The following is a 99,362-nucleotide window of genomic DNA, read 5'->3' on the forward strand; positions in this document are numbered from 1 at the left end:
TGTCGTCGGGCTCGCTGGTCGTTGCGCAGCGCAACATTGCGGAATACACCGCGGCACAAGCTTTGCTGGACTTACATCTCAATGAGATGGCCGGTAAGCAGGCCGGGGATCCGGACAAGCTGGCCTTGATGATCATTCAAGCCGCAGGTGCTGCCGAACCTCCTCTGCATCTATTCTGCGGGAAGATAGCGAACAACCTTGCCGCTGATAAGTTGGAGGCGGTAAAGCGAGATCTGGTGGCATGGCAGGAAGTCTCGGACGCGACCGACTTTCCTGATTGAGTTCAGAGTACAAGCGGCTGGCTGGCATACAGCCAGCCGTGACCTTGTGGATCGAGCCACTTGGGCAGGCGGATATGAATTGCTTCATCAAGGATGTGATCCGGCATATGGACGCCAGTTCGAGCACCCTCGCAGTCTCGATCGAGCTATGACATAGCTTTGGTGACGTCCGTCATCGTCGGTGCGGAGCGACTTCAACAACTGGACGACAATCTCGCTGCGATCGATATCGCCTTAGGCGAAGAGCAAATCAGACTGTTTGATCAGGTTAGCACTTTGCCCCGCGAATATCCGGGGTGGATGCTGGAAACCCAAGGGGCTGATCGACTCGGCCCCGTAGATCTGTGGGCTGACAAAGCGAGCACCTGATTGGCTACAAGTCTTTGAATACAGAAGTGGCCGGCGCGACTAGATCGAGTCTGCCCGCAGCCGTACGGCATCTTGAATCGGGGGCGCCCCGAACAGGCGTTTGTATTCGCGATGGAACTGCGACAGATTCTCGTAGCCCACCATCGATGCAACAACACCCACGTCGCTCGGCCGCTTTATCAGGAGGCGGCGCGCCTCGAGCAGCCGAAGGCGCTTCTGATATTGCAGCGGGCTCATCGCGGTAGCATCTTTAAAGTGCTGATGTAACGAGGAGACGCTCATATTCACATGGCTTGCCAACTCGTCGATGCTTAGCTGCGCGTCGTAGTGATCCTTGATCCATTCGACCGCTTTGCTGACCTTGAAAGCACGGCTATCGGCAACCAGCGTATGGCGCAGTCTCATGCCTTGGCTACTCATGAGCAGGCGATAAAGGATCTCCTGTTCGATCAGGGGTGCCAGGGTCGGGATATGCTTGGGCGTATTGAGCAGACGCGCCAAGCGATAGGCGGCCTCCAACAGCTCGGCAGGTAGTTTGCTCAAACTGATACCGAGGCCGGTCGGCGGCTCGTCAGGAGGCGGCAGCTCATGCGAGGCGACAATATCGGCGACCTTCTGCATGTCTAATTCCAAAGCGAAGCAAAGGTAGGGCGCGTCTGAACTCGCCTGTGTGACTCGGCCGATAACCGGCATGTCGAGCGATGTAACCAGGCAGTGTTTCGTGTCGTAGCTGTAGGACGCGTCGCCCACGGTGACTGTCTTTGCGCCTTGTGCCGCGAAGATTAGCGCGACCTTGGTGAAGACTGATTCTTCTTTCGCCGGGCTGGAGTACCGGTGGAAAGTCAGGGACGGGATGGCTGTGCGATGGTCACCGTCAATAGGGGTAAAGCGCCCTATAATCGCTGCCAAGTCCTTTGAGAGCGCTTCTTGAGATGGATGATCTGATGTGCAACCTGGGAGATCCATGTTCTATGAGCCAATAAATGTGTCATTTGAATTATCCATGGATAACCGAAGATGGGTATCCCAACCCTGAATATTCGGAAAATCGTACACAGAATACCGACTATCGTGTTATCTGGACCTCGCACGCCGGATGGGCCGGACAGGGTGATCCTGGAACAACATTTGCGCTTGCGCAAACCGAAGTTGTTCTTCATTCCAGTCGGTAGGCCGACCCCACTGAATCGGACATTTCTCCCAGCAAAGCGCAATGAGATCGGCGCTGAGGTTTCCTGTTGTCCTGAGCAAAGCCTCTACCTATGGTCCAGATTTGGACATATCGAAGATGCCAGAGAGCTGACGCGATAATTGCGCCCCAAGGGATTTATGATTGCGCCAGGGCATATTTTTCCACCCGAGCAATCCTGCATTAACCCTTGGACGAGGCTTAACGTTACGTATTTGAATAATCCACTCTCAAGGCGGTGCTGAGAAGCTGACTTTCAAAGCCTGGCGGCAGCAGCTTTTATGTTCGGGGAGTGAGTTTGCAACCATCTTAAAATGTCATCCCAAAGTGGCTGTGAATCTTCGCGAAAATATCCCATGTGGCCGATCGGTTTGCCTCCCGGTGTCGGTTGCAGGTCTAGGGTTGTCAGGGGCGCGCTGCGGTATCCCTTGACGAAAGCGTCGCGGGAGCGGGGAGGAGCCCAAGGGTCATCCACTGAGGTGGCAAAGACACATGGTATTTGCACGCTGGCGTAGAGATCCCGAACATAACTCATCTTGGGATCATCGAAGTAATAGTGCGGGAAGGCGCACCAGCGCTTCCAGTCGTTGTACACACCCAGCGGCAGGTCATCGCCCATGCCTAACACGCTCCAGGCCATGTAGCCTTTCCAGGCGACAATCACTGGCAGTAAGAAGGTCCAGAGCAGGCGGATCTTCAAGGCTTCAGATTTAGACATCCAGCCGCTCCAGCCCGCTCCACTACCAAGGGTGTAGCAGGCGGTGAGCTCGTGATGGTTAGGTAACAAACCGATCGCGTGGCCACCGAATGAATGCCCGACCCAGTACAGCGGCAATGCCTCCTGGCTGAGCAGATCCACTGCGGCGGCCAGATCCTGATAGGCCCAATCCAGGTATGACATGCGAAAACCTTTGAGCGAAGCCGGTTTTGACGCGCCGATTCCTCTGTAATCCAGAGTCAGAACGTTGAATCCTTGCCGCGCCGCATGCTCAGCGAAACGTCGATAGAACCGTTGCTGCACGCCTGTGGCGCCAGCCATGATCAGGTTGCCTTTAATGACACCCGAAGCCTTGTAGTGCAGGGCGGATAACTGATAGCCATCGCGGGCGACCAGGTCGACGGGGTCTACCTGGATCAAAGCTGCGGTGGGCAACGTGATTGTGTTCATGATTCAATCCCGATCAATATGAAGGCCGGAAGCCCGTTGCTTCAGCGGCCTTTGAACACCGGCTCGCGCTTCTGCATCATGGCCATTACACCCTCACGAATGTCTTCGGATTGGATCAGCGTGAGCAACTGTTCATTGAGTTTCGACAGAGCCGCATCGTCCCCTTCGTCCTGAGCATGAAAAGCCGATTGGAGGGTGGCCTTGATCGCCAATGGCGCCGCTTTCGCGACGCGTTCGGCGTACTCTATGGCTCGTGACAGGGTCTGACCTGTTTCCACCACTTCGGTCACCAGACGCATCTTCAGAGCTTGGCGTTGAAAAAAGGACCTTCGGGTCCTTTCTCGTTTCAGCGATATCCATTGAAAACCGCCTGCAGCCACGGCTTTTAAGTCCATTTTTAATTCCCTCAATAGCAGCGTGGTGTTTCCGGATAGTCGTGGAGGGAGCGAGGTCGACAAGACAACAAGCTGGTCCTGACCGAAGTTCAGGCGCTGGAGCATGGCACTCTTCGATCTGGTCTCGCTGATGAAGTCGGCGTAGGCGTGGATAGACAGCGCCTAGACGCCCAGTGCAACCGCGCCGGCCGTATGTTCCTACTGATGGATAAGCCTGCGATTGGTTATTGGAAATGGAGCGGGCTTGCAGCTGGCGGCGATCTGCCAAAGAAGCCGCAGGCCCGTAGTTCGCGGTGCTTTAAATGCCCAGCACGTTGGCGCCGATGCAGGGGTCAATCCCGCGCTCCAGACGTTTTGGGTGCACGATCACAGTGATCTCCATGGAGCCCGTCGTCACCTCAAAGTCGAGCATATGCCCGCCGTACGCCTGGAAGGTCGCGTCACCGGCTATGCCGTGCATATGGATCGACGGCTGGCCATCTTTCCAGGCAACCGAGCCGGTTATGCTGGCCATTTCCATGTTGCTGAAGGTCTTGGCGTCGAAGTCCTTCTTATCCTTGTTCCAGAAGCCGAACTTCACATTGCCAAAGCCAATCCCGCTGATGGAGGCGCTGGGGATGTTTTCGGCGATGGCCATTTTGGTCAGCTCCTTGAATGCGTTGTCACCCATGCGCAGCACCATCAGGTAGCCGGTCGCGGTCTTGATGTAGCGGGGCGTGGTTTCAGTCGCACATTGCATGGGGGCGGTCGTCGTTGTGGTAGAGGTTTGCGCGAGCGCTGGCATCGACACCGAGGCGTTGAACAGCAGCGCCAGTGATGTGGTCAGCAGCAGCTTTTGCACTTGAGGTTTAACGGTCATGTCACGTTCTCCTTGTTGTTGTAGTGAGGGGTGAAACGTTTTTTTGGCGCAAGGGCGCCCGACGCCTGTTGGTCAACAGGCGCTGTGGCGGGCGGTTAAATCAGCGGGTATAAATCAGCAGGTCTACAGCGCGGCGCGGCTACTGGTGCCGTCAAGCAAACGGGCAATACCCAGCGGGTTGGCGTTTTTCAGCGGTTCGGGCAGCAGCGCATCCGGGCAATTCTGATAGCACACCGGCCGCAGGAAACGGTCGATGGCCAACGTGCCGACCGAGGTGCCGCGGGCATCGGAGGTGGCCGGGTACGGGCCGCCGTGGACCATGGCGTCACACACTTCCACGCCGGTGGGGTAGCCGTTGAACAGCACTCGGCCGACTTTCTGTTCCAGCAGCCCCAGCACATCGTCCAGGCCGCCGATCTCGGTATCTTCCACCAGCAAGGTGGCAGTCAGTTGCCCTCGCAGGCCTCGCAATGCATGCAGCAACTCCGCCTTGTCGGCAGCCTCGACAATGATCGTGGTCGGCCCGAAGACCTCTTCCTGCAGCAGTTCATCGGTATTCAGCAGCAGGCCGACGTCAGCCTTGAACACCTGGGGCCGTGCTTGATTGTCCTGCTGTTCGGCTCCGGCCAGGTGCGTTATGCCTGGGTGCGCACGCAGGTTGTCGAGGCCCTGGCAATAGCTTTTCAGGGCGCCGACATTGAGCATGGTTTGCGCCGGTTGCTCGGCCATCAACGCGCTGAAACGTTCGACGAAGGCTGAGAACTCCGGCGAGCGAATACCTAGCACCAGGCCTGGATTGGTGCAGAATTGGCCGGCACCCAGCACCACCGAGGCAGTCAGTTCAGCAGCTATTTTGTCGCCGCGCACCTTGAGTGCCTCCGGCATCAGCAGCACCGGGTTGATGCTGCTCATCTCGGCAAATACCGGGATCGGCTGCGGACGGGCGGCAGCCATGTCACACAATGCCCGGCCGCCGCGCAACGATCCGGTGAAGCCCACGGCCTGGATCAACGGATGCTTGACCAGCGCTTCGCCGACACTGCCGTAGAGCAGGTTAAACACGCCGTCGGGCATCCCGGTTTTGTGTGCGGCGCGCTGGATCGCATTGGCCACGTAATCAGCTGTCGCCATGTGTCCACTGTGGGCCTTGAACACCACGGGGCAACCGGCGGCGAGGGCAGCGGCGGTGTCGCCGCCAGCGGTGGAGAAGGCCAGGGGGAAGTTGCTCGCGCCAAACACCGCTACCGGGCCCAGGCCAATGCGGTATTGGCGCAGGTCCGGTCGGGGCAGCGGCTGGCGCTCTGGCAGGGCACGGTCGATACGCGCGCCGTGGAAATCACCACGGCGTAGCACTTGGGCGAACAGGCGCATCTGGCCGCTGGTACGCGCCCGTTCGCCCTGGATACGCCCGGCGGGCAGGGCGGTTTCGCGGCATACCAGCTCGATGAAGGTTTGGTCCAGAGCGTCCAGTTCGGCGGCTATCGCGTCGAGGAAATCTGCGCGACGCTCAGCAGAGAAGCCACGCAAGGTCCCATAGGCAGCACTGGCAGCCTGGGCGGCGGCGTCGACTTCTTCAGGCGTTGCCTGGTGAAAGCGGTACGGCAAGGCTTCGCCGCTGGTGGCGTTGTGACTGTGCAAAGTGGTCGAACCGAGCGCCGAGCGGCGGCCGGCGATGTAGTTGTGGCCTGAGACTTCAAACATGTGAACTCCTTGGAAGGGAAGGTGCGGCGAGGCGGTAGAGACGCCGGGCGTTGTCATGGAACAGGGCAAGACGCTCGGCCAGCGGGCGTTGCCGGACGATGGCCTTGAAGCCATCGAGGATCTCGCTCATGCCGTTGACCACGCCGTCCACCGGGTAGTTGGTGGCGAAGGCGCAACGGCTGACATCGAAGATCGAAATCGCGTCGTTGACGATGCGGCGGTTCGCCTCCACCGGCCACGGCTGGCCCGGCAGGCAGATACCGGAAATCTTCAACGCCACGTTGGGCTCGCGGGCCAGTAACGCCAGCGCGCCACGCCAGCCGGCCAGGCCTTCGGCGCTGCGGTCAGCCGGCAGGCCGGTGTGGTTGAGCACGATGCGCACCTGGGGGAAGTCCCGTGCCAGTTCAGCGGCTTCCGCCAGATGCCACCAGGGTGCCTGCAACTCGAAATGCAAGCCGTGGTCGGCCAGTTGCCTGTAGCCGTCGCGCCAACGTGGGTCGCGCATCGAGCCGGGCGCGATGAAATCCTCGTGCCAGTCTTCACGCTTGGTGACCGTCGGCTTGTGGCGGATACCGCGCACCAGCGGCCGACCGGCGTAGTGGTGCAGCAGCTCAGTGATGTCATCGCGGTCCAGCCAGGCCTGGGCCACCATCGCGGCCAACGTCGGTTCCTGACGGGCGAGGGATTCGACAAACGCGACTTCAGCGGCCGGCGTTTGCGGGTCCCATTCGCCTTCGATCACCACGGTTTGCACGATGCGATGGGCCTTGGCCTGGCGCTGGTAATCGGCTGGCAGGAAGGTCTGGCAGATCGACGTGTAATCGCCGTAGCGGAAGGACCGCAAGGGCCGGTCGTTGAGCCAGGGGTAGTAATACGCCTCGACGTCGAAGTAGTGCTGGTGGGCGTCGATGATCGGCAGGTCGGCGTCGTCGCCGCTGGCCAGGAAACGCGCACGCCAGTCGATGTACAAATCGTCATTCATGCTGAGTGTCCAGGCGATAAAAACGTGTGGCGTTACCGGCAAATATGGCTTCCTGCACGCTGCGGTCCAGTGGGGCGAGCATCTTCGCCACTCCGTTGGCGAGGGTGTCGTAGGAGGCGCGCAAACTCGCGACCGGAAAGTTGCTGGCAAACATGCAGCGCCCGGCGCCGAAAATCTCCAGGGCGGCCAGTACTACCAGGCGGTTTTCTTCGTAGCGCCAGGGTGAATCCTTGAGGCCAAACTCCGACAGCTTGATATGCACGTTGGGCTGCGCGGCCAGGGCTTCCAGGCCGTGGCGCCAGCGACTCATGCCCTCGGGGCTGCGGTCCCAGGCGAAGCCGGTGTGGTTGAGGGCGATCTTTACCTGCGGGAACATCGCCGCCACCTCGGCGGCCTCCGCCAAATGCCAGGGCGGCACCCGCAGGTCCCACGACAAACCGTGCCTGGCCAATTGCGAGAAACCCTCCAGCCACTTCGGGTCTTGCATGGTTCCGGGAGCGCCAGCGATAGCTACGTCCGGCGTCGCCGAGGTCACTGGTTTGGAGCGAATGCCCCGCACCAGTGGCCGCGCCGCCTGCTCCGCCAGGCGCTCGGCGCTGTCGTCGCGATCAAACCAGGCGTGGGCGACGATCGCATTGGGAAAACCGAAGCGTGCATGCACCTGCTCCAGCCACAGGGTCTCGGCCAATTGCTCGTCCCGCGCCCGCTCAGCCTCGACGTGCACCGTGCCCACCAGCCGCTGTCGGCGGGTGAGGGCGAGGAACTGCTCCGGCAGAAAATCGCTGCACAGTTCACGGTAATCGCCGAGGAAAAACTCCTGGTGATAGTCCTCCTGCAACCACGGATAGTGGCCGCTGGCGAGGTCCCATAGGTGATGGTGCGCATCGACAACCGGCAATGCATCCTCGGCGGCAAGATTGGCCATGCCATTGCGCTCATGCAGGGTGATCATCCTCGCAGCTCCTGTTTAACGCTGTGCGCTGAGCCGCGACGCACTGAGCACACCGTCTTCGTTTTCGCCGGCAGCCGCCGCTTCAGCCTTGGCCTGGACCCGGCTGCGCAGCTTGGCGACGTTGACCACCACCCGCGTATGCGACGCCGTGGCGACCAGCTCGACGTCGTCGCGCACCTCGACATTGAAGGTAACGCTGCGCCCCTCGATCCGTGTGATCGTGGCGCTGATGCTCACTGACATGCCCAATAAAGTGGCGCCGACATGGCGGATGTCCACCGCCGCGCCGACGGTGTTTTCGCCCGCGTCGAGAAAGCTCAACAGGTAGTCCAGGCAGGTCTGTTCAATGTCGTCCACCAGCCGTGGCGTGGCGTAGATGCGTAAGTCTTCGCCGAGAAACGAGATGGTGCGTTCGCGGTCGACCAGCAGATGGCGTTCAGTGGACGTGCCGTTGTGCAGATTGGAAAAATTCATAAGCAACCTCATAAGCAAAGAGACGGATCAGGACAGGAAGCCAATGGAGACCCAAGGCACGGTAATCAGCACGCCCAGGGCAATCACCAGCGCGCCGAGGTATGGCCAGACCCGACGCATGGCGCCACTGGGGTCGACCTTGGCGATGGCGCACGCCGCATAGAAACCCACGCCGAATGGCGGCGCAAACAGCCCCAGGCCCATGGCGAAGATCGCGACCATGGCGTAATGCACATCGTGGATCCCCAGGGTCCGGGCAATCGGAAACAGCAGCGGGCCGAACAGCACGATCGCCGGAATGCCTTCGAGGAAACTGCCCAACAACATAAAGGCCACGGCGGAGATGATCAGGAAACCCAGGGCACCCCCCGGTACCGTGGACATCAGCTGCGCCAATTGGTGAGAGAAGCCCGACTGGGTCAAGGCCCAGGCCATGGCGGTGGCACTGCCGATGATGATCAGGATCGCGCCGGACAGCGACGCGGTGCTGACAAGGATCGGGTACAGACGCTTCCAGTCAAAGCAGCGATAGAACAGCAGCCCGACCACAAAGGTATAGGCCACGCCAATGGCGGCGACTTCGGTGGCCGTAGCTACGCCTTCGACCACGGCGGTGCGGATCACAAATGGCAGCGCCAGCGCGGGCAAGGCCACCAGCAGTGAATGACCGATTTCCCGGACGCTGGCCCGTTGGCCGGTGGAGGCATCGCGCTTGCGGTTTTTCCACCAGATCACCAGAGCCATCGCGATTGCCCCGACCACCGCGGGCATGAAGCCCCCGGTGAACAACGCGGAAATCGACACCCCGGTTACCGAGCCAATGGTGATCAACACCAGACTCGGCGGGATGGTTTCCGACATCGCGCCGCTGGCATTGAGCATCGCCACCAGCTCGTTTTCGTCTTCACCGCGCTTTTTCATTTCGGGGAACAGCGCCGGGGCGATGGCGGCCATGTCGGCCGCTTTCGAACCGGAGATACCCGAAACCAGGTAAATCGCCCCGATCAGCACATAGGACAAGCCGCCACGCACGTGGCCGATCAGCGAGCATAGAAAGCGAATCATCGCCCGTGCCATACCCATCGCCTCGATCAGCGCGCCGAGGAACACAAACAGCGGAATCGCCAGCAGGATCAGGCTGGCCATGCCTTCATCCATGCGCCCAACCACCAGGCTAACGGGAGTGGCGGTCATGCTCGACAGGTAGGTCACGGTGGCCAGGCCGAAGGCGACCATGATCGGCACGCCGATGATGATCATCGCCATTACCCCGATCATGAAGAACAGGATCAGGTTCCAGTTACCCATCAACAGCAGCGGGCCTTCGGCCACCCACAACAACGCGCCAATCGAGGCGAGTATCGCCACCGAGATCGAGAAATCGATCAACCGCGCGCTGGTCAGCAGGCGTGCGACACAGGTCATCAGCATCAACGACAAACCGACGGCAATTGCCGACACGCGAAACGCGTTGGGGATCTCCAGGGCGGCCGTGGTGATGATCCACTCGTCGCTGACGTATTCCCAGGCCGGTGAAAACAACATCCCTATGAACGTAATCACGATGACGGCACCCAAGGTGTCGACGAACGCGCGTTTCTTCTCCGGTAGCCGGGAGATAAAAGACGTCAGGCGCATGTGTTCGCCCCGGCGCATGGCGACCACCGAGCCGAGCATGGCCAGCCACAGAAACAGCAGCGAAGCCATTTCGTCGCCCCACACGATGGGTTGGTTCAGCACATAGCGTGAGAACACGTTACAGAACAGCAGTGTGACCTCGATCATCACCAGCAACGCTGCGCTGCCCTCGGTCAGCCAGCGCAGGGCTGTGTCGAGTGCGCGTCCGAGGCGGAAGGCGGCGTGGCGCGGGCTGAGTCCTTCAGCGGGGGGAACGTCGGTCATTGGTATCTGGTTTTTCATGACAGTGTCTCCGGCTTAGGACAGTTGGCCTGCGTACTGCTCCAGCAGCTTCCAGGAGTCGTCGCCGTACTTTTGCTTCCATTGGCTGTAGAAACCTTTCCTTTGCAGTTCGGCGCGAAACAGCGAGCGATCGACCTTATTGAAAGTCACGCCGTGGGCCGTCAGCGACGGTTCCAGGCTTGCGTTGAGGTCGATCACTTGCTGGCGTTGCACCAAGGCGGCGGCGTTGATCTGCCGGGAAACGATTTCCTGGACGTCCTGGGGCAGCTTGGGAAACGTTTTGCCCGAGGCGAGTATCCAGAAACCGCCCCAAATGTGGTCGGTCATCGAGCAGTACTTCTGCACTTCGTAGAACCGCGCCGACTCAACCACCACCAACGGGTTTTCCTGGCCGTCGACAACTTTGGTCTGCAACGCCGAGTAGGTTTCGTTGATGCTGATGCCGGTAGGGGCGGCGCCCAGGGCGCTGAACATCGAGGTCCAGAGCGGGCTAACCAACACCCGCAGCTTGAAGCCTTCGAGGTCTTGCGGGCTGTTGATCGGACGGGTCGAGCTGGTGATCTGGCGGAAGCCGTTGTTCCAGACTTTTTCCATCGGAATCAACCCGACCTTGGCGGTTTGGGCGCGTACGTGTTCGCCCAGCTTGCCGTCCAGCGCGGCCCAGACACTGTCGTAGTCCTGGAAAGCGAACGGCATGCTTTCGATAGACATTGCCGGCACCAGGGTCGACAGGATCGCGCCGGGCAATGGAATGAAGTCCACCGCGCCGGCACGCACCTGGGACAGCATGTCGGTGTCGCCGCCCATGGCGCCGTTGGCGTACACCTGCAGATCCACTGCGCCGTTGGTTTCTGCGCGAATGGCGTCGCTGGCGGCCTTCATCTGGCGGTTAAGCGGGTGGGTGTCGGGCAGGCTGCTGGTGTAGCGCAGCACAATCGGTTTGGTGGCGGCGAAAACGTGGGACGGCAGCAGGTTGGCGGCAAATGCCCCGCCCACGGTCACGCCAGCGGACACTAAAAAGGATCGCCGGCTTACAGCCTCGGTCAGGATACGGCTCATGGTGCTCACCTTGTTGTTCTTGTTTTAGTAATGGGTTCAGGCGGTTCAGCTGGCGTTGGCCAACACCGCCCGGCTGCGGATCAATTCGTCGATTTCGTCCTCTGCGTAACCGCTTTCCTTGAGCACTTCACGGGTGTGTTCGCCCAGTAACGGCGCGGGGCGGCTCACCGGGCGTTCGGCGTTGTCCATGTCCGAGAAGTGAATCGGCAGGCCCATGCCGCGGACCCGGCCTTCGGTCGGGTGTTGAGTTTCTACCACCATGCCGCGCGCCTGGGTTTGCGGATGGGCCAGTGCTGCGGCGATGTCCAGCACCGGACCGGCGGGCAGACCGAGGTCGTCAAACAACACCATCCATTCATCGGTGGTGCGCGCCACCAGCACTTCGTTGAGGATTTCTACCAGGGCCAGGCGATGTTCCATACGTAGGCTGTTGCTGGCAAAGCGTGGATCGGCCTTGAGTTGCGGCACAGCCAGGGCTTCAACCAGGCGCTCGTAGTTGGCCTGGTTGGCGGCGCCGATGTTGATCCAGCCGTCGGCGGTGCGAAATACTTGGTACGGCGCGCTGGTGGAGTTGGCCGAGCCCATTTTTGGCAGGATGGTGCCGTCGGCGAAGTAGGCCGCGGCGGGCCAATACATCTGTTGCAGCCCGGCCTCGAATAACGAGGTGTCGACCATTTGCCCCAGCCCGGTTTTTTGCTTGGCGGCGTAGGCGGCGGCGATGCCGAGCGCGGCGAGAATCCCGGAATTGATGTCGGCCACCGGCGAGCCGGCCTTGACCGGTTCACGTCCGGCTTCACCGGTCATGCTCATCATGCCGCTCATGCCTTGGGCAATCAGGTCGAAACCGCCTTTTTCGCCAAACGGCCCGCTGCGGCCGTAACCGGAGATCGCGCAGTAGATCAACCCGGGGTTGAGGACTTTCAGGGTGTCGTAGCCCAGGCCGAATTTTTCCATGGTGCCGGCCCGGTAGTTTTCGGTGACTACGTCGGCGTCCAGCAGCAGCCGGCGCAATACGTCGCGGCCACCGTCGGTCTTGAGGTTAAGGCCGATTCCGCGCTTGTTGCGGTTGACCACCATGAATGCTGCCGATTCGCCGCTGTCCATGATCGGCGAGAAGCGCCGCGAGTCATCGCCGTCCGGGACTTTTTCGACCTTGACCACGTCGGCGCCCATATCGGCCAACATCATCCCGCACACCGGTCCGGACATGATGTGAGCCAGTTCTATCACGCGCATTCCTGTCAGCGGTCCCATTTTATTTCCCCTCGAACTGTGGCTTGGCTTTGGCGATGAAAGCGTTCAGGCCAATCTGAAAATCATTGGTGTCGTAACAGCTGTAGCTCGCCTCGATCTGTTCATGGCTGGGGGCAACATTCGCTTCGAGTTGCAGGGCGGCCTGACGGTGCCAGCGCGCAACCAGCGGCGCACCGGCGCAAATGCGCTTGGCGCTGGCGAGCGTTTCGGCTTCGACCTGATCATCGGCAACCACACGGGTCACGAGGTTTTTTACGTAGGCGTCCTGGGCATCCAGAATCCGCCCCTCAAGTAGAATTTCCAGGGTCGTTGAACGACCCGCCAGCGCGACCAGACCGGCCATTTCGTCGTAAGACATGACCAGCCCGAGCTTGCCCACCGGCGCGCCAAAACGGCTGGAACTGCCACAAATACGCAGGTCGCACAGTGCAGCAATCTCCAACCCTGCACCGACACACACGCCGTGGATCATTGCGATGACCGGGTGCGGGCACTGCGCGATGGAGGCCAGCGCGGCATTGGTGACAGCGGCGTAGGCGCGGGCTTGCTCACCATTGGCGCGCACGGCGGGGAACTCGCCGACATCGGCACCGGCGGCAAATGCCTGTTCGCCGGCACCGCGTAACACCACACAGCGTACGTCGGCGTCGGCGGACAGTTCCTGCATGGCGTCGCGCAACTCCTGCCACATGGACAGGTTCAGCGCGTTCATTTTTCCCGGGTTGCTGAGGGTTACGATGGCAACGGCGTCCTGCCGTTCGATTAAGACATTGGGTGTCATGGGCTGGGCCTCCTGTTTTATTGTTGTTGAACCGCTCCACGGTGGGCGCGGCACGGTGTTACAGCGCTTGCTGGAGCATCGACAGGTAGTCGGCGTTGGAGGCCTCGCGCGGGTTGGTCTTGTGGCTGTGATCGTGCAGCGCGCCTTCGATGATGCTGGTGAACAGGCTGGCATCCACGCCCACCTGGCTCAGGCGGGTGGGCAAACCCAGGCGGCGGGTCATGTCTTCGATGGCGGCACCGATATCGGCGTCGGCCTCAAGGCCCATGGCGTGGCGCAGGCGCTGCAGTTTGTGTTCATTACGCACGGTGGGTGCGTCGGCGTTGAACTGCATCACCGCTGGCAAAAAGATTGCGTTCAAGGTGCCGTGATGCAGCTTTGGATTGATCCCGCCCAGCGCATGCGACAGGCTGTGCACGCAGCCCAGGCCTTTCTGGAAGGCGAGGGCGCCTTGCATGGAGGCGCTCATCATGTTCAGTCGCGCATCACGGTCGCTCGGTTCGGCAGTGGCCCGCTCGATGTGCGCCCAGGCTCGCCACAGGCCGTCGAGGGCGATGCCATCGGCGGCGGGATTAAAGGCTGGCGACATGAAGGTTTCGATGCAATGGGCAATCGCATCCATGCCGGTGGCTGCGGTCAGCATCGAAGGCAGGCCGAGGGTCAGTTCCGGGTCGCAGATGGCCACGCGTGGCACGACATAAGGTGAGATAACGCCGACTTTTCGGCCGTCATCGAGAATCAGGATCGCACCGCGCCCAACTTCGCTGCCAGTGCCTGCCGTGGTCGGGACAGCAATCAACGGCGCGGTGGCCGAGGTGATGCGTTCGAGCCCCCCTTCGATGACCGCGAAACTTTGCAAGGGGCCTTCGTGGGTGGCGCACACTGCGACGCCCTTGGCCAGGTCGATGGACGAACCACCGCCCACGGCGATGATGCCGTCGCACTCGTCGCTGCGGTACTGGGCCACCGCTTCACGCACGGCGTGTTCGTTGGGATTGGGGGGCGTGGCATCGAAAATGCTCGGTGCGTGGTATGCGCCGAGGGCCGCAATCACCTTGTCGACGATGCCGGCGCGGCGCACTCCCAAATCGGTGACGATCAGGGGCCGGGTGATGCCGGCGCGCTCGGCTTCAGCGGCCAGGTGTTGCAGGCTGTCATAGCCGAATTGAATCTTGGTGACGTAATTGATCAAGGACATGATTCACCACAAGTTATACAGGATTGTTATTGTCGCGCCGGGTTCAGGACCAAAGCGCTTGTGCGCCCTGGGGCAAACCCATTGCATTGCCTGGCTGTGAGGCGGACTATAGGGGCGTCGTGGCGAGCCCCGATACTGACAACTTTCAATACCTCTATAACTTTTAGTTAGTCCTGATGATCCCTTCACTCAACTCCATCATGTCCCGGCTGCACATCAAACAACTGCGTTTGCTGATTGCCCTGGACGAACACGGCTCCTTGCTGGGTGCGGCCCGACAGGTGGCGCTGACTCAGCCGGGAGCGAGCAAAGCCCTGCAGGAAATTGAAACTACCTTTGGCACCGCGCTGTTCATCCGCACTAACCGCGGGTTGGAGCCAAACGACGTGGGCCGCTCGGTGATTCGCTATGCGCGGTTGATCCAGACCGACCTGGCGCATCTGCGCGAGGACATCATCGGCATCATGAGCGGGCAGGGCGGTCGCATCTCCGTGGGCACCATCATGGGCGCCGTACCGCTGCTAACCACGGCCATCAGCCGGGTGATTGCCGACAACCCGACCATGTCAGTCGAGATCGTCGAAGACACCAGCGCTGCGTTGCTCAGCCAACTTGACGCCGGGCGCCTGGACCTCGCCATTTGCCGCACCACCATCAGCACCACGCCGTACCTGTACGAAAGCTCGGCGTTCGTTGAAGAAACCCTCGCGGTGATTGCCAGCATCCAGCATCCATTCGCGTATGCACGGCAACTGTCACTCAAAGACCTGCTGGATTACCGTTGGGTGGTGTACCGCGCCAACATGCCCATGAGGGTGTTGCTGGAGCGCGAGTTTCACCAGGCCGACCTGCGCTTTCCAGTGCACCTGCTGGAGACCACCTCGGCGTTCGCCACGTTGTCGCTGCTGCAGGAGAACCCGACCCTAGTTGCCCTGGTGTCTACCGACGTTGCCAACTTCTGTTCCGGTTATGGCTTTACCACCACATTGCCGCTGCCGATTACCTCGCGCAGCGAGCCTTATGAACTGGTGTCGCGCAAAGGCGTACCAGACAGCCCGGCCGCGCGCCTGTTGCGTGAAGCGTTATTGAGCCGTGCGTGATTATGGTTTGGGGGCGGAAGGGCTGTTAGGTAATAGCGACGGCAATAGTCGCGCCGGATTGAAGGCCGAGTTCATCGTCGGCCTGCTCCTCAGCAATGTGGAATTCGAACATGAGCGAATAAATATCTTCGTACTTGACACAATGAAATCTGGACGCTAAATGTCGCGGATATTCAAAAATGCGTTCAGCTTAAACACTACTCTGTCGTACAGACTTGGAATAAACTGGACGTCGTAATAGTTGTGTCGACATCTGTATTTATCGGCGCTACCCAATTTGCCAATAAAAACTATTTAGATATGAATTTTAGACAGGACGGCATAAATTAAGGTGATTTAGCAGTCGCAAAGCTGCTATTAATGGTGCAATTTTGACAGAGGCCAAGTCTGTTTTTTACCGATGATTGCTCTTTCTACATATGTGGGTCATCAGTAATGGATAGTCTGTTATCAGCGTTATCTGTCTCTGACGCCTTTTTGCCATGCAATAAATGGAAGATTGGAGTTTTATTGGGATTGCTGATCTTCCAAGTATAAATATGGATTGCAAGAAGTTGGGATAAAGCAAAAGCCGTTGTTGGCGGCTTTTGCTTCATCGGTCAGGCTTGGGGTGGCAATCCCTGTTTAATAGCGGAAGGTGGTTCGTAATACGAAAATTTGCGAGTCTGCACCGCCTGCGCTCTTGATCGCCGAACCGATGTCATAGAACAGGTAATCGAGATCGACTGTGATGTTTGAGGTAGGTGTCCAGTTGGCGTTGGCTTGATACAAGGTGCCCAAGCGTTTGCCGCTGCTGGTGGTGGTTCCGGGAACGGTCACCATACCAGGCAGATAGACGCCGTCATCGCTGTTCTGGCGCCACGCGACAAATACCCCCGGCTCGAAACGAATTTTGTCGAAAGGTGCAAACCTCAGCGTAGGGCCCGCCAGTACGATGTTGGATAGAGTCGTCAGGCTGGCCTGGCCATAGAAGGCGTTCTTGGGAAACAGCGGGTCGAACGTGCCGGCCTTATGATCACCATCCTTGTCACCGCTTGCGGCATCGACGCGCAAACCCAATCGCGTTTTCCATGGACCGGCAAAGGTATAACCGCTGTCGCTGGACACTGCCCAGGCGTCAATGTCTGCGTCGCCGATGTGACCTGTCTGCTTCATCAGGTCCCAGGTCCAGTCGAATGAATTCCATGCACCAAACAACCGTGTACCGAAGGTGTAGCGGTTGTCTTTTCCGGTAAAACCATCGAGCGTGCGTTGATCCGTTTCCAGGCCAAACGCGTAAAGGTCGGCCTTGAAGACACTGGATAAGGGCAGGGTGCCGTAAAGGCCGTAAAATTTCTGTTGGTGGTTGCTTGAGTCGTCAAACGAGCCAACGTCTCGCGTAAGCACCGGTTTCATCGAAAAGGCATCCAGCTTGTAACCATTCTTTGCGACCCAACTCATGCGCACCCCATCGAATGCTTGGCGGATGTTGGGGATTTCGCGATAGGTGACTAGTACCTGATTACCGTAGGCCATCTCCTGGCGACCGACGCGTGTCGTCAACTTGCCACTTTGAAAATTAAGATTGCCATCGATAAAGGCTTGCTGCACTTCGTTGCGACTTTGATCGGACGGGCTCGGCAAGTCCTTGCCAAAAACACGAGTATTTTCCAATTGAATAAAAGTGCGCACGCTGTCATCGAATAAATGCAAATCGGCATGGACTTCGGCGCGCTGCATTAAATAAGAGTCGTCCTTTACTCCGCGCAGGCCAAAAACGGGTTGGTCTGCTGCGTCGGCTCGATAGCGCAGTTCCGCGCCGGTCTGCAGCCATGCGGAATTCGATAGCCGCTGATAACGCAAACCGTCGAACGGGTCCGTACGTTTGGCCGGGTCATCGAGAAAGCGATAATCCTCCAGTGACCGGGTCGGCCCGGAGCGGGGCGGACGTAATGTCTCCAGTGGCGAGGCCGGTCTGGCTTGGGGCTCTTCGGCCTGTGCGCTCAATATATACATCTGGCCGAGCGCTATAACGATCGATAGTGGTAGTGAGTAACGATTTAGTTCGGAACGAGACATCGGGTTGGCTCCTATTTTTATTATTCGTAAGGCAGGCAGACACGCGCAGGGATGCCTCAACACGCTGTTGAACTTGCGACGGTGTAATTCCGGACAGGGCGTATTGCCCTGAAGAATGTCAGCCTTTGCTTTGCATCAGGTCGTATTGCTTTTAGTTAGGTAAGTGCGTACTCATCCTTGAGTGGATTTCGGTTGGGTGAGTGTGGTTGGCGTGCTTAGATCGTGCTGCCACCATAGCGGCGACCGAGAAACAGCACGAGTAATCCGGCAATCAACATAGGTACGGCCATGGCGTAAAAGACCGCCGAAGGAGACCAGCCGACGGCCAGGGCCGCACCGACCACGATGGGACCCGCGATTCCGCCGATTCGACCGATTCCCAACGCCCAACCGACACCGGTCGATCGTATCGGCGCAGGATAGAAGACCGCCGCCAGGGCTATGAGGCTTTTTTGTCCGCCGCTGATGCAGCAACCAGCGAGGAAGTTGGCGCTCAACAGCATCCAGAGTGAGCTGTGGAAGGCTATTCCGGTCAACGCCACGAACACGAAGCCGACCAGATAAAGGACGCCCACGGTTTTGTAGGCGCCCAGTCGGTCCATCGAAGGCCCAGTAATGAACGCGGCCGCGATGCCACCGACAGTCGTCAGCGTGGTGGCCATGACCACAGTACTCATGGGGTAGTTGAGCCCGGTCATGATCGAGGGCAGCCAACTTTGCAACGCGTAGAACTCGCCCAGATTGATTGCGAACACCAACCATAAAAGCACCGTGCCGATGATACGGTCAGGCGTAAAGAGGCTGGCGAGGGCGCCGCATTGCCCCTGTTCGAGAGCCTCGACCACGAATACCGGCTTGTCCTGCTGATCCACCTGCGCATCTATCTTGCGAAATACATCCAGGACCTGTTGCGGCGCCACCTTGCTCTTGATCATGAAAACCATGGATTCAGGCAAGAAGTGAAACAACGCGGGAACCAGCATCAAGGGCGCCAGGGCACCTACCCAGAACATCGAGCGCCAGCCGTAGTGAGGAATGAACCAGCCAGCGGCCAGCCCGGCAGCGATGAATCCGAGTGAGAAGCCGCAATAAATCGCTAGTACAAAGGTCGCCCGCAAACGTTTCGGGCTGTATTCGCCGGTCATCGCAATGGCGCTGGGCGCTGCCGTACCCAGGCCGACCCCGGTGATGAAGCGCAAGATCATCAGTTCAGTCACATTGTTGGCCCAGACCGAAGCCAAAGTGCACAAGCTGAAGACAATGGTGCTGACAATGATGGCTTTTTTATGCCCGAAACGTTCGGATAGCGGCGTCAACACCAGATAGCCGACCATCAGGCCGGCAAGGGACGATGAAAATATTGGACCCAGCATCTGCTTGGACAGATTCCATTCCTGCGCGATATAGGGGGCCATGTAGCTGATGGCCTGGGTATCGAATCCATCGAGAAACATGACGAGTCCGCACAAAATGATGACCCCGTACTGAAACGGGCTCACTCGGCGCTCATCCACGAATTGCGGCAACTGCAAGGGCTTTGATTCGGGCAACATTGTTTTTATCCTCACGGCCATTTTGGCCTTGTTGTTTTTATGTCACGCAGGCTTTGGTGAGAGATCGCCTAGGGCGTTGGTTGTAGTTCTCCGGAAGGTACAAAGGCGTCGCAGTAGAAGGCATCGGGCGGCAACCGGCCTTCGGCGGTCAGGTCGTTGAGCGCCGCGGTGGTCATAATCGGGTTGCCACAGGCGTAGACCTGATGGGCGCTCAGGTCGGGGTAGTCCTCAAGCACCGCCCGATGCACCCAGCCGGTTCTACCGGACCAGCCTGGTTCTGGCTCCGAAAGCACCGGCGTGAAGACGAACCCGGGCAGGCGCTTGCCCCACAGCGCGGGCAGGTTGGCAAGGTACAGGTCCTGGCTATTGCGGGCGCCCCAATACAGATGCATGGGCCTTGAGCTGCCGCGCTTGATCTGGTCTTCAATAATGGATTTGAGCGGTGCCATGCCGGTGCCGGTGCCCAGCAGGATGACCGGATGATCGACTTCTTCATTTAGCGAAAACTCGCCGTAGGGCAGTTCCACCTTGAGCATGTCGCCTTTCTCCAGGCCTGCCAGAACGTCCTCGGAAAAGCGTCCCCCAGGCACATGGCGGATATGCAATTGCACGCCATCACTTTCGTGGGGCGGATTGGCCATGGAATAGTTACGGCTGTCGCCATCCTCCATTAGCACTTTCAGGTATTGGCCTGCCTGGAACTTGGCCCGAACGCCCAAAGGGAAGCGCAACTGCAACATGACCACATCGGCATTGGGTCGAGTGATGCGATGAACCTTGGCGGTAAGGACCTTACGTACCGGCGCTGCGCGTTGAACGATACGTTTGGGGCTTATTTCCACCGACGAACACGGTCTTGCCTGGCACAACAGCACGCCCATGGCCGGTCCGCGTGCGAGGCCTTGACCGCGCACTTGCAATTCACCGGCGACAAGACCACCTTCGCAGGTTGAACACACGCCTTTGCGGCACGAATAGGGGATTGCATAGCCTGCACGCTCGGCGGCATCCAGCACCGTTTCGTCGGGCTCGCAGGGGAAGACAATATCGGTTCCGGAGACGGTTACATCAAACGTCATACCGAGGCCTCCTGACTGGAGAATGCTGTACCGCCGACGAGGCGCAGCGCGCGGATCACGGCTTCCGGGTCAGCGATGTTTTTTCCGGCGATGTCGAACGCCGAGCCGTGACCTACGCTGGAGAAAATCAGACCGGCACCGATGGATAAGGCTGACGAGGTGCGCCCGGCCAGCAGCTTGATCGGGATATGGCCCTGATCGTGATACATGGCAATAAAGGCGTCGTAGCCTTCCTGACCAAGCAGCAAATCGGCACCCACCGGTCCATGCGCGTCGATCCCCGCCTGGCGCAGGCGTGCGATCGCCGGGACGTTGATATTTTCATCGTCCTGGCCGAACAAACCGTTTTCCCCAGCGTGAGGGTTGATGCCGAACACACCGATTTTTGGATTAGCGATGCCGAGCGCGTGTAGCGCCGTCACCGCTGCTTGACCTGCCGCGACCACTAAATCCGGCGTCAGTCTGGCAAGTGAGTCGGCCAGTCGTTCATGCAAGGTGGCATGGACGATGCGCATCCCTGCGCCGATCAGCATCAGAAACACGCGGTCGGATTCGACTCCGACCAGCCTCGCCAGCAGGTTTGGATAGCCGGAGAATGTGATGCCGGCGGCGTTTATCGCTGTCTCGGAATGCGGGCAAGCGACAATGCCGCGTGCCCGACCCTGGCCGAGGCAAGCCACGGCGGCGGACAAATAGCCCACCGTAGCCGCCCCGGCATCTGAGCTGATCTGTCCGGGCGTGAAGGCCGCTGGCGACAGCTTTTGCACGGGCAGCAGGTGAATGACACCTGCTTTCGCCGATACGGTACCGTCGGTTTCCTCGATACGCAGGCCAGTGGCCTGCGCATAGTGCTCGACAACAAACCGATCGCCGACGATGACCGGGTTGAGTTCGGGATCATGCTGCAGCGCGGCGACAGCTTTGACGGCGATTTCCGGCCCAATGCCGTTGGGGTCGCCGATGCTCAGGAAAATTCGAGGTGTCGGGCTACTCATAATGGCAGCGCCAACAGGGTGTCGATCCGAGAGCTGTCGCACACCACGGTTCGTTCAGCCAGCATGGCGGTGTCGCCTTCGATTCGGTAGCAGTCGATATAGCGGCCGGAAACGAAATTATCAGTGGTGCCGTCGCGCATTATGCGCAGCACTAAAAAGGCGGTCTCGCTACGTACCAGATTTTCGTTTTGCTCCAGAATTACCGGCTGATTGAGCATATGACGATAGCTGTGACGCTCGTAGATGTTGGCCTCGCGCAGGGCGGATATCCGGTCGACCAACATGCCGCGGTTGTTGGCCCAGATCATGCCCGCTGGCAGGCCCTGCCGATAGTTGTCGGCAGTGGTCACGGTATACAGGCACTTCTCCAGGAAAAATTCCGGCCACGCTTCAAGCGGACCTTCGTCAATACAGCGGGCATATAAGGCCTGGGTCTGGCTGATCAGCGTAAAAATAGTCGGTGTCACAAACAGTTCCCCTCTCATAGATCCATGGCCGCGCGATATGCCTTCCAGAAGCCGCGAATAGAGGCCTCGGTAATCCGGCTATCACTCGATTCGGCGTCAATTCCACCCATTTCCAGCACTGCGGTGTGGTTGGAGGCTCCGGCAATACCGCGCTGGACGAAACCGCCGACACACCCATCTTCCATGGAGATGTAACCAGCTGGCCCGATGAGGTTGGCTTGCTTCAGGCGGGTCAGACGCTGTTCGGGGGTATCGTCTTCGAAGCCCAAGTAGGTCCAGTTGAGTTGAGTGCTTTCCACTCCGCGGGGAAGCACTTGGCGGACCGCGACCGAGTTCTGAATTTGCTGCAGTACGAAGCAGGGGAAGATCGAGAGAATTTGCAGAGTGACGTCATCACCGACTTCGCTGAAGCCTTCGAGCAATGAGGGGTCCTGTAATTGATAGGCGCTGTCGGAGCGGATGCTCTGTTGGGCATAGGATGCATCGCGTTCGGCCTGGCGCTCGGCCTCGCGGTCAATGGCTGAATAACTGACGTGATGACCACCGCTCTCGTCGACAATGATCGCGCCGCGCTGGGACAGGCGGTTGATCTCAAAGGTGGTGAAGAACAGGTGCAGGATGCTGGCGTGGTACGAGTCCTTGACGTTCTCGATGTACAGCTTCCAGTTGTTGGGTAGCATTTGCGTGAAGCGGGCGAGTACGACTGGCTTGCGCCCACCTAGCACGCGCTCGACGCGACTTAGGATTTCATCACCCAGGTATTCTTCGATATCGGGCACATCGTCTGAGAAACTGCCGAACACCAGGCCGTGAACGTTAGCCACACGCAGTTTGCGCGGACCATGTTCTTCCATGCAGAAGGAAGACGCCATGCCGCCGCGTCCCTTGATGCCGTCCTTGAATGCAATGCCAGTCAAATCGCCTTGCAGGTTGTAGCTCCAGGCGTGGTAAACACAAGTGAAGTCCTTGGCCCTGCCGCTGTCATCCAGAGCGAGCAACGCGCCGCGATGCGCGCAACGGTTCTCGAATGCATAGAGTTCACCGTCGTTGTCACGGGTGACGATGACCGAGGTTTCACCGATGAAGCTGGTCTTGTAATCACCAATCTCGGGGACTTCAGCTTCCAGGCACAGGTAACTCCAGTGGGGACCCTGGAAGAGCCTGGTTTGCTCATTCCTGTAAACGGTGTCGCTCTGGAAAGCCCAATAAGGGACGCGGGTGAAGCCATCCGGCCAAGCCAGGTTTTCGGGTTCACGGTCGGTAATAATATTCATCTTTTCTCCCGATCAGGTCTTCATGACTGCAGAAGAAAAATGTCTTCTTCTGCAGTTACATATTGACGTGAGGTTTTATTTTTGTTCGAATAGCGAACAATGTTTCATTTCACGAACAATTAGAGACATCGCAAATAATGGTTGTCAAGAAAAATGCGTCAGCAGGTGGTGCGCCCGTGCGCGCACCGGAAGGTATGTCGGGTCTTGCGAAAGGCTTGGCGATCATTGAAGTGTTCAGCATGGAGCACTCGCAATTGACGGTGTCGGATGCCGCGCGGCTGACTGATACCACTCGCGCAGCCGCTCGACGATGCCTGCTGACGCTGGTTGAATTGGGCTATCTGAGCCATGACGGCAAGCATTTCTGGCCCACCCCGAGGTTCTTGCGTCTTGGCGCCGCTTATCTTGATGCCGCCCCATTGCCGCAACTGGCCCAGCCCCATCTGGTGTCCGCGCGCGAAGCCCTTGGAGAATCAATTTCCCTGGCGGTGCTGGAGGATGGATGGTCGGTCTTTGTGGCGCGTGCCGAGACGGCCAAAGTCGTGACCACCGGCGTGCGTCTGGGTGCGCGATTGCCGGCCTATGGTTCAGCAACCGGTCAAGTGTTATTGGCGGGCTTGAGCGATGAAGCCATTCAGCGCTATCTGGCGGACCGTCCGCCGCCGACAACCGCACACATGATCGTCGACCCGTCGGTGATCATGGAACGGGTCCAGCGGGCCCGCGCCGACGGTGTTGCGTTCACCGACGAAGAGTTGGAGCTGGGTATGCGCTCCATGGCGGTGCCAGTGAGAAACGCTCAGGGTAAGGTGGTCGCCGCCATGAGCATCAGCACCTTCACGGCGCGTTTATCCCTTGAAGAACTACGTGAACAGTGCCTTCCTGTGCTCCAGCACCACGCTGCCTTGCTCGGATGCATGCTGTGACGCGGCGGCTCTTGACTCGACGTACGACTCAGCACACGGAAAGGCGGCGGTGAATATCGATACCCGGATCAAATTCCGCCATCTGGTCTGTTTTCTCGAGGTGGCGCGTCAGGGCAGCCTGGCGCGAGCCGCGGACAAACTGTCGGTGAGTCAGCCAGCACTGTCCAAGACTCTCAAAGAGCTGGAGAATCTGCTGGCGACCCCCTTGTTCGTCAGGAGCAAGAGCGGGGCAGCGCTCACCGAAGCCGGTATAGCCTTCCTGCGCTATGCAGGCCCTAGCGTTCAGGCGTTGCGCGAAGGTGTGAGCAATTTGCGTTCCGGGGTACATGATCCGATTGAAGTACGCTTGGGTGTGCTATCGACGGTGGAAAGCCTGCTGGTGCCTGAAGTCATCTGCCGTTTGCATGCGCGGCATTCGACGTTGGTCGTGAGTGTGGTGACCGGACCGAGCGCGTATCTGCTTTCTCGACTGCGGTTGGGTGAGTTGGATCTTGTGGTCGGACGCATGACCGAAAGTCCGGAAATCCTTGGATTGTCATTCGAACATCTGTACAGCGAATCCATGACGCTGGTGGTGCGACGTGGCCATCCGCTGCTCACCCATCTATGGTCAGATAAGCGTCTTGAAGATTATCCGTTGGTGCTGCCGCTGGCCGGAACCACGATCCGCAAGTTCGCCGACAGCCTGTTCGTCCAGCATGGCATCAGTCCGCCACGTCAACGCCTGGAAACCTTATCGTTGACCCTGAGCCGACGTTACGTGCAATGCAGCGACGCAATCTGGGTAGCGCCATTCGACGCCGTCCGACAAGACTTGAGCAGCGGAGAGTTGATGGAGCTGGACCTGGATGTCCGCGAACCGGGCGGCTCGGTGGGGCTGTGCAGCAATCCGGTACTGCCCATGCCATTGGCGGCTCAATGGTGCGTCGAGGTGCTGCGTGAGGTGGGGCAGGAATATCGAGAGAACTGCTATCCATAACCATTTGGTTATAGATAGAAGCTGTTTTTTCAATTTCAGGGAGAGACTTAATCAGGGGAGACTCATCGCATCCATAGCCCTACGACAAAAATATAAGGAGACCGGCATGTCTGATGCGGACAATAGTCGCTTCGCCATTCGCGATCGCAATTGGCACCCAAAAGCCCTGACACCTGATTACAAGACATCCATTCTCCGCTCGCCCCGCCAAGCGCTGGTGAGTATTCCCCAATCCCTGTCGGAAACCGGTGGCCCCGATTTTTCCCATCTGAAGATGAGTCAGCACGACAACGACCTGCTGCTGAACTTCAACCACGGCGGTTTGCCCATTGGTGAACGCCTCATCCTTGCCGGCCGGGTCTGTGATCAGAACGGCAAGCCCATTCCGCACACCTTGGTCGAGATATGGCAGGCCAACGCTGGCGGCCGCTATCGGCACAAGAAAGACAGCTATCTGGCACCCATCGACCCGAATTTCGGTGGCGTTGGCCGGACCTTGACAGACCGCGACGGCCAGTACCGCTTTCGCACCGTAAAACCCGGTCCGTACCCGTGGCGCAATGGCCCCAACGATTGGCGTCCGGCGCACATCCATGTGTCGGTTAGCGGTCCATCGATTGCCACTCGCTTGGTCACTCAGTTGTATTTCGAAGGCGACCCGCTTATTCCGATGTGCCCGATTGTCAAATCGATCACCAGCCAGGACGCGGTGCAGAGCTTGATCGCCAAGCTCGACATGAGCATGGCCAATCCTATGGATTGCCTGGCTTATCGCTTTGATATTGTCTTGCGCGGCCAGCGCAAGACTCATTTCGAAAACTGCTGAGGAGGCACGCGGATGCCCGTTCAACTTTTGCCAGAAACGCCTTCGCAAACGGCTGGTCCTTACGTCCACATTGGCTTGGCCCTGGAGGCCGCCGGTAATCCACCGCGTGAGCAGGAAATCTGGAACGAAATGGCCAAATCCGGTGCGCCGGGTGAGCATATTCTGCTGGTGGGCCATGTCTATGACGGCAACGGTCACCTGATACGCGACTCATTTCTTGAGTTCTGGCAGGCCAACCACGAAGGGACTTACGACAGCGATTACGATCTGGAGAAGCCCTTCAACAGCTTTGGCCGCACCGCCACCACCGATGTGGGCGAATGGACGCTTAAAACCGTCAAGCCCGGTAGCGTGAACAATGCCGCTGGCGTGCCGATGGCTGCGCACATCAACGTTTCGTTGTTCGCTCGCGGCATCAATATTCATTTACAGACACGCCTGTACTTCGACGACGAAGCCGAGGCCAATGCCGTCGATCCGGTGCTGAATCTGATCGAGCAGCCGCAACGCCGGGAAACCTTGATTGCCAAGCGTTGCACTGTGGACGGCAAGCTGGCCTATCGTTTTGATATCAGGGTCCAGGGAGATCACGAAACGGTGTTCTTCGACTTTTAACGTTTCGGAAGGGAATGTCTTGAGCACACCCACCAATCAACTCTTCGATGTCTATTTCACCGCGCCGGCGATGCGTGCGATCTTTTCCGATCACGGTCGTCTGCAAGGCATGCTCGATTTCGAAGCGGCACTGGCTCGTGCCGAGGCCCACGCGGGGCTGATTCCCTATGAGGTTGTAGCGGATATCGAGGCTGCCTGTTGTGCCGAACTCTATGATTTTGATGCGTTGGCAACGGCCATTGGCAGCGCTGGTAACTCGGCGATTCCGCTGGTCAAGGCGCTGGGCAAGCAGATCGCCGCGCATAATCAGACCGCCGAACGCTATGTGCATATGGGGGCTACCAGCCAAGACGTAATGGACAGTGGTCTGGTGCTGCAATTGCGTGCCGCCATCGAATTGCTGGAAAGCGATTTAAAGCAACTGGCCGACACGCTGGCCTCACAAGCTCGGCGCCATGCGGCCACGCCGATGGCTGGGCGGACCTGGCTGCAACAAGCGACGCCGGTGACGCTAGGCATGAAAATTGCTGGCTGGCTGGGGGCGATTACTCGCCATCGCCAGCGCCTCATTGAACTCAAACCGCGTTTGCTCTGCCTACAATTCGGCGGAGCGTCCGGCAGCCTGGCAGCCTTGGGTGATCATGCTTTTCCGGTGTGCGAGGCCTTGGCGCGCGAATTGAGTCTGAACCTTCCCGAGCAACCGTGGCACACCCAGCGCGATCGCCTGGTGGAGTTCGCCAGTTTGTTGGGCATGATCGCGGGCAGTCTGGGCAAGTTGGGGCGGGACCTTAGCCTGTCGATGCAGACCGAGGCGGGAGAGCTATTCGAACCTGCAGCGCCGGGCAAGGGCGGCTCGTCGACCATGCCGCATAAGCGCAACCCGGTCGGCGCGGCAGTCATGATTAGCGCGGCAACCAGAGCGCCGGGGCTGGTCGCGACTATGTTCGCGGCCATGCCGCAAGAGCACGAGCGCAGTCTTGGGCTGTGGCATGCCGAATGGGAGACCTTGCCGCAGCTGTGCTGTCTGGTGTCAGGCTCACTAAAGCAGGCCTTGCAGGTGGTGCCGGGGCTGGAAATCGACGCCGCGCGCATGCGCGGCAATCTGGAGCTGACCAAGGGGCTGGTGTTGGCGGAAGCGGTGAGTATTTCCCTGGCTCAGCGTATTGGCCGTGACGCCGCCCATCATTTGATTGAACAATCTTGCCGCAAGGCAGTGGGGCAGGACGTTCATTTGCGAGAAGTGCTCGGTGCCGAGCCGCAAGTGACCGCGCAGCTGTCTGCCGACGAGCTGGATCGATTGCTGGACCCTGTACATTATCTCGGGCAAGCGCGGCGATGGGTCGATCGTACAGTGGCTGAACACCGCACCATGAATCTTGAAAAAGGATCCTGAGATGGACGAAAAACAACGTTACGAAGCCGGGATGAAAGTGCGCCGCGAAGTGCTGGGTGATGCTCATGTGGATCGCAGCCTCGAAGGGCTGACGCCATTTAACAGTGAGTTCCAGGAAATGATCACCCGGCACGCCTGGGGCGACATCTGGACCCGCCCCGGTTTGCCGAGACACACTCGCAGCCTAATCACCATTGCCATGCTGATCGGCATGAATCGCGAAGGTGAACTGCGTTTGCACCTGCGTGCCGCAAAGCACAATGGCGTGACTCGCGACGAGATCAAGGAAGTATTGATGCAAAGCGCGATCTATTGCGGCATCCCAGCTGCCAATGCGACTTTCCATCTGGCTGAACAGGTCTGGGAGGAGGCGGGGGCAGCATGAGCTCTATAGCGTACTTTCGGTCTGACCGAGGAAGTTAGTGGCATTGTATGCACCTAAACGGATTTCATAGGTCGCTGTACAGGTCACCTAGCTCTTGCTATCGGTGATGACCGAAATAGCGCGTTTCTCCGGGACTGTTCCTCGGATCGGCGGCTTTTTGGACGCGCTGAAATCTGCCTTGAGGTACGGTACGTGGTCTTTCGAGTTCCGCATGGAATAATTTATCCATAGCTGTTGACAGCTATGCGGAATAAGTCCACAATTTCGTCCACTCCTGAGGCAGGAAAGCGAGAAAACCTTTGTTAATCAATTGGTTAGAGGCTAAGTTAGAGTCTCGTTTCCCGCTCTAGTTTGTACGCGTTCAGTGCTGGCTTTAGAGGTGCTGAACGTTTGGGGCCGAGTAGCAAAATGGTTATGCCGCGGATTGCAAATCCGCTTACGCCGGTTCGATTCCGACCTCGGCCTCCACATATAAAACCCGTAAGATCAACGTCTTACGGGTTTTTTTGTGGGCGTGGATTAAGCAAACCGTTCCGCAACTTTGGGAGTCGCTTCCGCAACCTTATGCTGTCGCCCTTTCTCGTTACGATTTTTACTAGGCGGCCGAGAAGAGCTTTTTTGTGGCTGTTCTCAGGTTGGTTGCGAACGGTTCAAGCCTGCCTTCTATCCATCTCAACGTCCATGCTGTAGGTCGCTGATTTCGCGAGACTTTCCTATTTTCCTGCAAGTTACATTTCCGACCCATTTTGAAGCTTTTCGCGCTTGCTTCATGGGGTGGGGATGTATATATTCCCAGCTCTTGTCGCCACAGTGATTCTGCTTTACCACTTGCAGACATGCTCAACATCGCCCTGATGGTGAAATTGGTAGACACACCGGACTTAAAATCCGTCGTCCGAAAGGATGTGCCGGTTCGACTCCGGCTCGGGGCACCAACTAGAACAAGGGTTGCAGAGATGCCACCCTTGGATTTTCTCCCTGTCACTGGTCCGCAAAAACACTTCCGGTCCGCAATCATCTGGTAGGGGTTACCTTTTTCCCCTTCCTGTCTCGCACATACTTTTCCGTCATGACGACGGTGCTATGCCCAAGTTGATCTCTCGCCTGAACAATGTCTCCACTGGATTCAGCTTTGTCCGTGCCTGCTTTGGCACGAAGGTCGCGGAATTGGAACGATGGTTTGCTGACCTTTGCCAGCTCTCGGGCGTCGTCGAAACGCTTCCTTAACATGCTGTAGGTCATGGCGGTTCCATCCTCCGCCAAAACCAGCTTGGTCGACCGAACCTTGTATCCAGCCTTACGAGCCATGATCCGATCTATCAGAGCCTTGAGTTCTCCAATGACCTCGATGCGTCGTTTGGTATTCGTCTTGCCCTGAACGATCCATATCTGGCTGTCTCGAACATCCCTCTCATCCATTTTCAAGGTGTCGCTGACTCGCTGGCCTGTCAGATATGCGAGATCCATTGCATCTTTCAGGCCGATCTCAGCCTTGTCATAGACGGCGGAATACATCGAATCCTCAACGTACACGCTGCGGCCAGCCTCCTTGTTGCCTTTGATCCCTGAGCATGGATTCGCCAGCGATGTATAGCCCGTATCCCTGGCATAGTTCCAGATCGCGCTCAGAAGAGCCTTCTCGCGATTCGCCCTGATCGGAGCTGACTTTCGCCAATTGAGGTACTGCCGGACATGTTGCGGCAAGATCGAGTCGAGAGGGGCGGGTGGATCGTCAAAGAATTCCAACAGCTTTTTCCGCTCCCCCTCATTGTCCTTCCTGGTGCGTGGAGCCTTAGTGGGCACGACATCTACAAAGTATTTGTCTGCCACGTACCTGAAAGTGATGGTGGCCGCTACCAGCGCGGTCGATGTGCGGTCACGCTCGAACTCGGCATATTTCATGATCGCCAAGCCGTAATCGCTACCAAGCGGTATTTCCTTTCTTGGGTGTCCTCCTGCATCGTAATAGTAGTATGTTGTCCCGCTCGGCTTCTTTCGCTCCCGAAGGCGAGCTATAGACCCCGGTTTGCTGGGGCGTCTTCCCATGCTATCCCGCCTTCCTCGGTTGCCACGTTTTTTGATCAGGAACAGGTCCTGCCGCAGTTACAGCCATGGTAGTGACACTTGGCCAGCCGTTAACTTTGATAGTGTGACGGATACCATTGCGCTTCAGGTTTGTGATTTGGGCAGCCTTGGAGCGCGCGCCTGTGAGTTGGCACACTTCCTCATGGCTCAGAAATTCGATGGCGCTCATGGCTGCCTCCGTCCGGGGGTTATGCGGGGTTGAGTGGTAGGGTGGCTTTGGCGATGGCAGCCTTGGCGTCGGCAATGATCTTGTTCAGCGCCTCGAGCCCGGCGTAGCCGTTGTGGCAATTGACTGGGTAGTCCAGATCCCACTGGACGAGGCGTCGCGTAACCTCCAGCAGTTCCGGCGCCGTTGCGGCAAGTTGCATGTTCGCTTCATTCTCTATATCAGGTCGATTTTCTGGATTGGCCACGTAAAACAGATCGTCTTCGTCTGTGTATGCTTTTCCGACGCCGCGCGCACCGCCAGACGATTGCCATGCGCACCACGGACCAGGTGTGTGTTTCGTTTGCATACGATCTCCCGCCCGCCGTACTCCGGCAGGCATGTGGATAGATGGAAAAGGGGTTACTTGTCAGGTGTGCGTTTTCGCGCGGCAAGCACTAGGGCTTTCGAAGCCTTGGCCACGCCACCGACAACGTCGTCGGGTAGGATCGCGGTATTGCAGTGCGGGCAAAGCGGCGATGTCTTGGTGCTTCGCCAAGCTTCGTCCATGACCTTTGCTGCCCGGCTACGCGCTTGGAATTGTTCGGCTTCAGTTAACTCAGCCTCACGGCGCTTGATCCGTCCAGCCGCAGCGCTGAACATGCTGACCAGTCCCTCAAATGCATCGAAGGCCTCAACCTCGGTCTCGCAATCACTGCACCAGATGCGGCGCTCGTTGTGGTCGTAGACTAGCTTCCGGTGTTGGCATGAAGAGGCGGGGCGGCGGGTCAGCCCGCGGGAAACACGCAGATCCTCGATCTGAACGACATTCACGCCGTAGATATAGTTCTGCGGCTCAATTGGTGCGCTCATGCCCCTTCCTTATCCCAGCGCCGAATAGCCTCGCGCGCTTGTTGCTCTGTGTTGAACATTTCGTGGGACACGAAACCCTTGCGGCGCACGTCCACGAACCAGAAACCGAATAGGCGGTAGGGGCCGTTGATGACTTTGGTCATGGTGTCACCAAGCCGTCAGGAACGTCGAAGAACTGAAGCCGCCCCTTGTGTGGCAGAAACGACAGTGGAGTAGGATCGCGCAGCACGAAGCCTTTCTGGCCCATATACCAAGGCGAATCGCTGGTATCGACGCTATCGACCAATTCGACAGAGCCGACGATGCCGCCGCGCTCCAGATCCTCGAACATAGGGAAGCCACGCAGGACGTCGATGTGTGCAGCACGCATAACGAGTTCAAGTGCATCGCAGTATTCATCGCGGGTCATGCCTTTGGCTGCATGTACCAGGAACCGCCCACGAAACTTCGTGTGCCAGCTTCGGTTTTCAATGTCTTTGCCACCATTGATGATCAGCCATGCCCAGGGCTGGCGAATTGAAAGGGCTTTCATGGCATCACTCCGTCCCGTTGAGGTAGGTTGGCTCGGTGGCATCTGCCAGCCACTGGCGAAGACTGCCTGCTGCGGCGTGTGGCGGATCTTCATCGGTCCACTGGAGGTCCAGCATTTGGTCGCTGGCAAGTTCGACCTCATAGTCGGCGGTGTCCTGATGAAGCCAGTCCCCGATGTATTCGGCCAAAACAGCGAGCGCCTGCTCAGGGTTTTGGGCAGCAACCCAATCCTGTTCGCCAACCTGATAGCACAGCAGGGGGCCGCCTTCGGGGTCGTATTCGTACGCCTTGGCTCTTATGGCTTCGTCGATCGCTTTGTCGAGTGCTTCGCCCGATAGGATGTCTTCGTGGCCTGCGTAGCCGACCACGATCCACTTTTCTTCGGGCAACGTTTCCGGCGCACTGGCTTTCGGTTCACGAAGGAAGCGGTAACGGTCGGCCAGCCCCCGTTCTTTTTCAGCGTTGTGCTTCATGTTGACGACGTTGGTCAGCAGCGTGCTGGGGCAGCGGCGGTAATTGGAGCCTACGGGCTGCAGCGCATTGAACAAGCCGTCAGCTATTCGAACGAGATGTTCGACCATCGCCACCGGATCGCCTTCTTCCTCCATTTCTAGAAGGGTCAGGATGCGGCAGTAGTTGTTCGCGTCATCGGCTTTCACATCGACGAGCTTTTCTTCAGGCATGACTTCGTCCTCGCCGCATACGCGGCAGGCAATAGGGATAGGGTGGGGGCCGAACGGGCGGCGGGGTTATGCAGCCGGTTTTTCGATTCCGGGGCGCATGGCGGCGCTGTCGCCGACGATTGCTCGAAACCAGTTGAGCATGACGGCCCCGGTACTGATCGTATGGTGACGTGCTTTTTCATCGTCGCCGTACATCTGAGCCGTCATGGCCTTCTGCGCGAGATAGCCGATCAGCCAAAACCAGTCCGCCGGCGCCTTGCCAGAGTCGTGTCCTGTGCCCCAGCGCCCGATCTGGTGACCAGCTTCAAGCCTCACGCCCTCGAACCATTCAGCGGTGTGCGGCGTGTTAAGCATCGTTTCCAGATCATCAACTCGCTGATCCGCGACGTTCAAGCGCTGCTGGAGTGCGGCGTTCTCGGCTTGTAGCCGGGTGACGTAACCACCGAGATCGATATCGGAATCGCAAGCCGGACAGCATCCGTCGTTTGCCTCCAATCCCTCCAGAGCGAATTCGCTTCGACAGGCCCCGCACTGGATGATCGCAACCTCTCCCAAAGCTTCCACCTTCCCCCTAGTAGGTGCTGCATTGGATTGCTCAGGACTGGCGTAAACTGGCCGCTCGAAGCGCCCAGTTTGCTCGCGCATCATCAGTATGCAGTCGGCGATCCCGGCTTCGAGGTTTCGAGCGTCTTCACGGGTGACGTAGGCCATCGGCCTTGGAAGATCGATTTGAGTTTCATTAGGCATGGCGATATCCCTGTAACCCAATCAGGTTACTTTTCGAGATGTAACCGATAGAGGTTACTTTTGGGTTGGTTACTGAATGGCCGTGCGGGCGGGGAGCGTGTTGTCAGACTCGATGAACCCGGTCGTCTTCACGTCCCCATCCATGGCGCTGATGAACATCACCTCAACCTTCGCCGAATCCACCAGAACCTTCGCTACGTCGGCGATCGCTTTAGCCCGGTCAATCTCCATCGGCTTTTCTGGATCCTGCAGCGCTTCCAAGGTGGCAAAGAGGTGGTTGCGCAGATCAGTCATCTTGTTTTTCACGGGAAACCTCGCTAATAGCTCGTTTGAGCTTGCCAAGTTGGCGAATGGTGTCTTTCAGTTCCGGCGGGTACCGGTGGATGGTGTTGCGGCGCATGTTCTCGCCCCGCGTGATCAGTTCCAGGTTGCTGATCTGGATGTTCGCCGTATCGCGATCACGGAAGACAACGATGTGGCCGTCAGGTACCGCACCATTCGTTTCTTCCCACATGATCATGTGCACCGACTTCCAACGTTTCTGAGGCGGACCGTCGTCGCGGACTTTGCGCTGACGTATTCCGTCCTTGGTCACTCGCTCTGTTCCGATCGGCATATGCAGCTGAGCAGCTCGCCCGTTTAAGGTGCCGGCTTTGAACCGCGTTTCTGCGGACCGTCCGCCGGAGATAAAGCTGATGCCCTTGTTCCAAGAGGCGTGACCTTTCTGGAATCTTGAACCGACGCCAGGGTTATTCTCGCGGCGAAGTCGGCACGCGTGTTCGCCGGCGAGATAGTCATCGCTGCGCTTCAGTCCCAGGGCATGTGCCTTGTTGTAAATCGACCAGTACGGCCGATTGAACTCCTTCGCCATTTCCGGCATCGGCGTATTTGGGTACAGCTCGCGCAGCCTCGCTTCCTCAACGCAGGTCCATTGCCTGCGCGGCTTCGCTGGCCGCGCCCTGGCTTGCTCAAGCGCGCGCATCGCAATTGGATTCATGCGGGATCCTCGCCAGTGGCGTGACAAAATATTTGGGCTCAAGCATGCTCGTAGCTCATTCGGAATGAGGACGACACATGCTCACCAAGGAAGAGTTTGTTAAACGTGCATTTGCCGTTGCGGCAGAGATGAGCAAGCAGGAGCAGTGAGCGCATCACATCCCAAGCGTTGATGATCGATACATCCGATTCAAGAATGGCAAGAATGTGGACGCCCAATGCCTCGGGAGAATGTATCCCGCGATCCTCCACAGCGAGCTTGATGCCGGTTCTGCAAATCCCTTGATCATGGCCGCCACTAAAGGCCAGCCGTGCGTGAATGTGCCGATGCGGGAAATTGCAAGACGACTTCGGAGTTAATGCCTACGCTTACCCCTCCATAGCAAGGGAGAAGGTCATGAGCGAAGACCGAGTCGTTGCGCTGGCGATAGCACTGAAAGCGGTACTGAGCGCAGCGCATAGGCAGGGGTTGAATATGGATGATCTGTCAGAGGCGGCGGCGGAGGAGCTATTGCAGTACAGGATTTATGACGCACTGCACGTACCGATGGCCATCTCTGAGATTGAGGTAGCGGTTGATGCGCTGGTGGTGAAGTGATCAGGCGCGACCTTCAGCATCACTGTCACCGGACCTTCACGCAGATCGCCGTCAAACCAGCCGTCTAGAGCCTTAATCTCCTTTTTGGTCAGGTTGCGCCATTTGGCGATGATGAAATCGCCTTTGAGCACTGGAGCGGGGTGCATGACGCATGTAGGTCCATAGCTGTAGCCGTTGTCAGTCAGCCAATCTTGGGCAGCGTTTAAGGCCTTGAACGCGCCTTTCTCGCTGAAGATCCTTTTGAACATGGCAATACTCCATGCGAAAGCCTCCGAAAGTTCGGTGGCGAATAGTTTGGTTAACGTTTCGGGTAGGTTTTGGTCAGCGTGCCGTTGACGACGTGCCCGCGCCTCATCACCAGTCGGGCCAGCTTGGCGCGGTCTTTCTCGCTGGCGCTGGCCTGGCTGAGCAATCCGAAGTAGCTGTTGGCGGTTTCGCGCAGATCCTCGGACGCCACCGCAGCAGTTCGCTTGATTGCAACAGCGACGGTTTTCTTTCGGGTCGTGCGCCGCCATGGCTTGATCACATGCCCGACAAAATCGACACCGCGATCCACCGGCTGCAGGATGGTCTTTGTCGGGTTCAGATTCGCGCCCAGGCTTGGCAGAAACGCTTCCACCTGGGCCAACCATTCATTCAGTTGCTGTGGCGACTCATGCAGAAATACGAAGTCGTCGACGTAGCGGATGTAATGCTTGGCCTTCAGCGTGTGCTTGGCGAACTGATCGAGAGCATCCAGATACACGTTCGCGAAGAACTGCGATGACAGGTTGCCGATCGGCAATCCGCGATCCGCCGGCTGGGCGTCTAGCCGTTTGTGCTGCGGTACCCGGTTGAACAGATGCTTGGGACTCCGCACCTCGTTATCCCAGCGCGGATCGTGCATCAGGATCTGCTCAGCCAGTGCGAACCACCACGGCCCGGTGATCCGTTCGGCCAGCTGCTGGCGCAGCACCTGCTTGTTGATGGCCACGAAGAAGTTCGCCAGATCACACTTCAGGTAAAAGACTGGCTTCGACCAGTTCTGGCTGGCGCTGCGGATCTTCGCTTCAAGGCGCTTTGCGGCGTAGAGGGTGCCGCGTCCGGGGATACAAGCGCAGCTGTCCGCAATGAAAGTACGCTCGATGCCTGGGCCAATATGGTTGTACAGCAGGTGGTGAACGATCCGGTCCCGAAAATCGGCGGCCCACACTTCGCGGGCCTTTGGCCGTGTCACCACGAAACAGATGGATCGGCCTGGACGGTAATTGCCGGTGACCAGGTCGTCGTGCAGCCGGATCAGGTTGCGTTCCAGGTCCTGTTCGAATGCCAACGCGCTGGCGCTGTTGCGCTTCGAACGCCGGCAGTCGTAATAGGCCTGGACCAGATCCTGAAACGGGTAGGGCGCAACAGTCGAATCTGCGGACAGGGCGGACGCGGAGCTCGTTGTTCTTGTCGTTGTTGTTCTGATTGCCATCATCGAAGTTCTGATTGAATGCGTTGTTGGCGGAGCGCTGCGACCTATCGTGCTATCTACGTCGCCTCGGCGATTGCTCATCGAGGAAACTGCGCGAGACCTACACGGACGCTTTAGACCGGCGGTATCCCTGCTGCGCATGGCGGTGACCTATCAGGTCAGCGGCACGACCAGATTCAAATCGCACAGACATGAAAGCCTTGGCTCTCAGGTAGCGGGCGCGGTTGCGGAACGTTTCCAGGCGTTTGCCTGCTTGCCGATAGAGGCCGTTAGCTGAATGGCAGATGCGTATTGAGGAATGCTGATGAAGCGCTTTTCCTTAAAGAGCCTGAGCAGAAACTCTATGACCTGGACGCGCTCGACGAGCGTTCCAAGATGCAGGTGTTTCTCCCGGGCCGAGTTCGCCCTGGCAATGAGCACCATCACCTCGATGCACTCGTCTCTGACCTTGGCCCCAAGCCCTGCCTTCAGATCACGGGGAATGTTCCGAGTGATGTCCGTAGCCAAGCTGAGAAGATCGAAAGCGACTTTGTGAATCGGCAGGTCGGTGTGCATTCCCATGCGACGGCTTCTCCAAGAGCGACCGGCCGCGAGCGGCCGGATTAAATGAATGAATTACTGAATCAATAATTCTCTGCGGACAGGGCGGACGCGGAGCTCGAGGTCCTTGCCGAGGATGCCCTGAATGCCATCATCGAAGAACTGACCGAATGCGTAGTTGGCGGAGCGCTGCGAGCTCGACCAATAGGCGCGAGCCTGGAAGGCCTCAGGACCGCCCTCGCGGAAGGCTTCGTGAATGGTCTGCGATGGTGACTCTTCGGTGTACAGCTCACCCACCGGATAGCTGTTCGGGTTGTCGCCATCACGGTTCCAGCAATAGTTCGTTTCTGTGGTCGGTTTGAAATGACGGTGCTGCGGCTCCTGGACGTCGCGCGCAGGGATTGCCCAGTCGTTGTGTCCGCCGATCTGCAAGCTCAGCACTTTCTGAGCGAGTTCGCTGCCTGCCGCTGCCATGGCTTCAGTGTTGGAGCGGCTGTCGGTGAAGCTGCTCGCGCCTTCGATCTTCTCGCCATACTTGCCCCAAGCACCGACAAGTTCATGCTCGGCGCCGGCGGTGATGTTCAGGTAGTACTGCCCACCTTCCTCGGTGATGCCCGAGAAGAAACCGCCGCCGTAAGGCGCGCCGATCTCAGGGAGTGCCGCGGACGGTGCTGACTTCGCTGCTACTGACATGATGCTTCCTCTTTTTTATGGCAACAAAAAAGGCGCTGCTGCGCCCGGTGCCGATCAAGAACGAATGAATGAAGTATTAAATAAACAATCTGCGGACAGGGCGGACGCGGAGCTCGTAGACCTTGCCGAGGATGTCCTGACCGCCAACACCGAAGCCCTGACCGAATGCGTTGTCGGCGGAGCGCTGCGTACTGGACCAATACCAAGTGTCTTTAGCGAACAACTCCGGGACATTCACCCAGCAGTGGTAGAGCTCGGCGCAGGCGGGCAGATAGAAGTCCTGATGACCTTCGGCGGCATAGGCAATAGCTGCCTCGGCCGCTGGGTGCTTCCCTTCTTCAAGTAGCGTTTCGCTGTTTGCCAGACCGTCAATCTTACTGGTGGCGCCCGATTCCTTCGCGCGACCGCCCCATTCGTGCTCGCCGATATCTTCCTTGGCGATGATCAGGTAGTGCGCTGGTACTTCGCCGCGTGCTGGGACCCATCCGCCGTTGTAGCCGCCTTGGCCGGGCCAGGCCTCGGCAAGGGGCGGGACAGTGGCAGTCGCTGGCGCGTTCGCGGGAAGTGTCTGACTGACGAACACGCTGGCGATAGCGAGCTCTGCCAGGCGAGGGCGGGACATCTTGAACTTGAGGCCTTTGTGTTCCAGCTTCACCATTTCAGATTTCACGGGTTTTCCTCAGGGTAAGCGCCGCCCTCCATGGGGATGGTGGCAAATCGACTAGGGGTGGGCTATACGTGGTGACCGGCATGGGGCCGGCTGAAGGAGGTGGCATGATTCCACAATCAGCGTTCGAGATCTTTAACCGTTTTCAGATAGAGTTTGAAACCGAGTCTGATCGTGGGTGCGCAGTTCTAACCCTTTGCGTATTAGAAGAACAGCTTGTGCGTAGCATGAAAAAGAGGCTCCCTGATATTGCTAAAAAGGATGCTGCGCAGCTTTATAATTTTGCCCCCAAAGGGGCATTATCCAAGAGTACGGTAAACGCATATTTGCTAGGTATATTGACGGCTGACGAGCTTAAAAATTTTTCTTTGCTTATTAAAATCAGAAACGAGTTTGCGCATAAAGCACTTTCTAACCTGCGCTTTACAAACGACCTTATAAAAAATTTCACACGTCACATTAAAGTCGGTCCGACCTTCCCCAAGAGCGCTAATGACGGCCGAGTCAAGTTTTTGATTGCAGCGGCAGATTTGTATTTCAACATGGAGTCTGTAGGGGCTTCCAAGCTTGAATATAAAAAGAATTCCGCTTGGGAGACCCTGATGATACCGGTGTCTGAAGTGGACCAGTAATTGTGGAAACCCCGATGACGGGGTTTCGATTTATTATTTCAGGTCGAAAGCGCCAAGCGATAGCTTCGCAGTCCCGCCAATCTTGGCCTCCAACACTGCTTTGAACTCTTGAGCGATCGCTTCGCGCTGCACTTCTTCACCAACCCAACGAAGTTTCAGCACCGGTACCGAGCCGCTGGTGATCACCGAAATTCGCAAGGTGATTTGCCGCTCGGTCAGCCCTTCGAACGGAATTACATGGAACTGCAAAGCCGCAGGCAAAGTTTCCTTGCTGCGCGCCTCGATCTGATCCATTGCACTGCGGCTGGCGCTCGTGTCACCCACCGTCGTTTCCGATTCGCTGCTGGCCTTGATGGTGATGGTGCGAACTGCTGCGATCGCCTTGGCGATTGGGATGGCGGCACCCGCGTCGTCAACCGGTGTCAGGTACTGATGCCAGTCCTCGATCCAGTCGCTCAGGTCTTTCTGGCTGAGGGCGCGTCCGCCGATTGTTTGCGCTGCGCTGTAACCGGCTGAGGCCTTCAGCTTCAACACCGCGCGGTCATCTGCGTGGCCTGGCGTTGCGGTATCGCCCAGGTTGAACAGCAACATACAGCTCATCTCGTCCTGATTGATAAACCCGCGTGAACCATCGCTGGCACGGTCCGCCACATACGTGCTGAAGTCGGCCAGCGAGTGGGTGGAGAAGGTGCCGCGAAAGCGACTGCGCAGCGCCTGATATTTCTCCAGGTCGACCACCTTGGAGCTTTCGGGCAGCACCACCGTAGGTACTAGGGTTGCCAGCGTTTTGCCGGCGGCTTCGAGTGCGGTGTCGGTGATGTGCTGAATTGCTTCTTTCGTCAGTGACATTTGTCAGGTCTCTATGGGGAAGGGAGATTACAGCGGTGAATCAGGTGCGAGGCTTGATCGGCGCCTCGTCACGGGTGAACAGCTGGTCGTGCTTTTCTTGGAACAGCGAAATCTTGCCGCCCGTGCCAACGTGCATGGGCGTGTCGAGGCTGGTGTTCTCGCTACGAGTGCCGCGCTTGGTCGGCACCTTGTAGTCGAGCTTGTGCTTGATCTTCACCATCTGGCCTTCGCCGATCTGGCTAAAGTCCAGGGTGATGACCAGCTTCCCGGCCTTGCCGTGGTCAACAACGCCGGCGGCAACTTCGGAAAGGGCGTGGCCGATCTGGCTGGCGAAAGCACCGCCATTCAACTCTTCGAGGAATTCGGCGGTATCTGTGGGTGTGGACATGCGTGCTTCTCCGATGGGGCCTTGAGCCCGCTGGGTGGGAGGTGGTGTTGTGGGTCGCGCTTACGGCGTTGAGGTGATTTGAAGACGCGCCGCATCAGGACGGTTCGGCCAGGCAGATGTCGTTCTCTTTGGCGATGCGCCGGACGGTGCGACTGTCCAAGCCGATGGCGGTGGCTATTGCCGATGCCGTCATGCCGTTAGCAGCCAGTTCGCTAACTCGAGGCACATGCTTGTCGCGCTTCGCCTTAAGGTTCTTCGGGTGGTTGCCGATCGCAGTAAACGGGATCTCGCCGCTTTTACCTGCGGGCACCAATTCGATGCGGTGGCCGGTCGCAAGGTAGTGATCGATCTGGGCCGCCAGCTGCGCGATGGCCTGCTTGTGCTGGTCAGGCACGCTCTCCCCGATCATTGCAGCACCGCCTGTGACAGCGTGACCTTTACGCCGTCGGCGCGAGCCTCAAGGGACTGGGCGAAGTTGACCGCTTCTTTCCAACTGAAGCGAAAGCCGCGCACCTTGCCGGTGGCGATCTCAACGATGTGGTAAGCGCTGGCGCCCACGCTCTTCACCTGATAGCGAATCTTCTGTGCTGGTGGCTCTTTACCGATCATGGCGTAGAACTCCGCAGTGGCGAGATGAGTACGGGTGAGCATGGCGGTCAGGCCATCCACGCGTTGTTGGAGTTGTGGCTGCATGTCCTTTCCTCGATGGTTGCGTGTACTCGTCAGCACTCTGCCGGCCTGTCTATTGCCGGCGGGCGCAGGGGAGAGTGCTGGCGGGTAAACGCGGGATAAAGAAAAGCCCTGTCGACGCAGGGCTTTTTGTATTGCTGGCTCACAACGCCTCCGTACGTGAACCTCTTCGCTCGGCGTTGCGTGAGGCAAGGCCGGCATCTGTCGTTTACATGGCTGCATATCCTCCGTTGTTCGCTCACTGGGAAGGCAGTGGCTACCTGTTGAAGCTGCATTGGAATGTCGGTCCTGACCAAGATGCCTAACTACGTCCGCCCGTTCGCATACAAACAGTTGGCCTGGATCAGCTTTTTTCATGGGGCGCCGACATTCCGATGCAGCCTCTTCCGAGACGATCGGGCAGTTTTCGTCAGGCTGACGCTGGCGCTGGTTGTTCTATCGCCCGACGGAATCGAGCTCGTTGTGGGCGGCCTTCAGCCGCTCAATCAGGTCCAACCGCTCTTGTCCGCTGAGGTGTCGCGCCGCAAGGAACAGGCCCTCAGCAAGATCACCTTCAAACTTCATGGATCCCGCAGAGTGCTCCAGTTCAAGCGTGATGTGTTTGGCCGTTGCGTCCATCCAAGATCCTTAGCGGTTGAATCGAAACCACATCACCATGCCCAGGCACAGCCCGCTGAGTACGCCGATCAGGTAAGCGATGGAGATGACGTGCACAAAGCTGGCGGCGAGCAGAAGGATGGCGGCGACCGGCAGCAGGATGAGGATGCGGCTGATCACCGCACCACCTTCACGACATTGTTGATGCCCCTGTCTACAGCCCGGCGTACCTTCTTGGCTTCATCCGGCTGCATGCTCTTCAGATAGTCGTTGTTGAACACGATCTGAGCACGCAGGCAGTAGGTATCAGGCTTGCCGATGGTCGATGTTTCCAGACCGCTCTGGCCTTCCTTGTCGACGTCGCAATGCGTGTACAGCGGGTTGTTATTGGCGTCCTTGGCATCCTCGAACGAGTTGTCGTTCACCTCACCGATCATGACCTGCTTGCTGAAGTCCGCGGTGATGTCGCTCGGGATCTTGCCGGCCCGCCCGATGTACAGCATCCCGGCAATCTCGATCCGCACGCCGGCCTTCGTCACATAGCCCTGAGCGACCGCTTCGGCGGCGCTGTACCAGTCGTCAAACTCAACGATCCGAGCGCCTTCGTAGTCCTTGTCGGTCTTGATCCAGTTGCGGACCGTAACCAGCGCGCCGGAGCCGGACACCGCCGCAAAGGCGTATTTCGCTGCCACGCTGTCCTTTTCCATCTTGCCGAAGTCGTCGACACCGGCCTTGCCGTGCAGCCAGTAGATGACCTCCTGATGCGCGTCGCTGACCTTGAGGTCGGCGGGCATCGGCAGGCTTATCACTGCATCGTTCTGAATGACCGCAATGTCGCATGCGCCGTCTTTCAGCTTCTCGGCGTTCTCCACGCTGCCGCCGGTGTTGATGATCTTCACCTCGCCGCCGTCCTGCTTGGCGATCGTGTTGCCGATGCTGGTGCCGAGGCTTTCATAGAAGCCACCTTCGCCGCCGGTGCAGAAACGGAGGGTAGGCGGTGCCGCGCTGGCGACGGCTGAAACACTCAGCAGTACGGCCAGCAGTAACGCTTTCGATTTCATGGGTGTTCCTCAGGTTGGATAGTCGCTGCTGCCGATTCCGGAATCCGAAGAGCTGCAGTCGAAACTGGTTTCACTCGTTGGCGGTGTTCTCGGCGGCTTTAGCCAGGGCATCAAGCAGCAGATCTTGGCGATTCTGCTTGTCCAGATACTGGCGGATGGCCCGGACGAAGATGGTGTTCATGGACGTATCGGCTGCGGCGGCCGCAGCATCGATTTCCTCGCGCAGGCCGTCTGGAAGGCGAACAACGAATTTCGGAAGGCGTGATTCTTGGGCGTTCGGCATGGTCGTTCCTCGGGGTGGGGGATTTCCCAATGCAGCCTGTTGGCAAGCTGCATTAGTGAAGTCTTCATCCATGCATGCTCACGGTTATGCAGCCATTGCTGGCGCGAATCACATTCCATCGCTTCAATAAAACGGCTGGGCCGAACTTCTTTTTCGCTGACTGCTTTACCTGTTCCGTTACCGCTTTCAGGCTTTCGCCGTCCTCCGCGATTGCGAGCCAGCTCAGGCGCTTTCCGTTGCTGAGATGCGAATCGATGTTGAACTGGGCCATACCATTTCTCCCGTTTGATTTCCCGTCTGGCCCTCAACCTCGAAGGCCAGCCAGTGAAATCCGCGCATTGCCGCCGATGGCTCCGCGCTGCGTTTTGTTCGGCCTTGAGCTTCCCTGTTCACGTCGCGTAGATCGGCTTCCGCTTCGTGGTCATGGGGATCAGTGTTCGCAACACGACTTACCTGCAGCTCGATGGCCAGGCTGGTGTGGGCAGTTCGTCGTGGGTTGCCGGTCCGTGTTCCGGCTGGTCTGACTACTTCATTGCCTGGTTCCTCCTGTGGTGTTTGTTCCTTGCCATGCGCTTTGCCGGATTCATATCTCTGCCCAGGTCACACATTTCGAACACGGTGTTCTTCCTGGGTGGCTTCATGGTTTGGCGTCCTCGCGATATGGCGAGACCGGCAGCTATCCAGAGGCTGCGTGGGCGACGGTTTAGCTTTTTCCGACCCATTGGGTACGTCGCGGTGGTCACGTCTGGTTTTTAAAGAGCGGTGTAGCGTGCTTGAGGGCTGATAACTCAAGTTATGGAAATGATCATAACCTAGGTTTGTTTTGTGTCAATAACCAAGGTTATTTATTTTTGGATGGGCGTAAAAAAGCCCGCACTCGGCGGGCAAGCAGGGCTTCTTTCTCAGTCTTCTTTCGGAACGGTCCAGAAAACTTGCACGTTGCCATCGTCGCGATGGGCGATTGTCACGTTGTCATTCTCGGCAATCTCGTCCAGTAGCTGGTCCCAATCCTCGGGTCTGTCTGTGGGAAATCGCTCCAGGAGCGCTGCTTTATCTTTTTGCGCCTTGGGGGAGTTGATGATTGCCTGCACACGCATGCCAAGCATGCCGTAGGTGGTCTGAGCTGATGGGGGAATCGAGTTTGCCTTAGCCATGTGTACCTCCGTTTACTGTATGGATATACACTATTTTATCGTAGGAAAATTCGCAATAAGTTAGGAGTACAAATGTTCTCCTTTGGCGAACAGACGAAAAAAAGCCCGCTGAATGCGGGCGCCTTGGTTGGCTTAGCCTCCCTTTACGGGGGAAGGAGGTGGGGCTGGGGGAGGATTGCTTTTAAGCTGCCTCAGCAGCTCCTGTGTGTCTTTCAGCACTTGTTCGTTGGCGGTTTGTGTCTTCTGGGCTTCTTGACCTGAAGCGAATATGCCTGACGCACTGCTGATGATCGTTGAGTTGACTCCCCAGACACCCAGCACTATTGCAATACCAATGGTAAGCATCCCGCCTAGGGTTGCCCAATTTGAATTCCGCACGAGCCGGACGCTGTCATTGATCTTAGTATCGAAGCCATCAACCTTTGTAACAATGCCCGATATCTTGGTGGAGATCCCGTCCAGTTTTGAATCGATCACTTTGTCTCGGTCATCAATTCTAAGTAGTACAGCAGCGCTTCTTTCAGCGTGCACTTTGTCCCGCGTATCTAGCTCCCGCTGGAACGCCTCATGGCGAATGTGGAGCTCTTTTCTCAGGAGCTCGTCACGGAGCTCAAGCTCCTTTCGGTAATCGGTGATTTCTGTCATCTCTTCAGTATTGTCCCGATCTGATGGGCTGTCCATGCCGATATCGCCAGATTTGACCCATCCTAGCTCGGCAAGATCGTCAAGCTTCACCCAGCCCTGCGGTGGTCCAAGGGCTTCAATCCAGGCCACCTGTCTTTCTCTCGCTTTCGCGATTTCTTCCTCAAGCCGCCGCTTGGACTCTTCAACGCTCAGCGGTGCTTCTTCCGGCACCCAAGTCTCTGCTCTTCTGGTAGCAGCCAAGGCCTCCCGCAGATCTCTCGCCTGCTTGAGGGCCTCTAGGAGCGCCTCCTTGTGCCCTTCATCATTTTTTAACGGCGCATCGGCATTCGATAGACGCCCAAGTTTTAAGCGCGCACGTTTCTTTTCTTGATCCCGCACGGCCATTTGGTTACGCCTCCTGGTTATATTCTTCCCAACACCTTGCTAGGACCAAGTATGGCGCCAACATAGTGAATGGTCTGTATCTGCGTCCACGGAATCGTCACGCGCTCGTAGGCTGAGTTGATCGACATTAGGCTCACGCCTTCATCGTTCTGAAACAGCAGCTCCTTGACCATGCTCTGATCGTCGGTGGTCGTGACCATCACGTACTCGCCAGGCACAAGCCTATGGTTCGGCTCGCAGACAGCCACCCAGCCGTTGCGGATCGCTGGGGCCATTGAGTCGCCGCGGAGCAGCAGGGCGTAAGCGTCGGTGTCGCGCGACCAAGTCTCAACCGATCCTCCCGCATCCTCCAGCCCCACCCAATGTCCGTCCGGGCCCATTTGTGCGGTGCCCATGATGTCGATCCTTCGAGCGGCGGTGGTTATAGGAGGGCCCGGCTCAACGTTGGATTGGTTGATGGCAGGTTGTGAGTGGCGCCCCCGGCCGTTCTCGCCTGTCATTAGCCACTCCGCCGTTACGCCAAGGGCGCGCCCTATATCGACCATCTTCTTTGAAGTGGCGTTCCTGCCGCTTTCGAGGTGCTGGATCGTGACCTGACTGACGCCCGCGCGCTCGGCCAGCTGCGCCTGACTCAGCCGCAGTTCGGTCCGCCTGCCCAAGATTCGATCTTTGAGATTTTCAAACTGTGTATTCATACCTCGAAGGGTAAAACACAGGTTATTAGCGCTCAAATAACATATGTTTGCCTTGTCCATAACTTGAGTTATCATTCCGTGTATGACTCATAGGGGCACGAACATGCCAAAGAAAGAAAGACCCGTCGAAAAGGTGGTTCGTTTGGCCGGTGGCCAAGCAGAGCTAGCTCGCCGCTGTAACACGAGTCAGCCACGTATCTGGCAATGCGTTCATCGCAATCAGCGCGTTCCAGCGGATCTCGTGATCCCCTTCGAGCGAGCCGTAGCTGGTCAGGTAACCCGACACGAGCTGCGTCCTGATCTGTATCCCGACGACGAGCCGCCTGTATCGGCTGTTGCCAGCTGATCCGATAGAAACATTTTGCAACGCGTGATGGCACGCGGCCACATAAACAAATCCGAGGTTTTACGTATGCAGGACTTTCTGAAGGCTTGCCACACCGTGGTTCAAGACGCCGATACCAAGAATCTGGCGACCCTGATGGGCATGCCTCCAGTCAGTCTGCTGCAGCGCGGCAATGCGGATTACGACGGCGTCTGGTTCAACGTCAAGCATCTGTATGCGCTGCTGTTGCACACGGAAGACATGCGCCCGCTTGAAGCGCTGGCAGGCGAATTCGGCTACGCGATCGTGAAAACCATTGCGCCAGCCGCAATTGATGTCCATCAAGCGCTGGGGCGAGTTGCCCTGGAGTTCGCCGAGCTCACGGTGGAGACGCATTCGGCGATGAGTGACGGCCGGGTCGACCAGGTAGAGCGCGCCCGGATCATGAAAGAGATTGCCCACGTCAAGGCAGCGATCGCGCAGTACGAAGCGTCAGTGAAGGTGGCCTGAGATGACTGGTAAAGAAGCATTCGACAACCAAGTGAAGCTGATTTTTGCCAAAGCTTGCGCGGATTCGCTGGTAGGCAGTATCGGGCACTTTCTTTCGTCCACCCCTGAGTGTCGTGCAGAGGAAATTGAAGCCGTTGCAGAGCTGCATGCAGTTGCGTGCGTGAAGATGATGAAGGCCTTCAATCCCTCCACTGTCCCCGAGCTGATCTTTCCCATCGACATGACCCCCGATGAAAAATCTGCCTGGGTTTCTGCTCAGGCAGATAGCTGGTCGGCTATTGCAAAGACTTCTCGGGGGTGGAAAGAGCATTTCCAAGCCGTCGAAGAAGGTCGGCCTTCACCTCTTGTGGAAGCGCATCGCCGCTCTCTTGCAAAACAGCATCAATCACCGCCTGCTCAAGCGTCAGATGGCGAAGTTCCGGGCGAAGAAAATCCAGAAGCTCTTCTTCTTCCAGTTCCATCTGACGAACGTCGTTGAGCCTCCAATGATGAGTATTGGCGATGTGAACGTACAAGGGCTCGAAGCGCTGGGCCTGCTCCCATGGCAGGTACAAAGTTTCGCGCAACTGTTCGTTAAGCCAGCGCAAAAGAAAGCGCGGGTACGCGTGGTAGATCGAATCATGGTTCCTACCCACGAACGGGTCGGTGCTTATCGATATGGCCTTTCCGTCGGCATCAGCGATGCAGGCCTGCCAAAGAAACTTAGCACTCATCTTGTAACGCATATGTCCGGCCTCCGTGGCCTTTTCGTGTGGAAACAAAAAGCTACCACGGATGAGCCGGACGCCTAAATCGCAGACACAAAAAAGCCGGTGGCTAGACCGGCTTCTTCAACAACACTTGTGAGGCCGATTATGCACACCACGACCACCCAGAGCAAGAGCCCGCCTGATTCGTCAGTTATCGGCGCTACGCAGAGCATGACGCGTCAGGTGATGTCGTCACGCGAGATCGCCGAACTGACCGGCAAGCGCCATCCGGACGTGAAACGTGACATCCAATCGATGGTTCGGGACCTTCGTGAAGATGTGAGCAGTTTTGCTCACATCTATCAGGACAGCATGAAGCGGAATCAGACCGAGTACCTGCTTGATCGCGAGCACACCGACTGTTTGCTAACCGGCTACAGCGCGCCACTCCGTATGGCGGTGGTGCGCCGTTGGCGCGAACTGGAACAGGCCGCCTGCCAAGGCCTAATACCGACGACGCTACCTGAAGCGCTTCGCCTTGCTGCTGACCAGGCTGAAGAGAACATTCGCCTTCTTGGCGTCATTGAGCTGCAAGCCCCGAAGGTCGCCGCGATCAAGCGCCTTGCTGCTGCCGAAGGCTCGATCTGCATCACCGATGCTGCAAAGCAGCTGGGCATCGCGCCATCAAAGCTTTTCGATTGGCTGCAGGCTAACCGCTGGATCTACCGCCGTGGCGGCTCAACCCGCTGGATCGCAATGCAGCCGCGCATCCGGTCCGGCTACCTCAAACACAAAGTGACCGCACTCAAGCCCGACACCGAAACCGGCATCGACCGCGCTGCGTTCCAACCCCTCGTAACCCCCAAAGGCCTCGCTTGCTTGGCCGAGAAGAACATTGGAGTCGCGCAGTGAGCGTTCAAGCAATGTCATGGGCTCTCGCACTGCCGAAGGCTTCCCTGGAAAACCCATCTGCCCGTCACGTCTTGCTATGCCTGGCCAACTACGCAGGCAGCGATGGCCGCGGTGCATTCCCCTCGGCTGCCACCCTGTCAGAAGACACAGGCCTGTCCGAGCGCACTGTGCGCTTGAAGTTGGATGAGCTTGAGAAGGCTGGCTTCATCGTTGAGGGCAATCAGGCGATTGCCGCCGCGTACATCGATCGCCGTGACCGCCGTCCTGTGGTGTATGACCTTCAGATCAAGCGGGGTGCAAATGCTGCACCCCGTAAAGAACGGGGTGCAGATAACCGCACGGGGTGCAGCTCACAGCAGAACGGGGTGCAGGAAAACGCAGAACGGGGTGCAGCAGCTGCACCCAATACATCACTTAACCATCAAGTAACCGAAGAGCAGCAGCTGCAGCGCGATTTGGAAGCCGAGATTGACGAGCAGGAGCGCGCCGCCGCCGAGTGCCCAGCACCGAATCAACGGTTCGCCATGTTCGCCACCTGGGAGCCGACACCCAAAGCCTTGGCCGACCAGGTCTCCATCGCCGGGTTACCTGCCGATGCGATTCCGGATGCGGCCGTCCGAGCGTTCAAGGGTTTCTTCGTCGCCAGACCCGCCACCGTCGATTCCAGCTCAGGCTGGTGCTACCGGCTTGTGCAGTGGGTGAAGCGAGAGCGAGTGAAGGCGGCAGGGCAGGGCCAAGCGCCCGATTTCAACGACACCAGCTGGGCTGACGATTTGGGGGGTATGTGATGACAAAGCCTGCGAAGCCCGCGATCAAAAGCGCAAACACGATCCTGAAAACCATGGGCAATCTGCCGCCGGTGATTCCATTCGCACCAACGCAGCTCCCGCCAGGAACCGCAGAAGTCGTGAACGCCCTGTTCAGGGAGTTACAGGCGATCTTCCCGGCCTGGAAGCAGGCTTGGCCGGACGCGGAGACGCTCGCAGCCGCGAAGCGCAGCTGGATCAAGGCATTCGTGGCAGAGGGTATCAATCAGATCGACCAGATCCGGTATGGCATCCAGAACTGCCGCAAGTTGGGCGGCGACTTCGCGCCTAGCGTCGGCAAGTTCATCAAGTGGTGCCAACCCACGCCCGAGATGCTAGGCATCCCCTCGCACGACAAGGCATTTCGTGAGGCGCTGGAAAACTCGCACCCAAGCCGCGCAGGTTCGCGCGTCTGGTCACACCCAGCTGTTCGTCACGCCGCACTGCAATGTGAGTTGCACAACCTAGCCGACCAAGACTCGGAGAAGGCCAGCTTGATCTTCGACCGGGCCTACGACATCACCATTCGGATGTTGGTGCAGGGGCAGCCGCTGGAAGACATCGCGGTCGGTATCGGTCACGACAGCCAGAAGACTGAACTCGAACTGGCCGTGGAAGAGGGTGAGCGCTTCATTCACGCAACAATCCGCCGTCAGGGAATCCCGGGTGACGGACAGACAGCACGCGCTGCGCTGCTGGCCAAGTTCGGATCGAAAACCAAAACCTCTGCCTGCAACCAAGAAAAGGGTTGTTTCTGATGGCCTTTACCGAATCACGCATCCAGCAACTTCTCAACGGCCAGTCCTCTACGGCGCGGAAAGTCTTCGAGCACGTGCCAATCCAGGAGCCATGGAGCGCACATGACATCCATTGCGCTGCCCTCAAGGTAAACGCCACATCTGTGTCCGTTCACGCGGTGCGCCGCGCGCTCGGCGAATTGAAAGACGCCGGGATCATCCGCGAACCGGTAGGCAGCAAATACCAGCGCGATGCCGTCACCATAAAACTCAGGATCGAAAAGCCCATGCCGAAGCTCTCTGCTGAAACCGTCGTCGCTCTCAAAAAGCCGGAAGTCGCTGCGCTTGACGCGCTTGCGGGCCTGTCCGCCGAAGTCGTGGTGTTAGCCAATGATTTCAGCGCTCGGATGAAGGCCATGGCGAATCGCATCGAGGAAGTGGCTCTCTCGGTCGAGGCTGAACGCGAAGGCAGCGCGCAGGCTACGGCCAAGCTGAAACAGCTGCAGAGCCTGCTCAAGGAAATCGGAGGTGCAGCGTAATGAGTGCACTCGACACACAAATAGCCGGCGGCCATTACAAGTCGTTGAAGATCCAGCCCATCGAATACATCCATGCCAACGGCATTCCGTTCGCTGAGGGCAGTGTCATCAAGTACGTGACGCGCTGGCGCGACAAAGGCGGCGTAGCTGACCTGGAGAAGGCTAAGCACTTCCTCGAATTACTGATCGAGCTTGAAACGAAGAAGGTGACCCCATGAAAGATAATCTCACGCTGCTGACCGGTCCGATCGATAAACAGCGCGCCGCTCTCGAATCGGCGAAGCGCGATTTGGACACGAATATCGAGTTCATGAAGTTGTTGGCGCAGCTCACCCGTGCCAAATACACCGCGCTGGTGGCTCAGGGATTTACCGAAGACCAAGCTTTGGCGCTTTGCAAATGAAGGCTGCATTCGCAGTGCTGGCCAGCCTCATCGCGCTGATGGAGTGCGGCTATTCCCACGAGGTGGCCCCGGCCGAGTACCAATTTGAGGGTTGCCTGTGAGGCAGACGAAACTGACCAAGGCCGCGCGCGGCCGCGACTGTCAGGTGCGCGGGCCGGGTGTTTGCAATGGCAACCCGGAGACCACTGTGCTGGCCCATTTCCGCCTGACGGGCACCCGTTGCGGCGCTGGCTTGAAGCCACACGACTTGCAGGCGGCTTGGGCGTGTTCTGCGTGCCATGACGCCGTTGATGCTCGCATCAGGACGGAATTCAGCCGGGACGATCTGCGCGTCATGCACATGGAAGGAATGGTGCGGACCATCGACATCTTGGTCGGTGAAGGAAAGGTGGCAGCGTGATTCCCGCAAAACTATCACTGTTCAAGCCAAAGCGCGTCCGGGCGAAAGCCATTGACCGCGAAGGGCAGGAACAGGCCGCGCTGATCAAAGAGCTGGAGCTTCGCCTGCCGAAGGTTGCCGCGCTGATCTACCACGTCCCGAACGGCGGACACCGGCACAAGTCGGTGGCGATCAAGCTGAAAGAGCAGGGCGTCAGGGCAGGCGTTCCCGACCTGGTGCTGCCGATGGCACGTGGCGGGTATTTCGGGCTGTACATGGAGTTCAAAGCCGCAACGCCGAACGACGCTGCGGTCTCTGCCAGCCAGCACGCCTGGATTCGCCAGCTCAATGAGCAGGGCTATTTGGCGATCGTCTGCCGCGGACATTTCGACGCCATGGAACAGATCCGGGCATACCTCCGACTTCCTCAAACCGAGGTGGCTGCATGACCCTTGCTATTTCGTTTTCCGACGCTGAGCTTAAGCGCCGCGCCGATGATCCATCAGCAGTGTTGATGCGCGATCCGCGTCACCCAGGCCTGTACTTTCGTTTCACCGAGGCTCGGCCGCGCGGAACCTGGTCGCTGGTGGTGCGCAAGAAGTGGCACCGGGTCGGCGCGTATCCCGATCTGTCGGCCAAGGTCGTGCTGGCTGCGCTGCCAGACCTGCGCATGCGATTGGGTGCTGATCCAGATGCGGGCGCTGCGGTCTCGCCATGGGCCAAGCTGGGCGACCTGCTGAACTGCTACTCGGACCGCATGAGCCGGGACCGCAACTTGTCGGATGAGCGAAAGGCGACCTGTAAGTCGGCCATCGCTCGGCACTTGGTACCGCGCGTTGGTGGGATGCTGCTGACCGACATCCGACACGGCACCCTCGACACCCAGCTGATGTGGCCGCTGCAGGAAACCCTGTCACTGGAGTTCGTGCGGCTGATCTTCGGCATTCTTGTCGTGGCATGCCGCCAAGCCTTCACTCTGAGCCTTATCCCGAGCAACCCCATGGCGGGCATCAAGTTCAGCGACTTCTCGAAGATCAAGATCAAGGCCAAGCCAGCACGGCTGCGCGGGGTTCAGATCGAAAGCCTGATCGCGCAGCTGGAAGTTCTGCATCAGCGTGACCAGCAATCCGCGATGCTCGCTCTGATGATGCTCTGCCACGGAACGCGTATCGGTGAGACTCGCAAGGCCCAGTGGTCACACGTCAGCCTGCCAGACCGCACCTGGTATCTGCCTGTCGGCAACACCAAGACCCGTGTCGAGCACTCCCTGCCTCTCACCGATCAGGTGTGCATGCTGTTGATCGCGTATCGAAGCCATCAGAACGCCGCAGGGTACGAAGGCCAGTACCTATTCCCAGCGCGCAATGGGAAGGGCATGAGCAAGACCCAAGCAAGCGCCGTGTTCACCGAGTTGGGGAAGGGTGAGTGGAGCAGCCATGACCTGCGAAAACTGGCCCGCACCGGCTGGGCAGACCTTGGGGTCGACTTCCTTATTGGCGAGATGCTGATCAATCACGCCATGGGCCACAACGTGCAGGCGTACATCCACACCACGGTGGAAGAACGCAAACGCGCCGCTCTGGAACTGTGGCACGGCCATTTAGACACCAAGGGTTTTGCAGCTATTCACGGTCTGGAGGGAGGTAGAAACGGAAATTCGGGGAAACCTCTGGAAGCCGCGTCCCATATGGCCTGCAACCCTATTCAAGAATCAACCATAGGCGAGGTTTCAAAAGCATGAAAACGGCTCGATCTGGATCAGGATTTCGTGCCCTTGCTGACGCCGCGGTGAACGCCGTTCGTTCTTGGGACGAGTTCTCAGCGGTGCTTGCCCGAATCAATTGTCAGGCGGATGCATACAGTCGGCGGTCACGGCCTTGGCTCCGGCCGAAAAAAGGACGGCGTGCACGATGAAGAAGAGCCACGGCCCATCGTTTCGGCGTGAGCTGAAGCCGCTGATGGTGTGCGGCACCTGTCGCGGCGCCACGGTTGTCAGCGGTGTTTTCCATCAGCTGGATTGCGCCGCCTGCAACGCCTCGGGCTGGCTGTGTGCCGAAACGGGCCTTGCCTTGCCGGTCGAGGTGCTGGTTCAGCAACTGAGCCTGAAGCTGCGCAATGTCACCGCTGAGCTTTCCAGGGCTCGCCAGTCTATCGGCGGCGCCCACGAACAATACGAACAGAACAACCGCCGCGGTGCCGGCGGATCTAATTTCACAGGGGATTGATCATGATGACTCGTAAGCCGTTGCACCGCCCATTGGGTGACACCGAGCACATGCTCGAGCAGTGGGGTTACTGGCGGATGGATGGGATGGGCGTGCCGCATTACACCTCGCCGTCACTGGCGATCATGCGGGATGTGATGCCTTCAACCACCAAGTCTTACGTCATCACTGACGAGCTGGCCGGTGTTGTTGACGCTGCTGTTGCTAGACTCTGCCGCCGCGATGCTCAGATGGGCGACATGGTATGGCTGTACTTCGGCGCGAAGTGGCCGGCGATCCGCGTTGGCCGCCACTACGGCGTCAGCGAGATGAAGGCCCGCGAGCTGATCAAAGCCGGTGTGGCATGGATCGATTGCGCATTGGACAGCCTGAAGGAAGCGGCATAAAAATAGTTGTCCATATGGAATAGCTCTGTTTTCATGGCACGGTGTTCAGCTGATTCAGCGCGACACCTCTCTTCTTAAGCCCGGCCATTGTGTCGGGCTTTTTGTTTTCCGCTACCAACCGGATGAAGGGTAATACCGTTCAGTTACTTCTTTTAGAACGAGCAGACCCCGTCTACTTCCTATGAATACGCCCACACAGTGTTGGGCATAGGAGGTAACGATGGGTACTGACACACAACTTCAAGGTGGAATGGGCGGCGATGATCCGATGCCTACCGCGCCGGACCCGCTAAGTCCAAGTCGAACGGATCTGAACCCAAGCGATCAGCCTGGTGTTGATGAGTTACCTGATAACGAGGGGCAAATCCCGCTCGATACAGATGACGATGCGCCGATTGAGGAGGATCTCCCTGATACCGATGTAGACAATGCCGAGATGGATAACCAGCCAAATCCTCGTTGACCTGCATGACAAGCCCGGCCGTTGCGTCGGGCTTATCCGCTGCCGATTGGATGGCAGTTCTCGGAACGACCATTTCTGTTTATTACGCGGTACTCGAGCCCGGACATTGTTCCGGGCTTTTTTATTCTGGCGAGGTCGACTGTCTGGTTAGGTCATGGGTCTTATAAGCCCATTCAGTTCGGTTCGATTCCGAGTCTTGCTACCAATTCCTCAAACCCCTCGGAACCTCTGATCACCACGTTCAGCGAGGGCTCTATTGATGTTGTTGTCCACAGCCAGGGTGGCCCGCAAGGGAGGGCCTGGACACGGTATAGCCGGTTAGTCACGTGTTACGAAAGAACACCGGTAGCCAACGCGTTTGACTCCAGTTGCTATATGAACGGCGCTGGTGGGAGGCGTGGGAAGACACGCACTTTTACGAAAACGATCTCTGTCGCGGAGCGCGCGGGCAAAGGTTCCAGCGCACCATGGAGACGCCTTGAGCTTCAGCGGCGGTTATGAGGGCAGTGCGGGATTGTTCTGATGGTATCTCGCTGAGTGGAGCGCCACCATCTATCGCTGCGATAAACCAGGCATCACGCTCGGTCATTCCCTTGGCGCTCTTCAGCACGACCTTTTTTAGCCCGTGTAGAACGTAGTGGATTTCGTACTGGTTTAGTTCAATCAAGGACTGCCATTTAAAAGGACCGTCGGATTCTTCTCGCATAGACCGCTCCCTGTAATGTAGCCGGGCCATCCTTGTTACTCCTTAAGCATGGTAGTTGACTGGTTGACTGCAGATCAAAGATTGTTCGGCATAGAAAAAATTCCCGAAAAAGATACGAAGCTTCACCAAAACGAGTGCGCTTGACCTGGCGAGACGTAGCGGCTGCGCCACGTCAACGTCAACTGCAGCGTGGGAAGACGCGCACGTTATGTAGGTGATCAAAGCCCGGCGGAAACGCGCAGGGGTAACAGTCAGCGTGGGGACTGGAGGGAAGCGCCGCGACAGCGACCTGAAAGGGTCGCCACCTGCACCTATTACGAGCCTCTGCATATGTCGGGGCTTTTGCATTTCGGAGTAGTGATGGATCCAACCGACCTTGGCCCAGGCACAGCCACCTGGCTGGGCGGAACGGGCCTTACGCTGCTCGGTGGTTTCTTGTGGCTGAGGAAGTTCCTCTCCAAGGACGCTGCTGATCGCGCGATGGACAACGCCGACATCGGCACCGTCCGGCGCCTGAACGAACTGCTCGACTCCGAGCGCACAGCCCGCAAAGAAGCCGAGTCGCGAGCCGATCAGTTTGCAAAAGAACGCAACGAACTCGCCGCCGCAGTTGGCCGTATGGAAGGGAAGATCGAAGCTCTGACCAGCCAGGTCGCGCAACTCACAGACAAGGTGACCAGCCAGAGCGCCGAGATTGCGCGCTTGCGGTCCCAGCTCGGAGGCGCCAACTGATGGACAGATGCGCAATGGAATTCATCGCTCGCCGCTGGTGGCGCCGGGCTGAGATATGGGTCATCGCCTCGCTGTTGATCATCGGAGGCGGAATCGTCGGCTTCCAGATCAGCCAATGGTCGCTTGCCAGTTCATATCTGCAGCAGGTTACCGCGGTCCGCCAGGCATATGACGAAGCGCTAAAGCAGCGTGATGCGCGGATGGACACGATCGCTACGAAGATTGATCGCTCTACCGAGACGGTCAATCACGCTGCCAGCACCGCGACTCAAGCAGCTGACTCCGCCAACAAGGCAGCAGACAAGGCTGTCGAGGCAGTAGAACGGGCAGGCCCGTAATGGCGGCTCTCAAACTGATTCCGATCTGGGCGTGGGTTGTGCTCGGCCTGCTGCTGTCGACCGGCTACCTGTACCTACGCCTCGATCACACTAAGTCTGATCTGGCTAACGCGGCGGGGGAACGGGACGTGGCCGTGGCTCGCGCCGCCTCGATCAGTCATACGCTCACCCTGCAACGCCAGCTTACAGACGACTCGAACAAGGCGACCGACCATGCGACAGAACAGACCCGGCACGTCACGACTGCTGTTGCTGTTGCTGACGACCGCGCTCGCAGCCTGCAGCAACAAGTTACCGACCTGCTCGCCAAACGAAAGCGTTGTGCTGCCGATCTTGCCAGCACAGGCAAGACAAGAGACGACCTTACCGATGTGCTCGCCGACCTGCGTCGAAGCGCTGACGAAGAAGCGGGAAGCCTGGCAGCAGCGCTTGACCGAAGCCGAATAGCTGGACAGCTGTGTGAGTCGATGTACTCGGCAGCGATGAAGGCCCGGTAGCCCGCACCACAAATTGAGATGCGCCCGTTCCTGGCGCGCACGGTGATATCCATGGCAGACATCAACATAACGCTAAGCGTCACGCGCGCTTGGTGGGTAATGCCGTACCTGCAATCTGTTGATCTGTTCTGCCGACTGACAGGCATGGAGCCGGATCTCAACAAGGTTGCGACCGTGGCCCTTCGGGGCTTCAAGGTTGCGATCAAGTGAAGAAGTCCTGGTACGTGTCAGTGCCCGGCTACCCACCATTCCCCATGATCATGCAGGAAGACCACGACCACGCGGATGCGCTGGCTGTGGCTCGGTGCATTTGGCCGACCTGCACAGTAGAGTGAGTACCATGACCCAAGTAATCGAGATCGTTGTCATTGGCGCGGCAGGCTCTGGAAAGTCGCATGTTCTCGAACTGATTGACCGCGCGCTCCGCAGCGAATACGGCCAGCATGTACAGGTGACATCGCATGAGCTGTCGCGCGAACGTTTCATGGGTTCGCCGGGCAGCAAGCCGAAGGTGGCTGATACCATCTTCAATCTGCGTGAGCAGGGTTCGAGCGGTTCCAGCAAGATCGGCGAGATGAAGGCGAACATCGACGCGTCCGAACCGACATCGGCCGACAAGATTGAGGCGATTCAGGGTGAGGCGATGAGCTTCATGCTCGACCCACTTGAGCAGGCTATTGAGTCGACAGCACGTGTGCTGCGTGACGAGTGGGAACATATGTCGGCAATCAGCAAGGCAGTGGGCAGGGACTGTCCGACCACTACTCTCTATAAGCGCATGGGCGACCACCTTGATGCCTTGCTCGCTGCTCAGCTGAAGCGCGGTTCCGAGTCCTGATGCCTCTCCGTCCGCAAAAGCCGTGTAATGCTCTTGGCTGCAATGCGCTGACCCGGAATTCCAGATACTGCGACGATCACGCCCACCTAGATAAGGCATGGTCGAATCGTAAGGGCTCAGGTCGTGGCGGCCGGCCATGGCGCCGTCTCAGAGACAAAGTACTCGCCCGTGATCACTACATCTGCCAGTGCGATGACTGCAAGGCTCAAGACCGGATACGCCCAGCTCACGAAGTGGACCATATCGTTCCTTTATCGCAAGGCGGCGACGATGAACCGTCAAATCTCCGCGCCATCAACCACGATTGCCACGAATTGAAGACCAAGCGTGAGGCCCGCGCGGGAATGGCGCCGCGATTCGTGCAAAACGCATGAAACATTCGAAAAATCAATGAGTTGCACCAATTTGGGGCGGGGCGGGTCGAAAGTCTGGAGCCTTTGCACCGGACACCGTCCCCCGAACTGGATTTTCACACCCGCGAAATTAAAAGTTTAGGAGTTGCGCGATGGGAGGCACCGCCACGGTCGCCGGCCGTGGTCGCAAACCCAAGCCGACGGCCAAAAAAGCACTGGCTGGTAACCCTGGCAAGCGGGCGTTAAATACCGCCGAGCCGAAATTTTCAGAGGTGACGAAAGATATTGATCCGCCCGAGTGGTTGAGCCCGCGCGCGGCCACGATGTGGAAGATGCTGGTCCCCGAATTGCTCCGCGAACACGTAATCGCGCTCACCGATCTTCACAACGTCGAGGCTTTCTGCACCGCCTATGACAAATGGCGGATGGCCGAAGAGTCCGTGCAGCAGTTCGGTATCGTCGTCGAGTCAGCGCAGGGCAGCCCGATGAAGAACCCGGCGCTTACGGCAGCTAACGAGTCGATGCGCCAGATGGTGACATTCGGCTCAATGCTTGGGCTGGATCCTGCAAGCCGAAGCCGCCTGATTGGCGGAAACAAGGAAAAAGCCACCAACGAATTTGCCCAACTATTGAGTTCATAGATGCCAAAGGCCCAGCACCCCAACGTCGACAGGGCGATGGCGTGGGCGAGGTCTGTCTTGCGCGGTAAGGTGCCGGCGTGTCGGTACATCCATCAGGCGGTGCAGCGGCATTTCGATGACCTGGCTGCCAGTCGCAAGCGCGGATTCAAGTACAAGTTCGACGCCGCTAAGGCTGAGAAGAAGCTGAAGCTGATTCAGCTCCTTCCGCATACCAAGGGTGAATGGGCGTTCAAGCGTCAGTTGATCACCTTGGAGCCGTGGCAGCTATTCGGCATGGCCGTCACCTTCGGGTGGCTCAAGAAGAAGGGTGGACACCGCCGATTTCGAGAAAGCTATTGGGAAGTGCCCCGCAAGAACGGCAAGTCTGTAATTGCCGCCGGCGTCGGCATCAGCATGTTCGTAGCCGATGGCGAGTTCGGTGCTGAGGTCTATTCGGGCGCGACCACCGAGAAGCAAGCATGGGAAGTGTTCCGTCCGGCGAAGCTGATGGTCAGCAAGTCGCCCTTACTGATCCAGGCGGCAGGTATCGAGGTAAACGCCTCGAACATGAACATCCCTTCGGACTTCAGTCGTTTCGAACCGCTCATTGGTGATCCGGGTGACGGTGCGTCGCCCAGCTGCGCCATCGTCGATGAATACCACGAGCATCGCACCTCGGCTCAGTACGACACCATGCTGACCGGTATGGGTGCCCGCCGTCAGCCGCTGATGTTTATCATCACCACGGCAGGCGCCGATATCGAAGGGCCTTGTTACGACAAACGCCGCCAGGTCATTGAGATGCTGGAGGGCACGGTTCCCGATGACGAGCTGTTCGGCTACATATGGACGCTCGACGAGGGCGATGACTGGACCGATCCGAAGATGTTGGCGAAGGCGAACCCAAATCACGGGATTTCGGTCTTCCAAGAATACCTCGAAAGTCAGCAGGCCCGGGCGATCCGCTCGGCGCGGTTCACCAACACATTCAAAACCAAGCATTTGAACCTGTGGGTGAGCGCAAAATCCGGCTTTTTCAACATGGAAAGCTGGAAGGCTTGCGAGGACACGACGCTGACCCTGGATCAGTTCGAGGGGCAAGAGTGGATCGCGGGCTTCGACTTGGCGCGCAAGCTGGACATGAATTCAAGGGCTCGGCTGTTCTGGCGAATCATCGACGGCCGGATCCACTACTACAGCGTTGCTCCCAAATTCTGGGTGCCAGAAGACACTGCGTTCAACAGCGACAACAAACGCATGAGCGAGCGGTTCCAAGCCTGGATCAACTCTCAGCACCTCGACATTACCGAAGGCGCGGAAGTCGATTACAGGGAAATCCTCGAGGACACCAAGGAAGCTAACCACCATGCGCCGCTCCGCGAGTCACCCATCGATCCGTTCGGCGCGACAGGCCTGAGCCATGAACTCGATGACGAGGGATTCAGCCCGATCACCATCACCCAGAACTACACCAACATGTCGGACCCTATGAAGGAACTCGAAGCGGCGATTGAGTCAGGTCGATTTCATCATGACGGAAACCCGATCATGACCTGGTGCGTGGCGAACGTGATCGGCAAGAACCTGCCTGGTAACAACGACGTGGTCCGCCCCATAAAACAGGGCGATGACAACAAGATAGACGGCGCAGTGGCGCTGATTATGGCGATTGGTCGAGTGCTCATAGATGCAGCGCAAAACACGACCGATTCTTTCATGGACTCAATCCGGAACCCAATCATCGCATGAGCTTGCCACTGGTGTTTTTCATACTCACAGCGCTGGGTGGATTCGGCCTGCTTGTCGGCGGCGTATTCATGCTTTTCGGCAGTGGCTGGGCACTGATCGCTGCCGCCGTCTCGATGTTCATGATTTCAGGCTTCATCAAGAAAGGACTAGCAGGTGAATAAATCTCTTTCGCTGGTTCTCGGCAGGGCTGCGGCCAAGCCGATGAAGTCGCTCAGCGATTGGACCGGAAAGGCCATACGCCTGAGCGACGGGGGGTTCTGGGGATCATGGCTTGGTGGGCAGTCCAGCTCTGGCAAAACGGTGAATGTCGACAACGTGATGCGGCTGTCCACCGTGTGGGCTTGCGTGCGCATCATCTCAACATCGGTTGCTGGCCTGCCGCTCGGGATATACCGACGCAAAGTGGACGGCGATCGTGAGGATGCGCGAGACTTTTCCCTGTATGACGTGATCCACAACAGCCCCAACGAGGACATGACCGCTTTCCAGTTCTGGCAAGCTGTTGTGGCGTCGATGTTGCTGTGGGGCAATGCCTATTGTGAGATTCATCGGTCCGGGAGCCGTGTCATCGCGCTGGACTTTCTGATGCCGTCGCGAGTCGATCTTGAGGTCGGCGATGATGGACGTCTGGAATATTGGTTTCGTCCAAAAAAAGGCCCTCGTCGGCAGATAGCCCGCGTGGACATGCTGCACATTCCGGCGTTTAGCATCGATGGTCGAGTCGGAATGTCGGCTATCCGTTTCGGCGCTGATGTTTTCGGTTCGGCGATGTCCGCGGATGATGCGGCGAATGGCACGTTCAAGAATGGGCTTCTTCCGACAGTTGCTTTCAGCGTTGATCGCATTCTCAAGCCCGACCAGCGTGACGAATTCAGGGAGTACGTAAAGACCGTTTCCGGCGCGATGAACGCAGGGAAATCGCCGGTACTTGAGCAGGGGGTGAAGGCTGAAACCATCGGTATCAACCCTGTAGATGCGCAGCTGCTGGAGTCTCGCGGGCACAGCATCGAGGAAATTTGCCGATGGTTCGGCGTACCGCCATGGATGGTGGGTAAAACCGACGCGGGCAGTAACTGGGGAACCGGGTTGGAGCAACAGATGATTGCTTTCCTCACCTTTTGCATCAGCTCGATTACCAGCCAGATCCAGCAGTGCGTCAACAAACGGCTGCTCACTCCGGTGGATCGCCGGACGTATTACGCGGAGTTTTCGCTGGAAGCTTTCCTCAAGGCCGATAGCGCCGGGCGGGCGGAGTGGTACAGCAAGATGACGCAGAACGGAATCATGACCCGTGATGAGTGCAGGGTGAAAGAGAACCTGCCGCGCCACGGCGGCAATGCTTCCGTCCTTACGGTTCAGACCAATCTGGCGCCTATTGATCAACTCGGCCAGTCAACCGATGGGCAGGCCGCCCAAGCAGCCCTTAAAAACTGGCTTGGCCAGCAGCAGGAGTAACCATGCCTCTGAATATCAAAGCTCGCAGCTTCAACTGTGAGCTGAGCCCGCGTGCGCTCGATCTGTGGAACCCGGACCTGCGGGCGGCGCTGGAAGCCGGCACTGACACCATCACCATGTACGGCATTATCGGCGAGGACTGGTTCGGCGAGGGTGTTACGCTCAAGCGCGTCGATGCCGCACTGAGAGCTATCGGCGACAAACCGGTAACCGTCTACATCAACTCGCCAGGTGGCGATATGTTCGAAGGCATCGCAATTTACAACCGTCTGATCGAGCACTCTCAAGAGGTCACCATCAAGGTGCTCGGCCTGGCCGCCTCGGCGGCATCCGTCATCGCCATGGCCGGCGCCAAGCGCGAAGTCGCCAAGACAGCCTTCCTGATGATCCACAACTGCTGGACCTACTTCGCTGGCAACCGTCACGCCATCCGCGAGCTTGCCGACACGATGGAAGAGTTCGACCGCGCGATGATCAGCCTCTACGCGGACACCAGCGGACAGAACGAAGCAGCGGTGGAGAAGATGCTCGATGCCGAGACTTACATGAACGGCTCGAATGCCGTCGAGAAGGGTTTCGCTACCGGATTGATCTCCGCTGCCGAGGTTGAACGGGCACCGAGCGAAGAGGGCGCGCAGGCTCACTCAGCCCGCAAGCTGGATGCCGCTCTGGCGAAGTCCGGCATGGCCCGCAGTAAGCGCCGCAAACTTATTTCTGAAATCAAGACCAGCACGTCTAGCGCTGCTGGCGGCGACACGCTTCGCGCTGTCGTGCCGGGCATGCCTAGCGCTGCCCTTGATGTATCCGCGTTTGAAGAAACCGCAAACCAGGCGTCGGCACTCCGGAGCCTTATCCCCGGCTGCTGAATAGCTGAAACCGCAACCGACTATCAACCGCCTGCTTGGCGGTTTTTTCATTTCTGAAAGGACAAAACCATGCCCCAAGATCTTTCCGCAATCGAAGCTTCCCAGAAGCAAACCCAGGCCGACCTGAAAGCCGTCGGCGATCAGATCAAAACCTACGCCGAGCGTACCGAGAAGGAAATCAAAGCCTCCGGTGAGATGCAGACCGAAACCCGCTCCAAAGTCGACGAACTGTTGACCAAGCAGGGCGAGCTGCAGGCGCGCATGCTGGAGGCTGAGCAAAAGCTGGTCAACGCCAATGGTGGTGGGTACAAAGACGAGCGCCAGCAATCCGCAGGCGAACTGGTGGTCGCCAGTCAGCAGATGGAAGGCGTAAATGCCTCGTTCCGTGGTTCCCGTCGCATCTCCGTGCCTCGCGCTGCTATCACGTCGGTGCCTGCGTCTGGTGGTTCGCTCGTCGCGCCGGATCGTCGCCAGGAAATCATCTTGCCACCGGAGCGTCGCCTGACAATCCGCGACCTGATTGCACCAGGTACTACCACCAGCAATTCGCTTGAATACGTTCGCGAGACAGGCTTCACGAACAATGCTGCAACCGTGGCCGAAAATACCGCTAAACCGTATTCGGATCTGGTGTTCGAACTGGTGAACGCGCCGGTTCGCACCATCGCGCATCTGTTCAAAGCCAGTCGTCAGATCCTTGACGACGCTGCCGCGCTCCAAAGCTACATCGATGCCCGCGCTCGTTACGGTCTGCTGATGGTAGAAGAAGCTCAATTGCTGTACGGCAACGGCACAGGTGCCAACCTTCAGGGCTTGATGACCTTGGCTCAGGCCTATGCGGCACCAGGCGGTATCGTCGTGACCGGCGAGCAGCGCATCGACCGCCTGCGCTTAGCGTTGTTGCAGGCTGAGCTTTCCGAGTTCCCAGCGGATGGCATCGTGCTCAACCCGATTGACTGGGCAGCAATCGAACTGACTAAGGACAGCGAAGGCCGGTACATCGTCGGACAACCTCAGGAAGGCACCGCCGCTCGCCTGTGGAACCGTCCGGTGGTTTCGACCCAGGCCATGCAGCAAGACGAGTTCTTGACCGGCGCATTCCGCCTCGGTGCACAGATCTTTGATCGGATGGAGATCGAGATTTTGGTGTCGACCGAGAACGCCGATGACTTTGAGAAAAACATGGTCACCATCCGCGCAGAAGAGCGTTTGGCTTTCGCTGTTTATCGCGATGAAGCGTTCGTCACCGGCTCACTGACCGAAGCGGCCGGCGGCTAACCCACTCATGAAGGCGCCCAGGTCGGGCGCCTTTTCGCAGGAGAGATAAACAATGTCTACTTCCGAAAGTGACGACAAACCAAAAACTCAGCGGCGCACCGCAGTGAAAGCCGACGATGATCCCAAAGAGGAAAAGCCAGCAACTCAGACGGCGCAGACCATTGAGATTTACCCGCTGCGCTCCTATCAGGACGCGGGAGAGATCAAGCGCAGGGGCGGTCCGGGCTACAACGCCCCGAAACGCCATGCGGAGCGACTTATCGCGGCCGGCCTGGCCACCGACAAAAAACCGAAGGCCTAAGCATGAACGCCATCTCGACCGACGAAGCGATGCAGCACGTGCGCGCCGATGATGATGACCGTGGGCACGTGGAGCTGCTGCTGGCAGCTGCCGAAGATAGCGCTGCTCAGTTCATGAATCGACGCTTCTATGGTGATGCGGAAAGTCTGGCGGCGGCGGTGTTGGATGGTACGGCTGGTTCCGATCCAATCCTCATCAATCCCTCTGTCCGGGCGGCCTGCCTGCTTATTCTCGGCAACCTGTACGCGAACCGAGAGGACGTTGTGGTGGGGACCATCTCCAGCGAGATTCCTATGGGGTCTCGCTCACTGCTTACGCCTTATCGCATCGGCTGGGGGGTGTGAATGCGCGCTGGCCCTTTGCGTCACCGCTGCGCGCTCATGCAGGCCCAGCAGGTTAAGCGCCCAGGCGGAGGCTTTACCGAATCATGGGTCGAGCTTGCCAGGCTGTGGGCCGAGATCACCATTCCGACTGGCCGTGTTGCTGTGGCAGCGGATCAGCTCACGGCCGAAATCACTGCTGAAATTCGTGTTCGGTACCGGACTGATATCGTGGCAGGCATGCGAATCATCCATGGCGGCAAGACTTTCAAAGTCGAAGCCCCGCTAGCTGACAACGATCAAACGATGCTCCGGCTGCTGTGCTCGAGCGTCACCAACCCTTAGAGGTCATCCCTATGAAAGTACGTGCCTTGGCCAGTATTTCTGGCCCCATGGGTCGCAAAGCTGCGGGCGAAGAGTTCGTGGTGAACGCAACAGAAGGAAAAGATCTGATCGACCGCAAGTTGGTGGCTCCAGTCGAGGACATCGCTCCAGCTGCTGATCCTGAACCCGAGCCGCCGAAGACTCCGAAAACACGCAAAGCGAAGTCCTGATCATGGCCGCCCGCCGCTCGCGTCTGGATGGCGACTTCAAGCTGAGGAAGACGCTTCGCAACATCCATACCCAGCTCGACAACGAGCTTAAACCTGCCATGCAGGTAGCGGCTGATAAGCTCTTGGCGACAATGAAGGAACTTGTTCCGAAGGATACGGGGGAGGGCGCTGCTGCGTTGACGGCATTCGTATCGAAAAGCGGCTTGGACGCGCAAATCGGGCTTCGCGGGAAGAAGGCCAACCAGCGTTTCTTCTATCTGCGCTTCATTGAGTACGGCACCAAGGGGTACACCGAAGGCAAAAGGTCCGGCGGGCGCAACAAGCGAGTGACGAACAAATCGGACGGCTCGCACTTCTTCGGCAAGTACCCAGATATACCGGCTCGCCCAGCACATCCCTGGCTGCGCCCGGCCTATGACGTGAACAAGGAGTTCATCCTGGCCAGCATCAACCATGCGGTCAGCAACACGCTGAAACGAGCAGTCGAGGAACTGGGCAATGGCTGATCCATCCTTCGCACTGCAGGTCGCGCTGTTCGACCGGCTTGAGGCTGAAGTGTCGTGTCCGATCTACGACAGTGTGCCGATGAACGCCGATTTTCCGTATGTCTCGCTCGATTACGAGATCTCCAGCAATGATGACTTTCTGGCCAGCCGCCGCGACGTCCGGATGTTCTACCTGTCGGTTTGGTCTGACTTCAAAGGGCAGGAGGAAGTAAAGCGCCTCATGGCCGAGATCGATGCAGCGACCCACGAACGACCGTTGCCGCTCACCACCGGGCGGGTTGTGTCGATACGCGTCGAGCGCAAGCAGACCAATCGCGAGCCCGACGGCATCACGTATCAGGGCAGCGTCACCCTCCGAATCATCACCCAGCACTAATTCGATTTATCCACGCCGCGCTGCGGCTTTTCACCTGTCCCAGGAGGACTACCCATGCCTGTAAATACTGGCGCCGGAACGCGGATTTCTATTGGCCCGCGTCTAACGGCGAAGCTGACAACCGACCACGCAGCCGCGCTTACTCTGCTCAAAGCCATCACCTACGTTGAAGTTGGCGAAGTCGAAAGCATTGGCGATTACGGCGACACCACCACCGACGTGTCTTTTGCCGCGTTGGCCGCCGGCCGAGCCGAACACCTCAAAGGCCTGAAAGATGGCGGAACGACTGACGTTACCATCGGCTTCGATGCCGGCGATGCTGGTCAGCTGGCGCTGGTCGCCGCCTATGACGATCGAAGCCGCTTCGATTACCCGATCAAGGTTGAGTATGTAGACGGCTACGTCGACTACTTCGCCGCCAAGGTTATGGGTAACAAGAAGACCGGCATCACCACTGGTGACGTTCTGAAGCGCGTCGTCACTCTGGGCATCAACTCGGACATCATCGAGGACGATGCCGAAGAAGACGCCGGCGACTGATTGGTCTGCTTCATCCCGGCGCTCCCAATCTGGAGCGCTGGCTCACCCTTCCGTTTCGATAAAGAGAATTATCCATGTCCAAGACCAACCACGGCACCGTTGAAGTAACCGTCGGCGAAGAGACCTTCACTCTGAAACCAACCCTGAAGGCCATGAAGGCAATCGAGGGTCGTTTCGGCGGCATTCTGCCTGCGATGCAATCGGTCGGCTCAGCCAACCTTTCGGCCATCAGCTTCATCATCGCCATCGGCACCGGTGTAAATCTGGCTAAGAAAGGCGCTGTCGATCCTATCGAAGAAGCTGTATTTGAGGCGGGCCTCGGCGAAGTGGGTAGCCAGGTAATTCCGTACCTGACCGGTTTCCTGAATCCCGCCGGCAAAACCGAGGCCGAACTTGAGGCTCAGGCCGAGTCGGGAAACGAGTAAAGCGCGACCCAAATCTCACGGTCGTTGATGAGCTGTTCAACATTGCCACCGGCTGGCTCGGATGGTCGCCAAGCGAGGCATGGAACGCCTGCGTCATCGAGATCGTGATGGCCTGGGATTCGAAGCGTCAGTTCCTGATGGATACCAATCCTTTCAGCGGGGGTGGCGACAAGGACAAGCCCTCGAAAAAGATCGTGGCGAAGGAGGTCCGGATGGGCTTCCGGGTTGCGGCAATGAGTAGAAAGCAGGACTGACTCACAGATTATCAGAACCGCCTCGTGCGGTTTTTTTTCGCCCGGAGAAAAGTACATGGCTGATGCCGACGTTCAAGGCATGTTGATTCGCATTGAAGCGACAACGGCGCAGCTTCGTCGTGAACTTGCTACTGCTGACAATGCTGTTGCTGGGACTAGTAAGAAGATCGATAAAAGCCTGTCCGGGGTGGATGGCGCCTTTGATCGAGCTGGGAAGAGCGCTCAGTCAGCTGCAAACCTTATCAAGTCTGCCCTTGCGATAGCCGCTGGCGCGGGGATGGTAGGATCATTTATCAAGCAGGCTGATGCCTATGGACAGATGGCCAGCCGCTTGAAAATGGTCACTGGCAGCACCGCTGAATACAACGCTGTCCAGAAGCAGTTGATGGAAATCAGCGACCGGACTTACAAGCCTTTGGAGGAACAGCAGGAGCTGTTTATCCGCAGCTCCAAGTCCATGAAGGAGTTGGGCTACTCAACCAAAGACACCATTGATTTCATCGACAGCGCATCCAGCGCTCTGACAATCAATGCCGCTACGTCCGAAAAAGGCTCTCAGGCCATTGATGCCTTATCGAAGGCCATGATCACAGGGAAGCTCGGTGGTGACGAATGGAATGCTGTTCTTGAAATCATTCCGACCACCGTTGGCGACCTCGCTAAAAGCATGGGCAAGTCGGAAACCGCGGTCAAGCAAATGGCTGCCGAGGGCAAGCTTCAGACTAAGGTTTATGTCGACGCCCTGATTGCCGCGCAAGCTCAAAACGCGAAGCTTGCCGAAGATATGCCTACTACCGTAGGAGATTCACTGACGAAACTGTCGAATCATTTCTCGGCAGTGGTTGGCGAAATTAACGGAGCCACCGGCGCAACGGGTGTGTTTTCCGGTGTGATTGATGATTTATCTGCGGTATTGGCTGACGGGGAAGTAACGGCGGGCGCCATTGAGGGATTCACAAACTGGATGACGGCGATCAAAACCGTCGCCGGAGAAATATCCTCGCTTGCGGACCAGATTAACGACTTTGTTGGCGATGCTACAGATTCTTCATTTTCGATAGGCGAGGCGTTCTCGCAGATGCCCATCAACCTACGCGCGGCTGTCCAGATCGCGGTGGTTGAAGTCGCTCATTTCATCGATAACGTCCTAAACCAAGCGCAGGCTGCAACCGCGTATCTCAAGGCCCTGCCTCAAGGGCTGGAAGCGGCATCGGCCGCGTATGACTCGACTCGCGCCCAGATGGCCGCCAACGACCAAGCGCGCAGCGACACGATTGATGGGATTTTTGCCGAGCGTGACGCGCTGCTTGCTACAGGCAAGGCCGCTGGTGATGCCTATCGGGAGCAACACAAGGCGCTGGGCACCATCAGCACCGAGCGCACGGCCGCTGTAAAAACGCTGACCGACGAGGAAAAGAAAGCGCAGAAAGCTGCGGCTGATGCTGCAGCAGCCCTTGCGAAAAGCCAAGCCAAGGCCCTCGCCGATCTCAAGGCTCAATCCGATATCGCCATCGCGTCCGCGACAGGCCTGGCGGCTGCCTATTTGGCTGGCACCGACAAGTCCCGCGACTTCGCGCTGCAGCAGAAAGTCGAGGAGGCGCTGCTCAAAACCGGTGCTGGTGCGCGCGATAAAGTCACCAAAGCTATCAACGACATGCAGGATGCGCAGGATCGGCTCGCCGTCAGCAAGCAAGCCTACGACCTGCAGCAAGAAACCACCGACCTGATCGCCCAGGCCAAAGCCACTCTGATGGGTACGGACGCGCTGGAAGCGTACAACGTTGAGAAAGCGATGCAGGTCGCGCTGGCCGGCAAGAACATCGAGGTCGGGAGTAAGGAATATCAGCAACTGCTCGATGCGACAAAAGCGCAGCAGGATGCTGTGAAAGTTGCGAAGCAGGCCGGCGATGCGGGTTCCATCATGGATCGCCTGTACCCGCAGTCCAAGTTACTCAGGGACTACACCGAAGATCAGAAATCGTTGAATGCTGCGATGGTGCTCTATCCGGAGCACGCGGCCGAGTATCAGGCTGCGCTACAACGCCTGGGTGTCGAGTACGAGCAAAACAAAAACGCGGCCACTGAATGGGGCAAGTTCACCGAGGGCGCGGTCGATCGCATCGACGAAGCGTTCGCGAACATGTGGGAGTCGGTGCTGAGCAAGTCCGGCGATTTCATGGACACGCTCAAGAACAGCTTCCGGCAGTTCCTCGCCGAGATGCTGCATATGGCGATCACCAAACCGATCATTGTGCAGATCGGGTCGGCACTGGGCGTGGGCGGCTTGGCTGCGAGCGATGGTGGCAGCATTCTGTCCGGGCTGACTGGCGGCGGTACCGGCATCATGTCGTACCTGAACACTGCCAAGAATGTCATGTCGGTAGCTGGCAGCAAGTTCAGCGAATCGATCATGTCGGGCTGGAACAGTGGCGATGGCGTGCTCGGCGGGCTACAGAACGCTTTCAGCAGTGGGGCGGATTACGTTCAATCTGCGATTACCAGTGCCTTTAGCACAGGTTCGGCGACTGTCGCGCAAATTACTACCGAAAGCGTATCTCAAAGCCTTACCTCAGCCTTGGCCACCGGTACAGAAAACTTTGCGGCACAGTTCGGTACGGGTATTTCCCAAGGGGGTTCGCTTACCGGTGCGGCGGCGTCTTCCACGTTAAGCAGTAGCTTAGCGACTTTAGGAAGTGTGTTGGGTTATGTCCAAGGCGCGGTATCAATATTTCAATCTTTTCAAGATTACGGGCTTAAAGGTGGTGCGGTGTCCGGTGGTATGGCGGCGGCGGGTGCCTACATTGGCTCGTTCGTCGGCCCTCTGGGCACGGCAGCAGGTTTTGCTATCGGCGCCACCCTTGGTTCATTGGGCGCTGGCAAGCTGTTCGGCAGCGGCGAGAAATACCCGGACCTCAGTACATCGGCTACCGGCCGCTATATCAACGGTCAGTACACCGATACCGGCATCGCTCCCAACTGGCAGACCAACGCGCCAAAGTACGGCTCTGCCGCTGATGCGCAAATGTCTTCAACGCTGAACAAGTTCAGTACGACCCTGGGGATGCTGTACGACACTCTCGGCAATGGTGCCGATGTGGTGGCGTACAACACGCTGCAGCAGCGCAAGACCTCCGGCAAGTACTCGACCACCTTCGGCGCACAGCTGGACGATGGCTCGGTCATCACCGGCAAACAGCAGTTCAAGGCCGATGACATTGCCGCGGCGCTCACTGCTGACTATGACGACATCATGGGCACCTTCCTCGCGAAGGCGATCGTCAGTTCGAAGTCGTTGCCTGACTACTTCAAGGCTCAGTTCACTGACTTCGCGAACAGCTGGGACACGACGGCCGACGAGGTGATCAAGGCGATCGAGGGCGTATTCACTCGCTTCAATGGGGTGAACGATGCGCTGTCGCTGATCAACGTCAACAACCTCAAGCTCGATGACACCGGGCTTCAGGCGTCCGACTCGATCCTGAACATGGTCGGTGCGATGTCGGATCTCGACACCGCCACGGCTACGGCCAAGGAAAAGGTCGATGCGCTCAACACTGCCGTCGGCACCTACTATCAGGCGTTCTTCACCGCTGATGAGCAGTTCGCTGACCTGACCAAAAGCCTGCAGGATGCATTCGCAGGGTTTGGGCTTGAGCTTCCTGACAACCGTCCTGCCTACCGCGACATGGTCGAAGACATTGATGTGACGACCGCTGCCGGTCAGGCGATGTTTGCCACGATGATGGGCCTGGCCACCAATGCCAAGTCCTACTACTCGACACTCGAGCAGAAGGCGAAGGACGCGGAGCAGGCGGCAGCGGACGCAGCGCAGAAAATCATTGATGGACTGATGGGCAATGCATCCAGCGCTTTCAGCGCCGTGCAACGGTCTATCACGGCGCAGCAGAAAATGGCCTCGGACGCCTATAACGCACTGACCACCTCGCTGAACGACATGCTCAGCACGGCGAACACCAATGTCAGCGACCTAACCGGTGTGAGCAATGATCTGAGTTCGGCGCTCAAGGCGCTGCGAGGGGATTCGGACGATGCGGTGAAGATGCTGCGCGCCCAAGCTACGGCAACCCTGCAAAGCGCGCTCGCGACTGCCAAGGCTGGCGGTTCGCTGGCGGGGTTTGCTGGTCTCAGCGACGCGCTGGATACAGTGAGCAATAACAGCACCGATCTGTATGCCTCGCTCGAAGACTTCAACCGCGACCAAGGCCGTACAGCCAACGTCGTGGCCGAGCTCAACGCGCTGAACGGCAAGCAGCTCACCAGCGCCCAGCAAACGGTCAAGACGCTGCAGGACCAATTGGATCAGGCCAAAAAGGCATATGACGCCCAGATGGCGCAATTCGATGCCCAGTTGGCGTACGCCCAGTCACAGTTGGACGCATTGAACGGCGTCGATAACTCCATTCTGGGCGTAACGGCGGCCGTCAATGCGATGAATGCCGCCGTAGTTGCAGCGTTATCGGCGCTGCCACGGACCGGCGCAGGAAGTGCGGCTGCCAATACCGCACAGAACAACGGCACGATCATCGATTCGGTTTACCAGTCGATCCTCGGCCGGGACGCAGACGCAGCGGGCAGAAATTACTGGCTGGGCGAGTTGGCCAATGGACACATCGCTTACGACCAACTCGCTCAAGCTGTTGCCAATGCGGCACGAGAGAAAGGACAGGCTGTCGTTGCACCAGGCTATGCCACTGGCGGCCTGATCTCCGGTCCTGGCACCGGCACCAGTGACAGCATTCTGGCTCGTCTTTCAAACGGCGAGTTCGTCATGAATGCCGATGCGGTCCGTATGTTCGGTCCAGATCTGCTCAGCCAAATGAATGGGTTGCAGATTCCAGCGTTCGCGGTCGGCGGGCCGGTGCTGGACGTTACCGGGCCGAGCCAGGTCTTTGCTGGCAGAGGCTCGCCGTCTGGAAGTAGCTCTGGTGGCGACGCGGCAACGGTTTCCGAGTTGCGAGGATTGCGCAGCGAGATGAAAGCCAACTTCGAGTACATCAGCAAATACATCAAAGAGACCGCCGACAATACAGACGATATCGCAAACGGCGTTCAAATCCACGGCACAGTTTCGACTAAGGCGGTGTCGGCATGAGTCAAATGAAAGTGGTACCCGGGATCAAAATAACCCCGGCCATCATGATCGCTAATGCGTTGCCGGATATGGATTATCCGGCGTACTCAAGTACCGCGGCGTATAACATCGGGGACTATGTGACGATTGATCTCATCAATTATCAAGCGCTGGTCGCCAATACGAATAGGCATCCGGTGACTGATACAGCGACACCGGCGGCATGGCAGGCGATAGGCTGGGTGAACAAATACCGGATGTTCAATAAGAACATTGGTAACACCTGGCAGATCGGCACCTTTACTTCCAGTCCGGAAAGTATCGATTTGACGATTCGTCCCGGTAAGCGGATCAACGCTATTGGGTTAGTTGGTGTCAGGGCCTCGTCGGTGCGGATTGTGATGACGGTTCCAGGTGTCGCAGACGCTGTTTATGACAAAACGTTTGCCATGTCTAGGAAAGCCGGTGGTAGCTGGTACCAGTATTACTTCGGTCCATTTACTACCAAGGATAACCTGGCCGAGTTCAATTTGCCGCCCATCAATAATGCCGACATCCGCGTGATCATTAGCGCTCCCGGTGGGACCGCTCAGGTGGGAATGATGGTTATTGGATGGGCGAAAAACCTCGGCACTGCAGTCTATGACACATCCTTCGGACGCAAGAAGTACTCGACCATCAAGGAAGAATTCGACGGAAGCGTAACCATGACCAAGCGCGGTCGTCGCCGGTCAATTGATTTTCAGGTGGTGCTTCTCGACGACGACGAGATATCTAGTACACAGCGCGTTCTCGATGACGTGGACGACACTCCGGCTCTTTTCGTGGGATCTAGCGAACTGAGTTACACGATCATAGTTGGGATATTTGACGACTTTGATACTGCTCTTCCGACTTACAACTTCGGCAAATACACACTCAAAGTAAGGAGCCTCAGCTAATGGCTATCCAGCCGCTTACCCCTATGCCGTCTCCGCCGTTGCCGACCGATTCGGAAGATGTGTTCGACGAACATGCCGGGACATCCCTGACCGCCCAGGTCACTTTCACAAACGAGATGAATGAGGAAGTCATCCCCGGCATTAATGCGGCGGTTCAACAAGTGCACGAGGACGCCCTCTACGCGGGCCAAGCAGCAGATCGAGCCGAAGCCGTTGATACCACTCTCGGCCACTACGTGGAAGATGCTGCGGCGGAGGTCACAAAGGCCGCCGCGGAAGTCTCAAAGGCAAAAGTTCAGGCAGAGAACGCTGCCGCTTCCGCGCTCGCCGCCGAATCTGCTTCAGGATCAATCGGAAACCTCGCGCTTCTGCACGCCGTCGCGCTCTCATTTTAAGGAACCATCATGGCTAATACTTTCACTGCACCATTTGCTCAGACACCCAAGACGAACGCTGTAGACCTGACAGCTGCGACGGCGGTGGGCACGGCAGGCACGGTTCTGGTTACTGCCGGGGCCAGCGGTTGCGTCGTGACCAGCATTCGGGCAACGCCAAAGGGCACTGTTACCGCAAGCGGCATCAATGTGAACAAGGCCGGAAGGGTTATTCGATCTGAAACCCTGCCTGCGTACACATCGGCGCTGACCGCGAAGCTGCCTCAGGTCGCGTTCGATATCACGCCAGCCACACCTCTTGAACTGGGGCCCAACGAAACGCTCGACGTCACGCTGCTCGTGGCTCAAGCGGCTGGCGTCACTTTCTCCGCCACATGGAAGGACTACTAATGGCTTACGGTAATCCTTTAGGCAACCCGCTTGGGAATCCGTTGGGCATCCCGCGCCATGCGTCAGGACCCTCTTCGGCCATTGGGTCTATTGTTGCGCATGTTGGTGCGGCCGCGGCAAATGAGCTTCCCGCGGACGGCCGCAGTCTGCTAAAGGCGAACTACTCAGCCCTGTATAACGCAATCGGTGATGCGTATACGCAGGCGGTTACAACCAACTTGTTCACGACAGTTTCACTGCCGAGTATGTCAAACTGGGTCAGTGTCGCTTATGGCAATGGGTTGTTTATCGCTATCAGCGATACGGGCTTAACTTCCGTATCTTCAGATTTCGGCGCTACTTGGCAAGCAGGAGGCGCGTTACCGGCTGCTACATACACCTGTATCACCTATGGCGGGGGAATCTTTGTCGCTATCGCGACCGGTGTGGCCTTCGGCGTTTCATCCATAGACGGCATGGCGTGGACAAAGCGGACAATGCCTTCTGCCGCCAATTGGTCATGCGTAGCTTACGGAGGGGGAAGATTCGTAGCATTCGGAGGGAATGGTACGAATTGGGCTGCATATTCACTGGACGGTCTTACTTGGACGGGTAGCAGCAACTTAACAGGCTTGTCTAGCGGCGACGCAGCTATCGCATACGGTTCGGGTAGGTTTGTAGTTTTAGATAGGACAAGCATCACTGCCGTTAGTGCCGGAACCGTTGATGGCGTTACATGGTCACTATCTCCATTTACCGCATCGCAAGGATGGAAATCAGTCACCTACGGTAATGGGTTTTTTATAGCTGTAGCAAGCACTACATCCCCCGTAGTTAACTATTCATGGGATGGCATAAATTGGGTCCCCAGCGGAAGTTATTTTTCTGTTCCTTTTTGGTTAGCGACGTTTGCTAACGGCAGATTCTTTATCTTCAGGGCTAGTGGAACAGCAATAACTAATATCGATCATGCTAACGGTACAGGGGGAACATTCAATTTACCGGCAGAAGGATACATCCGGTCGGCGGCAACAGGCGGAGGTTTCATGGTATTACTGTCAACTTTTTCGTCTAATCTGGCTGCTCGCGTAAATCTTCTACCTCCTACCAACTTCAACCTTCCCAACGTCCAAGCACTGGACCCTGATAAAACAGTATTCGTGAGGGTTTCATAATGGTTAAGATCGAAAACGGTAAGGCCTTTCGAGAGCCAGTACCTGATTTCCTCGACAAATCCGGAACCCCCGAGGCGCTTGCTGCTCTCGCAGATCTGTCCTGGACTGATCCATCACTGGGAGTGCAGGACTCCGCATGGTGGCCCGAAGAAAACGCTGACGGCGAACTGGGCACGAACAAGAAGTGGGGCGCTGAGGTCCTGACCCTGGACGCTGATCGCAAGGTGGTGATCGTTACCCACAAGCAGGTCAACATGACTGCCAAGGAAAAGGCGGATCGCGATGCGCAGATCAAAGCCGACTGGGCGCAACGCATCGCTGATCGGCGGTATCAGGCTGAAGTATCGGGCACCACCATCGAGGGCATGCCGATCGACACTGGACGCGACAGTCAGGGCCTGATCACAGGCGCTGCATTGGCCGCAATGCTCGACGCTGACTACGTGCTGCGCTGGAAGACCCTGTCGGGATTCGTGGAGCTGACTGGTTCGCAGATCATTGCCGTGGCGTCGGCCATCCGTGCGTTCGTTCAGGCATGTTTCGACCGCGAGTCAGCGCTGCTCGATGCTGTGGCCGACGGAACGATCACCGCCGAGATGTTGGAAGAGGGCTGGCCAACATGACGACCCAGCCCATCTCTACGCAGGCTTAGACCGGCGTGTATTCTATGCCATCTTGGATTTGCCCGGTCAGAGCAATCTTGTTCTCTGCTGATTCGGAGAAACTAGCCAGTAGCTCATTTGGCTTTAGAACATGGCTGTCCAGTTGCTCAACCCAGTAGTTCAGCCCAGCCTGATCCGGAGCTCGGCCAAGGACGTGCTCGTAAAGACTGGATGCGAGCTGAAGGTTAGTCGGGTTGGTACCATTTAGAGCTTGAAATTCGTTGCTCGAAACAAAGCTTTGGGCGACGTCTTGCAGCAATACGCCGTGATCCAGCTCATCTATCCAGTAGCCCAATCCAGCTTTGTCTGGCGTCCGATCAAAAGCAGCCTTGTACAAGCGATAGGCCAAGCCTGCGTTTCCATCAACGTCCAGAGCGACAGACTTATCGTTGAATTGGATACGCTCGACACCGTCCAAAAATATGCCAGCGAACGTGCCGTCTTGTTTGGCGTAGCCAATTTCTTTGAGCCCGGGCTGAATGTATGCCTGTGTTGAGTTGGCGTTTATCTTTAGCGTGTCGATCCCGGCCAACCCGTCCACTCTTATAGAGCCGGAAAGCGTGCTTGCATCCAATGTGAAAACGTCATTGAAATAGCTTCCCGAAGTGAAAGCAGGTCCCACAGGTATCGTGCTTCCTTGGCCCAAGGGTGCCCCAGGTGCTCCCCATAGGTAATTAAGAGCCAGCAAGTCATAATCACCGAAGTGCTCGGTGTTGCCTCCGTTGTAGGCCATTATGGTATGGCTTGCTGAGGCCTGCTCTATAGGCAGATAAGGTCCCACATCGTCAGAACTGTAGTTTCCGGGATGCTTCAAGCCTAGGGCATGGCCAGTCTCATGCAACGCAACCTGACGGCCGTATCCACTCCCGAGATTCTGTATCGCGGTAACGGTTGAATTTAAATAGACCGTCGCGCCCGAGCCATCTGAATTTATCTGCATGTAGCCGGTGCTAGGCGAGCCATCAGCTAGTTTCGGACCATCTGTGTAAAACTTGTAGGTTAGGAGCCCGCCTTGGTCGACCTGGTGAAAGTTCACGCCAATTTGCGCGGATACTTCAGCGAGCATTTCCGTCACGGTCTGCATCTGCTGGGGACTATATCCGCTAAAACTGTAGGTGATATTTGCTGAGGTTCCCAGCGGATGGTAGGTCGCCAACGTCCGATAATTGGCTTCCACCAGTGCGTCAATCCGTATATCTCCCGTAGCCACTTCAACCTCCTTGATCGATGCGAGGGCGTGTCTATGACGCCCGAAAATTGGCGTTATACCAGTTTGATATCACAACGGATACATTTTCGTACATTGAGGAATGCTCATGAGTCGCTTCATCACAACTCTTAAAACAGAGCAGGTCGGCAAGTGGACGCACATCCTGCTCGCCGAACTGGTGCTGGCCGACGAGGGGCTCGGCGCGATAACTGTGCCACAGGGCTTTAAGACCGATTTTGCGAGCATAAAGATGCTTCACAACGCCTTTTTGTTCGTTTTATTCGCTCTGGTGTCCGGGTACGGTAACTATGCCGCGACCGTGCACGACTTCCTTTATAGCTATGGGCAGGTCACGCGCAAGGAGGCGGACGCAGTGTTGTACCGGGCGTTACGTGCCGAGGGCGTTGCTCGTTGGAGAGCGTGGCTCATGTGGGCCGGTATCCGAATAGGCGGCGCCAAGCAATACACACAGACCCCGACCAGTTCGGGGTTTTCTTCGTCTGGAGACTGACAAATGCCGATCAACGCGCAGCAGCTGCTGCTGATCCTTCCGAACGCCCGCCAAGTCGCGGGCGTTTTTGTGCCTGTGCTGAATACCGCCATGGGCAAGTACCAGATCGTTACACCGGCGCGTATCGCGGCCTTCATTGCCCAGGTCGGGCATGAGTCTGCCCAGCTGACGGTGCTGGTAGAGAACCTGAACTACAGCGCCGATGCACTGCGCAAGACATGGCCGAGTCGATTTAGCGAATCCCTGGCCGCCGAGTGCGCCCGCAAGCCCGATCAGATCGCCAACATCGCTTACGCCTCTCGGATGGGCAATGCCGCTCCCGCCAGCGGTGACGGCTGGAAGTACCGAGGCCGGGGACTGATTCAGATCACCGGCAAGGACAACTACCGCATATGCGGCGACGCGCTGGGACTGGATCTGATCGCATCGCCCGAACTGCTTGAGCAGCCTCAGCATGCCGCCATGTCCGCCGCGTGGTTCTGGTCCGCCAATGGCCTGAACTCGCTGGCGGATACCGGCGACCTGCAGGGGATTACCCGCAAGATTAACGGCGGGCTGATCGGTTATGCCGATCGCGCAGCGATTTATGACCGCGCGTTGAAGGTGCTGGTGTGATCGCCGCCCTGAAGCTTATCCCGGTATGGGCATGGAGTGTGGTGATGCTGATCATCGTCCTGTGCGCTGGCTCATTCGCCGCCGCCTGGTTCTGGCAGGCCAACGCTTACAGAAAGGTAATCGCCACCAACGAAGCGAGTTCCCAAGCTGACCGGACGCTGATCGCCAATGCCTCGTCCGCGCAGGCTCGCGATGAGCTTGCCAAGCAGCAGGAAGCCGAATCTCGCGCCGCTGCCAGCGATGCCAAATACGCGTAGCAGAAAGCTGATGATCTTGAAGAACGAATCTCTGCGTCGCGTTGCCGTCCTTCACCCACTCGTACCACCCGTCAACCGCGATGATCACGCAGCCCTTCGGCCAGACCTGTTTGAAGAACTTGCCCGTGGTCACTGTCTCCACCTGAGCGTTTATTGGATCGGCTCTTTTCCCCCTCGCCCAAAAGGGCGCCCGTCCCCAGCGGATCTTGTCGATGTGCAGGCCCGTGTAGTCACTTCGAAAAATCCCTACTGATTTCGTCGGCGTGATGTTGTATCGCCCAAGGGGAACGGCGTCGAAGCCAGGCGGCACCCGTTGCGGTGAATAAAATTTTTATAGCTATTTGCCATTTATCTCATTAAAAATGTGAACCGATGCAGCATAAAAAATGACTCACGGGTTTACTTCGGCTCGTTGCAGTAGTCAAAAATCCTGCAAGAAACAATCAGCATGTGGGATCGCTTGTACAGCTTTTTCGACTGTGATGGCCTAAGCTTTGTACAGTTTTTGCTCTGTTCTGCATCAATGCTTGCTGGCTACGGGGCTACGTCTCCAGCGCCGGTCATATGGATTTACCCGTTACCATTCTTAGGATGGTATTAATCAAGGAATAAGCATGACCATTTCTCAGACTAAACTGGCCGAGTTGTATGTCTCTTTCTTCAACCGCGCCCCCGATTCAAGCGGTTTGACTTATTGGGTAGACCAACTCGATAACGGACCACTGACCGTGGAAGAAATCTCCAAGAACTGGATTTCGGAGCAGGCTGAAGGTCTCGCCAAATATCCCTCCACACTGACTGACGCCGATTTTATTGCGCAAATCTATCAGGACACTCTCGGCCGCGGCCCAGATGTCGACGGTCTCGCTTATTGGCAAGATCAGTTGGCCAACAACAGTGTAGATCGTGGTGTGTTCCTGGCTGCCCTCATCAATGGCGCCAAGGCGAACTCATCTCCCCAAGGCGTACTGGACGCAGCTACTCTGAACAATAAAGCTGCCGCCGGTGTAGCCTTTGCGGACAGGGGGCTTAACGACCTCACTTTGGCCACTAAAGTCGTCGCTTCCGTCAATAGCAACCCGGATACGCTGACAGCTGTTCAGGCGGTAATCAAGTTGGCACCGAACACCGATGCTGACTTGACCCCAGGCTTGATTAATCTGCTATCAAAAACGTTCGACAGTATTATCAATCTGAATGCCAAAGCTCCTGGTGAAGTGGGCGACCTGGCCAGCTATCTGACCGCTGTGGCGAACCAGACCACCGGCACGACCGATCTCAGCGTCCTACTGACCAACATCACGACTACCGTGACCAATGCCGCAACCAATAGCGCTGCACTAGACAACCCCGAGACTCTTGCAAACGAAGCTGTCATAGCCGCCACGCCATCGACAGGCGGCGATGTACCTACACCTCCTGCGTTCACCATTGATGGGAACGGGAAGCTCGATCTTAACGTCGCCAATAAGAATTACGTATTAACGTCAACAGACAAAACCGTAACGGACGCGCATTTCACACTAAACAATTCGAATGTATCGCTACCCAACGACAAGGCCACTAATGTGCTGGTCCATGCGGCAGGAGCGGACGACACGACTTATAAAAACCTGACAATCAAGGTTACAGGTGAGAATGAACTTGATCTGGGTAACGGTATAGGCTTAGCTCCTATTGGTTACGCCTTGGCGAACGTCACTGTGGAGGGCAAGGGAGATCTAGACCTAGGCACCTTGTATTTTGGTAGCCCAGCTACTCAATTTAGTTCCGTCGATTTGATAGGTGATGTGCATCTGGATGCGTTGGTTTATACCGGAAGCGGAACCCCTGCTGAAAATCGCTATAAGTGGTCTATCGAGTTTGGCAGCGGCAACGATACATTAAAGTTGCACAATAGCGACGGCACAGGCAATTACCCGTGGGCGGGTGCAGCCTCCATAGACGGCGGAGGAGGACACAATACGCTTGAATTGAACGACTTCACCTATAAAAATTGGCATGACGCTGAAACGAAGAGCCTCGGCGCAAACACTGTAAGTAATTTCCAGACACTGGAGATCACTGACGCGAGCGAGGACACGACGTATGTTGCTTCGTTGCTCGGCAATGATTTCACCACGCTACGACTGAATGGTGCAGGCAAAATTGAAGGCCTGACTAACGACCAAGTGGCCGAATTCCGCGACGTTGACAGTGGCGGCCACGCATCCGCAACCTTCACCGGAACCACGGCACACATGAATCTGGTGGATGTCGCGTCAGGCGACACGCCTGCGGGAGTTGGCGCAGACAGTGGAGTAGGTACGGAATTTCGTATCGGCGGTGATGATGTGACTACTATCAGTGTCAGCGGATCAGTGAAAGCTTTTGACGAAGACACGGACGGCGTGCTGAGCCTGCGGCTGACTGAGGGGACTGAGAAAGTCGACAGACTTGATCTGGCACTCACAAGCAACACGTATATCGATTTCAACGATCAAGCTGCTGGCAACATCGTTACCTCTGACGCGAGCAAATCTACCGGTGACCTGACTACAATTCTCGGTGGCATCGATTTGAAGCTGGAGACTTCTATTGGTGGTAGCGGTAACGACAATACAACCATTTATGCCGATTTCTTGACCTCTCCAACGCTGACCTTGGATGGGGGGGCAGGCAACGACACTCTCTCGCTAATCTACGGTAGCGGCGGAACTCCCGTCGCAGTGACCGTTAAGTTGGGCGACGGCAATGATACCTTCGCGTTGACAAACGGGAACATCCAGGCAGGCTTTACGTCCGAAAATATCGTAGAGTCATTGATCACAATTCAGGATTTCGCGTCGGGCGACACCCTGTCGATCAGAGGCTTCGATGGTTTCACTGAGCAAACCGCGGTTGATGCTGTAGTGAATGCAAGAAGCACCATTTACGATGCGGTGAGCAGCGTTGCAGCTTTATTGGGCTCGGACGTGGTCGGCCATACGAACTTTGCTAAGTTCACTCTTGATGGCAATACGTATGTGTACGGCGATCTCGCCGATGCAGGACTAACTACGGGCGACGTTCTTATCCAGCTAACCGGGCAAGACACGTTGAGCAGCGTAAATGTGCACGACCTCCCAGCCTAAGCTCGATTAACTTGGGCAACCAAGCTGAGTCCCATAGGTCTGCCCTCACAAGAGGGCAGACCCGGCTCGCAAACCCTTTAAGATCCCCTTCCCTAATACATTAGCCGACTTACACGTCACGCGGGATGGGTACGCTTGGCAACGGTGTCGCCATCGGCCACCGGTCATGAATCCACGCGTATTCCTCTGGCGGGGAAGTGGTCACCACATAGACCCGCCGATCTTCGCCTTCCCCAATCACCAAGCACTCCAGCGCGTAGCCTTCGTTCATATCGAACCAGTGCGACACGCGCTCCGCGTCTTTTTCCATGTACCGGCTGATCAGCCCCAGCGCCCGCTGCGGGTGGTACTTTTCCCATCCCCCGCGCTCCACAGTTTCCAGCTTGGCCCATCCACCTTGCGGCCCTTTGCCGGGCTGCTCTCGTCTGCGCCCCCAAGGCACCCAGCCCAGATCGGTGCCGTCTTCCAACACGACGGGGAAGGCGGCCTTCGGGTTCGGAAAGTAGACCTTGACCGCCTCGTACGCTCTGTTTTTGTCCCTTGCTTCCACGCCGCCGCACATGCCATGTCTCCTGATCATTCAGATGTCTCGATCGGTTGACTGCCATCGCTGCCATTCATTCAAAATAGGGCTCGCTCAAACCACGTTCAGCAAAATACGGGTCGGGTACCCGGAATATCAGCACGCATTGCTTGGTGTAGGTTACCGACCCCTCTGAGCAGGTTCCGTCGGCCAGCGTTACTCGTACCCGCGTGGTCCTTTCTCGCTCGGGGCGGTCGGGTATAAATGACAGCGAGCAAGTGAAGGTGTGGATGAAAGAAAACAGAATAACCAGCCCCGGTAGCTCTATGGCGGTCTCGCCTTGGAACAGCACAACGTCAGCGGGGCCTTTATAGCTGAGGTAGGACATGGCTGTTCCTCTCTCTCAGCTGAGCCCGCAGCATGTCGCGCTCAACCGTCATGTCGTTATGCATGTCGATCAGCTTGGCCATGTTCTTCCGATACCGGCTCAGTTCCTTCTGGAGCATGTGGCATTCCTGAGTAAGCAGGCGAGACTGCTGCTCGAGCATTTCCTCGCGGGTGAATTCGTCGGGCCATTCGGCTTCGGTTGAGGCGACCATTTTGCAAATCTCAAACACTGTTTGGATGTACAGTAATCGAGGTGTAGAGAGAAATGCCAGCTGGGCTGACGAGTTGCAGTTGGGGATGGTGGAGCGGTCGGCAGGACGCCGGAGGAGGGGCGGTGGTATGCAATTTGGGCATAGGCTGTCTTTGTCAGCCGGTGAGCGACGTGGCGATAAAGGCAAGAAAATCCGGTCCGCAATTATATTTTGACCTTTGAAAACATTGGCAAAAATCAGTTCAAAATTTGACCGTTTGCGGACCGAAAACGTGCTTCAAGCCATTGATTTAGATTATATATGCGACGGACTTAAAATCCGTCGTCCGAAAGGATGTGCCGGTTCGACTCCGGCTCGGGGCACCACATAGATCAGGCGCTTACGGAGCATTCCGAAGCGCCTGAGTTGTTTCTGTTCCCCTCCGCAACCTCCAGATCTTTCCATAAGTTTGATCCGCCTGTCGGCGCCACGGCACTTACTCTGCGCAGCCTCCATCCGATCTATATGTGCAGATGTCCTGCGCACCAGACAGGGGAAGCATGATGGCTATCGAAAACAACGGACCAGAAGCCGCATATCCTGGCCCGGATACGGAAACGCCTGACACCGGAGAGGGCCATGATTCCGGTCTTGAGCGAGCGCAGTCCGAGCCCAAACAGGGCACAGAGGAAAAGCCAGAGGACTGGAACCCACCTGCAGGGAATCCAGGTTCCGATCAGGACGCCCAGACGAATCGTGGTAACGGTGGCGCTTGACTGATTTCTACAAAATGCTTCACACCAGCCCAGACATTGATCTGGGCTTTTCATTGGATTACTTCAATTTTTGCTGCATCGAACAGCGACGCAGGTCCGGTCGCCGCACTGTTGCTCTAAGTACCCATTCAGCGTGGGTGAACTATCGGAAGATAGTCATTCACTCGATCAGGACTGCTCTGCCAGATGACTGAGCCGTGCTTGCACCGCGTCGTCAAAGATCATGTACAGCGTTTCGATATCCGCGGCGCGAAGGCGCTTCGTGGTTTCCAGTCCGAGGATGAAGGCGATTTCCATTTCTCCCTCGCGCTCGACGTCTTCGCGGGTGCTGGCGGCACTGAGCGCCCGTACCAGGTCGTTGACCGGCCCTTGAACCGCCTTGGGAAGTCTGAGCGAGTCTATTCTTTCTTGTGGCATTGCTGATTCCTGGCGGATTGAAGGGGCAGGTGGGTGGCGGCTGGATGCATCAGGCTCGAAGGTCTGGTCATTACATCTCCGGGCTAAACGTCGCTAGTCAGTGGTCGGTATTGCGCAACAGCACGTTGGGCTTCATGAAGCGCCTCAAGTTGCTCGCGGCAACTTTCGAGCCCGCCGATGCGATTGGCAAGGGCGGCATTGTCCCGGAGAGTGTCAGAAAGCCGAGCCGCCGTCTCCTTCAATTCTGCACGCAGCCTGTCTCGCTCGACGGTGACGTCGGTGTGCATGTCGATAAGCTTGGCCATGTTTTTCCGGTAGCGACTCAACTCATCCTGAAACATGCGGCATTCTTCTTCAAGGAGACGAGCGTGTTGCTCGAGCATTTCCTCGCGGGTGAACTCATCGGGCCATTCGGCCTCTGGTAGGGCGTGCATGTGGGGAAACTCGAATACTGTTTGCATATACAGTAATCGAGAAATGCAGATTCGCGCCAATTTGACTGACGAGCAGCAGGATTCATTCGGCGGCAACTGGCGGGGGGACCACGACGCAGCCTGAGAGATCTCAGATTCCCGCCAACACCTTCTGCAAAAACGGTGCTGTCCTGCTCGCTTTGGCCTTCGCGACTGTTTCAGGTGCGCCACTGGCGACGATGCTCCCTCCCTGGTCGCCCGCACCAGGCCCGATGTCGATCACCCAGTCGCTTTGCGCCACGACGCGCATTTCGTGTTCGACGACGATCACAGTGTGGCCGTTGTCCACTAACGCATTGAGTTGCACCAGCAGGCGGTCGACGTCGCTGGGGTGCAGGCCGGTCGTGGGTTCGTCCAACACGTACAGCGTGGCGCCGCGCTGGCTGCGTTGCAGTTCGGTGGCGAGTTTGATGCGCTGGGCTTCGCCACCGGAGAGTTCGGTCGCCGGTTGGCCAAGGCGCAGGTAACCCAAGCCTATATCTCTCAGGACAGTCAGTGATCGGAGTATCGGGGGCTGTTCGGCGAAAACTTCAACCGCCTGGTCGACGGTCAGTTGCAGCACTTGGGCGATATTGAGGTCTTGCCACTGAATCGCCAGGGTTTGTGGGTTGTAGCGGGCGCCATGGCAGGTTGGACAGGGCGCGTAGACGCTGGGCATGAATAACAATTCTACGCTGACGAAGCCTTCGCCTTCGCACACTTGGCAACGACCTTTGGCGACATTGAAGGAGAATTGCCCGGCATCGTAGCCTGCGGCCCTTGATTGATCGGTTGCGGCGAACAGTTTGCGCACGTTGTCGAACAGCCCGGTGTAGGTCGCAAGGTTCGAGCGCGGAGTACGGCCAATCGGCTTCTGATCGACCTGCACCAGGCGTTTAATCGCCTCAAGACCACCGGCAATGCGGCCGCCGGTGAACTGTGGGGCGTCGTCCTCGAGACTCGGTTCCTCCTGATCGCCGGCAGCAGCGCAAGGGCGCCCCAACGCTGCACTCACCAGTTCCAGCAGCGCCTGGCTGACCAGGCTTGATTTGCCGGAGCCGGAGATCCCGGTGACCGAGGTAAAACATCCCAGCGGGAATCCGGCCGCCAGGTTATCGAGGTTGTTGCGGGTGATGCCCTCCAGGCGCAGCCAACCGGTCGGATCGCGTCTGTCGGTGCGCAGTTCGCTGTGCTCGGCAAATAGATGCAGGCGGGTACGTGATGCTTCGATCTGCGCCAGTCCCGCTGGCGGACCGCTATACAGCACACGTCCGCCGTGCTCGCCAGCGGCGGGACCGACATCGATTAGCCAGTCTGCGCGACGCATGGTTTCCAAATCGTGCTCGACCACGAACAGCGAGTTGCCGGAGGCCTTGAGTTGCTGCAGGGCAGTGAACAGCGCCTCGCTGTCGGCGGGATGTAACCCGGCGGAAGGCTCATCGAGCACGTAAATCACGCCGAACAACTGCGAACCCAATTGCGTGGCCAGGCGTAGGCGTTGCAGCTCGCCCGACGAGAGGGTCGGGGTGCTGCGCTCCAATGCCAGGTAGCCCAATCCAAGCTCGGTGAGTGTGCTGACGCGGGCCAGCAAATCCTGGGCGATACGCTGAGCCGCCAGACGCTTCTCGATTGAGAGGTTGGGTGTTGCGCGCACATCCGGCGCGGCGTCATGGGCCGAGCCACCGGACTGAACCCGCTGGTTGCGCGCTTTGGTGATCTGTTGGCGGTCGAGAACATTGTCGTCAACCTTCTCCTCGAACGTCCCCTGAGCCACTGGCCGCAGCACCTCGGCCAAGCGTAGTAACGGCATTTGCGACAGCTCGCCGATATCCAGCCCGGCGAAGGTCACCGACAGGGCTTCGCGCTTCAACCGCTTGCCATCGCACAGCGGGCATGGGCTGCCGCGCATGAACTGGGATACGCGCTTTTTCATCAGCGCGCTCTGCGAGTGGGTGAAGGTGTGCAGCACATAACGTCGAGCGCCTGTAAAGGTGCCCTGATAGCTGGGTTCAAGCTTGCGCTTGAGCGCCACGCGGGTTTCTTCAGGTGTCAAACCCGCGTAAACCGGCACCGTAGGTTGTTCTTCGGTGAACAGAATCCAGTCACGCTGTTTCTTGGGTAAATCGCGCCAAGGGATGTCGACGTCGTAGCCGAGCGTGACCAGGATGTCGCGCTGGTTTTGTCCCTGCCAGGCCAGCGGCCAGGAAGCGACCGCGCGCTGGCGAATGCTCAAAGAGTCATCCGGCACCATCAATTCTTCCGGCACGTCGTACACCCGGCCCAGGCCGTGGCATTCGGGACAGGCGCCTTGGGGCAGGTTGGGCGAGAAGTCTTCGGCGTACAGCATCGGTTGCCCGGCAGGGTAATTGCCCGCGCGGGAGTACAGCATGCGGATCAGACTCGACAGCGTGGTGACGCTGCCCACGGATGAACGGGTGCTCGGCGTACCGCGCTGTTGCTGCAGCGCTACGGCGGGCGGCAAGCCTTCGATCGAATCGACATTGGGAACGCCCACTTGGTCGATCAGACGCCTGGCATAGGGCGCCACCGATTCGAAATAGCGACGCTGGGCCTCGGCATACAGGGTTGAAAACGCTAGTGAGGATTTGCCTGATCCAGAAACACCCGTGAAGACCACCAGCGCGTCACGGGGAATGTCGACATCCACGTCCTTGAGGTTGTGCTCGCGAGCGCCGCGCACCCTGACGAAGCCGGGCAGATCCGGGGCAACGGTAAAGGAGACGTCGGATCGAGTATCGGCATTTTCAGGCGGGTGAGGCGCTGTGGTCATGAGCGGGCCTTGGGTCTAGAAAGTCTGGGTGGGAAGCTTATTGGGCGCCGGGAACTTTGGGGGTGTGCCCGGCGTCGTCGTGTTTGCCGCCAGTTAACGGTTGTTCCTTGCGCGTCTCCTTCGTGCGATCACGGTCGTCTGCGACATCGGCGGGCTTGGCGTCCGGATCGTTGATTTTTTCACCGGGGGTGTGCGCTTTGGGCGAGGTCATGGTTTTTCTCCTGTTGCTTCATGCAGGGCTTCGGCAGCCTGCAAGCCTTGTAGAAATCCGGCCAGCGCCACTTCTTCGAGTCGCAGGCCTTTGCGTTGACGCGAGCGTGGCAGCTTGGCCAGTTCGCCGATGAGGAAGGCTTCCAGAACCGCCGGATGGATATAGCATTTGCGGCAAACCGCCGGGGTGTTGCCGAGCAATCGGGCCACTTCCTTGACCATGGCCACGATGTGTTTCTTCGCATCGGCCTCGGGCTCCCAGTCGAGCTTGCGCAAGGTAGTGAGAGCCATCGCGCTGCCGGCCCAGGTGCGATAGTCCTTGGCGGTGAAGTCCGCTCCGGTCAGTTCGTGCAGGTACTGGTTGATGTCCGAGGAGCTGACGGTATGGCGGTGGCCTTCGTCGTCCAGGTACTGGAACAGGTTCTGTCCCGGCAGCTCCATGCAGCGTTTGATGATGTTGGCCAGACGTCGGTCGGTGACACTGACCTCATGCTCGACACCGCTCTTGCCGCGAAACTGGAAGAGGATCTTGCTGCCGTGAACATCGACATGCTTGTTGCGCAGGGTGGTCAGGCCGTAGGAGCGATTGTCGCGGGCATACTGGCTGTTGCCGATGCGGATCAGCGTCTGATCGAGCAGCGACACCACGGCAGCCATGACTTTTTCGCGACCCATGCCGGGAGCAGCCAGTTGCGCTTCCAGTTGCTTGCGCACTTTGGGCAGCACCATGCCGAAGGCGATCATGCGTGAGTATTTGTTCTCGTCGCGAATCTCACGCCAGCGCGGGTGATAACGGTATTGCTTGCGCCCCCGCGCATCGCGGCCGGTCGCTTGCAGGTGCCCCATCGGATCAGCGCAGATCCACACATCGGTGTACGCCGGCGGGATTACCAGCGCGTTGATGCGTTTGATCTCGGTTTCATCACGAATGCGCTCACCATCGATATCGAAGTAGGCGAATTTGCCGCGCAGGATCTTGCGCGTGAAGCCCGGTTGGCTGTCATCGACATAGTGCAGGTCCTTGGGCAGGTCTTCCCTTGATAGAACGTCCGACATGAATGGCAATCCTGAGAACTGGTCTTTGCATTGACCGTTCGAGTACGCAGTCGTGCCGATTATTTGAACGGGCCGGCTCAGGCCAGCAATGCCACCGATTTGATCTGCGCCCAGAGCGATTGCCCTGTATGCAATTGCAACTGGTCGCGCGAATACCGCGTAATGCGCGCCAGCAGCGGCGTCCCGGCCGCGTCCAGACGTACCAGCACATGCGCGGCATTATCGGCAGGCACCTCATTGACAACGGTGACCGGCAGGCGATTGAGGATGCTGCTTTGATCGTCCGGTTGCAGGCTGAGGCTGACATCCCGAGCCTGCACCTTGAAGCGCAGCGGCGTGTTCGTTCCCAGCGGAGCGTGAGCGACCCGTATCGCCAGGTCGCTTTGTGGCAGGCGCACGGTGACCAGATGATAAGCCTCGTCGTAGGCGCTGACCGAACCCTGGATCACCACCCCGGCGTCGTCGCCCATCGCTAGCGGCAGGTCGAGCCGGGCCAGCGTTTCCCCGATCGGTCCACTGGCCAGCGCCTTGCCGCCGCTGAGCAGCACCAGATGATCGGCAAGCCGCGCCACTTCATCCTGCGAGTGGCTGACATACAGCATGGGAATGTCGAGTTCGTCGTGCAGCCGTTCCAGATACGGCAGGATTTCACTCTTGCGATGAGCGTCCAGCGCCGCCAGCGGCTCGTCGAGCAGTAACAGGCGAGGGCTGGTCAGCAGAGCGCGAGCGATGCCCACGCGCTGGCGTTCACCACCTGACAGTTTGTCGGGCCGGCGAGACAGTAAATGATCGATCCCCAGCAAAGTGGTGGCCTGCTCAAGATTCACCCGGCGCTCGCGGACAGCAATGCGCTTGAGGCCGAACTCCAGATTGCCCCTGACCGTCAGGTGCGGGAACAGGCTGGCCTCCTGAAACACGTAGCCCAAGGAGCGTTTATGCGGGGCGACGAAGATGCCGTTGACACTGTCCTGCCAGATCTCGCCATTGATGGCAATGAATCCGCTCGCGGCCCTTTCCAGGCCGGCAATGCAGCGCAGGCAGGTGGTCTTGCCAGAGCCGGAGTGGCCGTACAGTGCCGTCACGCCGCGTCCGGGGAGGGACAAGTCGACATTCACTGAAAAATCGGGGAAGTCCACGTTCAGGCGAACTTCGATGGTTGAGGTCATTGCGCGTCAGCTCCAGGCCGCTTTGGTCTTGCCGCTGGAGTAAAGCGCCAATAGAACCAGGAATGAGAACACCAGCATGGAGCCGGCCAGCCAGTGCGCCTGCACGTATTCCATGGACTCGACATGGTTGTAGATTTGCGTCGACACCACTCGGGTCTTTTCGGGGATATTGCCGCCGATCATCAGCACCACGCCAAATTCGCCCACCGTGTGCGCGAAGCCCAGAATCGCCCCGGTGATGAAGCCAGGGCGTGCCAACGGCAGCACCACGGAAAAGAATGTATCCCAGGGATTGGCGCGCAGGGTCGCGGCCACTTCTAGCGGGCGCGGGCCGATGGCGACGAAGGCGTTCTGCAGCGGCTGTACCACGAACGGCATCGAATACAGCACCGAACCAATGACCAGGCCGCTGAAGCTGAAGGTCAGCGTGCCCAGGCCAATACTTTGAGTGAGTTGCCCGAGGGCGCCATTCGGACCGAGGAACAGCAATAGATAGAAGCCGATCACGGTGGGTGGCAACACCAGCGGCAAGGCCACCACCGCGCCGACCGGGCCTTTGAGCCACGAGCGAGTGTGGGCCAGCCACAATGCGATGGGGGTGCCGACGATCAGCAGAATCACTGTAGTCAACGACGCCAGTTTCAGCGTCAGCCAGATCGCCGCCAGGTCGGCACTGCCCAGCGGCATTTACAGCTGGTACCCGTAGGACTTGATCACGGCAGCGGCTTTAGGGCCCTTGAGGTATTCCATCAGCGCCTTGGCAGCAGCGTTGTCCTTGCCCTTGTTGAGGATCACCGCGTCTTGCTTGATCGGTTCGTGCAGGTTGGCTGGAACGATCCATGCCGAGCCGCTGGTCAGCTTGCCATCCTTGTACACCTGAGACAGCGCGACGAAGCCCAGTTCGGCATTGCCGGTCTGCACGAATTGATACGCCTGAGCGATGCTCTGGCCTTCGACAATCTTCGCCTTGGTGGCGTCGGTCAGGCCAAGTTTGTCCAGCACTTGCGTCGCGGCCAGGCCGTATGGGGCGGCTTTCGGGTTGGCGATCGACAGATGCTGGTACTCGTTTTTCTTCAACACTTCGCCTTTGCCATCGACGTAACCATCCTTGGCCGACCACAGGGCCAGGGTGCCGACGGCGTAGGTGAAGCGCGAACCCTTGACGATTTCGTTCTCGCTTTCGAGTTTGGCTGGCGTAGTGTCATCGGCGGCAAGGAACACTTCGAAAGGCGCGCCGTTCTTGATCTGGGTGTAGAACTGGCCTGTGGCGCCGAACGAAGCCACCAACTTGTGGCCGGTGTCCTTCTCGAAATCCTTGGCGATGGCCTGAATCGGAGCGGTGAAGTTGGCAGCCACGGCTACCTGGACTTCGTCGGCGAATACGCTGCTGGCCGAGAAAGCAGCAATGGCGATGACCAGGGATTTAAGCGTGACCCGAAGGGAAGTTGCGCGCATGAAACAGCTCCATGTTGTTTTTTCTGAAGTGATGACGGACGTCAACCGATACCGGCCAAACGCTATGCACCGGAATATATAGCGTGAGATCACCTCAAGGAAGCCTGTTCTTCGCCCGGCTCGTCTACGTGACGTTTCAGTGGCCGGATCCGGCCAGTCTTTCCAGGGTCTGGATGGCCAGTTGACGAGTCAGCTCTTCGCCAGCCAGCGAGTGTTTGATGCCGACGGCCTGCCCGGCCCACAGGTTCATGAAACCGTCGTTGCCCAAAGGCTCCGCTTTACCGCGTAGCGGGATCAGCGCACCGCCCGCGGTAGGGAACACAGGAGCATGGGCACTGATAGGGCCGATCTCGCGCATGATGCGGTTGACGATCCCGCGGGCGGGGCGGCCGGTGAAAATGTTGGTGAGAGCCGTGTGACTGTCTTTCGCAGCGGCAAGCGCGGCCTGATGCAGTTTCGACACCTTGGCTTCTGCACTGAACAAATACGCGGTGCCCAGTTGCACCGCCGATGCACCCAGCATGAAGGCGGCTGCGATACCGCGGCTGTCGGCAATGCCCCCGGCGGCGATGACGGGCACGCTCACCGCGTCGACGATCTGCGGTACCAGAGCCATCGTCCCGACTTGCGTGTACAGCTCCTCGCTGAGGAACATGCCGCGATGTCCGCCTGCTTCATAGCCCATGGCGATGATTGCGTCACAGCCACGCTGTTCAAGCCATAGCGCTTCTTCCACTGTGGTGGCCGATGAAATCACCTTGGCGCCTGTGGTTTTCACCCGTGCCACGAACTCCGCCGAGGGCAGGCCGAAATGAAAACTGACCACTTGCGGTTTCAGCTCTTCCACAAGCGCGCAACTGGCTTCGTCGAACGGCGCGCGGTTGGAAGTCGGCGTAGGGGCTTCGAAGTCCGCGCCCAGCTCCTGATAGTAGGGCCGAAGCAGGTCTTTCCAGGTCTTGTCGGCCTCGGGGTTAGCGTGCGGTGTCTGATGACTGAAGAAGTTCAGGTTCAGCGGTGCGTGGGTGCCAGCGCGGATCAGCGCTACTTCCTCGCGGATCTGCTCGTGGCTGAGCATGGCGCACGGCAGGGATGCGAGGCCGCCAGCCCTGCCAACGGCTATCGCCAGGCCCGAACCGGCGGCACCCGCCATCGGCGCGAGCAAAATGGGCACTTCGATACCGAATAGCTTGAGAATGCGGGTGTCTGGCCAGGCGATCATGGGCAGTGTCTCCAAAGGCAAATTAACGTTCGACTCGACGGTGCAGGATGATTTATCACACCGTCGGCGTCGGTTGAAGGCTTATCGTTTTTGCTGTTTCCGAATGTTGGGTTGATTTAATAGACGATCGGTCTAATATGCAATCCCATGACTGACATGATCGCGAAACCCAGGCGTCCAGGCCGTCCTCCCAAGATCGCTCGCGCCGACGACTTCGATACTCGGCAGGCGCTGATCCGCTGTGGCGTAGAAGTGTTGACCGAGCAAGGCTTCATGGCCACCGGGATCGACGGCATTCTCAAGCGCGTCGGCGTGCCTAAAGGTTCGTTCTATCACTATTTCGCCAGCAAAGAAGCGTTCGGCCTTGAGGTGCTGGCCAGCTACGCCGAGTACTTCGCCAGACGTCTGGATCGCTGGCTGCTGGATGAGGCGCTGTCGCCCCTGGAGCGTCTGGCCAGTTTCGTTCAGCATTCCAAAGCCAATATGGCGCGTTACGAATATCGCCGAGGTTGTTTGGTCGGCAACATGGGGCAGGAGGTCAGCGTGCTCCCTGAAGGATTTCGCGACGCGCTGGAAAAAATCTTTCTCGATTGGCAAACACGTCTGTGTGCATGTTTCGATGCCGCCAAGCAGGCGGGCGAGTTGCCGGCACACGTCGATTGCAGCGAGCTGGCAGCGTATTTCTGGATCGGTTGGGAGGGCGCTGTTCTGCGCGCCCGCCTGGTTCAAAGCGATGCTCCGCTGAATACTTTCATTGCCGGGTTTCTCCGTGGCCTGCCACGCTGACTCTTTGGCGCTATTTATAGACGACCGGTCCATATTGGAGGCAAGGCAATGTTCGACGGCATTTTGATCGACAAGGACGACAGCGGCTATCACGTCAGGCTGGCATCCATCGATGAGGCCCAGTTGCCCGCTGGCGATGTGAAGGTGCGTGTGTCCCATAGCACCCTCAATTACAAGGACGCATTGGCGATCACCGGCAAAGGGCCGATCGTGCGCAAGTTTCCGATGGTGCCGGGGGTTGATCTGGCTGGCACTGTGCAAGAAAGCAGCGATCCTGATTTCAAGCCGGGCGATCAGGTTGTGCTCAACGGCTGGGGCGTCGGCGAAGGGCATTGGGGTGGGTTGGCGCAGTTGGCGCGACTTGAAGGCAAATGGCTGATTCCACTGAATCCGGCATTTACCCCCGCTCAGGCCATGGCCATTGGCACTGCGGGGTACACCGCGATGCTGGCGGTCATCGCACTGGAGAAAAACGGCGTAACCCCCGACAAGGGTGAAGTGCTGGTGACCGGCGCCAATGGCGGTGTCGGCAGCTTCTCGATCGCGTTGCTGGCCAAGCTGGGTTATCGCGTTGTTGCGTCCACCGGGCGAGTCGCCGAAAGCGAATACCTGAAACAGCTGGGCGCCGCTGAAATTATCGATCGCGCCATATTGTCCGAGCCGGGACGCCCATTGGCCAAGGAGCGCTGGGCCGGGGCCATCGATTCGGTGGGCAGCCATACATTGGCCAATATCTGCGCGAGCACCCGTTACTGGGGTACGGTCGCTGCCTGCGGGCTAGCTCAAGGGATGGAGTTTCCGGCGTCGGTGGCGCCGTTTATCCTGCGCGGCATCACCCTGGCCGGCATCGACAGTGTGATGCGCCCGCGTCAGGACCGCATCGATGCCTGGGCGCGCCTGGCCACTGATCTGGACCCGGCGGCCCTGGCCTTGATTACTCATGAAATTGGCCTGACTGAGGTAATCGACACTGCCCATCGGCTGATGGATGGGCAGGTGCGTGGCAGAGTGGTGGTCGATACCCTGCGTTAGGCCGCGCGCCGGGTGCCAGGTTTGCCGTAGATGAAGTCGGTGATCTGCACCACGGCGATCTGGCTGCAGGCCGGGTGCCTGGGATTGACCAGCAGACAGCGGGCTCCATCCATGGCCGCCGAGGGCAGGATGAGCCCCAACTGTTCGTTGCGTTCAAGCCAGAGGCCACCGAAATCCATGCTGGGTCTGTCCGGCGGCAAGTTGTCCCAGCCTGGCGGCAACTCGGCAAGCCGCGGCTCCTCATACAGCTCCGGGTCGCGGGGCAATTGCAGGTGCATGAGCTTGAATGACAGGTGCGGCACATGCCCAGCCAGAATCACCGGATCCAGCGCGCAACCCGACGGGCTCAATCCGAGGTACACCGCTGGCTGATCCGGATGATTCCAGCGTCCGCCGAACAGCGCCGCGCCGGCGCCAGACAGGTCCGTGATGTCCTCGGCCTTGCCGATCCTCCAGGCCTGCATCAGACCACCCCCCCGTGCTGCAACGCCGCGAGTGCGCGGCGCACCTGGCTTGAGCCTATTTCGGTTTCGCACAGGGCGATGGGGGTCTGGTCGTTGAGTGCGCGATTGGGTGTCATCATCCAGCGCCGCGCCGTGTCCTGATCCTCGAAGACTTCGGCGGCGCGGATCGCCAGCGAGGCGACACGGTCCAGCCGCTCGGAACCCACCAGATCCAGCGGGCGCCGTTGCCGCTGACGACGTTCCAGGGTGGAAATCGAGGCGTTGAGCAACGCCTCCAGCTGACTGTTGTTCAATTGAAAGGCATGACGCACCGCCTTGACCCATCCCGGCGGAAAACCGGTGCGGATGTAAGCCAGGCGTTCAGTCTCGTTGCGGGTATTGAGCTGATCGGCGATCAGCCAGAAGGCCGGTGAGGCCGCGGGGGTCGACGCTTGAAAAATGGCAGGCACGTCCATGCTCCTTGATCAGATGTCCGGGGCTGGACGTTACGCCCCTGTCACCGTTTCTCAAGTCCCAAGCTGTTACACGGGTTTGCCTGCGCTTCGCGGTCGAGCAATTGGCGCTTGCGTTCGGCACCCCAGCGGTAACCCGACAGGCCGCCGTCACTGCGCACCACACGATGACAGGGAATTGCCACGGCCAGACTGTTGGCGCCACAGGCCTGAGCCACGGCGCGAAATGATTTCGGTGCGCCGACACGTTCGGCGATCTCTGCATAGCTGACCGTGGTGCCCGGCGGAATCTGGATCAATGCCTGCCAGACCCGCTGTTGGAACGCCGTGCCCTGCAAGTCCAGAGGCAGGCCCAAGCCCAGCCCGGGAGCTTCGATAAAGCCAACGACCTGGGCGATCAGTTGCTCGAATTGCTGATCGCCACCGATGAGCGTGGCGTTGTGGAACTGATCCTGCAGGTCGCGCACCAGTTGATCCGGATCTTCGCCCAGCAGAATTGCGCAGACACCGCGCTGGCTCTGCGCAACCAGAATCGAGCCGAGAAAGCATTCGCCGACGGCAAAGCGAATATCGGCGTTGGCGCCGCCCTTGCGGTAGTCCGAAGGTTTCATGCCCAGCAGCCTGTCGCTGGCTTCGTAAAACCGGCTGTTGGAGTTGAAGCCGGCATCGTACATGGCCTCGGTAATGGTCGAGGTGTCGCCGAGACGACTGCGCACCCGATCGGCCCTGTGGGCATTGGCCCAGGCTTTAGGGGTGACGCCCGTAACGGTCTTGAACACCCGATGGAAATGCCAGGGACTCAGGCCTGAGGGCTCTGCCAGCTCGTTGAGGCTGGGCGGCTGTTCGGCTTCGACGATCTGGCGACAGGCCCGGGCCACCAGCAGCGCATGTTGCTCGGCCAGGCGTGTCTGGTCAGCGGCCGCGCGTTTGCTGGGGCGATAACCGGCGGCCTCGGCTTGCGCCGGGCTGTCGAAGAACAGAACGTTTTCCGGGCGTGGCAGACGCGAAACGCTGCTGGGGCGACAGTACACACCGGTGGTGCGAACGGCGTAGACGAACTGTTCGTCGGCCCCAGGATCACGGGCCAGGACCGCCGCCCAGCGTGGGTCGGTTTCAGTGTGTTGGGCTGTCGGGGAAGATTTACGCTGGGTCATGGTCCGTCACCTCGGCAATGGCTCTTTCACAACAGACTAATGCTTGTGCTGGGGACCGAAACTCCGAGTCTTGCGATCAAATTCAACCCAGCAGCGGCGGCAGCGTGCCCAACAGCGCCACAGCCGCCAGCGCAGCGGCACCGAAGAGGCATTCCAACAACACACTCAGGCGCAAGACGATCACTTGCAGAACCTGTGCGCGAGCCAACCCCCGGTTTACACCCGCCAGCACCAGCATGCACAGCACCAACGCCACTTTGACGGCCAGCACCAAGCCGAATCCCGAGAGGGCAGGCTGCGGCCAGATTGCGCCACTCAAGGCGCGCACGTTGATCATGCCGGTCACTATGATCAACGCCACCAGCCCATAACCGATGCCGCTGAATCGCGACAGCACCCCACGCAGGTCGACGCTTGCGGCATCGACCAGCAATATGGCGAGCATCAGCAGCCCGCCGAGCCAGGTGCTGACGCCGATCAAGTGCAGCATCTGATTGAAGATCAGCAACTGGCCGCGAATCCCGTCGAACATAGCGCCATGGCCCACCGGCGCCAGGGTCAGCAGCAGCAAGGTGTTGAGCAACAGCAACCGACGCGGTGCAGTACGCCATCCACACAGCGCCCCCAGCAGGGCCAGCGCATTGAGGACGAGATGGACAATCCAGACATGACCGAAAAAGGTATGGCCCAGCACCAACGCAATGGTCGGAGGATCGACAGCGTCCTGCCAGTCGCCGGCCATATTCGCTGCGGTCAGCAGCAGCCAGCCCAGCGCGCTGCACAACGCTACACCATTGAGCCAGACCAGTACGCGGTCGAGTCGAAGGCGTGTTGGACTGCCTTCAAACGCCTGCAGGGCAGAGGTGAACAGTATGTGGCGAAAAACGCCGGTGCCGAACAGCAGCAGGACTGCGCCGAAATGCACGAATCGGCACAGAATCAATCCTTCTTGCATGGTGTTATGGCGTCACCTTGAAGCGATAGACGCCTTCACTTTTATGAGTGTCCACCGAGACCGCGTGCCATTCGACCTTGTAGTTGCCCGGCGCCAGCGGCACTGACGGGGTGACGATCAAAACCTTTTTGTCCGCAGGATCGGTGGTGACGCTCTGGGTCTGGATGATTTCAGTGCTCTCAGCCGGGCCGTCCAGGCTGATGGCGACTTTGGTGAACTTCTCTTCAACGCCTTCCGAGAAATTCAGGCGCAGTTCCTTGGGTGTAGTCACTTCGCTATTGGCGGCCGGCAACTGACTTTCCAGGTGGGCGTGGGCGAAGGCATAAGGGGTGGTCAGGCATGCCATCAGGGAGAGGCAGGAGAGGGTGAGCTTTACACGTTGGGCAGACATCAAGGGCACCTTTGGTTTTGCGGCAGCGTTCGCAGCAACGTTCATGTCAGGAATCGATACCTGTCGATTCCAGTATGCGTGCGCTACTAGACCAGAAAGTGTCCACGGACTCCAGCTAATAAGCCAATCGGTGCGTCACGTTGGCAGGCCGTGAGCTGGTGCAGGCTTCCCTGATTCTGCGCAATCGCCAAGTTCAAATATCGGGCAGGAGTCGTTATCGGTGAATTAGCTGGATAATGAAAACAACATGAATAATTATTTAATAAAAAAAGCCACCGCACTGACGTGAGGTGGCTGAAAAGTCTTACCAAAGGAATGATGAAGTGGAGCAAGATTCGATCATCTGATGCTGCGGATTCATCAGATCATTGATTCGTGAGCTTCATCGCCGACAACGGTAACATTGCAATGAAGATTAGAACTATTACGAAGATCGATAGTGACTATCACGACTGTTTCATCAACCGTTCGGCGGAAAAATGCTAAAAGTTTTTCGGTCCGGCCGGCACATCCGGTACAAATTGAGGTCTGATCGGCCTCGCGGAAACAATAAGGAAACAGGCCTGAAGCCTGTAGATTTACCGTGAAGATCAATTACGGTGTTGATGTTTTTTTGCATCTGCCATAGCGCAAATTCCACCGTTTCATATCTCGCCTGAACTCAGGAGGATGCCCTGTATATCAGGGTCTGCGGAACGTTGGGCCTTAATTGAGACAGGGGATAATAATGACGTTTGTGAAATGGAACCTCGTAACGCTCGCGGTTTCGCTGGGCGTGAGCCAACTGGCAGCAGCAGGGGTTGTCAGTGATCAGTCCGAAACCAAGGGCTTTGTCGAGGACAGCAGCCTGACGGTTCATCTCAAGAACTATTACTTCAATCGCGATGGCAAGAACGACGGTGCTGACCATAAGGACTGGAGCCAGGGCGTGCTGGGTAATTTCAGCTCCGGATTCACCCAAGGTACTGTCGGCTTTGGCGTCGATGCCTACGGATACTGGGGTATCAAGCTCGATGGCGGCGCGGGCACAGCGGGTACCGGTAACCTGCCGATCGACCGTCACGGCGATCCTGAAGATGAATACGGCACTGCTGGCGGCGCCATCAAAATGCGTATTTCCAAGACTGAGCTGCGTTACGGCGATCTGATGCCGGCCGCGCCAGTCTTTGCCGCAGGTGGTTCGCGCCTGTTCCCGCAGACAGCTACCGGCTTCAACTTGCTGAGCAGCGATATTGCCGGCCTGGAACTCGATGGCGGTCATTTCACCGGCGGTAATGGCCCGGTCACCACCAACCACGATCACGATATCTTTGCCTCCTACGCCAACGTCACAGCCACGAGCGTTGACTATGCGGGCGGCAAATACACGTTCAACGATAATCTGACGGCGAGCCTGTACGGTTCCAACCTCAAGGACGTCTGGGATCAGTACTACGGCAATCTGAATTACACCCAGGCGATCACTGACGATCAGTCGGTCAACTTCGACTTCAATATCTATCGCACCAATGACGCCGGTTCCGCCAAGGCCGGTGATATCAGTAACACCACATGGTCGCTGGCGGCTGCTTATTCCTTCCTGACGGCACATACCGTGACCCTGGCTTATCAGAAAGTTCATGGCGATACGCCGTTCGACTATGTGGCCTTTGGTATTAACGGCCCAGGCGATACGGCGGACTCGATCTTCCTGGCGAACTCGGTGCAATATTCCGACTTCAACGGACCGGGCGAGAAATCGTGGCAGGCACGGTATGACCTGAATATGGCGAGCTATGGTGTGCCAGGGCTAAGTTTCATGGCGCGTTATATCACCGGTGACAATATCGACGGGTCGCATATGCCTTCGAACAGTACCTATGTGAACTATGGGTATGGTGATAATGGCAAGCATCATGAAACGGATATCGAGGCCAAGTATGTGGTGCAGTCGGGGCCTGCGAAGGATCTGGCGCTGCGCATGCGGCAGTCGTTCCACCGCGCCAATGCCGATCAGGCGGAAGGGGATAACAATGAATTGCGTCTGATCGCCGATTACCCGATCAACGTGTTCTGATTCGTGATGGTTGTGTTGTAGGAAAAGCCAGGCGGGCCGTGTAGGGCGTCTGGCTTTTTTGGTTTTTGCTGGGGGGTGGGCGCCGGATTTTGTGTTTGGATCCGTTATTTCAGGCGGCGCTGATATCGATTCAGCCTTATGGCGGGTCACTTTTTCAAGCGTCGAAAAAGTAACCAAAAAGGCCCTGCTCCTGCTTTGTCGGGGCACCCAAGGCGCGATTCGTGTCTGGGCTATCACGTAGGAAAAGCAAAAGCGAAGCGCGCTGGCTGGAGCTAAGGCTCTTCGCGTAGCCCCTATCGAACACAACTCGTCGCTGCCCCCCGATCCACTGTAGGAGCCGGCTTGCTGGCGAACCGGCGTGTCAGACAATGCATGTCTAGCTG

The 99,362-nt window shown here is 58.0% G+C and carries 124 protein-coding genes, 4 tRNA genes and 1 pseudogene (1 of these 129 running past the window's edge); 64 read left to right on the top strand and 65 right to left on the bottom strand.

Annotation, left to right across the window (positions count from 1 at the left end; all coding sequences use genetic code 11):
• Positions 1-281, top strand: partial view of an SDR family NAD(P)-dependent oxidoreductase gene (locus ACRER8_RS11815; protein ID WP_431746445.1) — the final stretch only. 568 nt of this gene lie to the left of the window's left edge; 281 of the gene's 849 nt are visible here — the last part of the coding sequence; its start codon lies off the left edge, out of view; the stop codon is at positions 279-281.
• Between the two features lie 408 nt (positions 282-689).
• On the opposite strand, the gene ACRER8_RS11820 is transcribed toward ACRER8_RS11815, so the two are convergent.
• From ACRER8_RS11820 to ACRER8_RS11880, 13 genes are all read right to left on the bottom strand, one after another.
• Positions 690-1,616, bottom strand: coding sequence for an AraC family transcriptional regulator (locus tag ACRER8_RS11820; protein ID WP_431746446.1), 927 nt, complete (start codon positions 1,614-1,616; stop codon positions 690-692).
• A 479-nt stretch (positions 1,617-2,095) separates the two neighbouring features.
• The gene (locus ACRER8_RS11825; RefSeq protein WP_431746447.1) at positions 2,096-3,007 is read right to left on the bottom strand and encodes an alpha/beta hydrolase family protein; all 912 of its coding nucleotides are present in this window, start codon (positions 3,005-3,007) and stop codon (positions 2,096-2,098) included.
• Positions 3,008-3,048: 41 nt separating this feature from the next.
• Positions 3,049-3,507 (bottom strand): enoyl-CoA hydratase-related protein, encoded by a 459-nt coding sequence (locus ACRER8_RS11830; protein WP_431746448.1) that lies wholly within the window; start codon positions 3,505-3,507, stop codon positions 3,049-3,051.
• Between the two features lie 193 nt (positions 3,508-3,700).
• Positions 3,701-4,261, bottom strand: a complete 561-nt coding sequence (locus ACRER8_RS11835; RefSeq protein WP_431746449.1) for a PPC domain-containing DNA-binding protein — start codon at positions 4,259-4,261, stop codon at positions 3,701-3,703.
• Positions 4,262-4,384: 123 nt separating this feature from the next.
• A complete protein-coding gene (locus tag ACRER8_RS11840; protein ID WP_431746450.1) occupies positions 4,385-5,962 on the bottom strand; it encodes an aldehyde dehydrogenase (NADP(+)) in 1,578 nt (525 codons plus the stop codon).
• A complete protein-coding gene (locus ACRER8_RS11845) occupies positions 5,955-6,944 on the bottom strand; it encodes an amidohydrolase family protein (protein ID WP_431746451.1) in 990 nt (329 codons plus the stop codon). Before ACRER8_RS11845 ends, ACRER8_RS11840 begins: the two co-directional genes overlap by 8 nt.
• Positions 6,937-7,896 (bottom strand): amidohydrolase family protein, encoded by a 960-nt coding sequence (locus tag ACRER8_RS11850; RefSeq protein WP_431746452.1) that lies wholly within the window; start codon positions 7,894-7,896, stop codon positions 6,937-6,939. Before ACRER8_RS11850 ends, ACRER8_RS11845 begins: the two co-directional genes overlap by 8 nt.
• A gap of 15 nt (positions 7,897-7,911) precedes the next feature.
• Positions 7,912-8,370: a thioesterase family protein gene (locus ACRER8_RS11855; RefSeq protein ID WP_431746453.1), complete on the bottom strand. Its 459-nt coding sequence runs from the start codon at positions 8,368-8,370 to the stop codon at positions 7,912-7,914.
• Between the two features lie 27 nt (positions 8,371-8,397).
• Positions 8,398-10,290: a TRAP transporter large permease subunit gene (locus ACRER8_RS11860; RefSeq protein ID WP_431746454.1), complete on the bottom strand. Its 1,893-nt coding sequence runs from the start codon at positions 10,288-10,290 to the stop codon at positions 8,398-8,400.
• Positions 10,291-10,305: 15 nt separating this feature from the next.
• On the bottom strand, positions 10,306-11,349 hold the full coding sequence (locus ACRER8_RS11865; protein ID WP_431746455.1) for a TRAP transporter substrate-binding protein: 1,044 nt from the start codon (positions 11,347-11,349) through the stop codon (positions 10,306-10,308).
• Between the two features lie 45 nt (positions 11,350-11,394).
• Positions 11,395-12,603, bottom strand: coding sequence for a CaiB/BaiF CoA transferase family protein (locus ACRER8_RS11870; protein WP_431746456.1), 1,209 nt, complete (start codon positions 12,601-12,603; stop codon positions 11,395-11,397).
• 1 nt (position 12,604) lies between these two features.
• Positions 12,605-13,384 carry an enoyl-CoA hydratase/isomerase family protein gene (locus tag ACRER8_RS11875; protein ID WP_431746457.1) on the bottom strand — a complete coding sequence of 260 codons (780 nt, stop codon included), beginning with the start codon at positions 13,382-13,384 and terminating at the stop codon, positions 12,605-12,607.
• A 58-nt stretch (positions 13,385-13,442) separates the two neighbouring features.
• Complete coding sequence (locus tag ACRER8_RS11880; protein ID WP_431746458.1) at positions 13,443-14,582, bottom strand: iron-containing alcohol dehydrogenase; 1,140 nt, start codon at positions 14,580-14,582, stop codon at positions 13,443-13,445.
• Positions 14,583-14,758: 176 nt separating this feature from the next.
• Here ACRER8_RS11880 and ACRER8_RS11885 point away from each other — a divergent pair, with 176 nt between their 5' ends.
• On the top strand, positions 14,759-15,682 hold the full coding sequence (locus ACRER8_RS11885; RefSeq protein WP_431746459.1) for a LysR family transcriptional regulator: 924 nt from the start codon (positions 14,759-14,761) through the stop codon (positions 15,680-15,682).
• 624 nt (positions 15,683-16,306) lie between these two features.
• On the opposite strand, the gene ACRER8_RS11890 is transcribed toward ACRER8_RS11885, so the two are convergent.
• The 6 genes from ACRER8_RS11890 to ACRER8_RS11915 all read right to left on the bottom strand — a co-directional run bounded on the left by ACRER8_RS11890 (position 16,307) and on the right by ACRER8_RS11915 (position 23,108).
• A complete protein-coding gene (locus ACRER8_RS11890; protein ID WP_431746460.1) occupies positions 16,307-17,740 on the bottom strand; it encodes an alginate export family protein in 1,434 nt (477 codons plus the stop codon).
• 215 nt (positions 17,741-17,955) lie between these two features.
• On the bottom strand, positions 17,956-19,293 hold the full coding sequence (locus ACRER8_RS11895) for an MFS transporter (protein ID WP_431746461.1): 1,338 nt from the start codon (positions 19,291-19,293) through the stop codon (positions 17,956-17,958).
• A 68-nt stretch (positions 19,294-19,361) separates the two neighbouring features.
• On the bottom strand, positions 19,362-20,372 hold the full coding sequence (locus tag ACRER8_RS11900; RefSeq protein ID WP_431746462.1) for a 2Fe-2S iron-sulfur cluster-binding protein: 1,011 nt from the start codon (positions 20,370-20,372) through the stop codon (positions 19,362-19,364).
• Positions 20,369-21,367 (bottom strand): PdxA family dehydrogenase, encoded by a 999-nt coding sequence (locus ACRER8_RS11905; RefSeq protein WP_431746463.1) that lies wholly within the window; start codon positions 21,365-21,367, stop codon positions 20,369-20,371. The genes ACRER8_RS11900 and ACRER8_RS11905 overlap by 4 nt, the downstream gene beginning before the upstream one ends.
• A complete protein-coding gene (locus ACRER8_RS11910) occupies positions 21,364-21,834 on the bottom strand; it encodes an aromatic-ring-hydroxylating dioxygenase subunit beta (protein WP_431746464.1) in 471 nt (156 codons plus the stop codon). Before ACRER8_RS11910 ends, ACRER8_RS11905 begins: the two co-directional genes overlap by 4 nt.
• 14 nt (positions 21,835-21,848) lie before the next feature.
• On the bottom strand, positions 21,849-23,108 hold the full coding sequence (locus ACRER8_RS11915; RefSeq protein WP_431746465.1) for an aromatic ring-hydroxylating dioxygenase subunit alpha: 1,260 nt from the start codon (positions 23,106-23,108) through the stop codon (positions 21,849-21,851).
• A gap of 176 nt (positions 23,109-23,284) precedes the next feature.
• Between ACRER8_RS11915 and ACRER8_RS11920 the strand changes: the two genes are divergently transcribed.
• From ACRER8_RS11920 to ACRER8_RS11955, 8 genes are all read left to right on the top strand, one after another.
• On the top strand, positions 23,285-24,034 hold the full coding sequence (locus tag ACRER8_RS11920; protein ID WP_431746466.1) for an IclR family transcriptional regulator domain-containing protein: 750 nt from the start codon (positions 23,285-23,287) through the stop codon (positions 24,032-24,034).
• A 49-nt stretch (positions 24,035-24,083) separates the two neighbouring features.
• A complete protein-coding gene (pcaQ, locus tag ACRER8_RS11925) occupies positions 24,084-25,013 on the top strand; it encodes a pca operon transcription factor PcaQ (RefSeq protein WP_431746467.1) in 930 nt (309 codons plus the stop codon).
• Positions 25,014-25,119: 106 nt separating this feature from the next.
• Positions 25,120-25,839, top strand: coding sequence for a protocatechuate 3,4-dioxygenase subunit beta (pcaH, locus tag ACRER8_RS11930; protein ID WP_431746468.1), 720 nt, complete (start codon positions 25,120-25,122; stop codon positions 25,837-25,839).
• A 12-nt stretch (positions 25,840-25,851) separates the two neighbouring features.
• Positions 25,852-26,454, top strand: coding sequence for a protocatechuate 3,4-dioxygenase subunit alpha (pcaG, locus tag ACRER8_RS11935; protein WP_431746469.1), 603 nt, complete (start codon positions 25,852-25,854; stop codon positions 26,452-26,454).
• A gap of 19 nt (positions 26,455-26,473) precedes the next feature.
• A complete protein-coding gene (locus ACRER8_RS11940; RefSeq protein ID WP_431746470.1) occupies positions 26,474-27,847 on the top strand; it encodes a 3-carboxy-cis,cis-muconate cycloisomerase in 1,374 nt (457 codons plus the stop codon).
• Position 27,848: 1 nt separating this feature from the next.
• Positions 27,849-28,232 carry a 4-carboxymuconolactone decarboxylase gene (pcaC, locus tag ACRER8_RS11945; protein WP_431746471.1) on the top strand — a complete coding sequence of 128 codons (384 nt, stop codon included), beginning with the start codon at positions 27,849-27,851 and terminating at the stop codon, positions 28,230-28,232.
• A 394-nt stretch (positions 28,233-28,626) separates the two neighbouring features.
• Positions 28,627-28,700 (top strand) — tRNA-Cys (locus ACRER8_RS11950).
• A 380-nt stretch (positions 28,701-29,080) separates the two neighbouring features.
• Positions 29,081-29,167, top strand: a tRNA-Leu gene (locus ACRER8_RS11955).
• A gap of 79 nt (positions 29,168-29,246) precedes the next feature.
• Here the strand turns inward: ACRER8_RS11955 and ACRER8_RS11960 are convergent.
• The 15 genes from ACRER8_RS11960 to ACRER8_RS12030 form a co-directional block, all read right to left on the bottom strand.
• Positions 29,247-30,278 carry a tyrosine-type recombinase/integrase gene (locus ACRER8_RS11960; protein WP_431746472.1) on the bottom strand — a complete coding sequence of 344 codons (1,032 nt, stop codon included), beginning with the start codon at positions 30,276-30,278 and terminating at the stop codon, positions 29,247-29,249.
• Between the two features lies 1 nt (position 30,279).
• The gene (locus ACRER8_RS11965) at positions 30,280-30,486 is read right to left on the bottom strand and encodes a DUF4224 domain-containing protein (protein WP_431746473.1); all 207 of its coding nucleotides are present in this window, start codon (positions 30,484-30,486) and stop codon (positions 30,280-30,282) included.
• 19 nt (positions 30,487-30,505) lie between these two features.
• Positions 30,506-30,832, bottom strand: coding sequence for a hypothetical protein (locus ACRER8_RS11970; protein WP_431746474.1), 327 nt, complete (start codon positions 30,830-30,832; stop codon positions 30,506-30,508).
• A gap of 53 nt (positions 30,833-30,885) precedes the next feature.
• Positions 30,886-31,335 carry a hypothetical protein gene (locus ACRER8_RS11975; protein WP_431746475.1) on the bottom strand — a complete coding sequence of 150 codons (450 nt, stop codon included), beginning with the start codon at positions 31,333-31,335 and terminating at the stop codon, positions 30,886-30,888.
• The gene (locus tag ACRER8_RS11980) at positions 31,332-31,478 is read right to left on the bottom strand and encodes a hypothetical protein (protein ID WP_431746476.1); all 147 of its coding nucleotides are present in this window, start codon (positions 31,476-31,478) and stop codon (positions 31,332-31,334) included. Before ACRER8_RS11980 ends, ACRER8_RS11975 begins: the two co-directional genes overlap by 4 nt.
• Positions 31,475-31,867 (bottom strand): ASCH domain-containing protein, encoded by a 393-nt coding sequence (locus tag ACRER8_RS11985; RefSeq protein ID WP_431746477.1) that lies wholly within the window; start codon positions 31,865-31,867, stop codon positions 31,475-31,477. Before ACRER8_RS11985 ends, ACRER8_RS11980 begins: the two co-directional genes overlap by 4 nt.
• A gap of 4 nt (positions 31,868-31,871) precedes the next feature.
• Positions 31,872-32,549 (bottom strand): hypothetical protein, encoded by a 678-nt coding sequence (locus ACRER8_RS11990; protein ID WP_431746478.1) that lies wholly within the window; start codon positions 32,547-32,549, stop codon positions 31,872-31,874.
• 66 nt (positions 32,550-32,615) lie between these two features.
• A complete protein-coding gene (locus ACRER8_RS11995; RefSeq protein ID WP_431746479.1) occupies positions 32,616-33,296 on the bottom strand; it encodes a hypothetical protein in 681 nt (226 codons plus the stop codon).
• Positions 33,297-33,365: 69 nt separating this feature from the next.
• Complete coding sequence (locus tag ACRER8_RS12000; protein ID WP_431746480.1) at positions 33,366-33,602, bottom strand: hypothetical protein; 237 nt, start codon at positions 33,600-33,602, stop codon at positions 33,366-33,368.
• Positions 33,583-34,293 carry an HNH endonuclease signature motif containing protein gene (locus ACRER8_RS12005; RefSeq protein ID WP_431746481.1) on the bottom strand — a complete coding sequence of 237 codons (711 nt, stop codon included), beginning with the start codon at positions 34,291-34,293 and terminating at the stop codon, positions 33,583-33,585. The genes ACRER8_RS12000 and ACRER8_RS12005 overlap by 20 nt, the downstream gene beginning before the upstream one ends.
• 524 nt (positions 34,294-34,817) lie before the next feature.
• Positions 34,818-35,138, bottom strand: a complete 321-nt coding sequence (locus ACRER8_RS12010) for a hypothetical protein (RefSeq protein WP_431746482.1) — start codon at positions 35,136-35,138, stop codon at positions 34,818-34,820.
• A gap of 50 nt (positions 35,139-35,188) precedes the next feature.
• Positions 35,189-36,349 (bottom strand): RNA-directed DNA polymerase, encoded by a 1,161-nt coding sequence (locus ACRER8_RS12015; RefSeq protein ID WP_431746483.1) that lies wholly within the window; start codon positions 36,347-36,349, stop codon positions 35,189-35,191.
• A gap of 204 nt (positions 36,350-36,553) precedes the next feature.
• Complete coding sequence (locus ACRER8_RS12020; RefSeq protein WP_431746484.1) at positions 36,554-36,907, bottom strand: four helix bundle protein; 354 nt, start codon at positions 36,905-36,907, stop codon at positions 36,554-36,556.
• A 54-nt stretch (positions 36,908-36,961) separates the two neighbouring features.
• On the bottom strand, positions 36,962-37,579 hold the full coding sequence (locus ACRER8_RS12025; RefSeq protein ID WP_431746485.1) for a DUF1566 domain-containing protein: 618 nt from the start codon (positions 37,577-37,579) through the stop codon (positions 36,962-36,964).
• A gap of 76 nt (positions 37,580-37,655) precedes the next feature.
• Positions 37,656-38,249 (bottom strand): DUF1566 domain-containing protein, encoded by a 594-nt coding sequence (locus ACRER8_RS12030; protein WP_431746486.1) that lies wholly within the window; start codon positions 38,247-38,249, stop codon positions 37,656-37,658.
• A gap of 104 nt (positions 38,250-38,353) precedes the next feature.
• Here ACRER8_RS12030 and ACRER8_RS12035 point away from each other — a divergent pair, with 104 nt between their 5' ends.
• Positions 38,354-38,878, top strand: a complete 525-nt coding sequence (locus ACRER8_RS12035; protein ID WP_431746487.1) for a hypothetical protein — start codon at positions 38,354-38,356, stop codon at positions 38,876-38,878.
• Between the two features lie 33 nt (positions 38,879-38,911).
• Here ACRER8_RS12035 and ACRER8_RS12040 read toward each other — a convergent pair whose 3' ends face one another.
• From ACRER8_RS12040 to ACRER8_RS12095, 12 genes are all read right to left on the bottom strand, one after another.
• Positions 38,912-39,727 (bottom strand): DUF2303 family protein, encoded by an 816-nt coding sequence (locus tag ACRER8_RS12040; RefSeq protein ID WP_431746488.1) that lies wholly within the window; start codon positions 39,725-39,727, stop codon positions 38,912-38,914.
• A gap of 40 nt (positions 39,728-39,767) precedes the next feature.
• Positions 39,768-40,115, bottom strand: coding sequence for a hypothetical protein (locus ACRER8_RS12045; RefSeq protein ID WP_431746489.1), 348 nt, complete (start codon positions 40,113-40,115; stop codon positions 39,768-39,770).
• 94 nt (positions 40,116-40,209) lie between these two features.
• Positions 40,210-40,524 carry a hypothetical protein gene (locus tag ACRER8_RS12050; protein ID WP_431746490.1) on the bottom strand — a complete coding sequence of 105 codons (315 nt, stop codon included), beginning with the start codon at positions 40,522-40,524 and terminating at the stop codon, positions 40,210-40,212.
• Positions 40,521-40,808 (bottom strand): hypothetical protein, encoded by a 288-nt coding sequence (locus ACRER8_RS12055; RefSeq protein WP_431746491.1) that lies wholly within the window; start codon positions 40,806-40,808, stop codon positions 40,521-40,523. Before ACRER8_RS12055 ends, ACRER8_RS12050 begins: the two co-directional genes overlap by 4 nt.
• Positions 40,809-41,240: 432 nt before the next feature.
• Complete coding sequence (locus tag ACRER8_RS12060) at positions 41,241-41,423, bottom strand: hypothetical protein (RefSeq protein ID WP_431746492.1); 183 nt, start codon at positions 41,421-41,423, stop codon at positions 41,241-41,243.
• 9 nt (positions 41,424-41,432) lie between these two features.
• Positions 41,433-41,582, bottom strand: a complete 150-nt coding sequence (locus ACRER8_RS12065; protein WP_431746493.1) for a hypothetical protein — start codon at positions 41,580-41,582, stop codon at positions 41,433-41,435.
• Positions 41,579-42,463, bottom strand: a complete 885-nt coding sequence (locus ACRER8_RS12070) for a TAXI family TRAP transporter solute-binding subunit (protein WP_431746494.1) — start codon at positions 42,461-42,463, stop codon at positions 41,579-41,581. Before ACRER8_RS12070 ends, ACRER8_RS12065 begins: the two co-directional genes overlap by 4 nt.
• 70 nt (positions 42,464-42,533) lie before the next feature.
• Positions 42,534-42,818: an Arc family DNA-binding protein gene (locus ACRER8_RS12075; protein WP_431746495.1), complete on the bottom strand. Its 285-nt coding sequence runs from the start codon at positions 42,816-42,818 to the stop codon at positions 42,534-42,536.
• Entirely contained in the window at positions 42,811-43,017 is a 207-nt protein-coding gene (locus ACRER8_RS12080) for a hypothetical protein (protein ID WP_431746496.1), read from the bottom strand. The genes ACRER8_RS12075 and ACRER8_RS12080 overlap by 8 nt, the downstream gene beginning before the upstream one ends.
• A gap of 631 nt (positions 43,018-43,648) precedes the next feature.
• A complete protein-coding gene (locus ACRER8_RS12085; RefSeq protein WP_431746497.1) occupies positions 43,649-43,900 on the bottom strand; it encodes a DUF1654 domain-containing protein in 252 nt (83 codons plus the stop codon).
• A 132-nt stretch (positions 43,901-44,032) separates the two neighbouring features.
• Positions 44,033-44,929: a hypothetical protein gene (locus ACRER8_RS12090; protein ID WP_431746498.1), complete on the bottom strand. Its 897-nt coding sequence runs from the start codon at positions 44,927-44,929 to the stop codon at positions 44,033-44,035.
• A 17-nt stretch (positions 44,930-44,946) separates the two neighbouring features.
• Positions 44,947-45,684, bottom strand: a complete 738-nt coding sequence (locus ACRER8_RS12095; RefSeq protein WP_431746499.1) for an XRE family transcriptional regulator — start codon at positions 45,682-45,684, stop codon at positions 44,947-44,949.
• A 43-nt stretch (positions 45,685-45,727) separates the two neighbouring features.
• On the opposite strand from ACRER8_RS12095, the gene ACRER8_RS12100 reads away from it, so the two are divergent.
• The 17 genes from ACRER8_RS12100 (at position 45,728) to ACRER8_RS12180 (ending at position 54,203) form a co-directional block, all read left to right on the top strand.
• Entirely contained in the window at positions 45,728-45,970 is a 243-nt protein-coding gene (locus ACRER8_RS12100) for a transcriptional regulator (RefSeq protein ID WP_431746500.1), read from the top strand.
• Positions 45,971-46,036: 66 nt separating this feature from the next.
• On the top strand, positions 46,037-46,459 hold the full coding sequence (locus ACRER8_RS12105) for a phage regulatory CII family protein (RefSeq protein WP_431746501.1): 423 nt from the start codon (positions 46,037-46,039) through the stop codon (positions 46,457-46,459).
• A 1-nt stretch (position 46,460) separates the two neighbouring features.
• Positions 46,461-46,937 carry a hypothetical protein gene (locus ACRER8_RS12110; RefSeq protein WP_431746502.1) on the top strand — a complete coding sequence of 159 codons (477 nt, stop codon included), beginning with the start codon at positions 46,461-46,463 and terminating at the stop codon, positions 46,935-46,937.
• A 7-nt stretch (positions 46,938-46,944) separates the two neighbouring features.
• Entirely contained in the window at positions 46,945-47,250 is a 306-nt protein-coding gene (locus ACRER8_RS12115) for a hypothetical protein (protein ID WP_431746503.1), read from the top strand.
• Between the two features lie 144 nt (positions 47,251-47,394).
• Positions 47,395-48,060 carry a phage antirepressor KilAC domain-containing protein gene (locus ACRER8_RS12120; protein WP_431746568.1) on the top strand — a complete coding sequence of 222 codons (666 nt, stop codon included), beginning with the start codon at positions 47,395-47,397 and terminating at the stop codon, positions 48,058-48,060.
• Positions 48,061-48,071: 11 nt separating this feature from the next.
• A complete protein-coding gene (locus tag ACRER8_RS12125) occupies positions 48,072-48,848 on the top strand; it encodes a helix-turn-helix domain-containing protein (protein ID WP_431746569.1) in 777 nt (258 codons plus the stop codon).
• Positions 48,848-49,624, top strand: a complete 777-nt coding sequence (locus ACRER8_RS12130) for a replication protein P (protein ID WP_431746570.1) — start codon at positions 48,848-48,850, stop codon at positions 49,622-49,624. The genes ACRER8_RS12125 and ACRER8_RS12130 overlap by 1 nt, the downstream gene beginning before the upstream one ends.
• Positions 49,624-50,142, top strand: a complete 519-nt coding sequence (locus ACRER8_RS12135; protein WP_431746504.1) for a hypothetical protein — start codon at positions 49,624-49,626, stop codon at positions 50,140-50,142. The genes ACRER8_RS12130 and ACRER8_RS12135 overlap by 1 nt, the downstream gene beginning before the upstream one ends.
• A complete protein-coding gene (locus ACRER8_RS12140; RefSeq protein WP_431746505.1) occupies positions 50,142-50,360 on the top strand; it encodes a DUF3310 domain-containing protein in 219 nt (72 codons plus the stop codon). Before ACRER8_RS12135 ends, ACRER8_RS12140 begins: the two co-directional genes overlap by 1 nt.
• Entirely contained in the window at positions 50,357-50,545 is a 189-nt protein-coding gene (locus ACRER8_RS12145) for a hypothetical protein (protein WP_431746506.1), read from the top strand. The genes ACRER8_RS12140 and ACRER8_RS12145 overlap by 4 nt, the downstream gene beginning before the upstream one ends.
• Before the next feature lie 97 nt (positions 50,546-50,642).
• Entirely contained in the window at positions 50,643-50,945 is a 303-nt protein-coding gene (locus ACRER8_RS12150; protein WP_431746507.1) for a DUF1364 domain-containing protein, read from the top strand.
• The gene (locus ACRER8_RS12155; protein WP_431746508.1) at positions 50,942-51,373 is read left to right on the top strand and encodes a VRR-NUC domain-containing protein; all 432 of its coding nucleotides are present in this window, start codon (positions 50,942-50,944) and stop codon (positions 51,371-51,373) included. The genes ACRER8_RS12150 and ACRER8_RS12155 overlap by 4 nt, the downstream gene beginning before the upstream one ends.
• Positions 51,370-52,665, top strand: coding sequence for a tyrosine-type recombinase/integrase (locus ACRER8_RS12160; protein WP_431746509.1), 1,296 nt, complete (start codon positions 51,370-51,372; stop codon positions 52,663-52,665). Before ACRER8_RS12155 ends, ACRER8_RS12160 begins: the two co-directional genes overlap by 4 nt.
• A gap of 169 nt (positions 52,666-52,834) precedes the next feature.
• Positions 52,835-53,149, top strand: coding sequence for a hypothetical protein (locus ACRER8_RS12165; RefSeq protein ID WP_431746510.1), 315 nt, complete (start codon positions 52,835-52,837; stop codon positions 53,147-53,149).
• 2 nt (positions 53,150-53,151) lie between these two features.
• On the top strand, positions 53,152-53,535 hold the full coding sequence (locus ACRER8_RS12170; protein ID WP_431746511.1) for an antiterminator Q family protein: 384 nt from the start codon (positions 53,152-53,154) through the stop codon (positions 53,533-53,535).
• Positions 53,536-53,755: 220 nt separating this feature from the next.
• Positions 53,756-53,998, top strand: a complete 243-nt coding sequence (locus tag ACRER8_RS12175; RefSeq protein ID WP_431746512.1) for a hypothetical protein — start codon at positions 53,756-53,758, stop codon at positions 53,996-53,998.
• A gap of 128 nt (positions 53,999-54,126) precedes the next feature.
• Positions 54,127-54,203: transfer RNA gene (locus ACRER8_RS12180), tRNA-Ile, on the top strand.
• 210 nt (positions 54,204-54,413) lie between these two features.
• Here the strand turns inward: ACRER8_RS12180 and ACRER8_RS12185 are convergent.
• Positions 54,414-54,704: a DUF6555 family protein gene (locus tag ACRER8_RS12185; RefSeq protein WP_431746513.1), complete on the bottom strand. Its 291-nt coding sequence runs from the start codon at positions 54,702-54,704 to the stop codon at positions 54,414-54,416.
• Between the two features lie 360 nt (positions 54,705-55,064).
• On the opposite strand from ACRER8_RS12185, the gene ACRER8_RS12190 reads away from it, so the two are divergent.
• The 27 genes from ACRER8_RS12190 (at position 55,065) to ACRER8_RS12320 (ending at position 75,301) form a co-directional block, all read left to right on the top strand.
• On the top strand, positions 55,065-55,436 hold the full coding sequence (locus tag ACRER8_RS12190; protein ID WP_431746514.1) for a chemotaxis protein: 372 nt from the start codon (positions 55,065-55,067) through the stop codon (positions 55,434-55,436).
• Positions 55,436-55,774, top strand: coding sequence for a hypothetical protein (locus tag ACRER8_RS12195; RefSeq protein WP_431746515.1), 339 nt, complete (start codon positions 55,436-55,438; stop codon positions 55,772-55,774). The genes ACRER8_RS12190 and ACRER8_RS12195 overlap by 1 nt, the downstream gene beginning before the upstream one ends.
• Positions 55,774-56,271 carry a DUF2514 family protein gene (locus ACRER8_RS12200; protein ID WP_431746516.1) on the top strand — a complete coding sequence of 166 codons (498 nt, stop codon included), beginning with the start codon at positions 55,774-55,776 and terminating at the stop codon, positions 56,269-56,271. The genes ACRER8_RS12195 and ACRER8_RS12200 overlap by 1 nt, the downstream gene beginning before the upstream one ends.
• Before the next feature lie 51 nt (positions 56,272-56,322).
• Positions 56,323-56,481: a hypothetical protein gene (locus tag ACRER8_RS12205; protein ID WP_431746517.1), complete on the top strand. Its 159-nt coding sequence runs from the start codon at positions 56,323-56,325 to the stop codon at positions 56,479-56,481.
• A gap of 130 nt (positions 56,482-56,611) precedes the next feature.
• Complete coding sequence (locus ACRER8_RS12210; protein ID WP_431746518.1) at positions 56,612-57,109, top strand: hypothetical protein; 498 nt, start codon at positions 56,612-56,614, stop codon at positions 57,107-57,109.
• Positions 57,109-57,483 (top strand): HNH endonuclease, encoded by a 375-nt coding sequence (locus tag ACRER8_RS12215; protein WP_431746519.1) that lies wholly within the window; start codon positions 57,109-57,111, stop codon positions 57,481-57,483. Before ACRER8_RS12210 ends, ACRER8_RS12215 begins: the two co-directional genes overlap by 1 nt.
• Before the next feature lie 131 nt (positions 57,484-57,614).
• Positions 57,615-58,103 carry a phage terminase small subunit P27 family gene (locus ACRER8_RS12220; protein WP_431746520.1) on the top strand — a complete coding sequence of 163 codons (489 nt, stop codon included), beginning with the start codon at positions 57,615-57,617 and terminating at the stop codon, positions 58,101-58,103.
• Positions 58,104-59,831 (top strand): terminase large subunit, encoded by a 1,728-nt coding sequence (locus tag ACRER8_RS12225; protein ID WP_431746521.1) that lies wholly within the window; start codon positions 58,104-58,106, stop codon positions 59,829-59,831.
• Positions 59,828-59,992: a hypothetical protein gene (locus ACRER8_RS12230; protein WP_431746522.1), complete on the top strand. Its 165-nt coding sequence runs from the start codon at positions 59,828-59,830 to the stop codon at positions 59,990-59,992. Before ACRER8_RS12225 ends, ACRER8_RS12230 begins: the two co-directional genes overlap by 4 nt.
• Complete coding sequence (locus ACRER8_RS12235) at positions 59,985-61,286, top strand: phage portal protein (RefSeq protein ID WP_431746523.1); 1,302 nt, start codon at positions 59,985-59,987, stop codon at positions 61,284-61,286. The genes ACRER8_RS12230 and ACRER8_RS12235 overlap by 8 nt, the downstream gene beginning before the upstream one ends.
• A gap of 2 nt (positions 61,287-61,288) precedes the next feature.
• Entirely contained in the window at positions 61,289-62,152 is an 864-nt protein-coding gene (locus ACRER8_RS12240) for a head maturation protease, ClpP-related (RefSeq protein ID WP_431746524.1), read from the top strand.
• A gap of 69 nt (positions 62,153-62,221) precedes the next feature.
• A complete protein-coding gene (locus tag ACRER8_RS12245) occupies positions 62,222-63,430 on the top strand; it encodes a phage major capsid protein (RefSeq protein ID WP_431746525.1) in 1,209 nt (402 codons plus the stop codon).
• Positions 63,431-63,482: 52 nt separating this feature from the next.
• On the top strand, positions 63,483-63,731 hold the full coding sequence (locus tag ACRER8_RS12250; protein WP_431746526.1) for a hypothetical protein: 249 nt from the start codon (positions 63,483-63,485) through the stop codon (positions 63,729-63,731).
• A gap of 2 nt (positions 63,732-63,733) precedes the next feature.
• Complete coding sequence (locus tag ACRER8_RS12255; protein WP_431746527.1) at positions 63,734-64,075, top strand: head-tail connector protein; 342 nt, start codon at positions 63,734-63,736, stop codon at positions 64,073-64,075.
• Complete coding sequence (locus ACRER8_RS12260; protein ID WP_431746528.1) at positions 64,076-64,396, top strand: phage head closure protein; 321 nt, start codon at positions 64,076-64,078, stop codon at positions 64,394-64,396.
• Positions 64,397-64,407: 11 nt separating this feature from the next.
• Entirely contained in the window at positions 64,408-64,605 is a 198-nt protein-coding gene (locus ACRER8_RS12265; protein ID WP_431746529.1) for a hypothetical protein, read from the top strand.
• A 2-nt stretch (positions 64,606-64,607) separates the two neighbouring features.
• Positions 64,608-65,111 carry an HK97-gp10 family putative phage morphogenesis protein gene (locus ACRER8_RS12270; protein WP_431746530.1) on the top strand — a complete coding sequence of 168 codons (504 nt, stop codon included), beginning with the start codon at positions 64,608-64,610 and terminating at the stop codon, positions 65,109-65,111.
• Positions 65,104-65,487 (top strand): DUF3168 domain-containing protein, encoded by a 384-nt coding sequence (locus ACRER8_RS12275; RefSeq protein ID WP_431746531.1) that lies wholly within the window; start codon positions 65,104-65,106, stop codon positions 65,485-65,487. The genes ACRER8_RS12270 and ACRER8_RS12275 overlap by 8 nt, the downstream gene beginning before the upstream one ends.
• A gap of 54 nt (positions 65,488-65,541) precedes the next feature.
• Complete coding sequence (locus ACRER8_RS12280) at positions 65,542-66,027, top strand: phage tail tube protein (RefSeq protein ID WP_431746532.1); 486 nt, start codon at positions 65,542-65,544, stop codon at positions 66,025-66,027.
• A gap of 74 nt (positions 66,028-66,101) precedes the next feature.
• Complete coding sequence (locus ACRER8_RS12285) at positions 66,102-66,452, top strand: hypothetical protein (RefSeq protein WP_431746533.1); 351 nt, start codon at positions 66,102-66,104, stop codon at positions 66,450-66,452.
• A 107-nt stretch (positions 66,453-66,559) separates the two neighbouring features.
• On the top strand, positions 66,560-66,706 hold the full coding sequence (locus ACRER8_RS12290; RefSeq protein ID WP_431746534.1) for a hypothetical protein: 147 nt from the start codon (positions 66,560-66,562) through the stop codon (positions 66,704-66,706).
• A 277-nt stretch (positions 66,707-66,983) separates the two neighbouring features.
• Entirely contained in the window at positions 66,984-71,819 is a 4,836-nt protein-coding gene (locus ACRER8_RS12295) for a tape measure protein (RefSeq protein ID WP_431746535.1), read from the top strand.
• Positions 71,816-72,739: a hypothetical protein gene (locus ACRER8_RS12300; protein ID WP_431746536.1), complete on the top strand. Its 924-nt coding sequence runs from the start codon at positions 71,816-71,818 to the stop codon at positions 72,737-72,739. Before ACRER8_RS12295 ends, ACRER8_RS12300 begins: the two co-directional genes overlap by 4 nt.
• Positions 72,739-73,134, top strand: a complete 396-nt coding sequence (locus tag ACRER8_RS12305; protein ID WP_431746537.1) for a hypothetical protein — start codon at positions 72,739-72,741, stop codon at positions 73,132-73,134. Before ACRER8_RS12300 ends, ACRER8_RS12305 begins: the two co-directional genes overlap by 1 nt.
• Positions 73,135-73,143: 9 nt before the next feature.
• On the top strand, positions 73,144-73,524 hold the full coding sequence (locus ACRER8_RS12310; RefSeq protein WP_431746538.1) for a hypothetical protein: 381 nt from the start codon (positions 73,144-73,146) through the stop codon (positions 73,522-73,524).
• On the top strand, positions 73,524-74,678 hold the full coding sequence (locus ACRER8_RS12315) for a hypothetical protein (protein WP_431746539.1): 1,155 nt from the start codon (positions 73,524-73,526) through the stop codon (positions 74,676-74,678). The genes ACRER8_RS12310 and ACRER8_RS12315 overlap by 1 nt, the downstream gene beginning before the upstream one ends.
• Positions 74,678-75,301, top strand: coding sequence for a DUF4376 domain-containing protein (locus ACRER8_RS12320; RefSeq protein ID WP_431746540.1), 624 nt, complete (start codon positions 74,678-74,680; stop codon positions 75,299-75,301). The genes ACRER8_RS12315 and ACRER8_RS12320 overlap by 1 nt, the downstream gene beginning before the upstream one ends.
• Positions 75,302-75,326: 25 nt before the next feature.
• Here ACRER8_RS12320 and ACRER8_RS12325 read toward each other — a convergent pair whose 3' ends face one another.
• Complete coding sequence (locus ACRER8_RS12325) at positions 75,327-76,550, bottom strand: DUF4214 domain-containing protein (protein WP_431746541.1); 1,224 nt, start codon at positions 76,548-76,550, stop codon at positions 75,327-75,329.
• A gap of 106 nt (positions 76,551-76,656) precedes the next feature.
• Between ACRER8_RS12325 and ACRER8_RS12330 the strand changes: the two genes are divergently transcribed.
• Genes ACRER8_RS12330 through ACRER8_RS12340 form a run of 3 tightly spaced genes read left to right on the top strand, consistent with a single transcriptional unit; the run spans position 76,657 to position 77,933 of the window.
• Positions 76,657-77,061 (top strand): DUF1353 domain-containing protein, encoded by a 405-nt coding sequence (locus tag ACRER8_RS12330; protein ID WP_431746542.1) that lies wholly within the window; start codon positions 76,657-76,659, stop codon positions 77,059-77,061.
• A gap of 3 nt (positions 77,062-77,064) precedes the next feature.
• Positions 77,065-77,676, top strand: coding sequence for a glycoside hydrolase family 19 protein (locus ACRER8_RS12335; protein WP_431746543.1), 612 nt, complete (start codon positions 77,065-77,067; stop codon positions 77,674-77,676).
• The gene (locus tag ACRER8_RS12340; protein ID WP_431746571.1) at positions 77,673-77,933 is read left to right on the top strand and encodes a hypothetical protein; all 261 of its coding nucleotides are present in this window, start codon (positions 77,673-77,675) and stop codon (positions 77,931-77,933) included. The genes ACRER8_RS12335 and ACRER8_RS12340 overlap by 4 nt, the downstream gene beginning before the upstream one ends.
• A 28-nt stretch (positions 77,934-77,961) precedes the next feature.
• On the opposite strand, the pseudogene ACRER8_RS12345 reads toward ACRER8_RS12340, so the two are convergent.
• Positions 77,962-78,243, bottom strand: a pseudogene (locus tag ACRER8_RS12345) (SOS response-associated peptidase family protein); the annotation flags it as partial.
• A 304-nt stretch (positions 78,244-78,547) separates the two neighbouring features.
• Here ACRER8_RS12345 and ACRER8_RS12350 point away from each other — a divergent pair.
• Positions 78,548-81,046 (top strand): DUF4214 domain-containing protein, encoded by a 2,499-nt coding sequence (locus tag ACRER8_RS12350; protein WP_431746544.1) that lies wholly within the window; start codon positions 78,548-78,550, stop codon positions 81,044-81,046.
• Positions 81,047-81,155: 109 nt separating this feature from the next.
• Here ACRER8_RS12350 and ACRER8_RS12355 read toward each other — a convergent pair whose 3' ends face one another.
• The 3 genes from ACRER8_RS12355 to ACRER8_RS12365 are packed head-to-tail and all read right to left on the bottom strand — an operon-like array spanning position 81,156 to position 82,168.
• On the bottom strand, positions 81,156-81,608 hold the full coding sequence (locus ACRER8_RS12355) for a hypothetical protein (protein ID WP_431746545.1): 453 nt from the start codon (positions 81,606-81,608) through the stop codon (positions 81,156-81,158).
• A gap of 55 nt (positions 81,609-81,663) precedes the next feature.
• Entirely contained in the window at positions 81,664-81,957 is a 294-nt protein-coding gene (locus ACRER8_RS12360; protein ID WP_431746546.1) for a hypothetical protein, read from the bottom strand.
• Entirely contained in the window at positions 81,938-82,168 is a 231-nt protein-coding gene (locus tag ACRER8_RS12365; protein WP_431746547.1) for a hypothetical protein, read from the bottom strand. Before ACRER8_RS12365 ends, ACRER8_RS12360 begins: the two co-directional genes overlap by 20 nt.
• 280 nt (positions 82,169-82,448) lie before the next feature.
• On the opposite strand from ACRER8_RS12365, the gene ACRER8_RS12370 reads away from it, so the two are divergent.
• Positions 82,449-82,533: transfer RNA gene (locus ACRER8_RS12370), tRNA-Leu, on the top strand.
• Between the two features lie 558 nt (positions 82,534-83,091).
• Here ACRER8_RS12370 and ACRER8_RS12375 read toward each other — a convergent pair.
• Positions 83,092-83,340: a hypothetical protein gene (locus tag ACRER8_RS12375; RefSeq protein WP_431746548.1), complete on the bottom strand. Its 249-nt coding sequence runs from the start codon at positions 83,338-83,340 to the stop codon at positions 83,092-83,094.
• Here ACRER8_RS12375 and ACRER8_RS12380 point away from each other — a divergent pair.
• The gene (locus ACRER8_RS12380) at positions 83,334-83,765 is read left to right on the top strand and encodes a hypothetical protein (RefSeq protein ID WP_431746549.1); all 432 of its coding nucleotides are present in this window, start codon (positions 83,334-83,336) and stop codon (positions 83,763-83,765) included. The two genes, ACRER8_RS12375 and ACRER8_RS12380, sit on opposite strands and share 7 nt — an antisense overlap.
• 139 nt (positions 83,766-83,904) lie before the next feature.
• Here the strand turns inward: ACRER8_RS12380 and ACRER8_RS12385 are convergent, their stop codons facing one another.
• The 7 genes from ACRER8_RS12385 to ACRER8_RS12415 form a co-directional block, all read right to left on the bottom strand.
• Complete coding sequence (locus tag ACRER8_RS12385; protein ID WP_431746550.1) at positions 83,905-86,583, bottom strand: excinuclease ABC subunit A; 2,679 nt, start codon at positions 86,581-86,583, stop codon at positions 83,905-83,907.
• A gap of 37 nt (positions 86,584-86,620) precedes the next feature.
• Positions 86,621-86,794, bottom strand: a complete 174-nt coding sequence (locus ACRER8_RS12390) for a hypothetical protein (protein ID WP_431746551.1) — start codon at positions 86,792-86,794, stop codon at positions 86,621-86,623.
• Complete coding sequence (locus ACRER8_RS12395; RefSeq protein ID WP_431746552.1) at positions 86,791-87,849, bottom strand: DNA topoisomerase IB; 1,059 nt, start codon at positions 87,847-87,849, stop codon at positions 86,791-86,793. Before ACRER8_RS12395 ends, ACRER8_RS12390 begins: the two co-directional genes overlap by 4 nt.
• Positions 87,850-87,926: 77 nt before the next feature.
• Positions 87,927-89,015 carry a molybdenum ABC transporter ATP-binding protein gene (modC, locus tag ACRER8_RS12400; protein ID WP_431746553.1) on the bottom strand — a complete coding sequence of 363 codons (1,089 nt, stop codon included), beginning with the start codon at positions 89,013-89,015 and terminating at the stop codon, positions 87,927-87,929.
• A gap of 6 nt (positions 89,016-89,021) precedes the next feature.
• Positions 89,022-89,702 (bottom strand): molybdate ABC transporter permease subunit, encoded by a 681-nt coding sequence (gene modB, locus ACRER8_RS12405; RefSeq protein WP_431746554.1) that lies wholly within the window; start codon positions 89,700-89,702, stop codon positions 89,022-89,024.
• Entirely contained in the window at positions 89,703-90,470 is a 768-nt protein-coding gene (gene modA, locus ACRER8_RS12410) for a molybdate ABC transporter substrate-binding protein (protein ID WP_431746555.1), read from the bottom strand. It abuts the gene before it with no gap.
• Positions 90,471-90,606: 136 nt separating this feature from the next.
• Positions 90,607-91,689 carry an NAD(P)H-dependent flavin oxidoreductase gene (locus tag ACRER8_RS12415; protein ID WP_431746556.1) on the bottom strand — a complete coding sequence of 361 codons (1,083 nt, stop codon included), beginning with the start codon at positions 91,687-91,689 and terminating at the stop codon, positions 90,607-90,609.
• Positions 91,690-91,836: 147 nt separating this feature from the next.
• On the opposite strand from ACRER8_RS12415, the gene ACRER8_RS12420 reads away from it, so the two are divergent.
• Entirely contained in the window at positions 91,837-92,475 is a 639-nt protein-coding gene (locus ACRER8_RS12420; RefSeq protein ID WP_431746557.1) for a TetR/AcrR family transcriptional regulator, read from the top strand.
• Positions 92,476-92,523: 48 nt separating this feature from the next.
• Positions 92,524-93,507 carry an MDR family oxidoreductase gene (locus ACRER8_RS12425; RefSeq protein WP_431746558.1) on the top strand — a complete coding sequence of 328 codons (984 nt, stop codon included), beginning with the start codon at positions 92,524-92,526 and terminating at the stop codon, positions 93,505-93,507.
• Here ACRER8_RS12425 and ACRER8_RS12430 read toward each other — a convergent pair.
• From ACRER8_RS12430 to copC, 5 genes are all read right to left on the bottom strand, one after another.
• The gene (locus ACRER8_RS12430; RefSeq protein ID WP_431746559.1) at positions 93,504-93,971 is read right to left on the bottom strand and encodes an RES family NAD+ phosphorylase; all 468 of its coding nucleotides are present in this window, start codon (positions 93,969-93,971) and stop codon (positions 93,504-93,506) included. The genes ACRER8_RS12425 and ACRER8_RS12430 overlap by 4 nt on opposite strands.
• Positions 93,971-94,420, bottom strand: a complete 450-nt coding sequence (gene parS, locus ACRER8_RS12435) for a type II RES/Xre toxin-antitoxin system antitoxin (RefSeq protein WP_431746560.1) — start codon at positions 94,418-94,420, stop codon at positions 93,971-93,973. The genes ACRER8_RS12430 and parS overlap by 1 nt, the downstream gene beginning before the upstream one ends.
• A gap of 47 nt (positions 94,421-94,467) precedes the next feature.
• On the bottom strand, positions 94,468-95,577 hold the full coding sequence (ada, locus tag ACRER8_RS12440) for a bifunctional DNA-binding transcriptional regulator/O6-methylguanine-DNA methyltransferase Ada (RefSeq protein ID WP_431746561.1): 1,110 nt from the start codon (positions 95,575-95,577) through the stop codon (positions 94,468-94,470).
• Positions 95,578-95,659: 82 nt separating this feature from the next.
• A complete protein-coding gene (gene copD / locus ACRER8_RS12445) occupies positions 95,660-96,532 on the bottom strand; it encodes a copper homeostasis membrane protein CopD (protein ID WP_431746562.1) in 873 nt (290 codons plus the stop codon).
• Between the two features lie 4 nt (positions 96,533-96,536).
• Positions 96,537-96,923 (bottom strand): copper homeostasis periplasmic binding protein CopC, encoded by a 387-nt coding sequence (gene copC, locus ACRER8_RS12450; RefSeq protein WP_431746563.1) that lies wholly within the window; start codon positions 96,921-96,923, stop codon positions 96,537-96,539.
• Positions 96,924-97,650: 727 nt separating this feature from the next.
• Between copC and ACRER8_RS12455 the strand changes: the two genes are divergently transcribed.
• A complete protein-coding gene (locus ACRER8_RS12455; RefSeq protein WP_431746564.1) occupies positions 97,651-98,979 on the top strand; it encodes an OprD family porin in 1,329 nt (442 codons plus the stop codon).
• The last annotated feature ends 383 nt before the right edge of the window (positions 98,980-99,362 follow it).

The sequence above is a fragment of the Pseudomonas sp. genome, from assembly GCF_050739935.1.
Classification (GTDB): Bacteria; Pseudomonadota; Gammaproteobacteria; order Pseudomonadales; family Pseudomonadaceae; genus Aquipseudomonas.

Coding starts and splice junctions, on each gene's coding strand:
- ACRER8_RS12105 (WP_431746501.1), top strand. CDS start 46,037: ATGCAGGACTTTCTGAAGGCTTGCCACACCGTGGTTCAAGACGCCGAT.
- ACRER8_RS12125 (WP_431746569.1), top strand. CDS start 48,072: ATGTCATGGGCTCTCGCACTGCCGAAGGCTTCCCTGGAAAACCCATCT.
- ACRER8_RS12360 (WP_431746546.1), bottom strand. CDS start 81,957: ATGTCCTACCTCAGCTATAAAGGCCCCGCTGACGTTGTGCTGTTCCAA.
- ACRER8_RS11990 (WP_431746478.1), bottom strand. CDS start 32,549: ATGCCTGAAGAAAAGCTCGTCGATGTGAAAGCCGATGACGCGAACAAC.
- ACRER8_RS11825 (WP_431746447.1), bottom strand. CDS start 3,007: ATGAACACAATCACGTTGCCCACCGCAGCTTTGATCCAGGTAGACCCC.
- ACRER8_RS12275 (WP_431746531.1), top strand. CDS start 65,104: ATGGCTGATCCATCCTTCGCACTGCAGGTCGCGCTGTTCGACCGGCTT.
- ACRER8_RS11885 (WP_431746459.1), top strand. CDS start 14,759: ATGATCCCTTCACTCAACTCCATCATGTCCCGGCTGCACATCAAACAA.
- ACRER8_RS12300 (WP_431746536.1), top strand. CDS start 71,816: ATGAGTCAAATGAAAGTGGTACCCGGGATCAAAATAACCCCGGCCATC.
- ACRER8_RS12255 (WP_431746527.1), top strand. CDS start 63,734: ATGAACGCCATCTCGACCGACGAAGCGATGCAGCACGTGCGCGCCGAT.
- ACRER8_RS12140 (WP_431746505.1), top strand. CDS start 50,142: ATGAGTGCACTCGACACACAAATAGCCGGCGGCCATTACAAGTCGTTG.
- ACRER8_RS12070 (WP_431746494.1), bottom strand. CDS start 42,463: ATGAAATCGAAAGCGTTACTGCTGGCCGTACTGCTGAGTGTTTCAGCC.
- ACRER8_RS11975 (WP_431746475.1), bottom strand. CDS start 31,335: ATGAGCGCACCAATTGAGCCGCAGAACTATATCTACGGCGTGAATGTC.
- ACRER8_RS12040 (WP_431746488.1), bottom strand. CDS start 39,727: ATGTCACTGACGAAAGAAGCAATTCAGCACATCACCGACACCGCACTC.
- ACRER8_RS12355 (WP_431746545.1), bottom strand. CDS start 81,608: ATGTGCGGCGGCGTGGAAGCAAGGGACAAAAACAGAGCGTACGAGGCG.
- ACRER8_RS12330 (WP_431746542.1), top strand. CDS start 76,657: ATGAGTCGCTTCATCACAACTCTTAAAACAGAGCAGGTCGGCAAGTGG.
- ACRER8_RS12110 (WP_431746502.1), top strand. CDS start 46,461: ATGACTGGTAAAGAAGCATTCGACAACCAAGTGAAGCTGATTTTTGCC.
- ACRER8_RS12260 (WP_431746528.1), top strand. CDS start 64,076: ATGCGCGCTGGCCCTTTGCGTCACCGCTGCGCGCTCATGCAGGCCCAG.
- ACRER8_RS11965 (WP_431746473.1), bottom strand. CDS start 30,486: ATGAGCGCCATCGAATTTCTGAGCCATGAGGAAGTGTGCCAACTCACA.
- ACRER8_RS12170 (WP_431746511.1), top strand. CDS start 53,152: ATGATGACTCGTAAGCCGTTGCACCGCCCATTGGGTGACACCGAGCAC.
- ACRER8_RS12385 (WP_431746550.1), bottom strand. CDS start 86,583: ATGACCACAGCGCCTCACCCGCCTGAAAATGCCGATACTCGATCCGAC.
- ACRER8_RS11880 (WP_431746458.1), bottom strand. CDS start 14,582: ATGTCCTTGATCAATTACGTCACCAAGATTCAATTCGGCTATGACAGC.
- ACRER8_RS12010 (WP_431746482.1), bottom strand. CDS start 35,138: ATGTTCAAAAGGATCTTCAGCGAGAAAGGCGCGTTCAAGGCCTTAAAC.
- ACRER8_RS12050 (WP_431746490.1), bottom strand. CDS start 40,524: ATGATCGGGGAGAGCGTGCCTGACCAGCACAAGCAGGCCATCGCGCAG.
- ACRER8_RS12095 (WP_431746499.1), bottom strand. CDS start 45,684: ATGGACAAGGCAAACATATGTTATTTGAGCGCTAATAACCTGTGTTTT.
- ACRER8_RS12115 (WP_431746503.1), top strand. CDS start 46,945: ATGATGAGTATTGGCGATGTGAACGTACAAGGGCTCGAAGCGCTGGGC.
- ACRER8_RS12195 (WP_431746515.1), top strand. CDS start 55,436: ATGGACAGATGCGCAATGGAATTCATCGCTCGCCGCTGGTGGCGCCGG.
- ACRER8_RS12135 (WP_431746504.1), top strand. CDS start 49,624: ATGGCCTTTACCGAATCACGCATCCAGCAACTTCTCAACGGCCAGTCC.
- ACRER8_RS11895 (WP_431746461.1), bottom strand. CDS start 19,293: ATGTTGCCCGAATCAAAGCCCTTGCAGTTGCCGCAATTCGTGGATGAG.
- ACRER8_RS12035 (WP_431746487.1), top strand. CDS start 38,354: ATGATTCCACAATCAGCGTTCGAGATCTTTAACCGTTTTCAGATAGAG.
- modB (WP_431746554.1), bottom strand. CDS start 89,702: ATGCCGCTGGGCAGTGCCGACCTGGCGGCGATCTGGCTGACGCTGAAA.
- ACRER8_RS12230 (WP_431746522.1), top strand. CDS start 59,828: ATGAGCTTGCCACTGGTGTTTTTCATACTCACAGCGCTGGGTGGATTC.
- ACRER8_RS12305 (WP_431746537.1), top strand. CDS start 72,739: ATGGCTATCCAGCCGCTTACCCCTATGCCGTCTCCGCCGTTGCCGACC.
- ada (WP_431746561.1), bottom strand. CDS start 95,577: ATGACCCAGCGTAAATCTTCCCCGACAGCCCAACACACTGAAACCGAC.
- ACRER8_RS12175 (WP_431746512.1), top strand. CDS start 53,756: ATGGGTACTGACACACAACTTCAAGGTGGAATGGGCGGCGATGATCCG.
- ACRER8_RS12395 (WP_431746552.1), bottom strand. CDS start 87,849: ATGTCGGACGTTCTATCAAGGGAAGACCTGCCCAAGGACCTGCACTAT.
- ACRER8_RS11905 (WP_431746463.1), bottom strand. CDS start 21,367: ATGAGTAGCCCGACACCTCGAATTTTCCTGAGCATCGGCGACCCCAAC.
- ACRER8_RS12310 (WP_431746538.1), top strand. CDS start 73,144: ATGGCTAATACTTTCACTGCACCATTTGCTCAGACACCCAAGACGAAC.
- ACRER8_RS11960 (WP_431746472.1), bottom strand. CDS start 30,278: ATGGGAAGACGCCCCAGCAAACCGGGGTCTATAGCTCGCCTTCGGGAG.
- ACRER8_RS11890 (WP_431746460.1), bottom strand. CDS start 17,740: ATGTCTCGTTCCGAACTAAATCGTTACTCACTACCACTATCGATCGTT.
- ACRER8_RS12085 (WP_431746497.1), bottom strand. CDS start 43,900: ATGGCTAAGGCAAACTCGATTCCCCCATCAGCTCAGACCACCTACGGC.
- ACRER8_RS12015 (WP_431746483.1), bottom strand. CDS start 36,349: ATGATGGCAATCAGAACAACAACGACAAGAACAACGAGCTCCGCGTCC.
- ACRER8_RS12185 (WP_431746513.1), bottom strand. CDS start 54,704: ATGCGAGAAGAATCCGACGGTCCTTTTAAATGGCAGTCCTTGATTGAA.
- ACRER8_RS12320 (WP_431746540.1), top strand. CDS start 74,678: ATGGTTAAGATCGAAAACGGTAAGGCCTTTCGAGAGCCAGTACCTGAT.
- ACRER8_RS11995 (WP_431746479.1), bottom strand. CDS start 33,296: ATGCCTAATGAAACTCAAATCGATCTTCCAAGGCCGATGGCCTACGTC.
- ACRER8_RS12160 (WP_431746509.1), top strand. CDS start 51,370: ATGACCCTTGCTATTTCGTTTTCCGACGCTGAGCTTAAGCGCCGCGCC.
- ACRER8_RS11835 (WP_431746449.1), bottom strand. CDS start 4,261: ATGACCGTTAAACCTCAAGTGCAAAAGCTGCTGCTGACCACATCACTG.
- ACRER8_RS12145 (WP_431746506.1), top strand. CDS start 50,357: ATGAAAGATAATCTCACGCTGCTGACCGGTCCGATCGATAAACAGCGC.
- pcaH (WP_431746468.1), top strand. CDS start 25,120: ATGTCTGATGCGGACAATAGTCGCTTCGCCATTCGCGATCGCAATTGG.
- ACRER8_RS12245 (WP_431746525.1), top strand. CDS start 62,222: ATGCCCCAAGATCTTTCCGCAATCGAAGCTTCCCAGAAGCAAACCCAG.
- ACRER8_RS12315 (WP_431746539.1), top strand. CDS start 73,524: ATGGCTTACGGTAATCCTTTAGGCAACCCGCTTGGGAATCCGTTGGGC.
- ACRER8_RS12225 (WP_431746521.1), top strand. CDS start 58,104: ATGCCAAAGGCCCAGCACCCCAACGTCGACAGGGCGATGGCGTGGGCG.
- ACRER8_RS11870 (WP_431746456.1), bottom strand. CDS start 12,603: ATGGGACCGCTGACAGGAATGCGCGTGATAGAACTGGCTCACATCATG.
- ACRER8_RS12265 (WP_431746529.1), top strand. CDS start 64,408: ATGAAAGTACGTGCCTTGGCCAGTATTTCTGGCCCCATGGGTCGCAAA.
- ACRER8_RS12285 (WP_431746533.1), top strand. CDS start 66,102: ATGTCCAAGACCAACCACGGCACCGTTGAAGTAACCGTCGGCGAAGAG.
- ACRER8_RS11985 (WP_431746477.1), bottom strand. CDS start 31,867: ATGAAAGCCCTTTCAATTCGCCAGCCCTGGGCATGGCTGATCATCAAT.
- ACRER8_RS12240 (WP_431746524.1), top strand. CDS start 61,289: ATGCCTCTGAATATCAAAGCTCGCAGCTTCAACTGTGAGCTGAGCCCG.
- ACRER8_RS12420 (WP_431746557.1), top strand. CDS start 91,837: ATGACTGACATGATCGCGAAACCCAGGCGTCCAGGCCGTCCTCCCAAG.
- ACRER8_RS11915 (WP_431746465.1), bottom strand. CDS start 23,108: ATGAATATTATTACCGACCGTGAACCCGAAAACCTGGCTTGGCCGGAT.
- copC (WP_431746563.1), bottom strand. CDS start 96,923: ATGTCTGCCCAACGTGTAAAGCTCACCCTCTCCTGCCTCTCCCTGATG.
- ACRER8_RS12335 (WP_431746543.1), top strand. CDS start 77,065: ATGCCGATCAACGCGCAGCAGCTGCTGCTGATCCTTCCGAACGCCCGC.
- ACRER8_RS11830 (WP_431746448.1), bottom strand. CDS start 3,507: ATGCTCCAGCGCCTGAACTTCGGTCAGGACCAGCTTGTTGTCTTGTCG.
- ACRER8_RS12415 (WP_431746556.1), bottom strand. CDS start 91,689: ATGATCGCCTGGCCAGACACCCGCATTCTCAAGCTATTCGGTATCGAA.
- modA (WP_431746555.1), bottom strand. CDS start 90,470: ATGCGCGCAACTTCCCTTCGGGTCACGCTTAAATCCCTGGTCATCGCC.
- ACRER8_RS11865 (WP_431746455.1), bottom strand. CDS start 11,349: ATGAGCCGTATCCTGACCGAGGCTGTAAGCCGGCGATCCTTTTTAGTG.
- ACRER8_RS12295 (WP_431746535.1), top strand. CDS start 66,984: ATGGTAGGATCATTTATCAAGCAGGCTGATGCCTATGGACAGATGGCC.
- ACRER8_RS12270 (WP_431746530.1), top strand. CDS start 64,608: ATGGCCGCCCGCCGCTCGCGTCTGGATGGCGACTTCAAGCTGAGGAAG.
- ACRER8_RS12290 (WP_431746534.1), top strand. CDS start 66,560: ATGGCCTGGGATTCGAAGCGTCAGTTCCTGATGGATACCAATCCTTTC.
- ACRER8_RS12190 (WP_431746514.1), top strand. CDS start 55,065: ATGGATCCAACCGACCTTGGCCCAGGCACAGCCACCTGGCTGGGCGGA.
- ACRER8_RS12120 (WP_431746568.1), top strand. CDS start 47,395: ATGTCGTCACGCGAGATCGCCGAACTGACCGGCAAGCGCCATCCGGAC.
- ACRER8_RS12060 (WP_431746492.1), bottom strand. CDS start 41,423: ATGGACGCAACGGCCAAACACATCACGCTTGAACTGGAGCACTCTGCG.
- ACRER8_RS12215 (WP_431746519.1), top strand. CDS start 57,109: ATGCCTCTCCGTCCGCAAAAGCCGTGTAATGCTCTTGGCTGCAATGCG.
- ACRER8_RS12045 (WP_431746489.1), bottom strand. CDS start 40,115: ATGTCCACACCCACAGATACCGCCGAATTCCTCGAAGAGTTGAATGGC.
- ACRER8_RS12080 (WP_431746496.1), bottom strand. CDS start 43,017: ATGGCCCAGTTCAACATCGATTCGCATCTCAGCAACGGAAAGCGCCTG.
- ACRER8_RS12210 (WP_431746518.1), top strand. CDS start 56,612: ATGACCCAAGTAATCGAGATCGTTGTCATTGGCGCGGCAGGCTCTGGA.
- copD (WP_431746562.1), bottom strand. CDS start 96,532: ATGCAAGAAGGATTGATTCTGTGCCGATTCGTGCATTTCGGCGCAGTC.
- ACRER8_RS11980 (WP_431746476.1), bottom strand. CDS start 31,478: ATGACCAAAGTCATCAACGGCCCCTACCGCCTATTCGGTTTCTGGTTC.
- ACRER8_RS11900 (WP_431746462.1), bottom strand. CDS start 20,372: ATGACGTTTGATGTAACCGTCTCCGGAACCGATATTGTCTTCCCCTGC.
- ACRER8_RS12025 (WP_431746485.1), bottom strand. CDS start 37,579: ATGTCAGTAGCAGCGAAGTCAGCACCGTCCGCGGCACTCCCTGAGATC.
- ACRER8_RS12250 (WP_431746526.1), top strand. CDS start 63,483: ATGTCTACTTCCGAAAGTGACGACAAACCAAAAACTCAGCGGCGCACC.
- modC (WP_431746553.1), bottom strand. CDS start 89,015: ATGACCTCAACCATCGAAGTTCGCCTGAACGTGGACTTCCCCGATTTT.
- ACRER8_RS11850 (WP_431746452.1), bottom strand. CDS start 7,896: ATGATCACCCTGCATGAGCGCAATGGCATGGCCAATCTTGCCGCCGAG.
- ACRER8_RS11970 (WP_431746474.1), bottom strand. CDS start 30,832: ATGCAAACGAAACACACACCTGGTCCGTGGTGCGCATGGCAATCGTCT.
- ACRER8_RS12005 (WP_431746481.1), bottom strand. CDS start 34,293: ATGAATCCAATTGCGATGCGCGCGCTTGAGCAAGCCAGGGCGCGGCCA.
- ACRER8_RS12165 (WP_431746510.1), top strand. CDS start 52,835: ATGAAGAAGAGCCACGGCCCATCGTTTCGGCGTGAGCTGAAGCCGCTG.
- ACRER8_RS11860 (WP_431746454.1), bottom strand. CDS start 10,290: ATGAAAAACCAGATACCAATGACCGACGTTCCCCCCGCTGAAGGACTC.
- ACRER8_RS12090 (WP_431746498.1), bottom strand. CDS start 44,929: ATGGCCGTGCGGGATCAAGAAAAGAAACGTGCGCGCTTAAAACTTGGG.
- ACRER8_RS11840 (WP_431746450.1), bottom strand. CDS start 5,962: ATGTTTGAAGTCTCAGGCCACAACTACATCGCCGGCCGCCGCTCGGCG.
- ACRER8_RS12425 (WP_431746558.1), top strand. CDS start 92,524: ATGTTCGACGGCATTTTGATCGACAAGGACGACAGCGGCTATCACGTC.
- ACRER8_RS12455 (WP_431746564.1), top strand. CDS start 97,651: ATGACGTTTGTGAAATGGAACCTCGTAACGCTCGCGGTTTCGCTGGGC.
- ACRER8_RS12350 (WP_431746544.1), top strand. CDS start 78,548: ATGACCATTTCTCAGACTAAACTGGCCGAGTTGTATGTCTCTTTCTTC.
- pcaC (WP_431746471.1), top strand. CDS start 27,849: ATGGACGAAAAACAACGTTACGAAGCCGGGATGAAAGTGCGCCGCGAA.
- pcaG (WP_431746469.1), top strand. CDS start 25,852: ATGCCCGTTCAACTTTTGCCAGAAACGCCTTCGCAAACGGCTGGTCCT.
- ACRER8_RS12375 (WP_431746548.1), bottom strand. CDS start 83,340: ATGCCACAAGAAAGAATAGACTCGCTCAGACTTCCCAAGGCGGTTCAA.
- ACRER8_RS12280 (WP_431746532.1), top strand. CDS start 65,542: ATGCCTGTAAATACTGGCGCCGGAACGCGGATTTCTATTGGCCCGCGT.
- ACRER8_RS11875 (WP_431746457.1), bottom strand. CDS start 13,384: ATGACACCCAATGTCTTAATCGAACGGCAGGACGCCGTTGCCATCGTA.
- ACRER8_RS12100 (WP_431746500.1), top strand. CDS start 45,728: ATGCCAAAGAAAGAAAGACCCGTCGAAAAGGTGGTTCGTTTGGCCGGT.
- ACRER8_RS12365 (WP_431746547.1), bottom strand. CDS start 82,168: ATGGTCGCCTCAACCGAAGCCGAATGGCCCGACGAATTCACCCGCGAG.
- ACRER8_RS11855 (WP_431746453.1), bottom strand. CDS start 8,370: ATGAATTTTTCCAATCTGCACAACGGCACGTCCACTGAACGCCATCTG.
- ACRER8_RS12200 (WP_431746516.1), top strand. CDS start 55,774: ATGGCGGCTCTCAAACTGATTCCGATCTGGGCGTGGGTTGTGCTCGGC.
- ACRER8_RS12205 (WP_431746517.1), top strand. CDS start 56,323: ATGGCAGACATCAACATAACGCTAAGCGTCACGCGCGCTTGGTGGGTA.
- ACRER8_RS12390 (WP_431746551.1), bottom strand. CDS start 86,794: ATGACCTCGCCCAAAGCGCACACCCCCGGTGAAAAAATCAACGATCCG.
- ACRER8_RS11845 (WP_431746451.1), bottom strand. CDS start 6,944: ATGAATGACGATTTGTACATCGACTGGCGTGCGCGTTTCCTGGCCAGC.
- ACRER8_RS11820 (WP_431746446.1), bottom strand. CDS start 1,616: ATGGATCTCCCAGGTTGCACATCAGATCATCCATCTCAAGAAGCGCTC.
- ACRER8_RS12220 (WP_431746520.1), top strand. CDS start 57,615: ATGGGAGGCACCGCCACGGTCGCCGGCCGTGGTCGCAAACCCAAGCCG.
- ACRER8_RS12430 (WP_431746559.1), bottom strand. CDS start 93,971: ATGCAGGCCTGGAGGATCGGCAAGGCCGAGGACATCACGGACCTGTCT.
- ACRER8_RS12020 (WP_431746484.1), bottom strand. CDS start 36,907: ATGGGAATGCACACCGACCTGCCGATTCACAAAGTCGCTTTCGATCTT.
- ACRER8_RS12130 (WP_431746570.1), top strand. CDS start 48,848: ATGACAAAGCCTGCGAAGCCCGCGATCAAAAGCGCAAACACGATCCTG.
- ACRER8_RS12055 (WP_431746491.1), bottom strand. CDS start 40,808: ATGCAGCCACAACTCCAACAACGCGTGGATGGCCTGACCGCCATGCTC.
- ACRER8_RS12075 (WP_431746495.1), bottom strand. CDS start 42,818: ATGGATGAAGACTTCACTAATGCAGCTTGCCAACAGGCTGCATTGGGA.